Source organism: Streptomyces sp. NPDC096193 (assembly GCF_040302905.1).
GTDB lineage: Bacteria > Actinomycetota > Actinomycetes > Streptomycetales > Streptomycetaceae > Streptomyces.
Window position 1 is genome coordinate 362,135 of the sequence record NZ_JBEOSJ010000003.1, and the last position, 111,512, is coordinate 473,646.

Here is a 111,512-nt window from a genome sequence, read left to right on the forward strand (position 1 = left end):
CGCCAGCGTCCAGCCGGGCATGGGGAAGGACAGCCACCCGGCGTCCCCCTCGCCGAACCGTTTGAGCACCGCGAGGAACGAGGGGCAGCCGCGCCGGGCGATCCGCCGCACGATCCGGCGCAGCGTCTCCTCCTGCCCGTGCCCCACCACGAACTGGTACTGCACGAATCCGCCGCGGCCGTAGATCCGGTTCCAGTGCGGTACGCCGTCCAGCGGGTGGAAGAACGCGGAGAGCTTCTGCAGCTCCCCGAGGCGGAGCCGGGGGGCCCTGCGGTACCAGAGCTCGTTGAAGAGGCCGACCGTCGTGCGGGTGAGCAGGCCGGGCGGTACGAAGCGGGGCGGTCCGGGCAGCCGTCCGGGGCGGAACGCGAGCGGTGCGCGGCGGGCGCGCGCGGGCAGCGCGTCCAGCGGGGCGTGCTCGCCGCGGGTGAGCACGGAGCGTCCCAGGGCCCGGCCGCGGGCGAGCAGGTCGATCCAGGCGACCGAGTAGCGGTAGTGGTGGTCGGTGGCGGTGAGCCGGGCCATCAACTCGTCCAGATCGGCGGCCCGTTCGGTGTCGACGGACATCAGCGACGTCTCGACGCGGTGCAGCCGCAGGGTCGCCGAGAGGATCACTCCCGTGAGGCCCATACCGCCCGCCGTCGCGTCGAAGAGCTCGGTGCCGGGCCGCACCGTGTGGACCGCGCCGTCCGCGGTGAGCAGGTCCAGGGCATCGACATGGCGGGCGAAGGAGCCGCTGACGTGGTGGTTCTTGCCGTGGATGTCGGCGCCGATCGCTCCGCCGACGGTGACCTGCCGGGTCCCCGGCGTCACCGGTACGAACCAGCCGAGCGGCAGCAGCGCCTCCATCAGCCGGTGCAGGCTCACCCCCGCGTCGCACACCACGACACCCGCCTCGGCGTCGACGGAGCGGATGCGGTCCAGGCCGGTCATGTCGAGGACCGAGCCGCCCGCGTTCTGCGCCGCGTCGCCGTACGCCCTGCCGAGCCCCCGGGCGATCCCGCCGCGGGTGCCCCAGTCCCGTACGGCGGCGGTGGCCTCGTCGGCGGTGCGTGGCCGGAGCACGAACGCGGTCGTCGGGGCCGTACGCCCCCAGCCGGTGACGGACGCGAAGGTGCCACCGGGTCCGGCGGCGGAAGGACGGGTGTCGGCAGCCATACCCGGACCGTATCGCCGCAATTGCCCTGTTTTCCGCAGACCTAACGGACGCGCCGAAATGGGTGATTAAACGAGTGTCATCAAAGATGAGCGTGAAACTCGGCCGGTCGCCGAGAAGAGTCCCCCCTGGCTCAGGAGAAGGGGTGGCGAATGAGATACGCCGATTGCGCGGCCGCCGACCGGAGGCTGTTGGCGGCCATGCGCGCGTACGGGGGACGACCGGGCGTCGCCGTCGCCGCACGCGCGCTCTCCCTCGCCGGGGAGCATGCCGCGCTCTGGCTCGCCGCCGGTCTCACCGGCGCGGCGACCGACCCGGAACGGCGCGGGCACTGGCTGCGCGCCACCGCCGTGGTCGGCGGGGCCCACCTGGCGAGCACGGGCGTCAAACACGTCGTCCGCAGGCCCCGCCCCGAACTGCCCTCGTACCGGCCCCTCGTCGGCACCCTGGGCCGGCACTCCTTCCCCAGCTCGCACGCCGCGTCGGCCGCGGCCGCCGCCGTGGCCTTCGGCGCACTGCTCCCCGCGGCCCGCCGACTGGTGCCACCGCTGGCTGCGGCAATCTGCGTCTCGCGCCTGGTCGCCGGGGTCCACTACCCGACCGACATCGCGGCGGGCGCGGTCCTCGGCGGGCTGGCCGCACGCGCCGGAGCCCGGTGGACGGGTGGCGGGGCGTCGCCCGTCACAGGGACCCGCGCCGCCGGAGGCGAGAAGGGCCGGCGCCATGTCTGAGCCCGGTACCGCGCTGCTGGAGCGGCCCCGGAAACCGTCACCGTCGCGGGCCGTGAGTCTGCCGGTCGGCCTGATCAGGACCACCCGCCCCCGGCAGTGGATCAAGAACGTCCTCGTGGTGGCCGCGCCCGCCGCCGCCGGTGAACTGGACTCCCCGCACGGGGCCGGACAACTGGCCGTCGTCTTCGCCCTGTTCACCGCCGCCGCGGCCGCCGTCTATCTGATCAACGACGCCCGGGACGCGGACGCCGACCGGGCCCATCCGGTGAAGTGCCGTCGCCCCGTCGCTGCGGGCGAGGTCCCGGTGCCCGTCGCCTATGCCGTGGGTGTCATGCTCGCCGGCACCGCCGTCGGCGGAGCCGTCGCCCTGTGCACGCCCATGACCGGCGCCCTGCTCACCGCGTATCTGTCGATGCAACTCGCCTACTGCGTCTGGCTCAAGCACGTGCTCGTCGTCGACCTGGCCGTCGTCACCACCGGGTTCCTGATGCGCGCGATGATCGGCGGGGTCGCGCTCGGCATCCCGCTCTCGCGCTGGTTCCTGATCACCACCGGCTTCGGCGCGCTGTTCATGGTCGCGGCGAAGCGCTACTCCGAAGCCGTGCAGCTGGCCGACAGCAAGGGCGCGACCCGGCCGCTCCTCACCGAGTACACGACCGGCTATCTGCGCTTCGTCTGGCAGCTCGCCGCCGGTGTCGCCGTCCTCGCCTACTGCCTGTGGGCCCTGGAGAGCGGCGGTGTGGCCCCGTCGGCGCTGCTCCCCTGGCGGCAGCTCTCGATGATCGCCTTCATCCTGGCGGTGCTGCGGTACGCGGTCTTCGCCGACCGCGGCACGGCCGGCGCACCCGAGGACGTGGTGCTGCGGGACCGGCCTCTGGCCGTCATCGGCCTGGTGTGGGCCGCGATGTACGGACTGGCGGTCGCCGACCTGTGAAACGCGTCCCCTGGCCGGAGGCGGCCTCGTTCATCCTCGTCGGAGGGTGCGCGTACGCGGCCGACGTGGCGCTCTTCACCCTGCTGCGCGGGCCCGGCGGCTGGGGACCGCTGACCGCGAAAGCCGTCTCGTTCCTCGCCGGATGCACGGTCGCCTACCTCGGCAACGCCCTCGGGACCTACCGGCGCCGGACCCTGCGCCTGCGGGAGTACGCCGCCTTCTTCGGCGTCAACGGCGCCGGCGCGATCGTCCAACTGCTCTGCCTCGCCGTCTCGCACCACGGCCTCGGCCTGACCTCGGCGCGCGCGGACCTCGTCTCCGGGCTCGGCGTCGGCATGGTCCTGGCCACCTGCCTGCGATTCTGGGGGACCCGAACGCTGGTGTTCCGCGTGGAGGGTAGGCGTACGCCATGGACTGGCTGACCAAGCTCCCCGTCATCGGGCCCCTGATGGCCCGGCTGATGCAGACCCACGCCTGGCGCTCGTACGAGACGCTCGACCGGGTGCACTGGGCCCGGCTGGCCGCCGCGATCACCTTCATCAGCTTTCTGGCCCTCTTCCCGCTGATCACCGTGGCCGCGGTCATCGGCGCCGCCCTGCTCAGCAAGGAGCAGCTGAGCAAGCTGGAGGACAAGATCGGTGACCAGGTCCCCGGCATCTCCGACCAGCTCGACATCAACTCGCTGGTCGACAACGCGGGCACGGTCGGACTGGTCGCGGGCGCGCTGCTGCTGTTCACCGGTATCGGCTGGGTCGGCTCGCTGCGGGACTGTCTGCGGGCCGTGTGGGAGGTGGACGACGAGGACGACGACAATCCCGTCGTCCGCAAGTTCAAGGACGGCGTCGTGCTCCTCGGCCTCGGCGCGACCGCCCTCGCCTCCTTCGCCGCGTCCGCGCTCGGGTCCACGACCGTCGGCTGGACGGCGAAGCGGATCGGCATCGAGGAGGGCGGCGCCGAGGGCCTCCTGCTGCAGGCCGCCGCCATCGCCATCGCCGGTGTGGCCAACTTCCTGCTGCTGCTCTACCTGCTGACGCTGCTTCCGGGAGTGCACCCGCCGCGCCGACGCCTGGTGGTCGCCGGGCTCATCGGCGCGATCGGCTTCGAACTGCTGAAGCTGCTGCTCAGCGGCTACATCCAGGGCGTCGCGTCGCGCAGCATGTACGGCGCCTTCGGTGTCCCCATCGCCCTGCTGCTGTGGATCAACTTCTCGGCGAAGCTGCTCCTGTTCTGCGCCGCGTGGACCGCGACGCCGAGCAAGGAGCAGTCACGCGCCGCCGAGTCCTCCGCGGAGAGCCCCGGCGGCGCGGTCACCGACGGCGCAGCGGCCACTGGCGGTTGACCAGGAAGACCCCGGCCGCCAGCAACACCAGCAGACCACCGACCACGGCGAGCGCCGTACCGACGCCGCCGGACCCCTCGTCCGCCGCGGCGGAAGCCTTCGCGGGCGCGCCGTTGCTCGCGGGCTCGACCTGGGGGGAGTCCTGCGGGGCGGTGGACCTCGGCGGGACCAGCTCACCGACGGGCCGGACCTTCCCGGACGCCGCGAAGCCCCAGTCGAGCAGCCGTCCGGCCTCCTTGTAGACGGCCTGGCTCTCCTCGGAGTCCGGGTTCATGACGGTGACGAGCAACACCTTGCCGTCGCGCTCGGCGACCCCGGTGAACGTGGCGCCGGCGTGTGTGGTGCTGCCGTTCTTGACCCCCGCCATGCCCTGGTACGGGGAGACGCCGGACTCGCCCGTGAGCAGCCGGTTGGTGTTCTGGATCTCGAAGTAGTCGCGCTTGCCCGCCGTGACCCCGCCGGGGAACCGGGCGCGTGCCGTGGAGCAGTACTCGCGGAAGTCCTTCTTCTGCAAACCGCTGCGGGCGATGAGCGTGAGGTCGTACGCGGACGAGACCTGGCCCTCGGCGTCGTAGCCGTCGGGCGAGACGACCTGGGTGTCGAACGCCTGGAGCTCGTCGGCGTGGGCCTGCATGTCCTCGACGGTCTTGGGGACACCGCCGTTCATCGCCGACAGGACGTGCACCGCGTCGTTGCCGGAGCGCAGGAAGACGCCGAGCCACAGGTCGTGCACCGTGTAGGCGTGCTCCTCCTTGACCCCGACGAGGCTGCTGCCCTCGCCGACGTCCGCGAGCTCGGCATGGGTGACCTTGTGCGTCTCGGTCTTGGGCAGCTTCGGCAGCACGGTGTCGGCGAAGAGCATCTTGAGCGTGGACGCCGGGGGCAGCCGCCAGTGCGCGTTGTGCGAGGCGAGGACGTCGCCGCTCTCCGCGTCCGCGACGATCCAGGACCGTCCGCTCACCTCGTTGGGCAGTATGGGTGCGCCCGGTCCGAGGCTGACCTGGGTGCCCGCCCTGCCGAGCTGCGGGCCGCCGACGGTCGACATGGAGGCCGGCGGATTCGGCTGGTTCCTGATGACCGTGCCGTCGGTGGTGCCGGCCGAGGCGGGCACGGCGAGGAGCACGGGCAGCAACGAGGCAGCTGTGACCGTCAGCGCGGTCTTCTTCAGAGCGGACACAGACGAGAACGTACAGGGGGCTACAGAAAATATGCTTATCGTCCCGGAGGCGCGCCGGGAAGATCGCCGGGACAGCCCACCCCGGAGAACACGGCCGGCCCACGCCCGCGATACTGGGTGCATGAAGCTCAGCCGCCCCGTCTCCTGGTTCCTGCTCGCCTTCGGGGTGTGGAGCTGGTTCATCTGGGTCACCTTCGTCAAAAACCTGTGGGCGGACGGCAGCGGTCTCGCCTTCGACGACGCGGGTGACCCGACGGGTTACTTCTGGGTGCATCTGCTGCTCGCCTTGACGTCCTTGCTTCTGGGGACGGTCGTCGGAGTGATCGGGTTGCGTGGTGTTCGCGCTTTGCGGCGCGAGGCACACAAGGAATAGAGGAGCAGTCCGTGGTCGTGGTCTTCGTGCTGGTGGCGATAGCGGTGATCGCCCTGCTCGCGGGCGTGCACCGCTATGTGTGGAGCAGGCTCGTGCGCGACACGACCGCGGAACGGGGCCGTGCACGCCGTATCGGCACCGTCGTGATGTGGGTGCTCCCGCTGCTGACCCTGGGTGCGCTGATGTCCGGGCGCGCCGGGGCGCCGATGTGGCTGGAGCGCGTGCTCGCGTGGCCGGGCTATCTGTGGCTGGCGGTGCTGCTGTACCTGGTGATGGCGCTGCTGGTGGGCGAGGTCGTACGGGCCGTGTGGCTGCGGCGGGGCACCTCGTCGCCGGCGGAGCCCGCCGCGGCCGCCCCCGAGCCGCTGCACACCGTCCCCGCGGGCGCCGCCGGGACACCGGCAGCAAAGCCCGGCGCCCCCGCGCCGTACGGCGCTCCGGCCCAGACGCCCACGCCGGCGTCCGGGACCTCCGCCGACGAGCCCGGTCAGCCCGGCGCGGACGCGCGACGGCAGGTGTCCCGGCGAGTGTTCGTCTCGCGTGTCGTCGGCGGTGGAGCCGCCGCGGTCGCACTCGGGACCGTCGGTCACGGGGCGTACGGAGTACTGCGCGGACCGCGGGTCACCCGGGTGACCGTGCCGCTGGCCAAGCTGCCCCGCAGCGCCCACGGCCTCAGGATCGCCGTGGTCAGCGACATCCACCTCGGCCCCATCCTGGGACGGGCCCACACACAGCGCATCGTCGACACCATCAACCGCACGTCGCCCGATCTCGTCGCCGTCGTCGGCGACCTGGTCGACGGCAGCGTGGCCGACCTCGGACCCGCCGCCGAACCGCTCGCGCAGCTGAAGGCACGGCACGGCTCCTTCTTCGTGACCGGCAACCACGAGTACTTCTCCGGCGCCGGCGAATGGGTCGACCACGTCCGCGAACTCGGTCTGCGGCCTCTGGAGAACCAGCGCGTCGAGATCGCGGGCTTCGACCTCGCGGGGGTCAACGACGTCGCGGGCGAGAGCGAGGGCGACGGCCCGGACTTCGGGAAGGCGCTCGGCGACCGGGACCGCACCCGCGCGTCCGTCCTCCTCGCGCACCAGCCCGTGGTCATCCACGACGCCGTCGAGCACGGCGTCGACCTCCAGCTCTCCGGCCACACCCACGGGGGTCAGCTGTGGCCCGGCAACCACCTGGCCGAACTCGCCAACCCGACCGTCGCGGGACTGGAGCGCTACGGCGACACGCAGCTGTACGTGACCCGGGGCGCGGGCGCCTGGGGCCCGCCGGTGCGGGTCGGGGCGCCCTCGGACATCACGGTCGTCCAGCTCGCGTCCCGGCAGGCGTAGCCACCGGACTCAGCCGGCCCCGGCCCCGGCCCCGGTGCCGTGTCCGGTCCCGGTCGCCGTCCGGTTCTTCGCCCCCGCTTCCTTCGTCTCCGCGTCATTCGTCCCCGCTTCCTTCGGCTCCACGGCCGTGCGGGGCTCGGGCGCCGCCGGTGCCGCCGCCGGGAGTTCCACGCTCACCGTCAGTCCCTCGCCCGGCGCGGTCCGCACCGTCACCGCCCCGCCGTGCGCCGTGACCACCGCCTGCACGATCGCCATGCCGAGACCGCTGCCCGGCGGCCCCGACGGGCCGGCCTCGCCCGCGGCCCGGAAGAAGCGGTCGAAGACACGGTCCGCGTCCTCGGCCGCCATGCCGGGGCCCTCGTCCGAGACCCGCAGCCGTACGGCGCCCGGCCCGCGACCGTCGCCGTCCCCGCGCGTCAGCTCCACCGTGACGGGCGCGTCGGCCGGCGTATGGGCGCGCGCGTTGGCCAGCAGATTGCCGACGACCTGACGCAGCCCCGCCTCGTCGCCCCGCACGGTCACCGACCCCTCGTCCCGCACGGTGAGCGGACGTTCCGGCTGCTGGGCCCGCAGGTCGTCCGCCGCGTCGCGCACCAGTCGGCTCACGTCGACCGTGCACATCCGCGGTCGCGGCTGCTGATCCAGCCGGGCCAGGATGAGCAACTCCTCGACCAGCCGGCCCATCCGGTCCGCCTCGGCTGTCATCCGGGCGAGCGCCCGGGTCCGGTCGGCGGGTTTGCGCAGCATCCCCTTGGCGTAGAGCTGGAGGTAGCCGCGGATCGCGGCGAGCGGTGTCCGCAGCTCGTGCGAGGCGTCGGCGACGAACCGGCGCAGCTGGGCGGCGCTGTGCTCCCGTGTCTCGAAGGCCGACTCCACCTGGTGGAGCATGGAGTTGAGGGCGACCCGCAGTTGTTCCGTCTCGGTGACGGGATCGCGTCCGGCGGGCACCCGCCGGGTCAGATCGCCCTCCGCGATGGCCGAGGCCGTCTCCACCATGTCCTCCAGTGGCCGCAGCCGGTGCTGCGCGCCGAGCATGGTCAGCAGCGCGAGCAGCAGCAACAGGAAGGTGCCGAAGGCGAGATCGAGTTTCAGCGCCTTCTTGACGCCGGAGTGCACGGCGCCCGTGTCGGTGGCCAGCAGGACGATCGTGCCGTCGGCGAGGCTGGTCCCGACCGCGCGGTGCGGATCGCCGCCCACCCGTACGTCGTGCACCTCGGCGGAGTCGGCGTAGGCGACCGGATCGCGGACGGCCTCGGCGAGTTCGAACTGGCGACGCGTGGGCGGGATGTTCGCCAGGGCGATGGGCCGGTGCTGTGCGTCGAGAGCGACGAAGACCGTCTCCGAGCCCGGCAGCGGGCTCCGCTGCCCGTCGCCGGGAGCGAACTCCTCCATGAGGGCGCTGATCGCGCTGAGCGAGTCGACCTCCTTCTGGGTGAATCCGGTGCGCTGGAGGGCGTTGCGGCTGCCGAGCAGTTCGGTGTCCACGCGGTCGAGCAGATAGTGCCGCATTCCGATGAGACTGACGGCGGTGGCGGCCGCTATGCCGAGGGCGAGCAGAGCGACGTTGACGATGGTGAGCTTGGCGCGCAGGGAGTGGATCCCGTGGCGCGGGTGGTGCCGGCCTCCCGACCGCAGCAGGCGCCTCATGCGAGTCCGTACCCGATGCCCCGGCGGGTGGTGATCAGCGGCGGACCGAGCGGGTCGAGCTTACGGCGCAGATAGCTGATGTACGTCTCCACCACCGTCGACTCCGACTGGTGCTCGTACTGCCAGACGTGGCGCAGCAGTTGGTCCTTGGGGACGATGCGGCCGCCGTTGCGGACGAGGAAGCGCAGCAGCGCGTACTCGGTTGGGGTGAGTTGCACCGAGCGGCCCGCGCGGCGTACGGAGCAGGTCGCGTCGTCCAGTTCCAGGTCCCGGTAGCGCAGCGGCGGTCGCACCGGCAGTACGTCGGCGGGCCGGGTGCGGCGCAGGACGGCGCTGATCCGGGCCACCACCTCGTCGACGTTGAAGGGCTTGGTGATGTAGTCGTCGCCGTAGCCGAGTGCGCCCACGATCTCCGCCGGGGCGTCCCGCGCGGTGACGAAGACGACGGCCGTCTCCGGGTACCGCTCGCGCAACTCGCGTGCCAGCACGCGGCCGTCGCCGTCGGGAAGCATCACATCGAGCAGCGCCACATCGGGGCGCGTCTGCCCGGCCGACTGCCGTGCCTGCCGTACGCTTCCCGCCGTAATCACCTCAAAACGGTGGTAACGCAGTGCGATGGCGAGGACGTCGGCGATGCTCGGCTCGTCCTCGACGACCAGCACGGTCGCTCCCTCGTGGTCCATGACCTCAGTATCGGCGCGAACCCCGTGCGGGGGGCGGGCCGCTGTCTTGGAGTTCCTTGAGAGTCATGGCCGCGCCGCACCACGGACCGGGTCCGCGGTCGATTCTGAAGTCCGGCCCGGGGGAGACGGATCGACGAAGGGGCAGAGATCGTGGCGGCATTGGCGCGGTGGTGCTACCGGCATCGGCTGGTGGTCGTGGTGCTGTGGGTGGGTGTGCTGTTCGGCCTGGGGGCGGCCGGCAGTACGGCGGGCACCGACTACTCCGACAACTTCAGCCTCCCGGACACCGACTCCAAGCAGGCCCTCGACCTGATGGTCGAGGCTTTCCCCCAGCGCTCGGGGGACCCCAACACCGTCGTGTGGCGGGTCTCCGAGGGTTCGGTGCGCGATGCCGCAGTACGGGAGCGGCTCGACCCCGCGCTCAGGGAGATCGCGGGCATGAAGGGAGTCGGGGAGGTCGCGAGCCCGTACACCGAGGCGGGCGCGGCCCAGATCAGCGAGGACGGGCGGACGGCCTACGCGCAGATCACCTTCGCCGAACAGGCCAACGCGGTACCGAAGGAGCTGGTGCAGGACGTCGTCGACACCGCGGGCGAGGCCCGGCGGGACGGCCTTCAGGTCGAACTCGGCGGACAGGCGGTCACCCGGATCCAGGAACCGCCGACCGGCACGGCGGAACTCGTCGGCCTCGGCGCCGCGGCGATCGTGCTGTTCCTCGCCTTCGGCTCCCTGTTCGCCATGTCGCTGCCGCTGGTCGTGGCCGTGTTCGGCGTCGGCACCGGAATGCTGTCGACGATGCTGCTCAGCCATGTCACGGACGTACCCGAAGTGGCACCGCTGCTCGGCTCGTTGATCGGCCTCGGGGTCGGCATCGACTACGCCCTGTTCATCGTCACGCGCCACCGCAGGGGTGTGCTGCGGGGCATGGAACCCGAGGAAGCGGCGGTCACCGCGCTCAACACCTCGGGCCGTGCGGTGCTGTTCGCCGGCGGCACGGTCTGCATCGCGCTCGCCGGCATGCTCGTGATGAACATGCGCTTCCTCGACGGTGTCGTGATCGCCACGTCGCTCACGGTGGTCCTCAGTGTGCTGGCGGCCGTGACGCTGCTGCCGGCCCTGCTCGGCGTGCTCGGCAAGCGGGTGCTGAGCCGGCGGCAGCTCCGGCGGCTCGCGGCCGAGGGGCCCGAGCCGGTCGAGACCCGCGGCGCTGCCGCCCGCTGGTCCATGACCGTGCAGAAGCGGCCGAAGTCCATCGCGCTGGTCGCGGTCGTCGTGATGGCCGCGCTCGCCGTCCCGGCGCTGTCGCTGCGCCTCGGCGCGACCGACCAGGGCAACCACCAGGAGGACACCACCACCCGGCAGGCGTACGACCTGCTCGCCGAGGGCTTCGGCCCCGGCTTCAACGGGCCGCTCCAGTTGGTGACCGAGGACGCCGGACCGGCCGCGGTCCAGGCGCTCGTGGAGCGGGTGCGCGCCACGGACGGGGTCGCCCACGTGGCCGCGATGCCCTCGCCGCCCGGCTCCGAGGTGACGGTGATCAATGTCGTCCCGACGACCTCACCGCAGTCCGAGGCGACGGACCGGCTGATCGACACCCTGCGCGACGAGGTCGTCCCGCAGTCGGGCGAGACGGTCCATGTGGGGGGAGTCACCGCGGTCTTCAAGGACTTCGCCGCCGTGACCGGCGACCGGCTGCCCTACTTCATCGGGGCGATCATCGCGCTCGGCTTCCTGCTGCTGCTCATCGCCTTCCGCTCGCTGGTCGTGCCGCTGACCGCCGCCGTGATGAACCTGATCGCCGCCGCCGCGTCCTTCGGCGTCCTGGTCGCCGTCTTCCAGTGGGGCTGGGGAGCGGAGACGCTCGGTGTCGGCAAGGAGCGCCCGATCACCGCGTTCCTGCCGGTCATCATGCTGTCCCTGCTCTTCGGCCTCTCGATGGACTACCAGGTCTTCCTGGTGAGCCGGATGCACGAGGAATGGGTGCACACGAAGGACAACGCACGGGCCGTACGCGTGGGTCTCGCCGAGACCAGCCGGGTCATCAACTGCGCCGCTCTGATCATGATCTGCGTCTTCGGCGCCTTCGTCCTCAGTGGTGACATGGAAGGCGCCATGGCCGGCATCGGGCTGGCGGCGGCCGTGGCGCTGGACGCGTTCATCCTGCGCACCGCGCTGGTCCCGGCGGCGATGCATCTGCTCGGGCGCTCCAACTGGTGGCTTCCGACGGGCCTGGAGAAGCGGCTGCCCCATCTCGCGGTGGAACCGAAGGAGGAGGCCGAGAAGTCCGAGGAGCCCGGCCCGGTGCACGCGGACGGCTCGAAGACGGAATCCGCCGTGCCGGGCCCCCGAGCCGGGGCCGAGGAGGCCGGGTCGGCGGTGTACGGATTCGTCCGCGCACCGGACGGCGAGCCCGTCGCGGACGTGGTGCTCACCCTCGTCTCGGCGCGAGGACGGCAGGTCGACCGGGTCAGGTCCCTGGGCGACGGCTCGTACATCCTGTCCGCACCGTCGGGCGGTGCCTATCTGCTGGCCGTGACGGCGGGTGCGCACGAACCCTGGGCGCGCCACATCATGATCGGCGGCGATGCGCTGGTCCACGACGTGGTGCTGATGGAGGTGGGAGCGAGCCGCTGAGGCGGGCCCCGGCGCCACTCCCGGTGGTCCGGGGAACACCCCGGCTCCGGCCGGGGTGTTCGCCGCCTCGCGCTACCGCTTGCGGGCGGCGACCGTCTCCGCCATCCCCGGCAGGAAGTCCGTGAACAGCTCGTGCACCTCCCGTACGAGGGGCCGCAGCACCCGGAAGCGGGCGAGCGCGACACCGCGGGTGGTGAGCCGGGCCCCGCGTTCGGCGAGCCTTCTGCTGCGCTCGCGGCCCTCGGAACGGTCGAAGACCCAGTACAGGACCAGGCCCATCTGCGACAGCCACATCAACTCCGGGAGGATGTCGGCCAGTTCGTCGGCCACCTTCGCCTTCGACCCGGCGAGCACCTCGCGGTGGACCGCGATGGCCGACTCCCGCGCATGCTCCGACTCGGGGGAGAAGGGGCTCAGCGGGCTCTCCGGGTCGGCGGCGTTCTTGAAGAACTGCGCGGCGAACTCGTGGTACGGCGCCGCGATGTCCAGCCAGGCGGTGAGCACCCCCGCGAGCCGGGCCTCCAGATCCGTCTCGCTCTCCAGCACGGGCCGGACCGCCGCCTGGTGCTCGGCCGCGATCCGGTCGTAGAACCCCTGGACGAGGTGCTCCTTGGAGGAGAAGTAGTAGTACGCGTTCCCCACGGAGACCCCGGCCTCCTTGGCGATGGCCCGCATGGTCGTCTTGTCGTAACCGCGCTCCTGGAAGAGCCGGAGCGCGGTTTCGAGGATGAGCGTGCGGGTCTGCTCGCTCTTGGGGGCTTTCACTTCAGTCACGGTGTCCGAGCCTAACCGGGGACGGAGCACCGGTCGTCGCAGGCCTGCGTACCGGTGGGTGTGCCCGAGGCGGTGGCCTCGCGGTACTTGGCCGCGGCGAGCATCGTGACGCGGACGAAGGGGGCGCCGGCCGGAGTGGCCAGCCAGTGGGCCTTCGGCCGGTACTCGGCCAGTGCCCACAGGCACACGATCCAGGCCCCGGCCCCCGTGAAGACCTGCCCCCGGTCGCCGAGGACGGTGATCTCCCGGCGGGTGCGCTCGTGGTCGAGCCCCGGGTACCGGCGCCGGGCTTCCTGCGATCCGGCGGGCACGAGGTCCAGCGGTACGAGCCGGCGCTGACGCTGTAGCCAGTGCCGCAGATGGACGCAGAGGGAGCACTGGGCGTCGTACAGGACGGTCAGTCTCCGGACCGGGACCCCCATGACGCTCACGCCCCGGCGGGACCGGCGGCGGGTGCCGCCCACGGTCCGTTGCCGGCGGGACCGGTCCAGCCCTGCGGGGGCACCGGCGGCACCTGCTCCCGCTCCATGATTCCGCGCCGGCGGATCTTGTTGAGGACGTAGACGTTGCCGAGGTGCATCACGCCGAGGACGAGGAGGACGACGCCCACCTTCACCGAGAGGGCCTCGAAGAGTCCGCGGGCGTCGGCCACCGCGTCGGCGGCCTTGAGGTAGAGGGCGACGAAGCCCAGGTTCACCAGGTAGAAGCCGACCACCAGCAGGTGGTTCACGGCATCGGCGAGCTTCTCGTTCCCGTGCAGTACGTCGGCCAGGAAGATCCGTCCGTTCCGGCTCAGTGTGCGGGCCACCCAGACGGTGAGCGCGACGCTGATCAGCAGGTAGACGATGTAGGCGACAACAGTGAGGTCCATCCCCACCCCTCCTTGAACGTGTTCAAAAGGCTGGACAGGAAGGACTGTAGACCCGTTTTTGAACATGTTCAAGCGCGTTCGTGGTCTCGTCGGGGACGTACATCCGCCGCAGATGTCGCCGAGGCGCGCTCCGACCCGCCACACTGTCCGGATGGCATCCGTACCTCTCAGCAAGGGCGCCAACATCCCGGTCGCCGCCGCCGCTGTCCGCGCCGTGCTCAGCTGGACCCCGGAGGAGGGGACACCCGACGCCGACGCCTCCGCGCTGCTCCTCACCGAGGGCGGACGGGTGCGGGACGACGGGGACTTCGTCTTCTACAACCAGCCGCGGCACTCCTCGGGCGCCGTGTGGCACCAGGGCAAGCGGGACGGGACCGACACCGTTGAGGTCGACCTCTCGTCGCTCGAATCCTGGGTCGACCGCGTCGTGCTCAGCGCGTCGGCCGACGGCGGTACCTTCGGCCGGCTGCGCGGACTGCGGCTGCTGCTGCTCGACGCGGCGAGCGGCTCGGAGCTCGCGCGGTTCGACATCACGGCGGGGGCGGAGACAGCTCTGGTCGCCGGTGAGCTGTACCGGCGGGCCGGAGCGTGGAAGTTCCGGGCGGTGGGCCAGGGTTACACCGACGGGCTGGCGGGGCTGGCCGTCGACTACGGCATCACCGTGGACGACACGCCCGCGCCCGCCTCTCAGGCTCCCGTTCCGCCCGCGCCCGCCTCTCAGGCTCCCGTTCCGCCCGCGCCCGCCCCTCAGGCTCCCGCTCCCGCACCGCCGCCCGCCGTCCCGCAGGCCGCCCGGCCGGACAGGGGCGAGGAGCACCTCCCCGTCGACATGCGCAAGCGGCTGTCCCTGCGCAAGCAGCAGGTCGCCGTCAGCCTGAGCAAGCACGGCGCGGCCGGTGCCAGCGCGCGGGTGATCCTGGTGCTGGACGCCTCCGGTTCCATGGCGATGCTGTACTCCCGGGGCGTCGTCGCCGACGTGGTGGAGCGGATGGCCGCCGTCGCGGCTCAGCTCGACGACGACGGGGAGATGCAGGCGTGGACGTTCGCCACCCACCCGGCCAGGCTCCCCGATCTGACCGTCGCCGGTCTGCCCCAGTGGCTCCAACTGCACGTGCGGGGCGGCGAGATGAGTCTGTTCGGCCGCCCGAAGAAGCCGAAGAAGGGCATGTTGCCGGGACAGGTCGACATGCGGCTGGTCGGCATCCAGAACGAGGAGCAGAAGGTCATCGCCGAGGTCAGGGACTACGTCCGGGCGAATCCGGCCCAGGCTCCGACCCTCGTGCTGTTCTTCTCGGACGGTGGTGTCTACCGCAACGCCGAGATCGAGCGCGAGCTGCGTGCGGCCGTCGAGGAGCCCGTCTTCTGGCAGTTCGTCGGCCTCGGGAAGTCCGACTACGGCGTCCTGGAACGGTTCGACACCCTCCCCGGCCGCCGCGTCGACAACGTCGGTTTCTTCGCCGTCGACGACATCGCGGTCGTCTCGGATCCCGAGCTGTACGACAGGTTGCTGACGGAGTTCCCCTCCTGGCTCACGGCGGCCCGCCGGGCGGGCATCGTCGGCTGATGGACCACACGATCACCGTCCGGCCCGCGGCCACCGCCGACTGGCCCGACGTGGAGGAACTCCTCAGCGCGCGCGGCTCGGTCAAGGGCTGCTGGTGCATGTTCTTCCGGCAGACCCCGCAGGAGCGCCGCGAGACCGAATGGGGCGAGGGCAACCGCCGTGCGCTGCGCGCCCTCGTCGACGACGGCCGCCGTCCGGGCCTGGTGGCCCGCCGGGGTGGCGTCCCGGTCGGCTGGGTCTCCGTCGCACCCAGGGCGGAGTACTCCCGCCTCGACCGCTCCCCGGTCGGCAAACCGGTCGACGACGTCCCGGTGTGGGCGCTGGTCTGCCTGTACGTCGGCAAGGAACACCGCGGTACGGGCGTGGCACGGGAACTGGTGCGCGGGGCCGTCTCGTTCGCCCGGGACAGCGGTGCGCGGACGGTGGAGGCCTACCCCGTGGACGACACGATGGGCCCGGTGGGAGCCGACGAGGCCTTCCACGGTCTGGTCTCGCTGCTGAGCGCCGAGGGCTTCACCGAGGTCGCCCGGCGCACCCCGAAGCGCCCGGTCATGCGGCGCAACCTGACGTGACCCGCTCAGCCACGGACCCGCCGGTGGTCACCGGCCCCGGCCGATGACCACCCCGGTGCGGAGCACTACATGCTGCTCAGCGACCGCGCGTAGTTGATCTGGCCCATCACCTGCTGGAACGTGCCAGGGTGCTGCGCCGGGATCATCGTCGAGTGGTGCTTGCCGGCGCTCGTCACGGTGACCTGGATGAAGCCCGTCGTCGTCTTCTCCTTCATCAGGAGGAAGAGCAGGCCCAGCAGGCAGAAGATGAAGAACACGACCGCCAGCACGATCGCGTGCGTCGGCATCTTCTCCTCGGTGCGGGACATGTCCGTCGCGTTCCACACCGCACCGCGCAGCGGCAGCGTGCCCGCCGGGGTGACGATCGAGTCGCCCATCACCGTGATGTCACCGATCGAGACCAGCGGCGTGCCGCCCGTCGGAACCGGGTTGACCGGCACCGGGACACCCGCGGGCTGGGTCTGCGAGTAGGCCGGGGTGTCGTTCGGGCCCGGATAGCCGTACCCGGGTGCGGCGTTGGGGTAGCCGTAGGCCGGCGTCCCCGGCGGCTGCGTCGGGCCCCACTTGTACTCGGGCTCTCCGTCCGCTGCGTACGGATTGGGCTCGCTCATATGTCTCGTCCCCGCTTTCGAGCTTCATGTCAGACGTCCCACGATCCTGCCAGGTATCGCCGTGCTCGGTGAAGCCGTACGCCGAAGGGCCCCGCATCCCGGACGGAATGCGGGGCCCTTGGTGCCGATTCGGTGCAACCGGCGCGGCCGGTGCGGCCCGTGGGTCAGAAGCGGCGCGTGATGAGCGCCCGCTTCACTTCCTGGATCGCCTTGGTGACCTCGATACCGCGGGGGCAGGCGTCCGTGCAGTTGAACGTGGTGCGGCAACGCCACACGCCGTCCTTGTCGTTGAGGATCTCCAGGCGCTGCTCCCCGGCCTCGTCACGCGAGTCGAAGATGAAGCGGTGCGCGTTGACGATCGCCGCCGGGCCGAAGTACTGGCCGTCGTTCCAGAACACCGGGCACGAGGACGTGCACGCGGCGCACAGGATGCACTTGGTGGTGTCGTCGAAGCGCTCGCGGTCCTCGGCGGACTGCAGACGCTCACGCGTCGGCTCGTTGCCGCTGGTGATCAGGAACGGCATCACGTCGCGGTACGCCTGGAAGAACGGCTCCATGTCCACGACCAGGTCCTTGAGGACCGTCAGGCCCTTTATGGCCTCGACCGTGATGGGCTTCTCCGGGTTGATGTCCTTGATCAGCGTCTTGCAGGCGAGCCTGTTCTTGCCGTTGATCCGCATCGCGTCGGAGCCGCAGATGCCGTGCGCGCAGGAGCGACGGAAGGTCAGCGAACCGTCGACGTCCCACTTGATCTTGTGCAGCGCGTCGAGGACACGCTCCTTGGGATCGATGTCGATCCGGAAGTCCTGCCACTCCGCGTCCGCCGCCACCTCGGGGTTGAAACGGCGGATCCGGAACGTGACGGAGATGAGGTGCGAGGAGGCGGAGTCCGCCTCGAACGCGTCCAGCTTGTCCAATGTGGGGGTAGCCATCAGTACTTACGCTCCATCGGCTGGTAGCGGGTCTGCACGACCGGCTTGTAGTCGAGACGTACGGTCTCGGAGCCGTCGTCGCCGACCTCGCGGTACGCCATGGTGTGGCGCATGAAGTTGACGTCGTCGCGGTTCGGGTAGTCCTCGCGGTAGTGACCGCCGCGGGACTCCTTGCGGGCCAGCGCAGAGACGGCCATGACCTCGGCCAGGTCGAGCAGGTTGCCCAGCTCGACGGCCTCCAGCAGGTCGGTGTTGAAGCGCCGGCCCTTGTCCTGGATGGACACGTTCCGGTAGCGGGCCTGCAGCTCGCCGATCTTCTCGACCGCGGTCTTGATCGTCTGCTCGGTGCGGAACACCATGACGTTGGCGTCCATCGTCTCCTGCAGCTCGCGGCGGATGTCCGCCACCCGCTCGTTGCCGGTGGAGTTGCGCAGCCGCTCGACCTGGGCCTCGACGAGCGAGGCGGGGTTCTCCGGAAGCTCGACGAAGTCGTGCTTGGCCGAGTACTCCGCGGCGGCGATACCCGAGCGCTTGCCGAAGACATTGATGTCGAGCAGCGAGTTGGTGCCGAGGCGGTTGGCGCCGTGCACGGAGACGCAGGCGACCTCGCCGGCGGCGTACAGACCCGGGACGACCGTGGTGTTGTCCGCGAGGACCTCACCCTGGACGTTGGTCGGGATGCCGCCCATGGCGTAGTGCGCGGTCGGCTGGATCGGGATCGGGTCCGTGTAGGGCTCGATGCCGAGGTAGGTCCGCGCGAACTCGGTGATGTCCGGGAGCTTGGCGTCCAGCTGCTCCGGCGGCAGGTGGGTCAGGTCCAGGTAGACGTGGTCGCCCTCGGGACCGCAGCCGCGGCCCTCGCGGATCTCGGTGTAGATCGAGCGCGAGACGACGTCACGCGAGGCCAGGTCCTTCATGACGGGGGCGTACTTCTCCATGAAGCGCTCGCCGTCCTTGTTGCGGAGGATGCCGCCCTCACCACGGGCGCCCTCCGTCAGCAGGATGCCCATGCGCCAGATGCCCGTCGGGTGGAACTGGAAGAACTCCATGTCCTCCAGCGGCAGACCGCGCCGGTAGCAGGCCGCCTGGCCGTCACCGGTGAGGGTGTGCGCGTTGGAGGTCACCTTGAAGAACTTGCCGGTGCCGCCGGAGGCGTAGATCACGGCCTTCGCCTGGAAGATGTGGATCTCGCCGGTGGCCAGCTCGTAGGCGACCACACCGGCCGACTTCTTGACTCCGTCGACCTCGGTGATCAGCTGGTCCAGGACGTAGAACTCGTTGAAGAACTCCACGCCCTCCTTGACGCAGTTCTGGTACAGCGTCTGGAGGATCATGTGACCGGTGCGGTCCGCGGCGTAGCAGGACCGGCGGACCGGGGCCTCGCCGTGGTTGCGCGAGTGGCCGCCGAAGCGCCGCTGGTCGATGGTGCCGTTCGGGGTCCGGTTGAACGGCAGGCCCATCTTCTCCAGGTCGAGGACCGCGTCGATGGCCTCCTTCGCCAGGATCTCGGCGGCGTCCTGGTCGACCAGGTAGTCACCGCCCTTGACCGTGTCGAAGGTGTGCCACTCCCAGTTGTCCTCCTCCACATTGGCGAGCGCGGCGGCCATGCCGCCCTGCGCGGCGCCCGTGTGGGAGCGGGTCGGGTAGAGCTTGGTCAGCACGGCGGTGCGGCTGCGCTTGGTCGACTCGATGGCCGCGCGCATTCCGGCGCCGCCGGCGCCGACGATGACGGTGTCGTACTTGTGGATCTTCATTGGTCTCGTCAGCCCCGGCTTTAGCGGATGTTCGGGTCGAAGGTGAAGATCACCAGCGTGCCCAGAAGGATGGTGAACACCGTGGCGGTGTACAGCAGGCCCTTGAGCCACAGACGCGTGTTCGCGCGTTCGGCGTAGTCATTGATGACAGTACGCAGACCGTTGGCGCCGTGCAGCATGGCGAGCCACAGCATCAGCAGGTCCCAGATCTGCCAGAACGGGGACGCCCAGCGGCCGGCCACGAAGGCGAAGCCGATCTTGGAGACGCCGCCGTCCAGCACGAGCTGGATCAGCAGGTGGCCGATGACCAGGACGACCAGCACGACGCCGGACAGACGCATGAAGAGCCAGGCGGCCATCTCGAAGTTGCCGCGGGTGGAGCTCGTGGTGCGGCCCGTGCGCCGGCGCGGCGCCTCGATGTACGGCGCCGGGTTGTCGGCGCTGTAGAGGCTCTCGCCCTCGACGGGGCCGATCGTGGAAGAGGTGTCAGCGGACATGTCTGGCGTCAGCTCCCGAAGACTTCACGAACGGCGTGGCCGAGCACCGGGTACAGGGCACCCACCATCAGCACGAACCAGATGGCCATCACGCTCCAGAGCATCTGCTTCTGGTAGCGGGTGCCCTTGGACCAGAAGTCCACAGCGATGACACGCAGCCCGTTCAGCGCATGGAAGAGAATCGCGGCCACGAGGCCGTATTCGAGCAGCGCGACGACAGGTGTCTTGTACGTGGCAACCACGTTGTCGTACGCCTCGGGCGAGACGCGGACAAGAGCGGTGTCCAGCACGTGTACGAACAGGAAGAAGAAGATGAGGACGCCGGTGACTCGATGAGCCACCCATGACCACATTCCTTCCCGGCCGCGGTACAGCGTTCCAGCCGGCACGGAAGAACCCTCCGGGAGCGGGGATTGGGGCCTGCCGGCTTGGGATGTCGGTCTGGCCCGGCCGGGTACGGTCCACCGGCCCCGGCCATCGTAGCGACGACTTGTCGGTTCGTTCGCCCGGGGTCGGCTGGTGTGATCAAACAGGCAATCAAACAGCCTCGTACGGGCTACCGGGAAGCCCCTGCGACGTCTGATTCAGGATGGTTGGCCACTACATGCGTCAGTCGGGAGCGGGCGAGGCCGCGCAGCTCCTCGGCGGCGACGGCCCGCTCCTCGTCCGGTTCGTGGGTCAGACGGGTGCGGATACCGGCCAGCAGGTGGTCCAGGTACTCGTCGGGACCGTAGGCGTCGAGGCAGATCACGAAGGTGTGGCCGAAACGGCTCTCGTACGCGGCGTGGGCGGCGGCGAGCGCGGTGTGCGCGGCCTGGGGCGCGCCCGGGTGCAGCCCGGCGGAGCACTCGTCGGCGAGGGCCTCGGTGACGTCGGCGGGCCGCAGGTCGTAGCCGGCCTCGTCGGCCGCGGCGAGCAGGGCCGCCAGGTCGGGGTAGGGGCGGTGGGCGGCCATCCGCTCGGCCCAGCGGCGGCTGGCGCAGCAGGCGAGCAGGATGGCGACGACGGCGCTCTCGGGCGCGGTGTTGAAGTGGTCCAGTCCGGGTGTGCCGCTCCGTTGGCCGGGCAGCGGGGACCGTATGGCAGAAGGGGCGGGCGCGCCAAGAGTGTGGTGGAGTGTCGGCGGTCGCTTCGGGAGGCCGGCGTGGGATTCGCTGGACACGTGGGCTCCTCGAACAGGACAGCGGGACCGCTGGGAAGGGAGGGGTGGATGAGTCGTAACGGTATCGACGCGCGCTTGGAGCTGTCCGACGGATGCGCGAATTTCACCCGGACGGGAGAGTTCCGGCTCATGTGATGGACGAGGCAGGGGGTGCTTCGCCGTAGTTACGCTGCATATGGGAGGTATCCGAGTGAGAGTGCACCCTGGGCGCGCCCGGGCCGCCGGCGTCATGGCCGCCGTGGCCGCGGCCCTCTCGATGACCGTGGCCGGCTGTTCCAGCGGCTCCGACGGCGATGCAGCCGATACGGGCGGTGACGGTGGTGCCCGGGCGAAACCCCAGCCACCGAATGCCGCGACTCCCTCGCCGTCCCGGTCGTACCCGCTGTCCACGGCGCCCGCGACCATCCCCTCCGTACGGCAGCACGAAGCCGCCCGCGGCCCGGGCTGGAAGCCCGGGCCCGCCGCCGGGATCGTCGTCGCGAAGGGCAGTGAGGCGCTGGCCGACGAGGCGAGGCTGCTGGCCGGCGAGCTGAAGATCGCCTACCGGGGAGCCGTGGCCGCGGGTCCCGCCGATGTCGAACTGGTACTGGCACCCTCGCAGGCGGGCGGCGCGGAGTCGTACACCGTCCGGACGGGCGGCGGGAAGGTCCGCATATCCGGGCCGGACCAGTCCGGCGTCTTCTACGGCACCCGCACCCTCAAGCAGGCGGTCCGCTCCGGCGGCGTGATGCCGGAAGGGCTCGTCCAGGATCGTCCCGACCGGCCGCAGCGCGGACTGATGGTGGACATCGCGCGCAAGAGCTTCACCGCCGGCTGGATCGAGGACCGGCTGCGGGAGATGGCCGACCTCAAGCTCAACCAGCTGGGACTGCACTTCTCCGACGACCAGGGGTTCCGTATCGAGTCGGACACCCACCCCGAGATCGTCTCGTCGGAGCACCTCACGAAGGACCAGGTCAGAAAGATCCTCGCGCTGGCGTCCTCGCTGCACATACAGGTGGTGCCCGAGATCGACTCACCGGGACATCTGGGCGCGGTGCTGGAGGCGCACCCCCAGCTCCAGCTGAGGGACGTGGGCGGCCGGACGGTGCGCGGGGCGATCGACATCGGGAACCCGGAGTCGGCGCGGCTCGTGGACGAGCTGCTGCGCGAGTACGCCGACCTCTTCGGCGGCAGGTTCTGGCATCTGGGCGGTGACGAGTACCAGGCCCTGGTGCGGGAGAACCCGGAGGCGTCCTTCCCGCAGCTCGCGGCGCTGGCCCGGGAGAAGTACGGCCCGGGGGGCCGGGTCCAGGACCTGGCGACGGACTGGGTGAACGACCGCGCGGCGGTCGTGCGGCCGCTGGGACTGCGGCCCAAGGCCTGGAACGACGGCTTCTTCCGGGGCGGGTCCGTCTCCGTGGACAAGGACGTCGAGGTCGCGTACTGGACCGGCAAGGAGATCGGCGCGCGGCCGCCCGAGGAGTATCTGGCCGAGGGCCGCAAGGTCCTGAACCTCAACGACGAGTACATGTACTACGTGCTCGGCGAGCCCAACGAGTTCACCTATCCGACGGGCCGGCGGATCTACGAGCAGTGGACGCCGTTCGTGCTCCGCGGCACCCAGCCGGTGCCGGAGAGGTACTCGAAGCAGATCGTCGGCGGCCAGTTCGCCGTCTGGTGCGATCTCGCCCAGGCGCAGACGCAGGCCCAGGTCGCGAGCGGTATCCGGATGCCCCTGCGGGCGACGGCTCAGAAGCTGTGGGTGCCGGGCGCTCCGACGGCGAGCTGGGCCGACTTCCAGAACCTGGCGAACCGGCTCGGCTGAGCCGGGCGACCGCGGCGCCGGTCGCTGGTCGCGTTGGTCGCTGCGTCGCGTTGTCCGGCGCGCAGGCCGTCGTGGGGTCCGTCGCGCCGTCCGGGTCCGTCGCGGTGTGAGCCCGCCCGGGGGTGTGCGGGCTCACACCACGGTCCCCGGCGTCCCTCCGGGCCCGACCGTGCGCCCAGCGAGCCGAGTTCCGGGTGCGCAGAACGTCACAGAGGTGTGGCGCAAATGTGTGCGAGTGGCGCGGAATTGATGGTGGGTGCGTCAGAGCCGCACATGACCGCACAACCGTGGCGGCGGGACCACCGGACGGAGTACTTTGCGCCAAGCGGCCCGAACACGGCTTCGGGAGACTTCTCCTCCGATCCCTGGAAGGACGGGGTTTCCCGCTTCGTCGCAGTGACGCAATTGAGCCACGGGGCGCAGTAAGGGGAAGTACTGCGTCCGCGATGGGAGGCGTCCGGTGGCGTCGAAGTGCCTGAGAGAGCTGATCGCACAGGCCGATGAGAGAGGTCTGGCCGCGAGCGGGCTCGCATGCCTGGACCGCTGTCTGCCGCTGCTCGCGTCCGAGAGCGATGTGCTGCGTCCGCTGTGGGCGGGTCTGGTGGACGGCGAGGAGGACTGGTCCATGCGGCTGGGCGCCGCCAGGCAGGCGATGGAGAGCGAGACCATCAGCGACGAAGCCGCCGTTCTGGTGCGGCAGATGCTCGGTGCCGCGCCGTCCGAGTGGGAGCGGGAGCCGTTGCGCGAATGGGCGGACGACTGCTCCGTCGCCGCGCTGGAGCTCCACCACCGCTTCGACGCGTCGCCGGGTGAGGGGGAGCCGGAGGCGGCCGACGTCGTCGAGGTGCTCAAGAGCTGCCGCGAGGGGGAGCCGACGAGCGCCGGGCCCCTGGTGGCCGGGGAAGTGCGGCGGCAGATCCAGGTCCTGGAGATCCTCGCCGAGGGCGAGGGCGGCGTCGGACTGCGGCAGGCGCTCGATGTGTCGACCGAGGGGCAGCGGATTCTGCGTGCGGTCGTCTCCCGGCGTGCCCGTGTGCGGCGGTGAGAGTTGGATGCTGCTCTGAGCGGGAGCGGGACGGGTGCGGTGGAAGGACGACCGGGGCCGCCACCCCCCACAGGAGAGGCCCCGGTCGTCGTCCGCCGGGGTCGCAGAGCCACCCCGTACTTCTCTCAGCGCCGGACGGGCGTTTTCTGTCACACGGCGCCGGTCGGCAATTGTTGCAAGTTGTACAAGGCATGGACGTGGGCCCCCGGGACGACGTAGCGTGCTGATTCGCGCACGGGGGCGCGGCAGTGATGACCAGCTGCGATTCGGAACAAGGTTGAGGTAGTGCTGGGGGACGACGCGGAGCTCACCGCCGCGGTGCTCGCGGCACAGGACGGGGACGAAGACGCCTTCCGGACTGTGTACCGCGCCGTGCACCCGCGGTTGCTCGGTTATGTACGGACGCTCGTCGGCGAGCCCGAGGCCGAGGACGTCGCATCCGAGGCCTGGCTCCAGATCGCCCGCGACCTGGACCGGTTCAGCGGCGACGCGGACCGCTTCCGCGGATGGGCCGCCCGAATAGCCCGCAACCGCGCGCTCGACCACATCCGGATGCGGGGCAGGCGCCCGGCCGTCGGCGGCGACGAGAGCGAACTCACCGGCAGGCCGGCGGAGTCGGACACCGCCGACGAAGCCATCGAAGCCCTCGCCACCGGATCCACCATGGCCCTCATCGCGCAACTGCCCCAGGACCAGGCCGAGGCCGTCGTTCTGCGGGTGGTCGTCGGGCTGGACGCCAAGAGCGCCGCCAAGGCGCTGGGCAAACGACCCGGGGCCGTACGCACCGCCGCGCACCGCGGGCTCAAGCGGCTGGCCGAGCTGCTCGGCGCGGAGAGCCTGGACGGCCTCGAGGCACCGGAGTACGAGGACCCCGAGAGCGTGGCTTCCGTTGCGAACGCGTACGGTGCTGTCGCCGATGCGGACGCGGTGAACACGGTCGCGGGCCCCGCCGAACGCGCCGCGGATCTGAACGGCGTACCTCCGCAGCGCGGTCTCCGGCCGGGTGCCACGGCACCCGCCGGTGTGACGCATTCGCGGCCGCGGACGCAGAAGGACATGTGATGGCCGACGAGCGGTACGAGTGGCTTGACAGGAAAGCGGCGGAACAGCTGTTGCGCGGCGAGCCGGTCAGGACGTCGGACGAGCACGCCCGTGCCCAGGCCGCGGAGCTGACCCGGGCCCTCTTCGCAGCGGGGAGGCCGGAGGTCCCCGTCCATCCCGAGGACGGTGAGATGCCGGGTGAGGCCGCCGCGCTGGCGGCCTTTCGCAAGAGCAGGGCGGACGCCGAGGCGGGCAGTGCGATCGGGACCGTACGCCTCGCCCCCTCGCCGTGCGCCGCGTTGGGCGTGCGGCTGCGCCGGCCCGTGCGGTTCGGTGTCGCGGCGCTCGTCGCGGGCTGTGCGCTCGGCGGTGTCGCGGTCGCGGCGGGAACCGGCCTGCTGCCGACTCCTTTCGGCGGTGACACCCCGTTGCCCGCGTCCTCCGTCTCCGCGGCGGAGACACCCGGACCGGTGCCCAGCGAATCGCCCGACGGCGCGGTGGGCTCGCCCATGCGGTCGCCCGATCCCATCGCCTCGCCCTCGGCCCCTCCGGCGGAGAGCGGCGGGGCGGTGAAGGACCCGGACCCGTCGGGCACCTCCACCGGACCCGACGGCGAGAAGTCCGGCCCGCCGCAGGCCGACAAGGACGACGCCAAGAGCAAGCGGCGGGCCGAGCTGTACCGCAAGACGGTCGCGGCCTGCCTCGACTACCGCAAGGGCACGCTTCCGCCCGAGCACCGCAAGAAGCTGGAGATCGCTGCCAAGGGCCAGGGCGGCGTCGAGCGGTTCTGCGCCGAGCTGCTGAACCGTGACGCGAAGAGCGGCGGCCAGGACCAAAGCGGCAGCGACGGCGGCGGCAACGACGGCGGCGGCAACGACGACGACAAGGACGACAAGGGCGACGGCGGTAACGGCTCGGACTCCGACGGCCGGCCGCAGGGACCCAAGCCGCCCGTCTCCTGGACACCGCTGCAGCAGGACACCCCGGGCGCCGCGTCCGAAAATGGCCCCCAGCCGTCCGTGGGCAAGCTCGTCCCGCTCTTGTGACCAGGCATTTTCCGGCCGTGCCCACGCGGTGTGACATTTTTTGAGCCGTTGGCGCAGTAGAGAGTGAGCCGACTGGTCATCGGCCGCGCCCGAGCCGGGGTTCCCCCCGTACCTACGGCTGGGCGCACATGGCGCGGGCGGGACACGTTCCCCCGGTCCCGCCCGCGCCACTCACCTCTCTTGCGGCCCCCGGCCGTCTCACCAGTGGATGACGACCTTGTCGCCGATGCGGACCTGCGCGAACAGCGAGGCGATCGCCCCCCTGTCCCGGACGTTGGCGCAGCCGTGGGACGCGCCGTTGTAGCCGCGGGCCGCGAAGTCCGCCGAGTAGTGCACCGCCTGGCCGCCGCTGAAGAACATCGCGTACGGCATGGGTGTGTGGTAGATCGTCGAGACGTGGTCCTTCGACTTGGCGAAGACACTGAAGGTGCCCTCACGGGTCGGTGTGTACTGCGAGCCGAAGCGCACGTCCATCGTGGACCGCACTGTGCCGTCGACCACCCAGGACAGCGTGCGGCTCGTCTTGCTGACGCACATCACCCGGCCGGTCAGACAGCGCGGGTCGAGCTTGGCCGAGGGCTTGTTGACCGTCCTGCCCTGCAACTCGTCGCTTGTCGGCTTCTTCGTCATCCCGCGCAGCTTCTGCCAGGTCACGGTGTCCGTGTCGCCGGTGACCGGCAGTCCGCGCTTGGTCTGGAAGCCCTTCACCGCACCGGCGGTGACCGCGCCATACGTACCGGTCGGGGTGTCGTCGAACCAGCCGATCTGGGCGAGCCTGGCCTGGAGTTCGCGCACCTTTTCACCCTTGGAGCCGCGGGCCATCAGCACCAGGGCGGGCTCGGCGCTCGCGCTCGGCGCGGCGGGCGTCCGCTTCGGCTTCCCGGACGGCGTGGCCGGCGCCGGACGGGTCGGTGTGGGTGTCGCCTCCGGCGCGGGCGCCGAGGTGCCCGGCTTGCCGTCCGCCCCTGCGGGCCGGTCGGGTACGGCCGCCTGGGCCGTGCAGCCGACGGTCACCGCGAGTACGGCGGCCGCGGCGATGGTTCTGCCGATGGTGTTCCGAAGCATGTCGCCCCCCGTGTGTTCTGTGTGCATGCTGAGATGGATTCCCGCTCTGCTCGGTTGCGCAATCCCGCGCATCATGGGGAGAAGGCTGTGAGCAAGGTCCCACCGGACGGCTCTCGAACCGTCGCGGACCCGCCGCTACAGTCCGTCGCGAGAACGGTTACCGGCGAGTAGCTCCAGCGGAGGCAGAGACATGGCGCGCGAGTCCGAGTCGGGACTGCCCATCGAACCGGTCTACGGACCGGACGACCTGGAGGGGTTCGACCCGGCCGATCAGCTGGGGGAGCCCGGGGCGTTCCCCTACACCCGCGGTGTCTATCCCTCGATGTACACCGGACGGCCCTGGACGATGCGTCAGTACGCGGGCTTCGGCACCGCGGTGGAGTCCAACGCCCGCTACCAGCAGCTCATCGCCAACGGCACGACGGGCCTCTCGGTCGCCTTCGACCTGCCCACCCAGATGGGCCACGACTCCGACGCCCCCATCGCGCACGGCGAGGTCGGCAAGGTCGGCGTCGCCATCGACTCCATCGACGACATGAGGGTGCTGCTCCGCGGAATCCCGCTCGACCGGGTCTCCACCTCGATGACCATCAACGCGCCGGCCGCACTGCTGCTCCTGCTCTACCAACTCGTCGGCGAGGAGCAGGGCGTCCCGGCCGACCGGCTCACCGGCACCATCCAGAACGACGTGCTCAAGGAGTACATCGCCCGCGGCACCTACATCTTCCCGCCCAAGCCGTCGCTGCGGCTGATCGCCGACATCTTCCGGTACTGCCGGGCCGAGATCCCGAAGTGGAACACCATCTCGATCTCCGGCTACCACATGGCCGAGGCGGGGGCCTCGCCCGTACAGGAGATCGCGTTCACGCTCGCGGACGGCATCGAGTACGTCCGTACCGCCGTCGCCGCCGGCATGGACGTCGACGACTTCGCGCCGCGCCTGTCGTTCTTCTTCGTCGCGCGGACGACGATCCTGGAGGAGGTCGCCAAGTTCCGTGCCGCGCGGCGGATCTGGGCGCGGCTGATGCGCGACGAGTTCGGGGCGAAGAACCCGAAGTCCCTCATGCTCCGGTTCCACACGCAGACGGCAGGCGTGCAGCTGACGGCGCAGCAGCCCGAGGTGAACCTGGTGCGGGTCGCCGTGCAGGGGCTCGCGGCCGTCCTCGGTGGCACCCAGTCGCTGCACACCAACTCCTTCGACGAGGCGATCGCGCTGCCGACGGACAAGTCCGCCCGGCTCGCGCTGCGGACCCAGCAGGTCCTGGTCTACGAGACGGACGTCACCGCCACCGTCGACCCGTTCGCCGGCTCCTACGCCGTGGAGAAGATGACGGACGACGTGGAGGCGGCGGCCCTGGCGCTGATGCAGCGGGTGGAGGACATGGGCGGCGCCGTCGCCGCGATCGAGCGCGGGTTCCAGAAGAACGAGATCGAACGCAGCGCGTACCGCATCGCCCAGGAGACGGACAGCGGTGAACGCGTCGTCGTCGGCCTCAACCGGTACACGCTCGACGCGGAGGAGCCGTACGAACCCCTGCGGGTGGATCCGGCGATCGAGGCGCAGCAGGCGGAGCGGCTGGCGAAGCTGCGGGCCGAACGCGACCAGCCGGCCGTGGACGCCGCGCTCGCCGCGCTGCGGAAGGCCGCGGAGGGCACGGAGAACGTGCTCTACCCGATGAAGGACGCGCTCAAGGCACGGGCCACGGTGGGTGAGGTGTGCGACGCGCTGCGCGCGGTCTGGGGCACCTATGTGCCCGCCGACGCCTTCTGATTCCGTGATGCGAAACGTCGAGGCGGAGTGTCGTACCCGTGTGCGAGACTCCGCCTCATGCTGGGTGTCACCGATCTGCCGACCTATCTCGCGGGCCTCGTCCTGATCATTCTCCTGCCGGGGCCGAACTCGCTCTACGTGCTCTCCGTCGCCGCGCGACGCGGTGTGCGGACGGGATACCGTGCCGCCGCCGGTGTGTGGTGCGGCGACACCGTGCTGATGGTGCTCTCGGCGGCGGGCGTCGCCTCGCTGCTCCAGGCCAACGCCGTGCTGTTCGGCATCGTGAAGTTCGCCGGCGCCGGCTATCTGACCTGGCTCGCGATCGGGATGCTGCGCGCGGCCTGGTCGATGTGGCGTACGCGCCGTGAGCGGGCGGTGGAGCGGGATGCAGCTTCCCCGGACACCGCGACCGACTCCGAGCGGCCCTTCCGCAGGGCGCTGGTGATCAGCCTGTTCAACCCGAAGGCGATCCTCTTCTTCATCGCCTTCTTCGTGCAGTTCGTCGACCCCGCGTACGCCTACCCGGCGCTGTCCTTCGTGGTCCTCGGCGCGCTCGCGCAGCTGGCGAGCTTCCTCTATCTGACCGTGCTGATCTTCACCGGCACTCATCTCGCGGAGGCCTTCCGCCGCCGCAAGCGGCTCTCGGCGGGAGCCACCTCGGCGGCGGGAGCCCTGTTCCTGGGCTTCGCGGTGAAGCTCTCGCTCAGCAGCAGCTGACCGGAGCGGCCCCGGGCCGGGTGCCGGTCACGGGTGGCAGGTCCTGCCGTCCTGGTTGTGGACATCCGCTGGAGCACCTTGAGGGCGCGGACGTACTCCTCGTCCGTGATGCCGTCGTGGAACGTCGCCCGTGCCGGCGCGGTGCCGGGCCCGGTGAACGGCGCTCGCCGGTTTGGCGGGGCCTGTCACGGCGGTGTCCGCCGACAACGGGGGCCGGGGGTGTCCGGCTCCGCCGGGCGGCGGGTCCTCACGCAGGCGCAGGCCCGCGGCGGCGGGGACACGGCGGGCCCCCGCATGACGCTGATGTCCTTCGGCAAGGGGCGGGCGCGGAGGCGGGCTTCGCCGCCGGGCGCGGCATCGCGCGACGGCGTTGACGCTCGCGGGAGGCAGGTCCGGGCGACGGCGGGCTGATCACGCAGGAGGCAGGTCCGGGCGACGGCCGGCTGACCAAGCGGGAGGCAGGTCCGGTTGACGGCCGGCTGATCACGCAGGAGGCAGGTCCGGTTGACGGCCGGCTGACCCCGCGGGACGCAGGTCCGTGGCTCGGGGGCACCGCGGGCTCCGCCGGTTCATGACGGCGGTGATCACCCGCAGCGCACAGATCCGTCCCGGCCCACCGGCCGACAGCGCCTCCGCCCCCGACCCGTTACCCCAGCGCCAGCTTCTTCAGGCGGCGTGCCTTGCGGGCCACCCTTCGTACGGCCGCGTGCCGGGGCACCGGGATGCCTCCCGGAAGGCCCAGCACCGTCAGGCGGCGGCGCTTGAAGTAGCGCCACGTCCGGCCGTTCAGGCTGCCGCCGAGGTACCGTTCCGCCTCCGGGCGCAGATCGGACCTGATCTGCGGCTGCATCGCGAAACCGACCGCGCTCAGCAGCCCGGTCAGTTCCTCGTCCGCCGCCTTCGGTGTACCGGCCTCGCCCTCCGCCAGGTCCGGCACCAGCGCGTCGACCACGGTCAGCGGGATCCGGTTGCTGTTCTGGTACGGCGTGAGCCGGTCCAGCAGCGGCTCCGTGCCGATCCGGGCCACCGGAATGCCGTAGAACGTGCTCGCCGTGAACAGCGCGGTCGAGAAACAGCCCGCCACCAGCGCGGGACGCAGCTGCCGGTAGAGCACCTCCGCCAGCACCGGGCGGTCCAGCACGGTGAGTTCCGCGCCCAGTGCCACCGCCTCCCGCTCCAGCGTCCGGGTCCAGGACGCCGGCGCCGTGGGGTGCGGCTTGAAGACGATCCGGCGATGGCCGAGCGCGACCGCGCCCTGGACCATCCGCACGTGCAGGGCCTCTTCCTCCGCCGGTGTGATGATGCCGAGCGCGGCGAGGTACTGGCCGAGCAGCAGTGCGGCGCCCTCGCCGACCGCGGCCTGCGCCGGTGTCTCCTCGACGCCGTCGGACAGTTCGGCGACGACCTTGACGAACGCCTCGGTCGCGACGACCTGCGGCTTCGCCCCGAACTCCGAGAGCAGAAACGGCTTCAGGCCCGGCACCAGATCGAGATGGAACAGGGTGCGCACCCGCTCGCCGACCAGCGGGTCGATCTTGCTGCGGGTGGGGCCGTAGCTCATCAGCCCGTCCGCGTAGACGTCCAGCGCCGCGTCCGGGAAGAGCTGGGCGATCGCGAGGGCCGGCGTGACCTGGATCGACTCGACCGCGAGCTCGATCCGGTCGTCGCCGAGGTCCCACAGCATGCGCAGATACCGCTCCCACAGGGGCCCGTCGTCGGGGCGCGGCGACCAGCCGCCGGGATGGAAGGGCGAGATCGCCTCGTTCCAGGAGATCACCCCGTCGAAGCGCCCGCGCAGCCGTTCGAAGCCCGGCATGGTGTCGAGCGAGGGCGAGGTCTCCGGCGTCGTGGCGTTGTTGGCGACCAGCAGCAGCCGCCGGTCCGCGGTCGGGAAGCAGCCGCTGTCGATCGCCGCGGACAGCGTGGCCGCACCGTAGAGCGAGGAGGCGTAGAAGATCTGGGTCGTGGGCATCAGGCCGCGGCCTCCGAGGAGAGGGGGGAGGGACGGCGACGGAGCCTGCGCAGACGCGAGGCGCGTTCGGTGTCCATCGAGTCGAGCGCTTCCTTCAAAATGTCCTGCGGCATCCGTTTCAGCGCGGCCGCGCTCATCGCACGCAATTTTCGTGCCACCGCGGGTTCGAACCTCTCCACCGATCCCAGGTGATGAGAAATGACCGCACAGTATGTGCGCACCGCTTTGGGAAGAAGTCGCGCGGAATCCGGATCCTGCGCCGTTTCTTCGAGTACCTGGTCGAATGCCCGGATGAAATCCAGCTGCCGAATGTCACCGATTTGTGTCAGGGACGATGCGACACCGCGTCGGTAGAAGATCCCCAGGTGGCTGATCACGGCGAACGTCTCGGCCTCGCGGTGCAGCCGCCAGATCCACGGCCGGTCCTCGGCGGTGCGCAGACCGTGCGTGAAGTGCAGCAGCCCGCGGTCGGCGAGCCGCCGGTGGTACATCCCGGCCCACGCGAAGGGGTAGTCCACACCGGTCGAGCGGTCGGCGGGCAGGATCGCGTCACGCGGCCGCAGCACCTCGCCCCGCCGGCCGACCGGGACGCGGTGGACCGTGCGGGCCCTGGCCGTGCACTGCACATGGTCGGTGCGCACGAAGTCGCAGCCCAGGTCCTCCATGGCGGTGAGCAGATGCTCGAAGTGGCCCGGCGCGAGCCAGTCGTCGCCGTCCAGGAAGGCCAGATACTCCCCGCTCGCCGCGTCGAGACCGGTGTTGCGGGCGGTGGCGAGACCGCCGTTCTGTTCGTGTCTGATCACCCGCGCCCCCGGCACCTCCCGCTCCGCGCGCTCGAGGATCTCCGGAGTCCCGTCCTTCGAACAGTCGTCGACAAGGAGGAATTCGAAGTCCTCGCGGGCGTTCGCCTGCAGGCTTCTGAGGGTGTCGGGCGCGTATGTCTGCACGTTGTAGAACGGCACGATGACGGAGAGCTTGACCACCCCCGTGAGGCTAGGGCGGGACCCGGCATTCGTTCTGTCCCTGGCAAAGATGAAGGGTGAACAGAAGGCGACGGGGCGGTTGATCCACCAGGTTCCGGGCCGCTTTCGCTAACCGTAGACGCGCTGTTAACCATCTGTTGTGGTCGAGTTGGGCCGTCAAACGGAATGCCTTTCTAACGTCCTCGGCGTGCCATCAAGTACCAGCGAGGCCGTACGGGTCGCCGTACTCGCCGACTCCGACACCCGGTGGAAATGGGGCGCGCTCACAGCGCGTCGCATAACCCCGGACGACACCCCTGACTCCTTCGAGCTGAGCGGCTTTCTGCTGCGCGGCCGGGCCACTCCCACGGCCCGCCAGCTCGCCGAGGTCGGTGTGCAGGCGGACGAGTTGCGCGAGGTCACGGCGAACGAGTTCCTGCACGCCGTCAAGGACGACACGTACGACGTGATCGTGCTCGCCCTCGTCGGCGGTGCGGTCCAGGCCCTGCTGCACGGGCTGGCCGCGCTGAAGATGCCGCTGCGCCCGGTCGTCGTCACCGGGTACGTGGGAGTCGTCTACGAGAAGCTCGCCGACGGATTGCTGCTGCGGCACGGTGCCGACGTCGTCCTCGCCAACTCCCGTCACGACGTGGACCGTTTCCGCGCGGTGTACGAAGGCGTGGGTGCCGACGCCTCGTCCGTCACCGAGGCCGCACTGCCCTTCCTCGGCGGGGCTCCCTACCGGCCCGAGGCCGGCCGCGACACCGTCGTCTTCGCCGCCCAGCCCTCCGTCCCGGAATCCCGCGCCCACCGCACCCACCTGCTGCGACGGCTCGTCGAGCACGCACGTCTGCACCCCGGCCGAGAGGTGCTGCTGAAGCTGCGCTCCCGTCCGGGCGAGCACACCACGCACCTCGAAGAGCTCCCGTACCAGAAGCTCGCCGAGAAGCTGCCCGGCGGCCTCCCGCCCAACTTCCGTCTGGTGTACGGCAACATGGGCGAGGTTCTCGACCGCACCGATCTGCTGGTGACCGTCTCCTCGACGGCGGCGCTGGAGTCGCTGCACCGCGGTATACCGACGGCGATCCTCACCGACCTCGGTGTGCGCGAGGCACTCGGCAACCACCATTTCCTCGGTTCCGGGCTGCTCACCTCGTGGGACCGACTCGACGGCGGCCACCGGCCCGTCCCCGATCCGGACTGGCTGTCCCGGCAGGGCGTCGCGGCCGACGGGACCTATGACTCCGCCTTCGACGCCGCCCGTGAGCGCGTCGCGCTGCTGCTGGAGAAGCCCGAACTGCCGCCGATCACGCCGTACTACACCCCTGCCACCGCGCCCGGCTATCTGCCCGGCATCCTCGCCCGCCACCACCTCGCTGCCGATGGCACCCCCCTCCAGGGCGGTGCGCAGACCGCCGAGATCAGCGGCGTCCGGCGCGTGATGCGCGACGCCGTACGGGAGGTGGCGCGCGGCGCGTACCGCCACGGCGTGCAGCGCGTCGCCCCCGTCATCCGCCGGATGGGCCAGCTGTGACCCACGAGAGCACCGGCGCAGACCCGCAACTGACGTACCCAGGAGCCCAGATGACCGTCCTCGCCGTGATTCCCGCCCGAGGCGGCTCGAAGGGCGTACCGGCCAAGAACCTGGCGCCCGTGGGCGGAGTGCCGCTGGTGGCGCGGGCCGTGCGCGAGAGCCTCGCCGCCCGGCTGGTGACCGACGTCGTGGTTTCCACGGACGACCCGGACATCGCGGCGGCGGCCCGGAACGCGGGCGCCGAGGTGGTGCTGCGACCGGCCGCGATCGCCGGCGACACCGCCACCAGCGAGGCCGCCGTCCTGCACGCCATGGACGCCTTCGAGGCGCTGAACGGCGTCCAGGTCGACGTGGTCCTGCTCGTCCAGTGCACGAGCCCGTTCCTGAGCCGCGAGGACGTCGAGGGCGTGGCCGCCGCGGTCGCCGAGCGCGGCGCGGACAGCGCGGTGACCGTGGCCCCGTTCCACGGCTTCGTCTGGCGCGAGGACGCCGAGGAGCCGCTGCCCGGTTCGGGTGACACCGCGGGTGAACAGGCCGGGAGCGCGGGCGAGTACGGGGGCGAGGGGCCCGCAGTCGGCGCACAGCGCACCGGCGCCACCACCGCGCTGCTCGCCGGCACCGCCTCCGGCGGCCGCGGCGTCAACCACGACGCGTCCTTCCGCCCGCGCCGCCAGGACCGTCCGCAGGACTTCCTGGAGACGGGTGCCGCGTACGCCATGGCCGCCACCGGGTTCCGCGAGGCCGGCCACCGCTTCTTCGGCCGCACCGCCCTCGTCCGCACCGACCCTGCCCGGGTCCTCGAAGTGGACGACCCCCACGATCTCGCGCGCGCCCGAGCGCTCGCCCCGCTCCTCGACACCCCCGCGCTGCCCACGCGCGAGGACGTCGACGCCGTCGTCCTCGACTTCGACGGCACCCAGACCGACGACCGGGTGTACATCGACGCGGAGGGAAGGGAAACCGTCTCGGTGCACCGCGGCGACGGCCTCGGCATCGCGCATCTGCGCAACGCCGGTCTGCCCCTGCTCATCCTGTCCACCGAGCAGAACCCGGTGGTCGCCGCCCGCGCCCGCAAGCTCAGGATCCCCGTCCTGCACGGCGTCGACCGCAAGGACCTCGCCCTCAAGCAGTGGTGCGAGGAACAAGGGATCGCGCCCGAGCGCGTGCTCTACGTCGGCAACGACGTCAACGATCTTCCGTGTTTCGACCTCGCCGGCTGGCCCGTGGCCGTCGCGAGCGCTCACGTATCCGTACGCGCCGCCGCGCGTGCCGTCACTACCACCCGCGGCGGTGAGGGGGCGATCCGCGAGATCGCCGCCTGGCTTCTCGGCCCGACCCTTCTCCACACCCCAGCAGGCAGTCCCCCAGCCCCTGCCACGTCCCACAACACTCCCGAGCAGTAAGGAACTACCCCCCATGAGCACGTCCCGTCTGCGTACCCTCGGCACCAGGACCGCCGGGCCGGGCCACCCCGTCTACGTCACGGGTGAGATCGGCATCAACCACAACGGCGACCTCGACAACGCCATCGCGCTCATCGACGCCGCGGCCGACGCCGGCTGCGACGCGGTCAAGTTCCAGAAGCGCACGCCGGAGATCTGCACGCCGCGCGACCAGTGGGACATCGAGCGCGACACCCCCTGGGGCCGGATGACGTACATCGACTACCGCCACCGCGTGGAGTTCGGTGAGGACGAGTACCGCCAGATCGACGAGCACTGCAAGAAGCGCGGCATCGACTGGTTCGCCTCCCCGTGGGACACCGAGGCCGTCGCCTTCCTGGAGAAGTTCGACGTCCCGGCGCACAAGGTCGCGTCCGCCTCGCTGACCGACGACGAGCTGCTGCGCGCCCTGCGCGGCACCGGCAAGACGGTCATCCTCTCCACCGGTATGTCGACGCCGCGGCAGATCCGCCACGCGGTCGAGGTGCTCGGCAGCGACAACATCCTGCTCTGCCACGCCACGTCGACGTACCCGGCGAAGGCCGAGGAGCTCAACCTGCGCGTCATCAACACCCTCCAGGCGGAGTACCCGAACGTCCCGATCGGCTACTCCGGCCACGAGACGGGCCTTCAGACCACGCTGGCCGCGGTGGCGCTGGGCGCCGCGTTCGTCGAGCGCCACATCACGCTCGACCGCGCCATGTGGGGCTCCGACCAGGCGGCCTCCGTCGAGCCGGGCGGCCTGCAGCGTCTGGTCCGCGACATCCGCACGATCGAGACCGCGCTGGGCGACGGCGTCAAGAAGGTCTACGACTCCGAGCTCGCCCCGATGAAGAAGCTGCGCCGGGTCGCGGGCGTCGTCGCCGAGTCGGGCGACCGCGAGGCCGCGGCGGTCTGACGGCCCGACCGCCGTCACCCCGGGGGGCGCACGCACCACTCCCGTCACCCGCACGAGGGGTTGACCCGAGGTGCTGCCAACCCCGGGGGCGCCGGCCCTTCGGCCGTGGGGTCACCGGTCGCGCCCGGGCTGAGGCCCGTGACCACCGCACGGCCCGCCCGGGCCGCGGTGGTGACCCGTCCGACAACCACCCGGGCCCCGGCTCGTGGCCGGCGGACACCGGCCCGCACGCCCGTCCAGCCCGCACGCCCGCCCACCCGCGACTCTCGTCCGCCAGGAACGACCCACAGCGCCGCGACCCCCGGAGCCACCCCCGGTCGTAGCCGATGGGCACCGGCCCGCCGCCCGACCCCCCGGAACTCCCGACCACCCGGATCACGAGGTGACCCACAGTGAATCTCGCCTTCGTCGAGAGTCCGGTCCAGCTCCTGAACGTCCTGGAGTGGGCCCACGCCCGGTCCGGTGCGCCGCCGGACGTGGTGCCGGACGGCCTCGGGCGGCGGGGTGACCGCGCGGCCGAGCTGACCGTGGTCGTGCTCTCGCCCACCGATCCCATGTCGCGCGGCCAGCTGCGCCGGATGGCGGAACTGGCACGCGACGAGGGGTTCACGGTCCGCTGGCAGGAGGCCCGCGGCGGGACCGGGGCGCCGCTGAAGACGGTGCGCCAGCTCGCCCCGCTGCTGCACCGCGCGGAACGGATCGTCATAGGCGACCCCTTCTCGCGCTACGTGCAGCTGCTCCTCACCCTGGTCGGTGGCAAGGATCTGACCGTCGTCGACGACGGCACCGCCACGATGGAGTTCGTGGCCCAGCTCTCCCGCGGCGAGAAGCTCGTGCGCTGGCACCGGCGCGGCAGGCGCGGTCCGCGCGAGATGGTCCTCGCGCCCGTGACGTTCCTGGCCCGCCGCCGGCTCACCCCGTCCCGGTCCCGCCGCGTCGAGGTGTTCACCTCGATGCCGGTCGAGCCGCCGCCGGGGATCATCGTCACCCCCAACCTCTTCGGCTGGACCCGCGCCCGCTTCGGCCCGCCGAAGATCACCCGCGGCGCCGATCTGGTCGGAACGTCGCTGGTGGAGACGGGAGTGCTCGACCCCGATCAGTACGTGGAGGCCGTCGCCGCGCTGGCCCGAACCCACGGCGCCACGCGCTACTTCGCGCACCGGCGCGAGAGCTCCGACAAGCTGCACCGGCTCGCGGTCGAGACCGGTCTGGAGATCGTCCGGCCCGATCTGCCGCTTGAGCTGATCGCCCGCCGTGGCCCGATCGGCGCCACGGTCCTCAGTTTTCCGTCGACCGTGGTGCACACCCTCCCGCTGGCCCTCGCGGGGACCGGCATCCGGGTGGCGGTCTGCGACATCTCCCCGGAATGGCTCAGGGACAGCGCCTCGCCCCGCGCACAGGGCTTCCTCGCCGGGGTCACCGGCACCGCACGGGATGTCCAGCGGCTGCCCGCACCGGCCTGACACCATGATCCTCCGCCGGAGGATCGCTTCGGAGCCGCTTGAGGTACGGTCGAGAAGGGTGCGTGAGCTTACCCACACGGGTGGGCAACCATGCACCTCGGGGCCACCTTTCCTTCCCCTATCGGGTTGAACTTTTGTTGATCAGTGGTCAGTTGGCCCCCGCCTGGGCATACCCTTCAACAGGTGAACCAACTGATGTCCCGTGAGTCCGAAGCAGACCTGCCCGGGGGAGACGCACTGCCCGGCACGCTGTCCGAAGCGCTGCGTGCCGAGCTGATCGCCTTCCGCCGGGACATGCACATGCACCCGGAGCTCGGCAACCAGGAGTTCCGTACGACCGCCGCGATCAAGGCACGCCTGGAGAAGGCGGGCCTGAAGCCGCGCGTACTGGCCGTGGGCACCGGACTCATCTGTGACATCGGCACCTGGGACGAGACGCGGCCGCTGCTGGGGATCCGCGCGGACATCGACGCTCTCCCCATCCCCGACACCAAGATCGGGGTGCCCTACCGCTCGACCGTCCCCGACCGCGCGCACGCCTGCGGTCACGACGTGCACACCACCGCCGTTCTCGGCGCCGGTCTGGTCCTGGCCGACCTTGACCGCCAGGGGCTGCTGCCGCAGCCGGTGCGGCTGATCTTCCAGCCCGCCGAGGAAGTGCTGCCGGGCGGTGCGCCGGACGCCATCGAGTCGGGTGTCCTGGACGGCGTCGGCAAGATCATCGGCGTGCACTGCGACCCCAAGGTCGACGCGGGGGTCATCGGGCTGCGGCCCGGTCCCATCACCTCCGCCTGCGACCGGCTGGAGGTCACGCTCGACGGCCCCGGCGGCCATACCGCCCGTCCGCATCTGACCACCGATCTCGTCACCGCGGCGGCGAACGTCGTCACCGAGGTCCCCGCCCTGCTCGCCCGCAGGGTCGACGCGCGCTCGGGCCTCGCGGTCACCTGGGGCCGTATCGAGGCGGGGCACGCCTGCAACGTCATCCCGCAGCACGCCGAACTGTCCGGCACCGTCCGCTGTCTGGACCTGCCGGGCTGGCGCGCGGCCCCCGACCTGGTGCACGCGGCCATCGACGAGATCGCCACGCTCCACCGGGCCAAGTCCGAGATCAACTACATCCGCGGTGTGCCGCCGGTGGTCAACGACCCGGCGGTGACCGAACTGCTGCGGGACGCGCAGACCGCGCGCCGCGGATCGTATGCGATCGAGGACACCGAACAGAGCCTGGGCGGCGAGGACTTCTCCTGGTACCTGGAGCACGTCCCCGGCGCGATGGCCCGGCTCGGCGTACGGACGCCCGGTGACACCACCCGGCGCGATCTGCACCGCGGCGACTTCGACGCCGACGAGCTGGCGATCGATGTCGGCGTCGAGCTGTTCACGGCGGCGGCCCTGCTCGACGGCCGCCGGGAGTAGCGCCGGCCGGAAGCTCTCGCCCGGCCGTGCGCGACGGCCGGGCGTACGCTGCACTGGAGTACGTCGTGTGTTCGATCAATGCGGCGCTCGCCGAGCCGATGGCCGGTTCGCGACGATCCGATAACGACTGATGAACAGGTCTTTAACTGACATCTACGCGCGTTACGATCGCCGCGAAACCAGCGCCGGAAGTGGCGCTTTCGGTCAGGTTTTAAGGAGCCCCCCAGTGCGCCGGATCACCAGGATCGCCACCGTGGGCCTTGCGTCCACGGCTCTCGCACTGTCCGTCACCGCATGTGGCGGCAAATCATCCTCGGACGCTGCCGAGGACAGCAGCAGCGCCGCCATCGCGTACGACATCGGTGGCCGCGGCGACCAGTCGTTCAACGACGCCGCGTTCGCCGGCCTCGCGAAGGCCGAGAAGGACCTCGACATCAAGGGGACCGAGGCCGAGCCGAGCGAGGGAGAGGGCGACCCGGACAAGGTCCAGCGCCTCACCGAGCTGGCCCGCGCCGGCAACAACCCCGTGATCGGTGTCGGCTTCGCGTACGCCCCGGCCATCGCCGAGGTCGCGCCGAAGTTCCCGAAGACCACCTTCGGCCTCATCGACGACACCTCGAAGACCGGCAAGAACATCGCCAACCTGGTCTTCAACGAGGAGCAGGGCTCCTACCTGGCCGGCGTCGCCGCCGCCAAGGTGACGAAGAGCAAGACCGTCGGCTTCATCGGCGGTGTCGAGACCCCGCTGATCAAGAAGTTCGAGGCGGGCTTCGTCCAGGGCGTCAAGGACACCGACAAGGGCGTCAACGTCAAGGTCCAGTACCTGACGCAGCCGCCGGACTTCGGTGGCTTCTCCAAGCCCGACCTCGGCAAGGCCGCCGCGCAGGGCCAGCTCGACGCGGGCGCCGACGTGGTCTACGCCGCCGCCGGTCTGGCCGGCTCGGGCTCGATCGAGGCCACCGCCAAGGCGAAGAAGTGGTCCATCGGCGTCGACTCGGACCAGTACAACCAGAAGGGTCTCGCGCCCTACAAGCAGTACATCCTCACCTCGGTGACCAAGGATGTCGCCGGCTCCGTCTACAACCTGATCAAGTCGGTCAAGGACGGCAAGCCGCAGTCCGGTGAGATCCGCTACGGCCTCGACAAGGACGGCGTCGGCCTGGCGAAGTCCAACCCGGCCTACACCAAGCTGACCGACGTGACCGCCGCGGTCGACAAGGCTCGCGCCGACATCATCGCCGGCACGGTCAAGGTCAAGACCGCTCCGTAAGCACCGGTCGGAATCTTCCGTCCGCGGGCCCGGAGGGGCGGTGCACACCGCCCCCCGGGCCCCGGGCCGAGTTCCGGCCACGGGTTTTCATCATTCGGCAGCGCTACGCGCGTAGAGCCCTCTCCGGCGCGATAACTTCGCCCCTGCCCCCGAACCCCCTCCGCCCTGCCTCCCTGCTCCTTTCCCGCCAAGGAGAGTGCGTCATCAACGCGTCCAGCCCTCCTGCCGCCGTAGAACTGCGCGGCATCACCAAGCGCTTCCCGGGTGTCGTCGCCAACCACGACATCGACATCACCGTCCACAAGGGCACCGTGCACGCCCTCGTCGGTGAGAACGGCGCCGGTAAGTCGACCCTGATGAAGATCCTTTACGGCATGCAGAAGCCGGACGAGGGCACCATCACCGTCGACGGCTCCCAGGTCACCTTCTCCAGCCCGGCCGACGCCATCGCGCGCGGAATCGGCATGGTTCACCAGCACTTCATGCTGGCCGACAACCTCACCGTGCTGGAGAACGTCGTTCTCGGGGGCGAGAAGCTCTACGGCATCGGCGCCAAGGCGCGCAAGAAGATCAAGGAGCTCTCGGAGGCGTACGGGCTGAACATCCGCCCCGACGTCCTGGTCGAACAGCTCGGTGTCGCCGACCGGCAGCGCGTGGAGATCCTCAAGGTCCTCTACCGCGGGGCGCACACCCTCATCCTCGACGAGCCGACCGCCGTGCTCGTGCCGCAGGAGGTCGACGCGCTCTTCGCGAACCTGCGCGAGCTCAAGGCCGAGGGCCTGACCGTCATCTTCATCTCCCACAAGCTGGGCGAAGTCCTCTCCGTCGCCGACGAGATCACGGTCATCCGCCGCGGCACCACGGTCGGCACCGCCGACCCGAGGACCACCACGACCAAGCAGCTCGCCGAGCTGATGGTCGGCAGCGAACTGCCGTCGCCCGAGACCCGTGAGTCGACGGTGACCGATGTTCCGATGCTGACCGTGGACGGTCTGCGGCTCACCGCGACCGACCCCGACGGCGTCGTGCGCGAGGTACTCGACGGCATCGACTTCACCATCCACAGGGGCGAGGTGATGGGCATCGCCGGCGTCGAGGGCAACGGTCAGACCGAGCTCATCGAGGCGCTGATGGGCATGCGCGACCCCGACGGCGGTGTGATCACGCTCGGCGAGAACGACATCTCGCACGCGCCCACCCGCAAGCGCCGCGAGGACGGCATCGGTTACATCCCCGAGGACCGCCACCGGCACGGGCTGCTGCTGGAGTCCCCGCTGTGGGAGAACCGCATCCTCGGCCATGTCACCGAGCGCCCCAACAGCAAGCGCGGCCTGCTCGACCTCAAGGCGGCCCGCAAGGACACCGAGCGGATCGTGCGCGAGTACGACGTGCGCACCCCCGGCATCGAGGTCACCGCGGCCTCCCTCTCCGGCGGCAACCAGCAGAAGCTGATCGTCGGCCGCGAGATGAGCCACGCGCCGAAGTTGCTCATCGCCGCCCACCCCACCCGGGGTGTGGACGTCGGTGCCCAGGCGGCCATCTGGGACCAGATCCGGGAGGCCCGCCGCGAGGGTCTCGCGGTGTTGCTGATCTCCGCCGACCTGGACGAGCTCATCGGGCTCTCCGACACCCTGCGGGTGATGTACCGGGGCCGGCTGGTCGCGGACGCCGACCCCGCCACCATCACCCCGGAGGAGCTGGGCTCGGCCATGACCGGCGCCGCCACCGGCCACCTGGAAGCACCCGAGCAGCCCGAGAACGGTGAGGCCCGATGAAGAAGTTCGACAAGGACCGGCTGATCCTGGGCCTCGCCGGCCCGGCGCTCGCCCTGGTCGTGGCCTTCCTGCTCACCTCGGTGGTGCTGCTCGTCTCGGACCGTGATCCGATCGAGCCGTACACCCTGATGATCCAGAACGCCGAGTACACCGACGTCCAGGTGCTGATCGTCAACCAGGCCGGTACGTACTACCTCGCCGCCCTGGCCGTCGCCATCGGCTTCCGGATGAACCTGTTCAACATCGGTGTCGACGGCCAGTACCGCCTCGCGGCGATGCTGGCGGCGGTGGTCGGCGCCTCGGTGGAACTGCCCGGCCCGCTCCACGTCCTGCTGATCGTGCTCGTCGCCATGTTCGTCGGCGCCTTCTGGGCCGGTATCGCGGGCATCCTGAAGACCACCCGTGGTGTCAGCGAGGTCGTCTCGACGATCATGCTGAACGCGATCGCGACCAGCCTGATCGCCTGGATGATCCTGCCCGCGAACCTCGGTGTGCAGCCGGAGGGTTCCAACGACCTGACGACCGGCGAGATCGCCGAGTCCGGCTGGTTCCCCGGCCTGGACACCGGTGAGGGCGGGGTCGTCTACGGCTTCACCTTCATCGCGTTCGGACTCGGCATCGTCTACTGGTTCATCCTCAACCGCACCCGCTTCGGCTTCGACCTGCGCGCCACCGGCGCCAGCCAGTCCGCGGCCCAGGCGAGCGGCGTGGACGCCAAAAAGATGGTCCTCACCGCCATGCTGATCTCCGGCGCGGTCGCGGGCCTGTCCGGTCTGCCGCTGCTGCTGGGACAGACCCACACCTACAGCCTGAGCTTCCCGGTCGGCGTCGGCTTCACCGGCATCACGATCGCGCTGCTCGGCCGCAACAACCCGGTCGGCATCTTCTTCGCCGCACTGCTGATCTCCTTCCTGGAGAAGACCTCGGCCTCGCTGGACCAGCACGGCTACGAGAAGGAGATCGCCACGATCATGCAGGGCCTGATCGTGATCTCGGTCGTCGTGTCCTACGAACTCGTCCGCCAGTACGGGCTGCGCCGCCAGCAGCAGAAGGTCGGCGAGGAACTCGCCGCCCAGGCCCGCAAGTCCCGTGAGGAGGCTGTCCTGTGAGCGACACACGCGAGGCCGCCGGGCTTCGGACGACGACGATGGCCGCGCCCCTGCGCCGAGTGGGCGGAGAAGCGAGTGAAGGCAGGACAGCGTGAGCACCAGCACCGTCTCCATGACGACGACCGCACCCAAGAAGGGCGGCGGCCGCCGCAAGCTGTCCCTGCCGGTGATCATGCTGATCATCGCGGCGGGCCTGCTGCTGTTCTCCCTGGTCCGGGTGATCAGCGGCGCCAATGACCTCACCTCGGTGGGCCAGGTCGCCGGCGCACTCCAGCTGGCCGTGCCGATCGGCCTCGCCGGACTCGGCGGCCTGTGGGCCGAGCGGGCCGGCGTGGTCAACATCGGCCTCGAAGGCATGATGGTCCTCGGCACCTGGTTCGGTGCCTGGGCCGGCTACCAGTGGGGTCCGTGGACCGGCGTCCTGCTGGGCATCGTCGGCGGCGCGCTCGGCGGTCTGCTGCACGCCGTGATCACCGTGACCTTCAACGTCAACCACATCGTCTCCGGTGTGGCCATCAACATCCTGGCCGTCGGTGTCACCCGCTATCTGTCGAACTTCACGTTCGCCGAGGCGGAGGGCGGCTCCTCCAAGCAGTCCCCGCGCATCGACCAGATCACCGACATCACCATTCCGGGACTCTCGGACTGGATGATCGATCTCCAGGCCAAACACTGGTTCTTCGTGTCCGACCTGGCCGGTGTGATCGGCGGTCTGGTGACCAACCTGTCCCTGCTGACCGTCGTCGCCATCCTGCTGATCCCCGGCACCTGGTGGATCCTGTGGCGCACCGCGTTCGGTCTGCGGCTGCGCTCCTGCGGCGAGAACCCCGTCGCCGCCGAGTCCCTGGGCGTCAACGTCTACAAGTACAAGTACATCGCGGTCACCGTCTCCGGCGGTCTGGCCGGTCTCGGCGGCGCGTTCCTCGCGATCGTCGCGACCGGTATCTACCAGGAGGGCCAGACCGGCGGGCGCGGCTACATCGGTCTCGCGGCCATGATCTTCGGCAACTGGATGCCGGGCGGCATGGCGCTGGGCGCCGGGCTCTTCGGCTTCACCGACGGTCTGAAGCTGCGCGGTGGCGCGGAGAACGTCCACGCGATGCTGCTCCTGCTGGCGATCCTCCTCGTGCTGGTCGTGTTCTGGCAGCTGTACAAGAAGAAGTACGTGCAGGCCGCGATCGCCGCGTTCGTCTCGGCGCTGCTGTTCGTCTGGTACTCGATGACGGACGTGCTGCCCAGCCAGTTCGTGGACGCGGCGCCGTACGTCACCACGCTGCTGGTCCTCGCCCTGTCCGCGCAGCGGCTGCGGATGCCCAAGGCGGACGGCATGCCGTACCGCAAGGGCGAGGGCAAATGACGACGCCGTCCGTGACGGACGCCGACTGGGAGCTCCTGCGGGAGCGGGCGCGTGAGGCGATGTCGCACGCGTACGCCCCCTACTCGGGCTACCCGGTCGGCGTGGCGGCGCTCGTCGACGACGGCCGCGTCGTCACGGGCTGCAATGTCGAGAACGCCTCGTACGGCCTGTCGCTGTGCGCCGAGTGCGGTCTCGTCTCCCAGCTCCAGGTCACCGGCGGCGGCCGGCTCACCCACTTCGCGTGCGTGGACGGCCGGGGCGAGGTACTGGTGCCGTGCGGGCGGTGCCGGCAACTGCTGTACGAATTCGGCGGTCCCCGGCTGCTGCTGGACACCCCGGAAGGGATCCTGACCCTGGACGAGATGCTCCCGCAGGCGTTCGGGCCGCAGCATCTCCCGTAGGAGCACGGCCGCGGCCCCACCGCTCCGGCGGAGGGGCCGCGGTCCCACCCTCTTTCTATGCGCGTAGAGCAACTCTGGAGGAATCCCATGGACGTCATCTCCGTCATCCGCACCAAGCGGGACCGGGGTGAGCTGACCCCCGAGCAGATCGACTGGGTCATCGACGCCTACACCCGGGGTGAGGTCGCCGACGAGCAGATGTCGGCGCTGGCGATGGCGATCCTGCTGAACGGCATGAACCGCACCGAGATCGCCCGCTGGACGGCGGCGATGATCGCCTCCGGCGAGCGCATGAACTTCGACGCCCTCTCCCGCCCCACCTCCGACAAGCACTCCACCGGCGGCGTCGGCGACAAAATCACGCTGCCGCTCGCCCCGCTGGTCGCCGCGTGCGGTGCCGCCGTCCCGCAGCTCTCCGGCCGCGGTCTCGGCCACACCGGCGGCACGCTCGACAAGCTGGAGTCCATCCCCGGCTGGCGCGCGCTGCTGTCCAACGAGGAGATGCTGAACGTCCTCGACACCACCGGCGCCGTGATCTGCGCGGCCGGTGACGGGCTCGCCCCCGCCGACAAGAAGCTCTACGCGCTCCGCGATGTCACCGGCACCGTCGAGGCCATCCCGCTCATCGCCTCCTCGATCATGTCCAAGAAGATCGCCGAGGGCACCGGTTCGCTGGTCCTGGACGTCAAGGTCGGCACCGGCGCGTTCATGAAGACCATCGAGGACGCCCGCGAACTTGCCTCCACCATGGTCGCGTTGGGCACCGACAGCGGTGTGCGGACCGTCGCTCTGCTCACCGACATGTCCACCCCGCTCGGCCTCACCGCGGGCAACGCGCTCGAGGTCCGCGAGTCCGTCGAGGTCCTCGCCGGCGGCGGTCCCTCCGACGTGGTCGAGCTGACCCTGGCGCTGGCCCGCGAAATGCTCGACGCGGCCGGCATCAAGGACGCCGACCCGGCGAAGGCGCTGGCCGACGGCTCGGCGATGGACGTCTGGAAGCGCATGATCGCGGCTCAGGGCGGCGACCCGGACGCGACCCTCCCGGTGGCCCGCGAGCAGCACGTCGTCACCGCCTCCGCCTCCGGCGTCCTGACCCGCCTCGACGCGTACGACGTCGGCATCGCCGCCTGGCGCCTCGGAGCGGGCCGGGCCCGCAAGGAGGACCCGGTGCAGGCGGGTGCGGGCGTCGAACTGCACGCCAAGCCGGGCGAGACGGTGACGGCGGGACAGCCGCTGATGACCCTGCACACGGACACCCCGGAGAAGTTCGACTACGCGCTCCAGTCCCTGGGCTCGGCGTACGACATCGCCCCCGCGGGCACGGAGTTCACCCCGGACCCGATCGTGCTGGACCGCATCGCCTGACCGGCGCACATCCGACGAACGGCGGGACCGGTGGACCTCCACCGGTCCCGCCGTTCGTCGTGTCACCGATGAGATCGGGCGCCCGCACCGGTCCCCAGAACAGGACGTATCCGTACGACGACGGGACGGGATCGTGAGCCATGCACCGAAGTCTTCTGACAGCGATGAGTTATGGCCGCAAGGGCAGTCTGATACGTGTGGACGCCACACAGCCCGTCGTCATGCGCATTTCCGGGAGGCTGACCCCGGACGATGTGCCGCGCCTGTGCGAGGAGTTGCACGCGCGGCTCTCCGGCTCCGGCGCCACCGAGGCGATCTGTGACGTCGCAGGGCTGACGCACGCCAGTCTGACCGCCGTCAACGCCCTTGCGCGGATGCAGCTCACGGCCCGGCGGCTGGGGTGCCGGGTCCGGATGAGGGGTGCCGGGCCGGAGCTGCGCGCCCTGCTGGAACTGGTGGGCCTGGGCGAAGTCGCCTGACGGGGACCGCCCGACGGCCGCCATCCCCAAAGGTGAGCCGCCGGTCGGGGACACCTCAGCCCGCGGTCTTCGGTGCCTGTGCTCCCGCGTCCGCTTCCTCACCCGTGGCAGCCTCCGGTGCCTGTGCGGCGGGGGCCCCGTCCTTGTCGAGGGCCGGCGGCAGGTCGAACAGCGGGAACCACCTCTTGGTGTCCAGGAAGAAGTCCATCCCGCCGATCTTGCCGTCGGAGAGCTCCAGGACGATGAGCGCCCACGGCTCGTACCCCTCGCCGGACGGGCTCGGGTGGTAGTGCGCGAACGCCGGCGAGCCGTTCGCCACGGTCGGGACCAGCTTCGATCCCCGGCACACCTCGCCCACGCCGAGCATCCAGCCCACGATGTTGTCGTGGCCGCGCAGCCACAGGTCGTACGGCGGCATGGACATCGTCGCGTCCTCGTGGAGGAGGGCGGTCAGCGCCTGCATGTCATAGCCCTCGAAGGCCGCCACATAGCGGGCGAGGAGCTTCTGCTGTTCTTCGTCGAGGGGGTCGGCGCCGTCCGAGGAGGCCGGCTCCGACTCGGCGAGGGTCGCCCGCGCCCGCTGGAGCGCGCTGTTCACCGAGGCGACCGTGGTGCCCAGCAGCTCGGCGACCTCGCTCGCCTTCCAGGCCAGCACCTCGCGCAGGATCAGGACGGCACGCTGCTTGGGCGGCAGATGCTGGAGAGCGGCGACGAACGCCAGCCTGATCGTCTCGCGCTCCACGGCGGTCTCCGCGGGGTCGGCCACCGAGGGCAGCACCCGCCCGTCGGGCACCGGCTCGAGCCAGGTGACCTCCGGGCGGCTGGTCAGCTGGGCCTGGGCGACGGGGGTCGCGGCCGTGAGGTCCATGGGGCGGGCGCGGCGGTTGCCTGCGTTCAGCATGTCGAGACAGACGTTCGTCGCGATGCGGTACAGCCACGACCGCAGCGACGAACGCCCTTCGAACTTCTCGAAATTCCGCCAGGCCCGGACCATGGTGTCCTGCACCGCGTCCTCCGCCTCGAAAGCGGAGCCGAGCATGCGGTAGCAGTAACCGGTCAGCTCTCGCCGGTACTGCTCCAGTCGCGAATCCAGGTCCTGCGTCGTTGCCAGATCACTCATCGGGTCCACCCCTGTCGCCCATTCGGCACCAGCCCTTCGGAACCTACAGGAGGGGACTGACAGTGGGGGTCAGGTTCCCGGCTTGCGCCCGTACACGTGCACGTCGTCGCCGTTCTTCAGCAAATTCCAGTATGCCTTTGCCTCCGCGGGCCGCATATTGACGCAACCCGCCGAGCCAGGCGGGTTGTACATCGACTTCGTGACCGAGTGGAAGGCCTGGCCGCCGTCGAAGAACTGCGAATACGGCATCCGTACCTTGTAGAGGGTGGAGAAGTGGTTGATGCTCCGCCAGTAGATCTTCCTGGCGCCGGTACGGGTCTCGGTGCCGTTCTTGCCCGTACGCACCGCGACCGGCCCGTAGACCAGCTTCTTTCCGTCCTGGATCCAGCTCAGCTGACGGGTCAGGTCGACACAGGCGATGCGGCCCTTGTTCGTCGGACACTTGCCCGCCGCGTTCGGGTTCTTCCCCGCCGCGCGCTGCGCCAGGATCGTGCTCATCGTCTGCCAGGTCAGCGGGCCGGCGTAGCCGATGGTCGGCGTGATCCCGTGCCACCCCTGGAAGGTCCGGATCGCCTTGCAGTCGGCAGCCGACTGCTTGCCGTCCACCGGACGCCCCATGAACTTCTCGACCTGCTTCTGGTACGGCCCCGTCGCCGTCGTGCACGAGGCCGCGGCGGCCGGCGCGCTGCCTATCGCCATCGTGAGCGGGACCACCAGACCGGTCAGGCCCAGCACCACTCCCGCCCGTCTCCGTATGCCCTGCGTCCCCCGTGTCCCCCCGGTGCGACCCATCGCCACCAACTCCCCTCCGTGGACCGCGCCGACGCGCGGGTCTGCCAGCTTTGACGCTCACGGAGGAGCAGCGGTTGTACGGGAGAGGGGCCCAATTCCCGCGGGTTCGTCAGCGCTGTGCGCCGGCGAGCAGCATCCGGTGCTCGGCGCGGGCAACCCGCGTCCCGTACAGCGTGATCGACACGACGCCGAGCACGGCCAGCAGGCCCAGCAGGACCGTGCCCGCCCAGCCGCCGGAGTGGTAGGCGAGGGCGCCGAGCGCACCGCCGGCGCTGCTGCCGAGGTAGTACGCGGACTGGTACAGCGCGGACGCCTGGGCGCGGCCGGTCTTCGCCGTACGGCTCACCGAGGACGAGGCGACCGCGTGCCCGGCGAAGAACCCCGCGGTGATCAGCACCAGGCCGAGCAGCACCGCGGGCAGTGTGTCCGCCAGCGAGAGCAGCAGACCCGCGGCGGTCGTGGTGACCGCGAGGTACAGCGCCCCGCGGCGGCCGAGACGGCCGACCAGCTTCCCGGCGGCGGCGGAGGAGACCGTGCCGACGAGGTACACCAGGAAGATCGAGCCGACGATGCCCTGCGGCAGGCTGAAGGGCGCCTCGACCAGCCGGTAGCCGATCACCGTGTAGACCGCGCCGAAGACGGTCATGAACAGCGCGCCGATCGCGTACAGCCGCGCCAGCAGCGGGTCGGCGAGATGACCACGGACCGTCGCGACGAGGGCGCGCGGGTTCACCGAACCGGGCGTGAAATGGCGAGCCTTGGGGAGCATCGCGCGGAACACCAGCGCGCACACGAGGGCCATCAGACCGACAGCTGCGAGCCCCGCGCGCCAGCCCCAGAGCTGTGCCACCCAGCCGGTGACGATCCGCCCGCTCATCCCGCCGATGCTGTTGCCCGCCACGAACAGGCCGATCGCGGCCACCAGCGCCTTCGGCCGCACCTCCTCCGCGAGATACGCCATCGCCGAGGCCGGCAGTCCGGCCAGCGCCGCGCCCTGTACGGCGCGCAGCGCCACCAGCCACTCCAGGCTGGGCGCGAACGGCACCAGCAGTCCCACCGCCACGGCGACGGCCAGCGACGCCGTCATCACGGGGCGCCGTCCGAAGCGCTCGGAGAGCGAGCTCATCGGCAGGACGCACACGGCCAGCGCGGCGGTCGCCGCGGAGACGGTCCAGCTGGCGGCGGACGCGCTCACGCCGAAGTCGGCGGAGACGGCGGGCAGCAGCGCCTGCGTGGAGTAGAGGAGGGCGAACGTGGCCATACCGGCGGCGAAGAGCGCGAAACTCATGCGGCGGTAGCCGGGCTGCCCGGGGGAGAGGAGTTCGGGGGACGACGGGCCGGCGCCCACGGGAGTGGACGCCTTGGTACTGGCGGGAGACATGCTTCGAACGTAGGCGCCGGAACTTCATGCGTCCAATGCATGGATTGGCCATAATCGTTCCCATGGTGCATGACCACAGCTCACAGCCTCGGCTGTCACCGAGTAGTTACGAAGAAGACATCACGCTGCTGCTCGCGCCGCGCCTCGCGTACTTCGCCGGAGTCGCCCGCCACGAGCATGTGACGCGTGCCGCACAGGAGATGGGGGTGCCGCAGTCGACCCTGTCACGGGCGATGGTGCGCCTGGAGCACGACCTCGGTCTGGCCCTGTTCGCCCGCAAGGGCCGTACGGTCTCGCTCACTCCGGCCGGCCGGACCTTCCTCGCCTCCGTGGAGCGAGCACTGGGCGAGGTCGAGCGGGCGGCGGACTCGGTACGGGCGGACGCCGATCCCAGCGCCGGAAAGGTGGCGTTCGGCTTTCTGCACACCATGGGGTCGGAGACCGTGCCGGGGCTGCTGCGGGCGTTCCGCGCCGACCATCCGCGGGTCCGCTTCACCCTCGTGCAGAACTACGGCGAGGCGATGCTGGAACGGCTGCGCGCCGGAGAGCTCGATCTGTGCCTCACCTCGCCGGTACCGGACGCGCCCGACCTCGTCGCCCGGCGCCTGGACGAGCAGCGGCTGCGTCTGGTCGTGCCGGACGACCACCGGCTGGCCGGCCGCCGGCGCATCCGGCTGGCGGAGGCGGCGGACGAGGTCTTCGTGACCCTCGAACCCGGCTACGGTCTGCGGCGGATCACCGACGACCTGTGCGCGGAGGCCGGCTTCACCCCGCGGATCGCCTTCGAGGGCGAGGAGGCGGAGACCCTGCGGGGGCTGGTGGCCGCGGGCCTGGGCGTGGCCCTGCTGCCACCGCCGGCCGTCGCGCGGCCGGGCGTGGTGGAGCTGACGGTGACCGCCCCGCGCGCCGCCCGTGAGATCGGCCTCGCCTGGCTCGACGGGCACCCGGACACCGCCCCCGTGGCGGCGTTCAAGAAGTTCCTGCTCTCCCGCCGGGGCAGTCTGCTCCCGGACTGAGGAGCCCGTCCGAAAGGGGTCCGGCCACCCGTCCGCGCGGCGCGCCCTACCGTCGCAGCGACCTGCCGAAACCGGCCGCCAGCGGCATCCGCAGACCGAGCGGCGGAGGGGCCGCGAACGCGTCGGCCACCGGGCGGGCATAGGTCCGGGTGAAGAGTGCGCCGAGGACGAAGTCGGCCGCCAGCGCCTGGACTTCGCCGTGGTGCTGACGCAGCGCGTTGCCGTCCGTGTGGACCTCGAAGCGGCAGGTGTCGCGGTTCGTCTTCTTCGCCCGCTCGGCCAGCCGGTAGGACAACTCCGGGTCCGTACGAGCGTCGTTCGTGCCGTGCACGATCAGCACCTGCCGGCCGACGAGCTGTTTCACCGGTTCGGGTGTGGCCGCCATGTCGTCCTCCGGCAGCCACGGGGCAAGCGCCAGCACGGAGTTGACCGCCGTGTGACCCGCGGCGTGCAGGGCCGCGCGCCCGCCGATGCCGTGGCCGACGAGACAGACGGGCACATCCCCGTACCGCTGGAGCACCTCGTCCGCCGCCCAGGCCGCGTCGGCGGCGGGCTGTGCGTCCGTCCCGTTCCAGCCCCGGAAGCGGTAGTGCACCGCGTGCACCACCAGCCCGTGCTCGCGCCCCGCGCGGGCCAGCGACCGGCCCATCGGCAGTGCCGTCGCGTACGACAGCGGTGAGGGTCTGCGGACCGACTCGGGCTCTCCGTCGGGCAGGAGCAGCACCACCCCACCGACCGCCGTACCGGTTCCCGCCGCGCGGCCGCCCACCGCCCGGCCGAGCCGGGCCTGCCGCTCGCGCCGGGCGTCCCGCTCTCCCCTCGTCACGGTCGCCTCACGGCGGGTTCCCGTACCTCCGGCCCGGTCGCCCGGACGCCCCCACGACAGGGGCGATGCGTGGTGTGCCATGACAGAACAGTCTCAGAAGGGCGGGTGTACTCCACCCGTACGCACGGTCACTGTTACGTATCGACCCGGCCTTCTCTACGCGCGTAGGGGCTAGAGTGCGCAGATGACGAGCCAGACCCTCAATACGCCCACCGCGGACCAGATCCGCCGTGCTCCGAAGGTGCTCCTGCATGATCACCTCGACGGCGGGCTGCGTCCGGGCACGATCATCGAACTCGCCCAGGAACACGGCTACGAAAGGCTCCCCGAGTCCGAGCCGGACAAGCTGGGCATCTGGTTCCGCGAGGCCGCCGACTCCGGCTCGCTGGAGCGTTATCTGGAGACCTTCGCGCACACCTGCGCCGTCATGCAGACCCGCGACGCCCTCTTCCGGGTCGCCGCCGAGTGTGCCGAGGACCTCGCCGCGGACGGTGTGGTCTACGCGGAGGTGCGGTACGCCCCCGAGCAGCACCTGGAGGCCGGTCTCACGCTCGAAGAGGTCGTCGAGGCCGTCAACGAAGGCTTCCGCGAGGGCGAACGGCGTGCCCGCGAGAGCGGTCACCGCATCCGCGTCGGCGCGCTGCTCACCGCCATGCGGCACGCGGCCCGCGCCCTGGAGATCGCCGAACTGGCCAACCGCTACCGCGATCTGGGTGTCGTCGGCTTCGACATCGCGGGCGCCGAGGCGGGCTTCCCGCCCACCCGTCACCTGGACGCCTTCGAGTACCTGAAGCGCGAGAACAACCACTTCACCATCCACGCCGGTGAGGCCTTCGGCCTGCCGTCGATCTGGCAGGCGCTCCAGTGGTGCGGCGCCGACCGCCTCGGGCACGGCGTGCGCATCATCGACGACATCGAGGTGGCGGACGACGGCACGGTGCGGCTCGGCCGCCTGGCCGCGTACGTACGGGACAAGCGCATCCCGCTGGAGCTGTGCCCGACGTCGAACCTGCAGACCGGGGCCGCCGACTCGTACGCCGACCACCCCATCGGGCTGCTGCGGAAACTGCACTTCAGGGCCACCGTCAACACCGACAACCGGCTCATGAGCGGCACCAGCATGACCCGTGAATTCGAGCTGCTGACCGACACCTTCGGATACACGCTCGACGACATGCAGTGGTTCACCGTCAATGCGATGAAGTCGGCATTCATTCCTTTCGATGAACGCCTGGCGATGATCAATGACGTGATCAAGCCCGGATATGCCGAGCTGAAATCCGAATGGCTGTTCCGTCAGACCGCCACGACCAGCGATTCTCCCTCCGCCGGAGATTGATCGTACTTATCGGGAAGCGGCCGGGAACGTCAACACTCGGCCGCTTCGCGGTGTTTGCCACTCCTGTGGGGCGGGGCTAGCTTGCAGAGCCGCTCATATTCCCGTCCCGAGGAAAACCCCTGATGAAGCAGTCTGCTGTCAAGACTCTCGGTGCCGCCGCTCTCGGTGCCGCCTTCGCCGCCGCCGCCGCGGGCTCCGCCGCCGCCGCGCCGACGACGCTCCCCGACACCGCCACCCCGCTCGACAGCGTCACGAGCGTGGCGCCCGTGCAGAAGGCCGTCACCAAGCTCCCGGCGGGTGCCCCCGAGTCGCTGGTCGGCGGCCAGCAGGCGCTGACCGACGCCGTCGGCCCGCTGGCGTCCACCCTGGAGGGTGTGAAGAACACGGTGCTGCCCGCCAACGGTTCGGCCGACCCGGTCGCGGGCCTGCTCGGCGGCCTCCCCGTCAGCCCCGGCAACCTTCCGCTGACCGGTCTGCCGCTCGGCGGCCTCCCCCTCGGCTGAGACACCGGCACGGCACGGACGGACGGCGCTCGCGGCCTGACGCACGCGACATCCGCAGAACGCCACTGAAGTGGGGCGCACATCCCGAATCGGATGTGGGCCCCACTTCTGTGTGCCAGGATCGCCGCCATGCGCCCGAAGACCGCCGGGACAAGAGCCCGACCGACTTTGCTGACAGCACTCTCCGCTCTCCTGCTGGTCACCGCCTGCACGAGTGACGACGGCAAGGAACCCGCCGCGGGCTCGGGCACGTCCGCCGGTTCGGGCGCGACCACCGGCGCCGGACCGGCCGACGGAGGAAAGAGCGACGGCGGCGGTGACAGCGACAAGGGGGCCGGCGGCGACACCTCGAAGCCGCTCAGCGGCCCTCAGTTGGAGCGCGCGGCGCTGGCCACCGGAGATCTGCCCGGCTTCCAGGTGTCCACCGGCAAGAGCGCCCTCGCCCCCGCTGGGCAGCCCACCGCCGACACCCCCGCGTGCCAGCCGCTCGCCGACGCCATGGGTGACGCACCGAGCCCCCGGGCGAAGAGCACGGTCAACCGCGGGCTGGGCTCGGTCAAAAGCGTCGGGCTCGCGGTGTCCGCCTCGGTCAGCGCCTACAGCGAGGCCGACGCGGTACGGCTCATGGACGGACTGAGGAAGGCTGTCGGCGCGTGCGGCAAGGGATTCACCGCGACCCTCCAGGGCCGCAGCGGTTCCTACCGCGAGGTGAAGGAGAGCCCCTTCACCGCCAAGGGCGCCGACGAGACCGTCAGCTGGACGGCGGTCGGGACCAATGAGGGCGTGGCCGCCCCGGTCCATCTGGTCGTGGTGCGCCAAGGCGCCACGGTGGCGCGCTTCATGGCGCTCGACCTCGCGCGGCGTGTACCGCCGCGTGTCCCCGGGGAAGTCGCCGACAAGCAGCTGGCCAAGGTCGGCCAGGTGCGGGCCGGCTGAGCCGGGTCCCGTACGTCCGACAGGTGTACTACCAGGCCGTCGTGGCGGTCTTCTCGGCCGGCAGGAACAGCCACAGCGCCAGGTAGACCACGAACTGCGGGCCGGGCAGCAGGCACGAGACGGCGAAGATGACCCGCATGGTGCCGGCGGATGTGCCGAAGCGCTGTGCCAGCGCGGCGCACACTCCACCGATCATGCGTCCCTCACGCGGGCGGACAAGTGCGGCCATGATGAGCTCCTTTGCGAGAACCGTGCGGTGGATGTCCAGGAGCGGTTCCCGTTGGCTCCTGATGTATCCATGGTGGCTCTCAGCAGGGGGGCAAAGCGTCGCTCTACGGGGCGATCCCGACCCTGGGAATCGTCGGGGTCGCCCCCTGAGACGGCTCCTCCCGCAGCACGGCACCGTGCGACCGCGCGGAGGACCGGGCGTCCGCGCCGCGCTGCCTGCGGCGCAGCCGGGCCCGGCCGGCCGGCACGACCAGCAGATGGGCGATCGTGACCCCGGCGGTGTTCAGCAGCAGCGAGTCGACGTCGAGCACCCGCCCCGGGACGCCGGTCTGCAGAAGCTCTATGGCGAGGGAGAGAAACGCGCCGGCCGCGACGGTGCGGGCCAGCGAGACGAGCGGCGAGACCATGAGCTTGCCGCCGGCCATCGGCAGCAGGACGCCCAGCGGCGCGAGCAGCAGCAGTCCCTCACCTATCCGGCGAGCGGCCTCCACGGGGCCCAGCGCGAGGTCGGCCTCGATACCGGCGAAGGGCTCGAGATTCGCGGCCGTCACCCACAGCACGTCCAGCGGGCGCAGGGTCAGCCATGCCACGAGCAGCAGATGAGCGAGGAGGAGGGTGACCCCCGCCGCGCGGAAGCGGATGACGGCACTGCCGCCCGGACCTTGACGCTGCACGCCCCCCAAGACGCACGCTGCGCGCGGATCGGTTCCGGAAGCTTTCAAGTGGAAGCCGTACGGGTCGCACCGCGCCGCCCCTTCCGTGCCGTCACCGCACCCCACAGCGCTGTCGGCGGGACGGACGTGACGTACGTCCCAGGCCGTGCCGTTATTGCGACGCGGACGGGGACGGCAGCGCGCCGAGCGTCGGCACCGTCTCGTCGGGCCGCTCCTTGGCCGCCTGCGAGCAGGAGTAGCTCCGGGGCGCGTACGCGCCGGGGCCGCCGAGCACCACGGAGCCTCCCGGGGCCGCCGCCCGGCTCTCCGCCAACGTGCAGACGATCTGGGCGAGGGCCGTCGCCGGCAGGTCCTCGGGCTGACGGTTCAGCCGCAGCGTGCCCGCCGGATCCCCCTTGCGCGGTCCGCCGGCCACGATCGGCCCGCGGACGTACGTGGCGAAGCCCGCCTCGCGCTCCGAGGACGACGGCTCCTTCTGCAACTCGTCGATCAGCGCCTGGGCCACCTGCACCCGGTCGCTCAGCGCCTTCTTCTCGGGCACCCCGGCCGTACGGTCCACGGACTCCAGCTGGGAGGCGCAGACGAGATAGACGCGCACCGGGACACCGCTCTCCGGCTGCGCCTGGGTGATGTTGCCGCCCGACACCTCGCACGGCACCCGCGACGGCGCCGGTCCGGCGTCCACGGGGACCTGGGTGGACCTGATGCCGCACCCGCCGACGGCGAGGGCGCCCAGGAGGGCGGCGAGCGCCACCGCGGCCCGCCTGCCCGCTGCGTTCGGCGTCACCGTGTGCCTTCCTCTCCCCGGTCACGGCCCGATGCGTCCGGGCCGTCGTCCGGCCCGGTGTCCACGTCGGTGTCGCCGTGCCCGTCGCAGTCCTTGGCGTCGGAGCTCTCGCGCGGCAGCCGCAGCACGAACACCGCACCGTCGCCGTCCGGCGAGTTCGCCGCGGTGATGGTGCCGCCGTGGATGTGCGCGTTCTCCATGGCGATCGACAGGCCCAGACCGCTGCCCTCCGACCGCGGCCGTGACGCGCTCGCCTTGTAGAACCGGTCGAAGACATGCGGCAGGACGTCCTCGGGGATGCCGGGCCCGTGGTCCCGTACCTCGATCAACAGCTCGCCGTCGACCGGGCGCACCGACACGCGTACCGGTGAGCCGCCGTGCTTGAGGGCGTTGCCGATCAGGTTCGCGAGGATCACGTCCAGCCGGCGAGGGTCGAGCCGGGCCATGATGCCGCGCTCGGCGTCCAGGTCCACGGCGTCCAGCCAGGCGCGGGCGTCGATGCACGCGGTGACCTGGTCGGCGACGTCGACGTTGTCCACGACGAGCCTCGCGGTGCCGGCGTCGAAGCGGGTGACCTCCATAAGGTTCTCCACCAGATCACCGAGTCGCCGCGTCTCGCTCACCACCAGGTTCACCGCGGGCGCGATCATCGGGTCGAGGGTCTCGACCTCGTCCTCCAGCACTTCGGTGACGGCGGTCAGCGCGGTGAGCGGGGTGCGCAGTTCGTGCGACATGTCGGCGACGAATCGGCGGCTGGACTCCTCCCGCGCGCTCATGTCGTCGACCTTCTTCTCCAGCGACTCGGCCGTCTTGTTGAACGTGCGCGCCAGTTCGGCCAGTTCGTCCGTCCCCGACACCCGCAGCCGGGTGTCGAGCTTGCCCTCGCCGAGCCGCCGGGCAGCCTCGCCCAGCCGGTGTACCGGTTTCAGCACGGTCGTGGCCGCGGCCTGGGCGAGCAGCGCCGAGCCGACGAGCGCCAGCGCGGTCGCGATCCCCAGCGACCAGGCCAGCGAATTGAGGTCCTGCCGTTCCTGGTCGAGCGACTTGAAGACGTAGCCCGTCGGTCCGCCGCCGACGATCCGGGTGCCGCCGACGAGGAAGGGCTCGCCGTTGCGCTCGGTGCGCAGCCAGTACAGGTGGTACGGGACCTGGTTGCCCGCGCCTATGTCCTGCCGCTTGTCCACCGCCTCGCGCAGCCGCCCCGGCACGTCGTCCAGCGTGAAGGTGTCCGGGTCGGAGGTGACGACCACCGGTTTGCCCGCGTCGCGCTGACCGACGAGGAGCACGCTGTAGTCGGCGTTGCCGTCGGCCATCTGCTCGGCGGCGTCCTGGAGTTCGGCCTGCGTCGGTTCCAGCGGGAGCGCCGCCGCCCGGTTCTGCATGTCCTGCCGGAAGTCCGCGAGGGCGGAGTCCTGCGTACGGGTCAGTACGGCTTCCCGGTTCAGCCAGTACGCGATGCCCGAGGCGGACACCGCCGCGGTCAGCGCGACCGCCGCGAAGACCACGACCAGCCGCAGCCTGAGGCTCGTCCAGCGCAGCGGAGCGAGTATCGCGCGCTTTGCGGCACCGGTCACCGAGGGGTTCCGTTCATGGGAATGACGGCGCACGCATGTGTCACTGCGGAACGTCCAGCCGGTAGCCCACGCCGCGCACCGTGCGGATCAGGGTCGGCGAGGAGGGCACGTCCTCGACCTTCGCCCGCAGCCGCTGGACGCACGCGTCCACCAGTCGTGAGTCGCCGAGATAGTCGTGCTCCCACACCAGACGCAGCAGTTGCTGCCGCGAGAGCGCCTGTCCGGGCCTGCGGCTCAGTTCGAGCAGCAGCCGCAGCTCGGTGGGCGTGAGCTGGAGGTCCTCGCCGTTCTTGGTGACCGTCATCGCCGAGCGGTCGATCACCAGGGAACCGAAGGTCGCCGAGTCGGTGGACTCCCGCTCGCCGCGGCGCAGTACGGCCCGGATACGGGCGTCCAGCACACGGCCCTGTACGGGTTTGACGACATAGTCGTCCGCGCCCGACTCCAGACCGACCACCACGTCGATGTCGTCGCTGCGCGCGGTCAGCAGAATGATCGGCAGCTGATCGGTGCGCCTGATGCGGCGGCACACCTCGAAACCGTCGATCCCGGGCAGCATCACATCCAGCACGATCAGGTCCGGTCGCTGCTCGCGCAGCAGTTTCAGACCGTCCTCTCCCGTCGCCGCGGTGGCCACTCGGTGGCCCTGGCGTGACAGCGAGAGTTCGAGGGCCGTGCGGATGGCGTCGTCGTCCTCGATCAGCAACAGGAAAGGCACGGTGGTCATTCTGGCCCATGTGCGCGCCGTAGTTCGACTGCTGGAGCGCTCCCACACGCTTCCTCCCCTTGTGAGAGGCGTAAAGAGAGCTTTGCGAACCGGTGGCGCGACGGCGCCGCGAGGGGCCCTGCGGCCCCTGTGACAGGCCTGTGACAGTCGGCGGACACCGCCATGAAATCGCCTGGGCAAGCTTTTGGCACACGGACGGAAACAGACTCCACCGACGGGGGGCGCGAGATGAACGCACTGCACAGCACCAACTCAAGCGCAGTTGTCACGCGTCTCCATGACGTCGTGAGGGGACCGGAGAAGTCCGGCGCCGTGAACGGGCGGGGGTGCGTTCGCGGCGCCGGGCGTCAGCACAAGCCGTCGTACATGACGGTCGTTGACGTGCCCACGGGCGACGGCGGAGCGGTGTACGGGGAGGGCTCGGGGGAGCAGGCAGGACTGTCGGAGGCGGAGTTCACCGCCTACGTGCAGGAGCGCCGCTCCTCCCTGTACGCCACCGCCTACCACCTCACCGGTGACCGGTTCGAGGCCGAGGACCTGCTGCAGAGCGCGCTGTTCTCGACCTACCGGGCCTGGGACCGGATCAGTGACAAGGCGGCGGTCGGGGGCTACCTCCGCCGCACCATGACCAATCTGCACATCAGCGCCTGGCGCCGGCGCAAGCTCAACGAGTACCCCACGGAGGAGCTGCCGGAGACGGCGGGTGACACCGACGCGATGCGGGGCACGGAGCTGCGTGCGGTGCTGTGGCAGGCGCTGGCCAGGCTGCCCGAACTCCAGCGGACGATGCTGGTCCTCCGCTACTACGAGGGCCGCACCGACCCGGAGATCGCGGAGATCCTGGACATCAGTGTCGGCACGGTGAAGTCGAGCATCTGGCGGTCGCTCCGCCGGCTCCGCGAGGACGAGGTCCTCAGCTTCGGCCGTGACGAGGAGGAGTCCTTCGGCGAGCTCGTGGCCTGAAGGCAACGGGGGGAAAGAGAAGGAGGCCGCCGTTTCGGGGGAGACGGCGGGAGTGGGGATCACGGGGGTCACGGGGGACCCACGGGGGAAAGGGAGCGGGACCGGACAGGCCGGGGGGTCTTGTCCGGCCCCGCTCTGTCGTGTGCGGGGTGGTGCGAACCGCTGCCGTCCCGGGGCGTGTTGCGGGGGCGTGTCGGTACGGCGTGTTACACGGTCGTCCGGGACGCGAGCGTGCGAGTCGCGGGCGCGCGGCGGCAGCGGCCCGCCGCGGCTGCTGCGAACCGGCCGAGCGCCTCGTCCTTGCCGCACGGATACGCGCCCAGCTCCCGCTGCCGCGCCACGATGCCCCGCTCGGCCCGCATGAGCCGCCAGCCGCGGCGCACGAGGAAGCCCACCGACTTGCGGCCCTCGCGCAGATCCCGCACCAGCCGGCGCCGGAAGGTCGTGGCCGGCCGCCCGCGCAGACAGAGCGCGTCCGCCAGTACGCCGAGGTCCTGGCACCGCGCCACGATGTCCGCCGCGAAGATGCCCTCCGCCACGAACAGCGGTGTGCGCCCGATGTCGAGCGAATCCCGGTCCACACGCGCGCTGGTGGCGAGGTCGTACACGGGAACGGTCGTCCGTCCCGTACGGCACAGCTCCTCCACCGCGGCCACCGCCGCGTCCGCGTCCCACGACCCGGGGGAGTCCCAGTCGATGTCGGAGGTGCCCTCCACCAACGGAAGCGTCGGGTCGTCACCCTCCTTGTAGAAGTCGTCGAGGCGCAGCACGGGCAGGCCCGTACGGGCGGCGAGGGACGACTTCCCGGATCCTGAGGGGCCCGAGAGCAGCACGACACGAGTCGGTATGGGGGATGAGGTCACGGGACACCAGTGTGACGCATTGACCCGTGAAGGGGACCCCCCGGGGCAGACGTTGGTATTCGACGCCACACCTCAACTACGCTGCGTGCCCAACCGATTACTCGTCTCGTCCAGTCAGGAAATCCCATGGCACGTCACACAGCCCCCCAGTCCCGGCGGCTCGCCCTCCGCGCAGGTCTGACCGTCGCGGCCGTGGCCGCGGCCCTCGGCACGAGCGACGCCGCCCACGCGGCACCGGCGGCGCCCGTGGGCCTCGATGCGCTCGGCGCCGCCCTGCCGGCCGGGCAGGACGCGGGCCCGGCCACGGGCCTCACCGGTGTCGTCACCAACTCGGTCACCGGGCTCACTCAGCTCCGCAGCCTCCAGCTGAACCCCCTGGCCAACACCGGAGTCGACCCGCTGGCCAACGGAGTCGCCACCCAGGTCGCCGACTTCAAGCCGCTGTCCACCACCGCCGCGACCGGGCCGCTCGCGTCGGGCGCGGCGCTGGAGGACCTGCCGGTGGTCGGCGGCGTCGTGGGGGCCCTCCCGCTCTGAGTACCGCCCGTCCGCCCTCCATGTGCGGGGCCGGACAGGAGAGAAGCCCCCTGCCGCCGGACGGGACGGCAGGGGGCTCCTGATCGGGGAGGCGGGTCGGGTCAGTAGGCCGAACCGGACGCGCCGAGCGAACCCGTCGGGTGCCAGACCGTCTTGGTCTCCAGGAACGCGGTCATACGCTGTGTGCCCGGGTCGGCCGCGTAATCCACAGCCTGGGGACGGAGAACCCGCTTCAGGTTGTCCGCGGCCGCGATCTCCAGCTCCCTCGCCAGCATCTCGTCGGCGCCCGTCAGGTCGATGGCGTTGACGTCCTGGTGCGAGGCGAGCGGCGTCGCGATCTCGGCCGTACGGCCGGAGAGCACGTTGACCACACCGCCGGGCAGGTCGGAGGTGGCCAGCACCTCGCCGAGCGAGAGCGCCGGCAGCGGTGCCTTCTCGCTCGCCACCACGATCACGGTGTTGCCGGTCGCGATGACCGGGGCGATCACCGAGACCAGGCCGAGGAACGACGACTCCTGCGGCGCGAGCACGGCGACGACACCGGTCGGCTCGGGCGTCGACAGATTGAAGAACGGACCCGCGACCGGGTTCGCGCCGCCCACGACCTGGGCGATCTTGTCCGTCCAGCCCGCGTACCAGACCCAGCGGTCGATCGCCGCGTCCACGATCGCCGACGCCGCGGACTTGGACAGCCCCTCGGCGGCCGCGACCTCGTTGCTGAACTGCTTGTGCCGGCCCTCCAGCATCTCCGCGATGCGGTAGAGGATCTGGCCGCGGTTGTACGCGGTCGCGGCCGACCAGCCGCCGAACGCCTTGCGCGCCGCGACGACCGCGTCACGGGCGTCCTTGCGGGAGGAGAGGGGCGCGTTGGCCAGCCACGTGCCCTTGCCCGCCGCGTCAGCGGCTGATGTTTTCGCCGTCACCTCGTACACCCGGCCGCTCTCGGAGCGGGGGAACTTGCCCCCGACGTACAGCTTGTAGGTCTTGAAGACGCTCAGACGGGTCACGTCAGACATCGAGGTAGGCCTCCAGACCGTGGCGGCCGCCCTCGCGGCCGAAGCCCGACTCCTTGTAACCGCCGAAGGGCGAGGTCGGGTCGAACTTGTTGAAGGTGTTGGCCCACACCACGCCCGCGCGGAGCTTGCCCGCGACCGCGAGGATGCGCGAGCCCTTCTCCGTCCAGATGCCGGCGGAGAGGCCGTACTGGCTGTTGTTCGCCTTCGCGACCGCCTCGTCCGGCGTACGGAAGGTGAGCACCGACAGCACCGGGCCGAAGATCTCGTCGCGGGCGACGGTGTGCGCCTGGGTGACGTTGGTGAACAGCGTCGGCGCGAACCAGTAGCCCGAAGACGGCAGCTCGCAGGGGGCCGACCAGCGCTCGGCACCCTCGGCCTCACCGGTCTCGGCGAGCGCGGTGATCCGCGCCAGCTGCTCCGCGGAGTTGATCGCGCCGATGTCGGTGTTCTTGTCCAGCGGGTCGCCCAGACGCAGCGTGGACAGCCGGCGCTTCAGCGAGTCCAGCAACTCGTCCTGGATCGACTCCTGGACGAGCAGGCGGGAGCCGGCGCAGCAGACCTGGCCCTGGTTGAAGAAGATGCCGCTGACGATGCCCTCGACGGCCTGGTCGATGGGGGCGTCGTCGAAGACGATGTTGGCGCCCTTGCCGCCGAGCTCCAGGGTGGCCTTCTTGCCGGTGCCCGCGATCTGCCGGGCGATCGCCTTGCCGACGCCGGTCGAGCCGGTGAAGGCGACCTTGTCGACGCCCGGGTGCTCGACGAGCGCGGCGCCGGTCTCGCCGTAGCCGGGGAGGATGTTGACGACACCCTTCGGCAGGCCCGCCTGACGGCAGATGTCGGCGAAGAACAACGCGGAGAGCGGGGTCGTCTCGGCGGGCTTCAGCACCACCGTGTTGCCCGTGGCGAGCGCGGGCGCGATCTTCCACGCCAGCATCAGCAGCGGGAAGTTCCAGGGGATGACCTGGCCGGCGACGCCGAGCGGGCGGGGGCTGGGGCCGTAGCCCGCGTGGTCGAGCTTGTCGGCCCAGCCCGCGTAGTAGAAGAAGTGCGCGGCGACCAGGGGGAGGTCCGCGTCCCGCGTCTCCCTGATCGGCTTGCCGTTGTCCAGCGTCTCCAGGACGGCGAGCTCTCGGCTGCGCTCCTGGATGATCCGCGCGATGCGGAACAGGTACTTGGCGCGCTCGGCGCCGGGCAGCGCGGACCACTTCTCGAACGCCCTGCGGGCGGCCTTCACGGCACGGTCCACGTCCTCGGCGCCGGCCTGGGCGACCTCGGCGAGGACCTCCTCGGTCGACGGCGAGACGGTCTTGAAGACCTTGCCGTCGGCGGCGTCGGTGAACTCGCCGTCGATGAACAGGCCGTACGACGGCGCGATGTCGACGACCGAACGCGACTCGGGGGCCGGCGCGTATGTGAATGTCTGCTTGTCCATGGGGTCTCAGTCCACCGTGACGTAGTCGGGGCCGGAGTAGCGGCCGGTGGCCAGCTTCTGGCGCTGCATCAGCAGGTCGTTGAGCAGGCTCGACGCACCGAAGCGGAACCAGTGGTTGTCCAGCCAGTCCTCGCCGACGGTCTCGTTGACGAGGACGAGGAACTTGATCGCGTCCTTGCTGGTACGGATGCCGCCCGCGGGCTTCACGCCCACCTGTACCCCAGTCTGCTCCCGGAAGTCGCGAACGGCCTCGAGCATGAGCAGGGTGTTCGACGGGGTGGCGTTGACCGCGACCTTGCCCGTCGACGTCTTGATGAAGTCGGCGCCCGCGAGCATGCCGAGCCAGGAGGCGCGGCGGATGTTGTCGTACGTGGAGAGCTCGCCGGTCTCGAAGATGACCTTCAGGCGAGCGGCGCCGGAGGCCTCCTTCACGGCGCGGATCTCGTCGTACACCTTGAGATACCGGCCGGCGAGGAACGCACCGCGGTCGATGACCATGTCGATCTCGTCCGCACCCGCGGCGACGGCGTCGCGGACGTCCGCGAGCTTCACGTCGAGGGCGGCGCGGCCGGCGGGGAAGGCGGTGGCGACGGAGGCGACCTTGACGTCCGAACCCTGGAGGGCGGCCTTGGCGGTCGCGACCATGTCGGGGTAGACACAGACGGCGGCGGTCGTCGGGGTGCCGCGATCGGTCGGATCAGGACGTACGGCCTTGGCGGCGAGCGCCCGGACCTTGCCCGGGGTGTCCGCGCCTTCGAGCGTCGTCAGGTCGATCATGGAGATGGCCAGGTCGATGGCGTAGGCCTTGGCCGTGGTCTTGATCGAACGGGTACCGAGGGAGGCGGCGCGCGCTTCGAGGCCGACGGGGTCGACGCCGGGGAGCCCGTGCAGGAAGCGGCGCAGCGCAGTGTCGGACGCCGTCGCGTCGGCGAATGCAGGTGCAGTGGTGGGCATGGTCACCAGATGAGCATATCTACGCGCGTAGCGACCTGTACAGGGGGTGGGGGTGGTTGTGTGCGGCGCGGGAGCTTGGGGGGCCCGGGGGTGCTTGGGGCGCAGGTCCCCGTGCGGCGCGGGTGCGGGGGGTGGGGCGGCCTGGGCCTGGGCCTGGGCCTCGGAGCTTGTTGGGCGTCGGGTCCGTGGGCGGGTGCTTGTTGGGCGTCGGGTCCGGGAGCTGGCGCTTGGGCCTCGGGGTCTTGTTCGGCGTCGGGTCCGGGGGCCCTCCGGGCTCGACTCCTCGGGGTCGGCGGCGTACAGGTCTCTTGCATTGGTCACCCGGGTGTTGCCGCCGATCCCCTGCGGGGCCGACCCTGCACGCCCCCTCCCGCGCGGTCGAGGACGAGACCCCGATGGCGTGCGACCGGAAGCGAACCCGAGCCTGTTCGGTAGCAGGGGAACGGATGCGGCGCCAAGCTGCCGCCACAGGGGGTGTGGGGCCGTAGCCCGGCAAGCCTTTCGCGCTTCCGCGCTGGACAGGGGCCGTCAGTCGTGCGGTGCTGCCGGGGTCTGGGGCGCAGTGCCAGGGCCGGGTGCGGCAGAATCGGGGGATGAGCAGTTCGCCGACACCCGCCGAGAACACCTACGCCGACCGTGTCTTCCGGTCGTCCGCCGGAATGGGCGGTGGGGTGTTGCTGCTCGCCCTCGTCGCCTGGATCGCCGGGGACGCTCTCGTCCGGGGCGAGGGGCGCACCCCCTGGATCGCGCTCGCCGGGGCCCTGCTCGTCGTGCCCGTCGTCGTCGCGTTCACCATGCGGCCCGCCGTCTTCGCCAACGACGACCGGCTGCGGATCAGGAACCCGTTCCGGACGATCACCCTGCCCTGGGCGGACGTCGCCGATGTGCGGGCGTCGTTCTCGAGCGAGGTGTTCACGCAGGACGGGAAGAAGGTCCAGCTGTGGGCCGTGCCCGTGTCGCTGCGGCAGCGCAAGCGGGTCTCGCGGCGGCAGATGCAGCGGGCGCACGACGATCCGCACGGGCGGACGTCCGTCAACGCCGATGTGAGCGACAAGGCGCGTCTGGCGCCGGCCGATCGGACCGTCGCCGATTTGCGGGAGATGGCCGAGCGGAACGCCTCCCGGCCCGAGGCACAGGGGCAGATGCAGGTCCGCTGGGCGTACGAGCTGCTCGCGCCCACCCTCGCCGGGCTCGTCCTGCTGGTCGTGCTGTTGGCCGTCTGACCCCTCCACCGGGCGATGGCCTGGGGGCGGCCGAGGGGCAACGCCCGGATGAAGGACGGCTCCACCTCCCCTGTTCGGCCCCACCTCTCCCGTACGCGTCCATAGATTGCCCCTGCCGACACAGTGGGGGTGAGGCATGGTCGGGCGAGCCGACGAAGGCAGCTGGACAGCTGCGTTGTCCGGGACGAGGTGTCGGATCGACGTCGACGGCGCAGGTCGTTACGGCTGGCGGCTGATCGCCCCGAACGGGCGCGTGGTGGCCGTGTCGGCGACCACGTTCGGCGATCACGGCTCGTGCGCCGCCGCGTTCGCGTCGTTGTGCGCCGGGCACGCCGACATGACCGGCGGGGTGCAGCACACCCCCGACGGCAACGGCTGGGTGTGGCTGCTCCGCGACGCCGACGGTCGGGCCGCGGCCGTCTCCGGACGGGCGTACGAACGCCATTCGACCTGCCGCGCCGCACAGCAGCGTTTCCGCTCGCTCCTCGCGGAGCCGGTCGTGGGGGGACACGGCTGACGGATCACGGCGGCCCTTTCCAGACCAGCAGCATGTACGCGCCCAGCCAAGCGGACATGAGCGTCGTCGTGCCCAGTACGACGGCGACCGTCGCCCTGCGGCGGGCCCGGGCCAGCGCCTGGGCCACCGGCAGCAGCAACGGGAATCCGGGCAGCAGGAAGCGGGCCCGGGGGAAGTAGACGCCGCCGCTGCCGAGCACCACCAGCAGCAGTACGCCGGTGAACACCAGCAGGGGCAGCGGCTGCCGGTCCACCGCGCACAGCAGATAGAGCACGACGGACAGGATCAGCACCGCCGAGACGGCCAGGACGAAGAGCTGGGGCCGGGTCATGTAGACCAGCTGCTGCCGCAGCTCCAGCAGGGTCGCCCGGCCGCCGTCCCAGTCGTTCTTCCACAGCCGTTGCACGGCGAAGTAGCCGTCCGCCCGGCCCACCCGCGCCCCGACCCAGGCGACGAACCCCAGCCAGCCCAGTGGTGCGAGGCACGCGCCCGCCAGTGCCGTCGCGCGGACGCCGGGGTCGCGCCGGGCGGCGAGCAGCGCGGCGAGGGAGACGGCCGCAGCCACCGCGACGCCTGTGGGCCGGGTCAGTCCCGCCAGGGACGCTAGCGAACCCGCCCACACCCAGCGGCCGGTGAGCACCGCGTACAGCGCCCAGGCCGCGAGGGCGGTGAACAGCGACTCCGTGTAGCCCATCCACTGCACCATCGCGACCGGCAGCGTTCCCCACAGGACCGTCAGCAGGATGCCGACCCGCCGGCCGCGGAGCCGGTCGCCGACCGCGAAGATGCCCCACGCGGCGAGGAACGAGCAGGCGATCGCGAGCATCAGGCCGACCGAGGCGCGTGAGCCGGGTGTGACCGCGGCGACCGCCTTCACCAGCGCCGGATAGAGCGGGAAGAACGCGAGGTTGTTCTCGTTGACCGCGGTGCCGAGCCGGTCCGTGTACCCGTGCTCGGCGATGCCGAGGTACCAGTCGGAGTCCCAGGACGTGGCCAGCGTGGGCCAGATGCCGTGGCCCTTGGCATGGGCGAGGCGGGCGACGACCAGCAGCCCGCACAACCGGACGGCGAGATAGGCGATCAGCGCCGGGGCCGCGCGCCGCAGCGAGCGCAGCAGCCGGCTCCCCACGCCGGGTGCGTCCCCGCGCCCCGGGGCCGGTGGCCGGCGGGAGGCGGGGACGAATGCGTGGACGGTCGCGGCGGGAGACACGGCGGCTGCTCCTGGGACTCGGCGTGCGCTACCGGGTCACACCCTTGCCCGGACGGCCCCGGAGAGCGGGGCGGGCTGCCGCCACGCCGTACGAGATTCACCCGTACGGGCGGCCCCGCGCCTGCCGTCAGATGCCGGCGGCCGCCGAGAGGTCCCGCTTGATCGCCGTCAGCACCTCGGTGGCCCGCTCGCGCGCGCCGGGCAGCGCGGCCGCGTCCGCGACCGGGACGACGACCTCCAGGTAGCACTTGAGCTTGGGCTCCGTGCCGCTCGGGCGGACGATGACACGGGCGGTGTACTCGCCGTCGAGGTGGTACCGCAGACCGTCCGTCGGCGGCAGGGTCTCCGTGCCGCGGGTCAGGTCCTGGGCGGAGGTGATCGCCAGCCCGGCCAGTTCGGCCGGCGGCTGCTCGCGGAGCCGGCGCATCGCGTCCGCGATGACGCTCAGGTCCTCGACCCGCACCGAGAGCTGGTCCGTGGCGTGCAGACCGTGTTCGACGGCCAGGTCGTCGAGCAGATCGGTCAGCCCGCGGCCCTGCTCCTTGAGCTCCGACGCCAGCTCGGCGACGAGCAGCGCGGCGGTGATGCCGTCCTTGTCGCGGACGCCCTCGGGATCGACGCAGTAGCCGAGCGCCTCCTCGTAGCCGTATCGCAGGCCCTCGGCGCGGGCGATCCACTTGAATCCGGTGAGCGTCTCCACGAAGGGCAGCCCGGCCGCTTCCGCGATCCGGCCCAGCAGGGACGAGGAGACGATCGACTCCGCGAAGGTTCCCGTCGCGCCCTTGCGGACGAGGTGTGCGCCGAGCAGCGCGCCGACCTCGTCGCCGCGCAGCATGCGCCACCGGCCCACTGCGCTGTCGTCGGGCACGGCGACGGCGCAGCGGTCGGCGTCGGGGTCGTTGGCGATGACGATGTCCGGCCGGACCCGGCGCGCCGTCTCGAAGGCGAGATCCATCGCCCCCGGCTCCTCGGGGTTCGGGAACGCGACGGTCGGGAACGCGGGGTCGGGCTCGGCCTGCTCCGCGACGAGGACAGGGTCCGGGAAACCGGCCCGGGCGAAGGCGGCGGTGAACACCTGCGTGCCGACGCCGTGCAGGGCCGTGTGGACGACGCGGACCCCTCGCGGGGACCCGGCGGCCAGCACGGCGTCCGTACGCGCCAGATAGGCCTCCAGGACCTCCTCGCCAAGGACGTCCCAGCCGGATTGGGCGCGCGGTACGTCGTGCAGGCTGCGGATCGCGTCGATCTCGGCCGCGATCTCCGCGTCGGCGGGCGGCACGATCTGCGAGCCGTCGCCGAGGTAGACCTTGTAGCCGTTGTCGCGCGGCGGGTTGTGGCTGGCGGTGACCTCGACGCCGGCGACGGCACCCAACCGCCTTATGGCGAAGGCGAGTACGGGAGTCGGCAGCGGACGCGGCAGCACGGCCGCCCGAAGCCCGGCGGCGACCATGACCGCGGCGGTGTCGCGCGCGAAGTCGGCGGACTTGTAGCGGGCGTCGTATCCGATGACGATGAGGCCACCGTCCTCGCCCTTGGCCCGCAGGTACGCGGCGAGTCCCGCGGCCGCGCGGATCACGACGGCGCGGTTCATCCGCATGGGCCCGGCGCCGAGCTCGCCGCGCAGACCGGCGGTGCCGAACTGGAGCGTGCCCGCGAACCGGGCCGCGAGCTCGTCGGTCTCCCGGGACTCGATGAGCTTGCGCAGCTCGTCACGGGTCTCGCTGTCCGGGTCCTCGGCCAGCCAGGCCTCGGCCCGGGCGATGAGGTCCTGCGTCACGGTGTGTGCCTCTCGTGATGGGTCGGGAGAACTCCGGCCCGGCCGGCGATGAAGGACACGGCCGGAGGCCGTTCTCCGGGGACCCGGGTCCCCGGAGGTGACAGGGTGTCAGATCCGGTCCAGGACCCTCGTCAGCAGCGAACCCATGCGCGCCGCCGAGTCGCGGCCCGCCTGGAGCACCTCTTCGTGGTTGAGCGGCTCACCCGACAGTCCGGCCGCCAGGTTGGTGACGAGGGAGATGCCCAGCACCTCCGCGCCGGCCTCGCGGGCCGCGATCGCCTCTAGCACCGTCGACATGCCGACCAGGTCGCCGCCCATGACGCGGACCATGTTGATCTCCGCCGGCGTCTCGTAGTGCGGGCCGGGGAACTGGACGTAGACGCCCTCCTCCAGCGAGGAGTCGATCTCCTTGCACAGCGCGCGCAGCCGCGGCGAGTACAGGTCGGTCAGGTCGACGAAGTTCGCCCCGACGATCGGGGAGGTCGCCGTCAGGTTGATGTGGTCGCTGATCAGCACCGGCTGACCGGGGCGCATGCCCTCGCGCAGACCGCCGCAGCCATTGGTCAGGACGACGGTCTTGCAGCCAGCCGCCACCGCGGTGCGCACACCGTGTGCGACGGCGGCCACGCCGCGGCCCTCGTAGTAGTGCGTACGGCCCAGGAAGACCAGCGCGCGCTTGCCGCCGATGCGGTACGAGCGGATCTTGCCGCCGTGGCCCTCGACCGCCGGAGGCGGGAAACCGGGCAGTTCGGTGACCGGGAACTCGGCCTCGGGAGCACCGAGCGCGTCGACGGCCGGAGCCCAGCCGGAACCCATCACCAGGGCTACGTCGTGTGTCTCGGCGCCGGTCAGCTCGCGCAGGCGGGCGGCGGCGGCGTCGGCCGCGGCGTGGGGGTCGGCGGAGGCGCCGTTGAGGTCCGGGTTCACTGATGCGTTCACGCGAATGAGGGTAGCCGGTCATTTCCTACGCGCGTAGATGACGCAGCGTACGGTCTTCGGATCGTTGTCTTGTCGTTTCCGACGAACACGCTCCGTGGCCGCCCCGGTGCCCGGCGCGGCCGTCAGCAGGGCCGCTTCCGCAGCTCCATCACATAGTCGTGAGGCGCCCCGGCCGAGTCGGCCGCGTCCGCGAGCTCACCGAGGTAGCGCGCCGACGGCAGCCCGCCCTCGTAGCCGTTCAGCACGTACACCCAGGCCGGCTCCTCGCCGTCCAGGGTGTCCACGCGGACCCGCATCCGCCGGTAGATGTCCATGCCGACGCCCTCCCAGCGGTCCATCGAGTCCTCGTCCATCGGGGCGATGTCGTACAGCGCGACGAAGACCTGGGAACGCGGCGCCTCCACGATCGTGGCCAGCGCTCCCTCCCAGCCCATCTGCTCGCCGCCGAACGTCAGCCGGTGGCCGTTGAGCCAGCCGGTGCCGCGCAGCGGTGAGTGCGGGGCGCGGCGGGACATCAGCCGCGCGTCGAGGTTGCCGGCGTACGCGGCGTAGAGCGACATGGGATTGAGGGTACGGGAGGGGCACGGGTGCGGGCTCGTGCGGGCGAGGTGGGCCGGGGGGCGTGGTGGGTTTCTGTCGGTGGGTGGGCGGTGGTGGTGCGGGTGGGTGCGGGCTCGTGCGGGCGAGGTGGGCCGGGGGGTTCTGTCGGGTGGGTGGGACGGCTGGGGTGCCGGGCGAGGTGCGGTGACGTCGCGGCTCTCGTCCTCGGCGAGGCGCGCGGGTGGGCGGTGAGGGGATCTTCCGGGACACTCGGGGTGGACGCCTTCCCCCATGGGAGGCCCCGGGAGCGAGCGGGTTGAAGCGTGCGGGACAATGGAGTACGTACTCCAGCCCAGCGGGACACCCCACCCGGCAGTAACGAGAGCGCGAGGCGTAACCCCTGTGACCCGGATCGTGATCATCGGCGGCGGACCCGGCGGATACGAGGCGGCCCTGGTGGGCGCCCAACTCGGCGCGGAGGTGACCGTCGTGGACTGCGACGGCCTCGGCGGCGCATCCGTACTGACGGACTGTGTGCCCTCCAAGACCCTCATCGCCACGGCCGAGGTGATGACCACCTTCGACTCCTCGTACGAGGAGCTGGGCATCATCGTCGCCGACGACACCCCGCACATCGAGCAGGCCGCCCGTGTGGTCGGCGTGGACCTCGGCAAGGTCAACCGCCGTGTGAAACGTCTCGCACTCGCCCAGTCCCACGACATCACCGCCTCCGTCACCCGGGCGGGCGCACGCGTCATGCGGGGCCGCGGTCGGCTGGAGGGCCAGCAGGCGATGGACGGTTCCCGCAAGGTGATCGTGCGCGCCGCCGACGGAAGCGAGGAGACGCTCACCGCCGACGCCGTGCTCATCGCGACCGGTGGCCATCCGCGGGAGATCCCGGACGCCCTCCCCGACGGAGAGCGCATTCTGAACTGGACGCAGGTGTACGACCTGGACGAGCTCCCCGAGGAGCTCATCGTGGTCGGCTCCGGTGTCACCGGTGCCGAGTTCGCCGGCGCCTATCAGGCGCTCGGCTCGCGGGTCACCCTCGTCTCTTCCCGCGACCGCGTGCTGCCCGGTGAGGACCCGGACGCGGCCGCCGTCCTCGAGGACGTCTTCCGCCGCCGCGGCATGAACGTCATGGCCCGCTCCCGCGCCGAGTCCGCGAAGCGCGTCGGCGACCGGGTCGAGGTCACGCTCTCCGACGGCCGGGTCATCTCCGGCTCGCACTGTCTGATGGCGGTCGGCGCGATCCCCAACTCCGCGGGCATGGGCCTGGAGGACGCGGGCGTACGGCTCCGGGACTCGGGACACATCTGGACCGACAAGGTCTCGCGCACCAGCGCCCCGGGCGTGTACGCGGCCGGTGACGTCACCGGCGTCTTCGCGCTGGCCTCGGTCGCCGCCATGCAGGGCCGGATCGCGATGTACCACTTCCTCGGCGACGCGGTGCAGCCCCTCAACCTCAAGACGGTCTCGTCGAACGTCTTCACCGACCCGGAGATCGCGACCGTCGGCTACACCCAGGCCGACGTGGACGCGGGCAAGATCGACGCCCGTTCGGTGAAGCTGCCGCTGCTGCGCAATCCGCGCGCGAAGATGCAGGGCATCCGCGACGGTTTCGTCAAGATCTTCTGCCGGCCGGGCACGGGCATCGTGGTCGGCGGTTGTGTGGTGGCGCCGCGTGCGAGCGAGCTCATCCATCCCATCTCGATCGCGGTTGACAACAATCTGACGGTCGAGCAGATCGCAAACGCTTTCACCGTGTACCCCTCTCTGTCGGGGTCGATCGCGGAGGTGGCACGCCAGTTGCACACCCGGAAGACGGCCGGCGAGGCGTAAATCCGAAGAACCCCGGGCACTTGGCGCACCGGCGATCAACTTCGGCTCCGCCTATACCACTTGCCGAACTCCGATAAGGGCAACTTCTGCTATTCGGCGCATAGTGCTGAAAACTATCGGCCGGTGGGGTTACTGTCAGTTTCGTGTTCGCTGCAGAACGTCGCCAATTGATCCTCGAAATGGTGCGCGCCAACGGAGCCGTGTCGCTCCGTGAGCTCGCCCGCGTCGTCCAGACCTCCGAAGTGACCGTACGTCGGGACGTGCGGGCACTGGAGGCAGAAGGACTCCTCGACCGCCGCCACGGCGGTGCGGTACTGCCGGGCGGATTCACGAGAGAGTCCGGCTTTCCGCAGAAATCCCTGTCCGCCACCGCGGAGAAGACGGCCATCGCCGACCTCGCCGCGGGCCTCGTCGAAGAAGGCGAGGCCATCGTCGTCGGCGCCGGTACGACCACGCAGGAGCTGGCCCGCCGGCTCGCGCGTGTTCCGGGGCTGACCGTCGTCACCAACTCCCTGCTGGTCGCCCAGGCGCTGGCCCATGCCAACCGCGTCGAGGTCGTCATGACCGGCGGGACCCTGCGTGGCTCGAACTACGCACTGGTCGGCAGTGGGGCGGAGCAGTCGCTCCAGGGACTGCGGGTCTCCCGTGCCTTCCTGTCCGGGAGCGGACTCACCGCCGAGCGCGGTCTGTCCACCTCCAACATGCTCTCCGCGAGCGTCGACCGGGCGCTGGTGCAGGCCGCCGCCGAGGTGGTGGTCCTCGCGGACCACACCAAGCTGGGCACCGACACCATGTTCCAGACCGTCCCCACGGACGTGATCACCAGACTGGTCACGGACGAGCCGCCGGCCCACGACGACCGTGCGGCCACCGAGCTCCAGGCGCTCGCCGACCAGGGGGTGCAGATCGCCGTGGCCGGTGCGGCAGGGGCCGCGGAGACGGCCCCCGGCCGCCCGCCCCGCCGTGATGTGCCGCTTCCGGGACAGCGCCGCACCCGCGGCGGGCCGGGGCATCAGCTGCGCAGCGCGGCCGGAGCGCTCGCGCCCGACCCGGGTGTGGAGCGGGCGGCGAGGGTGGCGGACCTCCGCCGCAGGTAGGTTCGCCTCGCGCGGGTGGTGTTCGGCGTACGTGTCCGGCGCCCGTGTTCGGCGTACTAGGGGCGGTCCGGCCGCAGGCCCTTCAGGGTCAGCAGCAGGAGCCGGTCCGCCAGTTACGGGTCGTCGGGTGTCTGCTCCGCGGCCAGCGCGATCGCGTTGGTCAGCTGCATCAGGTCCGCGATCGAGACATCCGGGCGCACGGCGCCGCTCTCCTGTGCCCGTACCAACAGCTCATTGCCCGCCTCGCGCAGCGGCACACAGGACTGCGAGAGTGCCGAACTCCGGTCGTGGGACGCCGACATGAGCGCCCTGGAGAGGCCCCGGTACTCACCCGCATGAGTGATGATGGCGCGCAGCCATTCCACCAGCGCCGTGCACGGCCGGTCCGCGCCGGCCAGTTCGCGGGAGCGCTCAAGCAGTGACGCGAGCGCGTCCTGGAAGACGGCGTTCATCATCGCGTGACGGGTGGGGAAGTGCCGGTACAGCGTGCCGATACCGACCCCCGACCGTCGTGCGATCTCTTCGAGCGACGCGTCGGTGCCGTGCTCGGCGAAGGCGGTACGGGCCTCGCCGAGCAGCCGTTCGTAGTTCCGGCGCGCATCCGCCCGCATCGGCCGTGCCGAGGCCGCTGTCGTACTCGTGGTCATCGTGCCGTCCTCCCTGGGCCGCGCCGGTCTCCAGGATGCCACCCAGCCTCTGGCGTCCTGATCCTGTCGGGCTCGCGTGCCCTGGCACGCACTCCCTCGTAACCCTTCGAGCGCGCCAGGTACCCCCACCGCGGCTTCCCGGGTGCGGGGACGGGACCGCCCCGCCGGTCCGAGGACTCGGCGGGGCGGGATCCGCACCTGTGGCACTACGCGCCGGACGTCAGTCCTTGATCTCACAGATGGCCGCGCCGGACGAGACGGAGGCTCCGACCTCGGCGGCGAGGCCCTTGATGGTGCCCGCGCGGTGGGCGTTCAGGGGCTGCTCCATCTTCATGGCCTCCAGGACGACGATCAGATCGCCCTCCTTGACCTCCTGGCCCTCCTCCACCGCGATCTTGACGATCGTGCCCTGCATCGGGGACGCGAGGGTGTCGCCGGAGGCCGCGGACGCGGACTTCTTCGCGGCACGGCGCTTGGGCTTCGCACCCGCCGCCAGACCGGTGCGGGCCAGCGACATGCCGAGAGAGACCGGCAGCGACACTTCGAGGCGCTTCCCGCCGACCTCGACGACGACCGTCTCGCGGCCCGGCTCGTCCTCGACCTCCGCCTCCGCCGGGGCGGCGAACGCGGGGATCTCGTTGACGAACTCGGTCTCGATCCAGCGGGTGTGGACGCGGAACGGGTCGCTCGTGAACGCCGGGTCGCGGACGACCGCGCGGTGGAACGGGATGGCCGTGGCCATGCCCTCCACGGTGAACTCGTCCAGCGCACGCGCGGCACGCTGGAGCGCCTGCTCACGGCTGGCGCCGGAGACGATCAGCTTGGCCAGCAGGGAGTCCCACGCCGGGCCGATCACGCTGCCGGACTCCACACCCGCGTCCAGGCGGACACCGGGCCCGGAGGGCGGGGCGAAGGTGGTCACCGTGCCGGGCGCGGGCAGGAAGCCGCGGCCCGGGTCCTCGCCGTTGATGCGGAACTCGAAGGAGTGGCCGCGCACCTCCGGGTCGCCGTAGCCGAGCTCCTCGCCGTCGGCGACGCGGAACATCTCGCGCACCAGGTCGATGCCGGTGACCTCTTCGGTGACCGGGTGCTCGACCTGGAGACGGGTGTTGACCTCCAGGAAGGAGATCGTGCCGTCGACGCCGACCAGGAACTCCACCGTGCCGGCGCCGACGTAGCCGGCCTCCTTGAGGATGGCCTTGGACGCGGCGTACAGCTCGGCGTTCTGCTCGGCCGTCAGGAACGGCGCGGGGGCCTCCTCCACCAGCTTCTGGTGGCGGCGCTGGAGCGAGCAGTCACGGGTGGAGACGACCACGACGTTGCCGTGCTGGTCGGCCAGGCACTGCGTCTCCACGTGCCGCGGCTTGTCCAGGTAGCGCTCGACGAAGCACTCGCCGCGACCGAAGGCGGCGACCGCCTCGCGGACCGCGGAGTCGTACAGCTCCGGCACCTCTTCCAGGGTGCGGGCGACCTTCAGACCGCGGCCACCACCGCCGAAGGCGGCCTTGATCGCGATCGGCAGGCCGTGCTCCTTGGCGAACGTGACGACCTCGTCGGCGCCGGAGACCGGGTCGGGCGTGCCGGCCACCAGCGGCGCGCCGGCGCGCTGCGCGATGTGACGGGCGGCGACCTTGTCACCGAGGTCGCGGATCGCCTGCGGCGGCGGGCCGATCCAGGTCAGCCCGGCGTCCAGTACGGCCTGGGCGAACTCGGCGTTCTCGGAGAGGAAGCCGTATCCAGGATGGATGGCGTCCGCACCGGAGTCCTTCGCGGCCTGCAGGACCTTGGCCATGTCCAGATAGCTGGCTGCCGGAGTGTCACCGCCCAGGGCGAACGCTTCGTCTGCCGCGCGGACGTGCAGAGCGTCCCGGTCCGGATCGGCGTAGACGGCTACGCTCGCGATCCCGGCGTCCCGGCAGGCCCGGGCAACACGTACAGCGATTTCGCCTCGGTTGGCGATGAGCACCTTGCGCACGATGGCTCCCTCCTTGAAACAAGCTGAGTTTAGGGACAGCCGACACGGCCTTTCGACCCGTCCCCAATGGTGAGCTTGCCCACACGGAGCGTGATTCGAGGCTCGCCCCAGTCGCGAAATCCCTTGTCGCACCACGGTACGACGGGTTTCCTCCTCGCACAGTAGCCCTCTTGTGTGGCGCAGGTCTCTGTTCATGGAGCCAGCGGCCGAACGGGTTTCTTTGTGGAGTCCCTACGAATGGGCGAATGATTCTTTGCCTGGCGACCCAGCGTGCCGGGACCCTTGTCCTGCCATTTACCCGTTAGTAGCGTTCGCGCTGTCGTACGTACTTCCGGTAACTGAGGGTTGGGGGCGCCGTGATGCGCAGAACGGTGGCCGTGGTGGCCGCGGCTGTACTGCTGATGGAGGCCGTGGGCTTCGTCGTCGTCAACGGCATCCTCGCCACGTTCGTGGACGGTCAGGACATGTCCCTCGCGGGGATGGACCCGGACGCGATGGTCACCGGCACCTGGGTGATGGGGATCGTGTTCGGCCTCTACCTGGCGGCCTGCGCCGTGGTCGCCCTGCTGGCCGGGGTGCGTGACCGTGCGCCGGGGCGCGTTGGCCGCATCCTGCTGATCACCGCGGCGGTGACGCACGGCGTGCTCGGTGCGCTGACCGTGGGTCTGGTCGGCTGGTCCGCCTTCGCGTTCATGATGGTCGTGCTCGCGCTGATCGTGCTGGTGCTGGTGTCCTTCGGCAGGGAGCGCACACCGCGTGACGCGAAGCCGGCGCCGCAGGCCGGGCCGGCGCCGACGAACGGTGCCGCACCGGCCTGACACCGGCCGGCGGATCTGTCAGGCCCGGCGGGATCCGTCAGGTCCGGCGCGACGCTGTCAGGGGGTGTCAGCCTCGCGGTCCGGCGGTCGCCGCGGGCGCGTTCGAAGCGCCGGGCGGTGCGGCTCCGAAGGGCCGGGGGTGCGGGGGCCGGCCGGTGAGGGCGCGGGGTGGCACCGGGAGGGCGCGGACTCCGGCCGGGAAGGTGCAGGGTCCGTTCAGGCCCACAGATCCGTGATCGAGTAACCCAGTTCGGCCAGCAGCCCGCGCAGCAGCGGCAGGGACAGGCCGATGACGTTGCTGTGGTCGCCCTCGATCCCCTCGATGAACGGCGCCGAGCGGCCGTCGAGGGTGAACGCGCCCGCCACATGCAGCGGTTCACCGCTCGCCACGTACGCGGCGACCTCGGCGTCCGACGGTTCACCGAAGCGGACCGTGGTCGACGCGGTGGCCGACGCGATCCGGCCGGTCGTGGTGTCGGTGACGCAGTGACCGGTCTGCAGCACGCCCGAGCGTCCGCGCATCGCCTTCCACCGGGCCGTGGCCTCTTCCTCGTCGACGGGTTTGCCGAGGGCCTCGCCGCCGAGTTCCAGAACCGAGTCACAGCCGATGACCAGGGCTCCGGCGGCTTCGGGGCGTGCGGCGACGACGGCCGCCTTGGCCTCGGCGAGCACGAGGGCGAGTTCGGCGGGGGTCGGGGCGCTCAGGGCGTCCTCGTCGACGCCGCTGACGATCACCTCGGGCGCGAGCCCGGCCTGGCGCAGCAGATTCAGCCGGGCGGGAGAGGCGGAGGCCAGAACAAGGCGGGGGGCTTGGACGGTCATGCCGCCATCGTAGGCGGCGCTCAGTGCAGGCCGACCACAAACATCGCAAGCACCATGGCCAAGGCCAGCACCAGACCGACGCGGCGCATCATCGCCTGGGTCTGGCGCAGCTCCTCGGGGGGTTCGTTCTTCGGGTCGGACCACAGCATGCTTTCGATCCTGCGCCCGTACGGCCCTCCGGCGCCTGAGTACAGGTACTCAACGGTCTGGGTACGGGCGGACCCTTTCGTGATGACCCGCTCGGCGACTCCACCCCAAATGGGCTTGCCGTTCCATTAAGGCTCTCCGTAGTGCTACCGTTCTCCTATCGCTTAATGGAACTTCCGGCCCGTTAGGGTTCGGGATCGAGAAGGAGCACCGCCATGCACCGGTATCTGCACCGTGCCGTCGCCCCGCTCGCCGCCGTCGCCGTGGGGCTCGGCCTCGTCGCCGGCACGGACGCCCGGGCCGCGGCGCCCATCCGCGACGACACCCGTCACCCTCACTGGACCGCGGCCTGGGCCGCCTCGCCGCAGACCCCCAGCACCGGCTTCACCCCGAACTGGTCCCAGGAGGGCTTCTCCCGGCAGACCGTCCGCCAGGTCGTCCGGGTCACCGAGGGCGGCGACCGGATCAGAATCCGGCTGTCCAACGCGTACGGCACCTCCCCCCTGCACCTCACCGGTGCCACCGTCGCCCGCGCCGGCGGTGGCGCCGCGCTGCGGCCCGGCTCCGTACGCGCCCTCACCTTCGGCGGCAGCCGCTCGGTCTCGATTCCCGCACACGGCGAACTGCGCAGCGACGCGGCCCGGTTGCCGCTGACGCCGCGGGGGCAGGTCACCGTGACGCTGTACTTCGCCGGCACCACCGGGCCCGCGACCTTCCACGCCCAGGGCTGGACCGACTCCTACCGCGCCGCCGGGGACCGCCGTGCGGACACCTCGGGCGCACGCTTCACCGAGGTCACGCAGTCCTGGTACTACCTCTCGGGCGTCGAGGTGGCAGGCCACGCCCGGCCCGCCCACGGCGGCGGCATCGTGCTCTTCGGCGACTCCATCACGGACGGCTTCGGTTCCACGCCGGGCGCCGACCGGCGCTGGTCCGACGCCCTCGCCGAACGCGTCGACCGGCCCGTCCTCAACGCGGGCATCGGCGGCAATCTCGTCCTCAACGACTCGGCCTGGTACGGCGAGCGGGCCACCGCGCGCTTCCGCCGTGACGCCCTCGACCAGCCCGGCGTCTCCACCGTCGTCCTGCTCCACGGCCTCAACGACATCGGCTTCAGCGAGGCGGAGGGGCAGCCCACGTACAAGCCCGCCCCGGTGGTGCCCGCGGCCGAGCTGATCGCCGGGTACCGCGAGCTGATACGGCAGGCCCACGCCCGCGGGGTGGAGATCGTGGGCGCGACGCTGCTGCCGCTGAAGGGCTCCGACCACTGGGGGCCGCACTCGGCCCGGGTCAGCGACGAGGTCAACCACTGGATCCGTACGTCGGGGGAGTTCGACGCCGTCATCGACCTCGACCGGGCACTCGCCGATCCGTCGGACCCGGACCGGCTCGCCCCGGCTTACGACCACGGGGACGCGCTGCACCCGGGCGACGCCGGCTACCTCCGCATGGCGGCGGAGGCAGCCGGGGTGCTGTCACGGTCCCGGTGAGCCGGAAGCCCCGGTCAGACCGGCCAGAAGGTGCGGGCCCACGCCCGCGGGCCGGGCAGCGGACGGCGGCTGCGGGCGATCCTCGCCGGGTCCGACCACTGCTCGGCCGGCGCCACGGCACCCTCCGGCGCGGAGGCCGTCGCCGCGGCGCGGGCCTGGACCACCGCCAGGGCGGCGGCCAGCTCCTCGGGGGTCGGGTTTCCTCGTACGACCTTGATCATCGTCAGGTCCCTTCCTAGAGGGGGATGTTGCCGTGCTTCTTCGGCGGGAGGTTTTCCCGCTTGGTGCGCAGTTGACGCAGTCCCTTCACGATCTGCGACCGGGTGTCCGACGGCATGACCACGGCATCGATGTAGCCGCGCTCGGCCGCCGTGTAGGGGTTGAGGAGCGCGTCCTCGTACTCCTCGATCAGCCGGGCGCGCGTCGCCTCCTGGGCCGCCTCGTCGCCGGCGGCCGCGATCGTGCGGCGGTGCAGGATGTTCACCGCGCCCTGCGCGCCCATCACCGCGATCTGCGCGGTCGGCCAGGCGAGGTTCAGGTCGGCTCCCAGGTGCTTGGAGCCCATCACGTCGTACGCGCCACCGAACGCCTTCCGCGTGATCACCGTGATCAGCGGGACGGTGGCCTCCGCGTACGCGTAGATCAGCTTGGCGCCGCGGCGGATGATGCCGCCGTACTCCTGGTCCACACCGGGCAGGAAGCCGGGAACGTCGACGAAGGTCAGCACCGGCACGTTGAACGCGTCGCAGGTGCGCACGAAACGCGCGGCCTTCTCGGAGGCGTTGATGTCGAGACAGCCGGCGAACTGCATCGGCTGGTTCGCCACGATGCCCACCGGGAAACCCTCGACCCGGCCGAACCCGGTGAGGATATTCGGCGCGAACATCGCCTGGGTCTCCAGGAACTCGCCCTCGTCCAGCACGTGTTCGATGACGGTGTGCATGTCGTACGGCTGGTTCGCCGAGTCCGGGATCAGGGTGTCGAGCTCGCGGTCCTCGTCGTTCGTCGCGAGGTCGGCCTCCTCGGGGAAGGCCGGCGGCTCGGAGAGGTTGTTCGACGGCAGGTACGACAGCAGGGACTTGACGTACTCGATGGCGTCCTTCTCGTCACCCGCCATGTGGTGCGCGACGCCGGAGGTGCTGTTGTGGGTACGGGCGCCGCCGAGCGCCTCGAAGCCGACGTCCTCCCCGGTCACGGTCTTGATGACGTCCGGGCCCGTGATGAACATGTGCGAGGTCTGGTCGACCATCACCGTGAAGTCGGTGATCGCGGGGGAGTACACCGCGCCGCCCGCGCACGGCCCGACGACCAGCGAGATCTGCGGGATCACGCCCGAGGCGTGGGTGTTGCGGCGGAAGATCTCGCCGTACATGCCGAGCGCGCTGACGCCCTCCTGGATACGGGCGCCGCCGGAGTCGTTGATCCCGATGACCGGGCAGCCGGTCTTCAGGGCGAAGTCCATGACCTTGATGATCTTCTGGCCGAAGACCTCGCCGAGCGCACCGCCGAAGACGGTGAAGTCCTGGGAGAAAACGGCGACCGGGCGGCCGTCGACCGTGCCGTAACCGGTGACCACTCCGTCACCGTACGGACGGGTCTCCTCCAGGCCGAAACTGGTGGAGCGGTGCCGCGCGAACTCGTCGAACTCCACGAACGAATCCTCGTCCAGCAGCAGATCGACCCGCTCACGGGCCGTCAACTTGCCCTTGGCATGCTGCTTTTCCACCGCGCGGGCGGAGCCGGCGTGCGTCGCCTCCTCGATGCGGCGCTGCAGATCCGCGATCTTTCCCGCGGTGGTGTGGCTGCTGGGACTGCTGGAGCTGGCGATCTGTTCCGGCTCGGACATCGGGATGCGGCTCCCTGGCTGATCACGGGGTCGTTGGCTACTGACTCGTAGCGTATCGGCGTGGATACCGTTCGGCAGTGCGTCGTTTACCACACCTAACCTGGCTTGCATGACGTCTGAGAATGCGCCCGGGAGCCGCTGGTCCGACCTGGACCGGCCGCCGCTGAACGCCTCCGCGCTGCGCCGCGCCCTGCTGCAGCCGGGCGGGCTGTGGACCTCGTTCGACATCGTGCCCGCCACCGGGTCGACCAACTCCGATCTGGCGGCGAAAGCGGGCTCCCTGCAGGAAGGGGCCGTACTCGTCGCCGAGGAGCAGACCGCCGGGAGGGGCCGCCTGGACCGCAGCTGGACCGCGCCCGCCCGCTCGGGGCTCTTCCTGTCCGTGCTGCTGCGTCCCGGCCCTCAGGTGCCCGTGGAGCGCTACGGATGGCTCCCGCTGCTCACCGGAGTGGCCGTCGCGACGGGGCTCAGCCGGGCCGCCGGGTTGGACATGTCCCTCAAGTGGCCCAACGACCTCCTGGTGACTGTGGGTGGCGAGGAACGCAAGACCGGCGGGATCCTCGCGGAGCGTGCGGGCGACAGCGGCGTGGTGATCGGCATGGGGATCAATGTCACGCTCCGTGAGGACGAACTTCCCGTGCCGTCGGCGGGCTCCCTGGCGCTGGCGAACGCCGTCTCCACCGACCGCGACACCTTGCTGCGGGCCGTCCTGCGCTCCCTGGAGCAGTGGTACGGCAAGTGGCGCGAAGCGGGCGGCGACGCGGGACTCTCGGGGGTGCAGAAGGCGTACGCCGCGGGCTGCGCAACCCTGGGCCGCAGGGTCCGTGCCGAGCTGCCCGGGGACCGGTCGGTGACCGGCGAGGCCATCGCCCTGGACGGCGCCGGACGGCTTGTTCTGGCCACCGGCGACGGCACCCGGGAGACGGTCGGCGCGGGCGACATCGTGCACCTGCGGCCGGCCGGCTGAGCCGGTGCGTCGCGCCGCTGAACCGGCCAAGCCTCTCGGACGTGAGCCAGGGCACACCTGCCGTATCGTTGAGGCGATCGAGCGACAGATCGGCAGGACAGTGCGCAGGGAACGGGCAGGAGGCGGCTGGTGACCGTCGACGACACCACTTCCGGCGCGGACGATTCCGGCTCCGGTTCCGAGTCCGGGGCTTCCGGGCCGGGCGATTTCGAGTCAGGTTCTCCCGAGTCCGCCGCCGAATCCGGCAACGCGGCATCCGGCAGTTCCGGGGCTGTGCATCCCACGCCCCACCACGCCGTCGACCACACGGTCGAACCGACCGACGACCCCCTCGCCATCCGGCTGGAACAGCTGATCCTCGGCGCCGAACGGCGCTACACCCCTTTCCAGGCGGCGCGTACCGCGGGCGTCTCCATGGAGCTCGCCTCCCGCTTCTGGCGGGCCATGGGCTTCGCGGACATCGGCCAGGCCAAGGCGCTCACCGAGGCGGACGTCCTCGCGCTGCGCCGGCTGGCCGGTCTCGTCGAGGCCGGCCTGCTGAGCGAGCCGATGGCGGTCCAGGTGGCGCGCTCCACCGGCCAGACCACCGCCCGGCTGGCCGAATGGCAGATCGATTCCTTTCTGGAGGGCCTCACCGAGCCTCCCGAGCCCGGGATGACGCGGACGGAAGTCACGTATCCCCTGGTGGAGCTGCTCCTGCCGGAGCTGGAGGAGTTCCTGATCTACGTCTGGCGACGACAGCTGGCCGCGGCCACCGGACGTGTCGTCCAGGCCGCGGACGACGAGGAGATGGTCGACCGCAGGCTCGCGGTCGGCTTCGCGGACCTCGTCGGCTTCACCCGGCTGACGCGACGCCTGGAGGAAGAGGAACTGGGCGAACTGGTCGAGTCGTTCGAGACCACGTCCGCCGACCTGGTGGCCGCCCACGGCGGCCGGCTGATCAAGACGCTGGGTGACGAGGTGCTCTACGCGGCCGACGAGGCCGGCACGGCCGCGGAGATCGCCCTGCGGCTCATCGAGACGATGACGCACGACGAGTCGATGCCGGCGCTGCGCGTCGGCATCGCTTTCGGCACGGTCACCACGCGGATGGGCGATGTCTTCGGCACGACGGTCAATCTGGCGAGCCGGCTCACCTCGATAGCGCCGAAGGACGCCGTACTGGTGGACGGGGCGTTCGCGGAGGAGCTGGTGCGGACCGGCGACGCGCCGGCGTCGGAGGCCGAGGCCGCCGAGGAGGCGGCGAAGGCCGAGAAGGAGGGCAGGGAGCCGCCCACGTACCGTTTCGCGCTCCAGCCGATGTGGCAGCGCCCGGTCCGAGGGCTGGGTGTCGTCGAGCCCTGGCTGCTCTCCCGTCGCCCGCAGTGAGCCTTCCGGGCCGGGGAACCGGGCCCCGCACGGCCGGGAACGCCGCGGGCCTATGATCCGGTGAACCGTCGTTAACCGGGAGGGTCCCTATGTCCGAGTCCGAGCAGCGGTTCGGAGAATTCGTCCTCGTCCGCACGCACCAGCACGTCGCCGAGCTCGTCCTCGACCGCCCCAAGGCCATGAACGCCGTCTCCACCGAGATGGCGCGCTCGCTCGCCGCCGCCTGTGATGCCCTCGCCGCCGACCGGGACGTCCGCGTCACCGTGGTCACCTCCTCGAACGAACGCGCCTTCTGCGTCGGGGCCGACCTCAAGGAGCGCAACTCCTTCTCGGACGCCGAGCTGGTCCGGCAGCGCCCGACCGCCCGTGCCGCCTACACCGGAGTACTGGAGCTGCCGATGCCCACGGTCGCCGCGGTGCACGGATACGCGCTCGGCGGAGGGTTCGAGCTGGCTCTGGCCTGCGATGTGATCGTCGCCGACGCGACCGCGGTGGTGGGCCTGCCCGAGGTGTCCGTGGGCGTCATCCCCGGCGGCGGCGGTACGCAGCTGCTGCCGCGCCGGGTGGGGGCCGCCCGCGCCGCCGAGCTGGTGTTCTCCGCGCGGCGTGTAGAGGCGGCGGAGGCCCGGGAGTTGGGCCTCGTCGACCAGCTCGCGGAGGACGCCCGCACCGAGGCGCTCGCCCTCGCCGCCCGGATCGCCGCGAACTCACCGGTGGGTCTGCGTGCCGCCAAGCGGGCCCTGCGTCTCGGGCAGGGGCTCGATCTGCGTGCCGGACTGGAGGTCGAGGACGCGGCCTGGCGCTCGGTCGCCTTCTCCGGGGACCGGGCCGAGGGCGTCGCCGCCTTCAACGAGAAGCGCAAGCCGCAGTGGCCCGGCGAGTGACCCGGAGAATCTCGGCCCCCTTCAACTGATCAAATCCTCCCAAACCTCCCTAAGCTGGGTTGATGGCTGAGGATCGGCGGTTGCGAGCCGTGGTGGCGCTGGCGCAGGCGATGGCTGCCGCGCACACCCCGCGCGAGTCGTGGCGCGCGGCGGCGCTGGGCGCGTGTTCCGCGCTGGCGGGCTCCTTCGCGGCGCTGTCCGTGTGGGAGCGGGAACTCGGGCGGCTCAAGGTGCTCGTGAACGCGGGCGAACGGGCCGCCGGCGAAGAGGAGTTCCCCGAGTCGGAGACCTACCCCGTCAACCGCTTCCCCGAGATCACGGAGTTCCTGCACGAGCAGTGGGCGGGCGGCGGCGAGCCGGACGCCTGGGTGGAGACCGTGGACGGTCCGGCGACGCCGGACCACGGCTACTGCCACCAGAGGGTGGCGGCCCTGCGCCGCCGCCGCCGCGGCTGCTGTGTCGTGGCGCCGATAGTGCTGCACGGCCGAGCCTGGGGCGAGCTCTATGTGGCCCGTCCGCTCGGCGTCGCCGTCTTCGACCGCCACGACGCCGACTTCGCGACCGTCCTCGCCTCCGTGATCGCCGCCGGGATCGCCCAGACCGAGCGGCTCGAAGAGGTCCGCCGCCTCGCCTTCACCGACCCGCTGACCGGTCTCGCCAACCGCCGCGCCGTCGACACCCGCCTCGACGAGGCCCTGGAGCGCCACCGCGAGGACGGTTCCGTCGTCAGCCTGGTCGTCTGTGACCTGAACGGCCTCAAGCGGGTCAACGACACGCACGGCCACGCGGTCGGCGACCGGCTGCTGGAACGATTCGGTTCGGTCCTGTCGCTGTGCGGCGCCATGCTGCCCGGGGCGCTCGCGGCCCGGCTCGGCGGCGACGAGTTCTGCCTCGTCACGGTCGGCCCCTCGTCCGACGAGGTGGTCCGGGTGGCCGACGAACTCTGCGTCCGCGCGGCCGAGTTGGAACTCGGTGAAGGAGTGGCGTGCGGGGTCGCGTCGACCGGCGACCCGATCGGGCACGTCCGCTCGGGCCGCCGGCTGTTCCGGCTGGCGGACGCGGCCCAGTACCGGGCGAAGGCGGCCCGTTCGCCGAAGCCGGTGGTGGCGGGACGCGACGGCACGGTGCTGCGCCTGGCGGACGCCCCGCCGCGCTCGCACCAGGACCGCCGCCGTTTCCGGGGGGTGCGGCCGGAGGAGGTCGAGGAGCCCTGGAGCGAGCCGTAGGGCCCGGCGTCCCGCCGTGAGGGAAGCGTGCGTCTCGTGGGCGTCGATGGGGGCGAGGGGGAGTAAGGGGCCCACCCGCCCACCACTAGTGACAGGTTGCGATTCAATCCGTACGCTGCTGAATATGGATATGCATACCGTCGTGGTGGGGACGTCCGGTACCACCGCCGATGACGTCGTCGCCGTGGCCCGCCTGGGCGCCCGTATCGAGATCTCCGCCGAGGCACAGGCCGCCATCGCCGCCGCCCGCGCCGTCGTGGACGCCCTGGCCGCCAAGCCCGAGCCCGTCTACGGGGTCTCCACCGGCTTCGGCGCACTCGCCAGCCGGCACATCAGCCATGAACTCCGCGCCCAGCTCCAGCGCAACATCGTGCGCTCGCACGCCGCCGGCATGGGCCCGCGCGTCGAGCGCGAGGTCGTCCGCGCGCTGATGTTCCTGCGGCTGAAGACCGTCTGCTCCGGGCACACCGGCGTACGCCCCGCGGTCGCCCAGACCATGGCGGACGTGCTGAACGCCGGGATCACGCCCGTCGTGCACGAGTACGGCTCCCTCGGCTGCTCCGGCGACCTCGCGCCGCTGTCCCACTGCGCCCTGACCCTCATGGGCGAGGGCGACGCGGAGGGCCCCGACGGTGTGGTGCGCCCCGCGGGCGACCTGCTCGCCGAGCACGGCATCGCACCCGTCGAACTCCGCGAGAAGGAGGGCCTCGCCCTCCTGAACGGTACCGACGGCATGCTCGGCATGCTGGTCATGGCACTCGCCGACCTCCAGCGCCTCTACACCTCGGCCGACATCACCGCCGCGCTCTCGCTGGAGGCGCTCCTCGGCACCGACAAGGTGCTCGCCCCCGAGCTGCACGCCATCCGCCCCCACCCGGGCCAAGGCGTCTCCGCCGCCAACATGAGCGCCGTGCTCAAGGGCTCCGGACTCGTCGGCCACTTCCAGCACGACGAGGCGCCCCGGGTCCAGGACGCCTACTCGGTGCGCTGCGCCCCGCAGGTCGCGGGCGCCGGCCGGGACACCCTCGCGCACGCCCGCCTGGTCGCCGAACGCGAACTCGCCTCCGCCGTCGACAACCCGGTCGTCCTGCTCGGGGGTACCCAGGCCGAAGGCGCCGGGGGAGACCGGGTGGAGTCCAACGGCAACTTCCACGGCGCGCCCGTGGCGTACGTCCTCGACTTCCTCGCCATCGTCGCCGCCGACCTCGGCTCCATCGCCGAGCGCCGCACCGACCGGCTGCTCGACAAGAACCGCAGCCACGGGCTGCCGCCCTTCCTCGCCGAGGACGCCGGCGTGGACTCGGGCCTGATGATCGCCCAGTACACCCAGGCCGCCCTGGTCAGCGAGATGAAGCGGCTCGCGGTCCCCGCGTCCGCCGACTCGATCCCGTCCTCCGCGATGCAGGAGGACCACGTGTCCATGGGCTGGTCGGCGGCGCGCAAGCTGCGCACCGCGGTCGGCAACCTGAACCGCATCATCGCCGTCGAGCTCTACGCGGCCGCCCGCGGTATCGAGCTGCGGCACGGTCTGACCCCTGCGCCCGCCTCGCAGGCCGCCATCGAGGCGCTGCGCGCGGCGGGTGTGCAGGGGCCCGGGCCGGATCGTTTCCTCGCCCCCGACCTGGAGGCGGCGGACGTCTTCGTCCGCGACGGGGGGCTCATCGCCGCCGTGGAACCGGTGACAGGGCCGCTGGCCTGACCAACGAGCCACGAGCGCGGCAGGAAGCTCACGATGACCCGGGGCGCCGCCCCGGGTCATCCGGCTTTCACAGCGCGGTTGTTGCGCCTGTCGCCCCGGTGGCGCTCCGGCGTACGGAGTAGGCCAGGAAGCCCACGCCGAGTCCCAGGAACGTCGTGCCGCCGATGATGTACGGCGTGGTGTCGAAGGTGCCCGTGTCGGCGAGTTCCAGGTGCTGGGACGTCGCCGCCGCACCGGTCTGCTGTCTGTCCACGCCCTCCTGCTCGGCAGTGGCGTTCGCTGACGGCACGAACCACAGCGCGCAGAGCAGGGTCCCAGCGGCAGTGGCGGTCAGAAGCGGTCGACGTGCGACGGACACGGACTCGATCCCCCTTGAGGCATCCTCGAATTGGCCGGTGCGCTGATGCTAGTGAACGCAGCGGGTCGTGGGAAAGCCGGGCGGCCTGGAGCTCTACTCTCCGTCGTATGACCACTTCTGAGACATCACGGTATGTGCGCCTGCGGGTGGAATTGGTGCTGGAGATCGGGGCACCCGAATCGCTGACCGGCGCCGCGCTGGAGCGGATCGCCTCGGACGAGTACATGCCCGAGGAGGAGCGCGCCCACGCGGAGTCGGCGGTGCGCGAGGACGAGGCCGAGGCCGTCGCGTATCTCGTGGACCCGTTCGACCTGGTCGGCGACGTCCCCGGCGTCGAACTGGCGCAGGCGTCCTGGACCAGCGAGCAGATCGACTACGACCCCGATGCCGAGGAGTGGGACCTCGACGAGGAAGATGGAGCATACGACGACGACGACGACGACGACGACGCCGCCGACGACTCCGACGACGACGCCGACGAACCGGACGACGTGGACGCCGACGGCGCACGCCCGTAGCCTGCTGGACCGGCGGTTCTCCGGACCGGCCGGTCAGGGCCCCGGTTCCACGGGCCGGGGCCCGGCCGGATGCGTGCCGCGGGACTGCAACCGGCACCGTGGCGGCTGCGTCGATGAGTGGTGTTCCCCACATCGGTTGGGGATGTGGAACCGGGTAACCCGGAATGGGTGTTTTCCCCAATAGTGCGATCAGGCGATTCGGCAACGATGGAGAAGCGTGTGATGACGGACAGCAAGCGGCGCAAGGCCCTCACGGTCGCGTCCGCGGTGCTCGGCGGCGTTCTGGTGCTGTCGGCCTGCAGCGGCGACGGCGACAAGGGCGGTAGCGCCGAGGGCTCGAAGAAGTCGCAGGCCCAGGTCGACGAGGCGGCCGCGAAGGACGCCTCCAAGGCCCGAATAGCCATCTCCCCGAAGAACGGTGCGACGAACGCCGGCATCAACGACGACGCCAAGGTCACCGTCAGCGACGGCACCCTGACGCAGGTCACGATGACCACCGCCGACGGCGCCGCGGTGAAGGGCACGCTCGCCCCCGACGGCAAGAGCTGGAAGCCGGACGATCAGCTCGAGCGCTCCACCACGTACAAGATCTCCGCCTCCGCCAAGGACTCCGAGGGCCTGGAGGCCCACGAGAACTCCTCCTTCACCACGGTCTCGCCCGCCAACAGCTTCATCGGCAACTTCACGCCGGAGGACGGTTCCACCGTCGGCGTCGGCATGCCGGTGTCGATCAACTTCAACAAGGCGATCAGCGACAAGAAGGCCGTGCAGGCCGGTATCACCGTGGAGTCGAGCAGCGGCCAGGAGGTCGTCGGTCACTGGTTCAACGCCCAGCGTCTGGACTTCCGGCCGGACCAGTACTGGCAGGAGGGCTCGACCGTCACGCTGAAGCTGAACCTCGACGGTGTCGAGGGCGCCGACGGAGTCTTCGGCGTCCAGCAGAAGACGGTCACCTTCAAGATCGGCCGCAATCAGGTCTCGACCGTCGACGCCGCGACGAAGACGATGACGATCACCCAGGACGGCAAGACCGTCAAGACGATCCCGATCTCCGCCGGTTCCTCCGAGAACCCCACGTACAACGGCCAGATGGTGATCTCCGAGAAGTTCAAGGAGACCCGGATGAACGGTGCGACCGTCGGCTTCACGGACGACGACGGCAAGGGCGAGTACGACATCAAGAACGTCCCGCACGCCATGCGGCTGTCCACGTCGGGCACCTTCATCCACGGCAACTACTGGGGCGCCGACTCGATCTTCGGCAGCGCCAACACCAGCCACGGCTGCATCGGCCTGAACGACGTGGAGGGCGCGGGCGACCCGAACCAGCCCGCCGCGTGGCTGTACGACAACTCGATCGTCGGTGACGTCGTGATCGTCAAGAACTCCAAGGACAAGACGATCAAGCCCGACAACGGCCTCAACGGCTGGAACATGAGCTGGGCACAGTGGCAGGCCGGCTCCGCGGCCTGATCCGACCGGCCACCGGGCCGCACAGCAGAAGGCGGGTCGCCCTTCGGGGGCGACCCGCCTTCCGTGTGTTCGGGGGCCGCAGCGACCGCGACCGGCCGGGGCAGGCGCACACTGATCCGGCCGCTCCGCACGCCCCTCAGGCGCCCGCCGCGGGGCCCGGCCGCAGTCGTGCGTCGTCCTCCTCGCCGTCGACGCCCCAGCCCGCCAGCAGCCGCAGCGACTCCGCCGACCGTGTCTCCGGCTCGGCGTGGTAGGTGACCAGCGACAGATCGTGATCGTCCGGCAGTCGCAGCGTCTCGTACGACAGCGTCATCTCGCCGACCAGCGGATGGTGGATCCGCTTCACGCCGTGGCCCTTGTCCTGGACCGTGTGCGCGGCCCAGAGCCGCCGGAACTCCTCGCTCCTGACCGAGAGATCACCGATCAGCTCGGGCAGCTGCGGATCGTCCGCCGAGCATCCCGCGTACATCCGCAGCACGCTGACCACCTCGGTCGCCTTGCACTCCCAGTCCATGTACAGATCGGTGGCGTTGGGGTCCAGGAAGACCATCCGGGCCATGTTGCGGTCCTTCGCGGACAGGGCCGCGAAGTCGCCGAACAGCGCACGGGCCGTGCGGTTCCATCCCAGGATGTCCAGCCGCCGCCCCACCACGTAGGCGGGCACGCCCTCCATCGCGTCCATCAACTGCTGGACGGCCGGGCGCAGCTGCTGCGGTCTGCCCGTCCGCCGGTGCTTCTTCTGCTTGGGCTTGGCGAGATGGCTGAGATGGTCGCGCTCGGCGTCCGACAGCCGCAGCGCCCGCCCGATCGCCTCCAGCACCTCGGTGGACACATTGCGCCCGTTGCCCTGTTCCAGGCGGGTGTAGTACGCCACCGACACCCCTGCGAGCTGCGCCAGCTCCTCGCGGCGGAGCCCCGGCACCCGCCGGCGCCGGCCCAACTGCGGCAGGCCGACGTCCTCGGGACGCAGCCTGGCGCGGCGTGAGCGGAGGAATTCGCTGAGTTCGGCGCGCTGGTCCATGCCCTCCAGTATCGCGCCGCCCTTCCCGGTAAGCCTGACCCTGTCAGTGGTACGCACGCCGGACGTAGGTACAACAGAGGGCTGGGTAGGCTCCGCGCACTTCGGCAGAGTCGAGCCCATGACCACGACTGTTTCCGCATACGCCGCTCCCGCCGCCAAGGCGCCGCTGGAGCGGACCACCACCCCGCGCCGTCCGGTGGGCGAGCACGACGTGCTCATCGAGATCAAGTACGCGGGCATCTGCCACTCCGACATCCACCAGGCCCGTGACGGCTGGGGCGAGGGCATCTTCCCGATGGTCCCGGGGCACGAGATCGCGGGGATCGTCACCGAAACCGGTCCGGGCGTCACCCGGTTCGCCGCCGGCGACCGGGTGGGCGTCGGCTGCATGGTCGACTCCTGCCGCGAGTGCGACAACTGCAAGGCCGGGCTCGAGCAGTACTGCTCCGGCGGCAACGTCGGCACGTACAACGCCCTCGACAAGAACGGCGAGCCCACCTACGGCGGCTACTCCACCCACATCGTGGTGGACGAGGCCTTCACCCTGCGCATCCCGGACGGCCTGTCGCTCGACGTCGCCGCCCCGCTGCTGTGCGCCGGCATCACCCTCTACTCGCCGCTGGCGCACTGGAAGGCCGGCCCCGGCAAGAAGGTCGCCATCGTCGGCCTCGGCGGTCTCGGCCACATGGGCGTCAAGATCGCGCACGCGCTGGGCGCCGAGGTGACCGTTCTCAGCCAGTCGCTGCGCAAGAAGGACGACGGTCTGCGACTCGGCGCCGACCACTACTACGCGACCAGCGACGAGGCGACCTTCGAGCAGCTGGCGGGCACCTTCGACCTCGTCGTCTCGACGGTGTCGGCGCCGCTGCCGCTGGACACCTATCTCGGGCTGCTGCGGACGGACGGAGCGCTGGTGAACGTGGGCGCTCCCGAGGAGCCGGTGTCGCTCAACCTCTTCTCCGTCATCGGCGGCCGCAAGACCCTCGCGGGCTCCGGTATCGGCGGTATCCGCGAGACCCAGGAGATGCTCGACTTCTGCGCCGAGCACGGCCTCGGCGCGGAGATCGAGGTGATCGGCGCCGACCGGATCAATGAGGCCTACGAGCGGGTGCTGTCGAGTGACGTGCGCTACCGCTTCGTGATCGACGCGGCCACCATCTGAGCGTCCCCCGGCCCTCTTTCGGGGCACCTTCCGGCACCCGGCCGCGGTGGATCAGGCCCCCTCCTGACCTCGCGGCCGGGGTCAGGGCCTGTTTGTTCGGATCAGGCCGGAGCCAGGGCCCGATCCGAACAACAGGCCCTGGCCATACGGCACATCCGGCCAGTCCGACCCAACTGGACAGTTGGAGAGTCCTACTCTCGGACCATGGCCTGGGACACCGCACGCACCCGCAGAGTCCTGCTCGCGGCGGCCGTCGACGAATTTGCCGAGTACGGCTTCGAAGGGGCGCGGATCGACCGCATCGGCGCCCGGGCGGGCGTCAACAAGGAGCGGATCTACCAGTACTTCGGCAACAAGCAACAGCTCTTCGACCATGTTCTGGACAGCGAACGGGAGCGGATCGCGCGGACGCTCCCGGTCACCGGCGACCAGCTCGACGACCTCGGGGAATACGCCGGCCGGCTGTACGACTACCACTGCTCGCGCCCGCAGTTCATCCGTCTCCTCCAGTGGGAGGGCCTTCAGGACACCGGCGGCCCGGCGCTGCGCGAAGCCGACCGTACGGCGGCTCACGGCCTGGCGGTACGGGCGCTCGGCGACGCGCAGAAGAAGGGCATGCTCGACGCGCGGCTCGCTCCCGAGGCCCTGTTCTACGCCGTACTCGCCCTGGGGGCCTGGTGGTTCAGCGCCCCGCAGGCCGTCCGCATGATCTACGCGGAAGCGCCGGGGGAGGAGACGGAACGCGCCACTCTGGTGGGGCTGGTACGCCGGCTCGCGGGCCAGGAGCGCTGAGGACCGCCCGTCATCCGGGCCGGTGGCAGAGCGCCTTCTGGTTGTCGCCGTCTGCCGGTGGCAGACCGCCTCCTGGTTGTGGCCGTTCGGGTCCCGCACGAACTGCCCGCAGTACGACGGGTGGTGCTCCGGCCACGCCCCACGGCTCGTGGGGCACCCCGGCGTCCGCGCGGACCGCCGCGTCGAAGAACGCGTACACCGCCGCACGGTCGGCTCTTCGAAGACGATGTGCGCCTCGCACGCCGCACCCTCCGCCGTCGCCCGGCCGATCACCCGGCCGAAGCCGAGCGGGCGGGCGCCGCCCAGCGGCGCGAGCACCCGGACGCGGAAGCCGGCGGAGGAAGCCGGGTCCGCCACCTGGAGCGAGGCGTGGTCGGTCCGCGCCCGGCACACCGCACCGGCGGCGCCCCCTGACGACGAGCCGTGGCCACCGGCGGGGGCCCAGGCCCCGCCTCAGCAGTCGGATCCGGCCGAACGCGGCACCCGGTAGGGCGAGTCCAGCCGGTACTCCCCGGCCCGTGGCACGGTCAGCCGCGTCCACTCGCCCTCCTCGCGCAGACAGGCACCGCTCGCCCGCAGCCATGGCGAATACGCCACCCGTACCGTCACCGAACCGGCGGCCGGCATCCGTATCGTCAGCGACGCGTCGTCCCCGTCCACCACCGTCGCCGGGGACGACACCAGCGGCACCGCGTCGCGCACCCGGTAGACCGTCCAGCCCTCGTCCTGCCACACCCGCTCCAGCCACGACGGCGCGCCGCGCAGGATCGCGGCCTCGTCCTCCGCCGGCCCGTCCGGGCGCCCGTGCGGCAGCACCACGTAGCCGACCGCCCAGCGGTCCAGCCACTGCCGGTACGTCGCCGGGTTCAGCGAGCCGTCGTAGAAGAGCCGCCCCCGTTCGACGTCGAGCTGGCGGTTCCAGCCGCGTGCCAGGTTGATGTGCGGGGCGAGCGCGGTGGCCTCGCGGTGATTGCGGGCCGGGACGACCTCGACCCGCGTACGGTCGGCGCCCAGCCGCTCCAGTTCGCGGACCACACCGTCGGTGTGCGCCGCCCAGGACGGGACGTCGGTGGAGACGACCAGATCGTCCTCGGTCTTGTCGAACAGCCAGTACGTGCTGAAGAAGAGCGCGGCCGCGAGCACAGCCCGTGCGGGGCGGAGCAGACCGCGGGCGAACTCCCCGGCCCACGCCGCCGGCCCGGAGCCGGTGCGCGGTCCCTCGCCGAACCGCGTGAGCAGCGCCGCGAGCAGCACCGGAGCGGCGGCGAGGCCGAGCAGCCGCTCGACGTTGGTGCCGATCGGCGAGGCGATGAGATACGTCAGCACGACGCCGAGGCCGTACACCCCGGCGCCGAAGCGCACCACCCGCCACTCGCGGGGCGAGGCGAGTGCCACCGCGGCCGAGACGGCCAGCGGCATCCACAGTTTCTCCGTGGCCATGGGCTGCTCGCCGCGGAAGGGGAACAGCAGCGTCACCACGCCCACTACCACGAACGGCGGCAGTATCAGCGAGACGCCCTTGCGCCACTGCCGGTCCAGCAGCCAGGCCGCACCGGCCACCACGAGGAACAGCCCGGCGACGGGACTCGCCGTCGCGGCGAGCGCCGCGCACACCACGGCGACGCCCGTTCTGCGGACGTACAGCAGAGCGGGCAGACCGATCGCGACGCCCAGCGCGAACGTGGTCCGCCCCGAGGCGATGTTGCACCACAGCGTCAGCGCCCCGGCCACGGCCGGAGCGAGCGGCCACCGCACCCCGGTCCGGACGAACAGACAGGCCAGCACCCACGTCCCGACGAGACCGGCCAGCACCGACACCGTCCGCACCCCGAGCACCGCCATCAACGGGGGTGCCAGCAGGCTGTAGTTGGCGGTGTGCGCGCCGCCGTACCAGGAGAAGTTGTACGCGGTGGCCGGGTGCCGCTCCATGAACCCGGCCCACGCCAGCTGCGCGGCCAGATCCCCGCCGCCGGTGGCGAGCCACACCGCCCACAGCGCGTACAACGGCACGGAGAGGACGGTGGCGACGAGCGGGACGCGCCACCACGGCGCTGCGTCCCGCTCCTCTGCCCGTGCCGGCAACGTCTGAGCCCGCTCACTGATCCCCACGCGCAAACCCTAATGGCGGGTCCTCGCCGGGCAGCGGGCCCGGACGGCGATCCTGTCCGCGGCACAGGTCGGCCGGACCCGGCCGGGCGACTGCGCTCCCGCAACCACGCACAGGCAGTCCCGGTCCGGCGACCGGGTTCGGGCGTCCGCGCTCACGCGTCCGCCCTCACGCGACCGCGCGACCCGACCGCAACTCCAGTCGCTGGCCCGTGAATCCGCTCCGGAACCGCCGGTCGTGCGAGACGACGACCACCGCGCCCTCGTAGGCCGCCAGCGCCTCCTCCAGCTCCTCCACCAGACTCAGCGCCACATGGTTCGTGGGCTCGTCCAGGACGAGCAGATCCGCGGGGGCGGCCAGCAGCCGGGCCAGTTCGAGACGCCGCTGCTGACCCACGGACAGGGCCGCGACCGGGACGGTCAGATCCTCCTCGCGGAACAGCCCGAGGCCGAGCAGCTCGGCGGCGTACTCCTCGGCAAGACCCGAACGCCCCGCCGCGTACGCCGCCAGCAGTGTTCCGCGGGAGGGCACGGCCGGCAGCTCCTGCGGCAGATAGCCGACCCGGACCCGCTCCTGACGGTGGACCGTGCCCTCGTCGGGGCGCACGTCCCCGGCCAGCACCCGCAGCAGCGTGGTCTTGCCGGCCCCGTTCGGACCGGTCACCAACAGCCGCTGCCCCGCTTCCACCCGTAGCGCGTCCAGCCGCAGCCGGTCACCGACGGCGATGCCGGTCAGCTCGGTCAGCAGGCCCTGCCGGCCACCGCCGACCGGCCTGGCCGCGAAGCGCAGCGGTTCCGGCGGCGCGGGAACCGGCTCCCTGCGCAGCCGCTCCAACCGCACCCGTGCGGCTCTGACCTGCCCGGACAGCTTCGCCTCATGGGAACGCCGGTGCTTGCCGAACCCCTGGCGCGGATCCTTCCCGGTCGTCGCGAGCCGCTGCCCGGCAGCCGCCACCAGTTCCTCCGTACGGGCCACGTCCGCCAGCCACTCCTGGTGGTCGAGCTCCCGGCGGCGGCGGGCGGCGGCCTTCGCGGCCCGGTAGCCGTGCCAGCCGTCGCCGTACCGGGTCACCGCACGGGTGTCGCGGTCGACCTCAAGGATCGTGGTCGCGATCCGTTCGAGGAAGGCACGGTCGTGCGTGACGGCGACGACCGTGCCCCGGTGTGCCCGCAGCCGGTCCTCCAGCCACTCGGTGGCCTGCCGGTCGAGGTGGTTCGTCGGCTCGTCGAGCAGCAGCAGTTCGGGCGCGGCGGACAGCACACAGGCGAGGGCCAGCCGCGACTGCTCCCCACCGGAGAGCGTGCCGATCGGGCGCTCCCGGGTGACGTGGGTCAGCCCGAGCCCGTGCAGGGCGGCGTCCACGCGGGCGTCCGCCTCGTAACCGCCGCGCTCGTCGAAGGCGGTGAGGAGGTCCCCGTACGCGGCGAGCTCGTCCTCGTCGGCCTCGGCGAGGCGCTCCTCGGCCTGCCGCAGCCGCCGCTCGATCTCCCGCAGCCCGGCGAGCGCGGCGTCGACGGCCTGCCGCACGGTGTGCCCGGGACCCAGGCGGAAGGTCTGCGCCAGGGTCTGCGCGAGATGTCCGGTGCCGCCGGGCGCGCCGACGGTGATCTCCCCGGCGTCGGGCGCCTCGGCCCCGGCGATCAGCCGCAGCAGGGTGGACTTGCCGGAGCCGTTCTCCCCGATGACACCGGCGCGTTCGCCGGGCCGGACGGTGAAGGACACCTGGTCGAGTACGGACCGGTCCCCATAGGCCTTGGAGACGTCCTTCATGGTCAGTTGGGCGCGTTCGCGCATGGTCTTTCCCTGAAAAATGACATGCCCGCGAAGGGGTGCGCGACGGCGCACCGCAGGGCAGGGGTGGGTTCTGCCGGACCGGGGGACGTCAGCGCGGTGCTACGACGAGCACGCGGCGTCCGCGGCCGGAATCAGAGAAAGAAGTAGTGCATGTGCGAACCCATGCGGTCAGTCTAGCCACGGCCCTTCGGCGGGGAAAAATCATTTCCGCCGCCGACGCCCCTCCGGCGACGGAGCCGTCCTGCTGCGGTACGAGCGGTACGCGTACGAGGGTGCCGGCGGTACGAGCGGTGTACGAGGGTGCGAGCGGTACCAGCGGGCGAGCGGGCCGAACCGGTCGCGGCGAAGTCGCGGCGGCGAAACGACCCGCCGGGAACGGGATTTCGCGCCGGGCGGAACGCTGCCGCACCCTCCGCGGCGCCCGTCGCTCCTACTCTGATGTGGTGAGCAGCCACGCGCCGAACCGAGCCCGAGTCCTTCCCCTGCGCCCGCTTACGGCGCCACCCGCAGCCCGGGAGCCGCTGTGGCGGAACATCGTCGGGGACGTCCTGCGCCGTGAGCGGCGTGCCCAGCAGCGCACGCTCAAGGACGTGGCCGACGCGGCGCGTATCTCGATGCCGTATCTCTCCGAGCTCGAACGCGGGCGCAAGGAGGCCTCGTCGGAGGTCCTCGCCGCTGCCGCGCACGCCCTCGGCCTGGGGCTGGCCGATCTTCTCGCCCTGGCCCACCGCGAACTGGCGCGGCCGGCGCGGACGCGGCACGGCAGGCCCGGGCCCGTCGCCCCGGTCGCCCCCACTGCTCCCGCCACTCCCGCCACCCTCGCTCCTGCCGTTCCCGAGCGGGCCGCCGTCGACGGCGCCGAGGACGCGCGCGTGGAGGGTGACGGCACGGCGACGGCCGCGGTGGAGCTGAGCGCGCGAGCCGTACGGAGTACGGCGCTCAGGCGCCCGGCCGGCGCACGGACGGCACCGCGCCAGGCTGACGTCTGCCTCGCCGCCTGACGGACCGACACCTGAAGCCGGGATCAACGGCCGCCGCCCGCACGGAAGTCACCGGCGGCGGCCGTCGGAGCCGCAGGGCTCAGACCGTCACGAGCCGACGGCTGAGCACCTCGTCGGCGAGCCCGTACGTCACCGCCTCCTGCGCGGTGAAGAACTTGTCGCGGTCCATGTCCGCCCGCAGCGTCGCCGCGTCGTGCGGAACATGGCGGGAAAGCACGTCCTCGACCTGCGAGCGGATCCGGAGCACTTCCCTGGCCTGCAGGGCGAGGTCGGAGACAGTTCCCTGCCGGCCGCCGCTGGTCGGCTGCCCCAGCAGCACCCGCGCGTGTTCGAGCACGAACCGCCGGCCCGGGTCCCCGCCCGCCAGCAGCACCGCCGCGGTCGAGGCCGCCTGCCCGACACAGAACGTCGAGATCGGCGCGCGGACGAAGGTCATCGTGTCGTAGATCGCCATCAGCGAAGTGAACGAGCCGCCCGGCGAGTTGATGTAGATCGCGATCTCGGTGTCCGGACTCGACGACTCGAGGTGGAGCAGCTGGGCGATGACGACATTGGCCATGCCGTCGTCGATCTCCGTGCCGAGGAAGATGATCCGCTCGGACAGCAGCCTGCTGAACACGTCGTAGGACCGCTCGCCCTGCGCGGTGCGCTCCACGACGTTCGGAATCGTGTACTGGCCCATGTCAGAGTCCCGCCCGTCGCCGTGAACCGGCCGGCCGCACGTCGTCGAGCGACTCGACGACCCGGTCGACCATGCCGTACTCCCGCGCCTGCTCGGCCGTGAACCAGCGGTCACGGTCGCCGTCGCGAGAGATCGTCTCCTCGCTCTGGCCGGTGTGCTCGGCCGTGATCCGTTCGACGGCCTTCTTGGTGTACTCCAGGTTCTCGGCCTGGATCGCGATGTCGGCGGCGGTGCCGCCGATGCCGGCGGAGGGCTGGTGCATCATGATCCGCGCGTTCGGCAGCGCGAAACGCTTCCCCGCCGTGCCCACGGTGACGAGGAACTGCCCCATGCTCGCGGCGAATCCCATCGCCAGCGTCGACACGTCGTTGGGGATCAGCCGCATCGTGTCGTAGATCGCCAGCCCGGCCGTCACCGAGCCGCCCGGGCTGTTGATGTAGAGGCAGATGTCGGTCCGCGAGTCCTCCGCCGACAGGAGCAGCATCTGCGCGCAGACCCGGTTGGCCGAGACCTCGTCGACCTGGGTGCCGAGGAGGACGATGCGCTGGTTCAGGAGTTGTGCGGCCAGGTGGTCGTCGAAGCGGGTGGGCGCGGTGTCACCCTCGGAGGCGCGTGGGCCGAAGGCCGGGTCACGGCCGGTGATGAGTGCTGACATCGGACCTCCTTGTGGTGGCGCGGCGACCGTCGCCGCGTTCTCCACCATCGGTCCGCCCGGGCGGCCGGGTCAGGTTTCTCGGCCCGCAGCAGATTCGCCCTCGGCAGAGCGGGAGCCGGTCGGTGGCCACGTCGCAGATGTCTCAAGACACCGAAGATGCGTCAGACCCCTCAGACCCCTCAGACCCCTCAGACGCCTCAGGGGAGGATCTCCAGCCGCTCGTACTCGTGCGGTCGGTCGCCGACCCAGTCCACCCACGTGGGGTCGTCGAGCATGAGCTCCGCGTCGGGCAGACCGGCCCGCCTCAGGAACTCCAGAAGATCGCGGTCCGAGTGGGCGAGCCCCATGATCTGCTCGCGCACCGTGACGCGCCGTCCCCCGGACGGGCTGATGCGGTGCACGACGATCGGTGCGCGGCTCATGCCTTCAGGCTGCGTCGTATCACGGCTCACAGCACACCGAGCTCTCGGTCGGGACGGCAGATGGGGCAGGGGTCCACCTGCTCGGCGAGCGCGCGGAGCGCTTCTTCCCGGCCGACCGGCTTCGACCGGGCGCCGCGCATCGCGCAGCTTCCGACGTGCACATACGCGGGCGGCCGCCCCGCGCCGATGCCGTACTCGACGACCCAGTCGGGCGGAGGGGGCGCCACATGGGCGTCCCGCTGGGCCCGGTCCTCCTCCTGGAGGAGCCACCGCCGCGTCTGGTCGAGCTGCTGAAGCTGCACACGCTGGAGGAACCGGAGCAGCTCCAGACGCGACGGCGGGCGATCGTTCACGTGTTCGATTCTAGGCGGGATCGGCACCGATGTTCCACCGCGGGGCACGGCAGCCGGGATGCCGTGCTCGGCGGCGTGGCCGAGCAGGCCGGCGAAGCGCAGCCACGGGAGCACGTGGCCGTTCAGGGGCGAGTACCCCGCGCACCTGCCCGTGCAGGGCCGTCACCGTCCGCAGCAGAGCCGCGTCCCGCCGGACCGTGGGCGACGGACGGGCTGTCGCCGTCACGTACGCCCACGTCGCGTGAAAGCCGGGCGGACAGTAGTGCGCGACGGCGCATCGCAGCGCCGCATGCCGCCTGCGCGCGGGCAGTTGCTCATCGCGCACCCTGCGGGCGTAGGTCCCGAAGCTCACCGGCGATGGTCATCCCTCGGGCCGGGCGACCCCGATCGGGCATGACACCCGTGTCCCGGCCGGAGCGCCTGCCCCGGGTGCCCGCTCAGGACAGTTCCTCGGTGACCTGATGGGCGAAGACGGTGAACTCCGCGTACCCGTCTTCGCCGACAGATCGGTGGACGATGCCCACGCGGACTCGGTCGCCGGGCAGGCCCGACTCGACGACTGTCGCCTGCAGAAGGACCGCGATGGGGAACTCCGATTCCAGCTCGGGATCGAAGTCCCAGAACAGGGGCGTCTTGTCGATGATCGAGTGCCGCACGCCCTCGGCATCGACGAAGACGACCTCGGCGACGTAGGGGTATTCGCTTGCGTCCGCCCACCGGACCGCCTCGGCGTGCACCAGGGCGGTGGGTGACTCGGCGGGTTCAGTCATCAGCCGGCGCAAGGCCCGTCGGGCAGGAGGCGCCCCAGTTCGTCTCGAACGGGTCACCCAGCTCGACCCCCGTCCCGCCGATTCCGCAGTACCCCGCCGGATTCTTGTCGAGATACTGCTGGTGATACGCCTCGGCCGGATAGAACGGGCGGCCCTCCGACGGAAGCAGCTCCGTCGTGATCGTGCCGAAGCCCGAGCCCGTCAGGACCTGCTGGTACGCCTCGCGGGAGGCCGCCGCGATCGCCGACTGGGACGGGGAGTGGGTGTATATCGCCGAGCGGTACTGGGTGCCGCGGTCGTTGCCCTGGCGGAAGCCCTGGGTGGGGTTGTGGGACTCCCAGAAGACCTTCAGCAGCTGCTGGTACGAGACGACCGACGGGTCGAAGACCACGCGCACGGCCTCGGTGTGTCCGGTCAGTCCGGAGCAGGCCTCTTCGTACGTCGGGTTCGGGGTGTGACCGCCCTGGTAGCCGACCAGGGTCGTCCACACACCGGGAATCCGCCAGAACGTGCGCTCGGCGCCCCAGAAACAGCCCATGCCGAAGTCCGCCACTTCGAGGCCCTCGGGGTACGGGCCGAGCAGCGGGTTGCCCAGGACCGTATGACGGTCGGGCACGGAGAACGTCGGGTCCGGACGGCCCTTCAGGGCCTGCTCGGGGGTGGGGAGCTCGGGGACACGGCGGGACAGGAACATGTGATGGCTCCTCGGGGTCGGTACCTGAGGAACGTCGTGCGCCCGGCAGAGATTCCCCCGGAAACAGAGGACGGGACCGGCCCGGCCGGGGACACGGTTCACGACGCGCGGCTCTACGGAGGACAGGGTTCACCGTGCGCCGGAGCCGTCATCGCAGCAGCGTCGCCGGGCTCCCCCCGTTCGACTCGTACCCCGCCACCGCCAGGTTCCGGTACACCGTGTACTCCGCCGCCGGGTCGCCGCTGAGCGTCCAGGGGACCGCGCCCACGTGGCCGTCCACCCGCACCAGTTGGTTCATCGCCTCGGCCCACCGCTCGGACCGTACGAGGAAGAGCACCAGCAGATGGCGTACGTGCGCCAGCATCGGGTCGTCCGGGCGGGCCGAGTGGACCGCGAAGAGGGCGCCCTCGACCGCCTTGCTGACCACCGCGGTCCGGTGGAAGTCCTGCACCAGGACCACGTCCGGGATGTGCTCGAAGACCGCGAACAGTGGCAGCGCGGCCAGCAGCGAACCCTGGGGTGCGCGGGCCGCGGCCGTCGTCGCGAAGTGGTCGGCCTCCTCGCGGCTGCCGTGCCACTTCTCGCACCAGTAGTGGAGCGCCGCCAGATGCGCGCCCATGTGCTGCGGCGCCCTGTCGATGACCTTCAGCCACACCTGGTCGAACTGCTCGTGCGTGTAGTTCAGACCGCGCGCGACGGCCAGTTCCGTGATGTACGGGACGGGATCGCCCGGCGCGAGCAGGGCGGCGTCGCCGCAGACCGAACGGGCCTCCTCCAGGATGATCCGGAACTCGTCCGTCCCCGCGCTCGACGACCGCCACGCCTGCTGCACCAGGAACTCCGCGTGCACCTGGGCCGCGCCCGCGTCCTTCGGCGACTCCGAACGCCACGCGCGCAGCCACGACCCGCCGGCGCCCGGCTTCTGCTGGAGCTCCAGCGAGGCGGCACCGGCGAACGCCTGCACGCGCTGCCAGCGCACCTCGCTCTCTTTCGGAGTGCCGGCGAGGAGCTGAGCGGCCGCCCGCCAGTCCTGGGTCGCCTGGACGACGTCGAGCACGTCGAGAAGGTCCTGGTCGGGTCCGGGGAGGCGGACGTCCAGCTCCTCCTGGCGCACGAATCCGTACGTGTCGGGGTCGGCGGCGTCGGGCGAACCGGGCGCCACCTGGTGGATACCGACACGGCGGCGCCTGACGAACGGACCGATCACCGCGACCAGCAGGCCCACCGCGATCAGGAACCAGAGAATCTCCATGGGTCCATTGTCCCGGACGACGTTCGGGGCGGACCACGCGCTGCCCCTTCACAGGACTACGCTCGGGCCTCATGAGCGACCAGCACAGCTTCCACAGCCTCGAGACCCTCGCCATTCACGCGGGAAACACCGCAGATCCGCTGACCGGCGCGGTCGTCCCGCCGATCTATCAGGTGTCCACCTACAAGCAGGACGGTGTCGGCGGACTGCGCGGCGGTTACGAGTACAGCCGCAGCGCCAACCCGACGCGTACGGCGCTGGAGGAGAACCTCGCGGCGCTGGAGGGCGGCCGCCGCGGTCTCGCCTTCGCGTCCGGGCTCGCGGCCGAGGACTGCCTGCTGCGCGCGCTGCTGGAGCCGGGCGACCACGTGGTCATCCCGAACGACGCCTACGGCGGCACCTTCCGGCTGTTCGCGAAGGTCGTCTCGCGGTGGGGCGTCTCCTGGTCGGTCGCCGACACCTCCGACGCGGCCGCCGTCCGTGCGGCGGTCACCGAGAAGACGAAGCTGATCTGGGTCGAGACGCCGTCGAACCCGCTGCTCGGCATCACCGACATCGCCGCCGTGGCGGAGGTCGCGCGCAGCTCGAACGTCAAGCTGGTCGTGGACAACACCTTCGCCAGCCCGTATCTGCAGCAGCCGATCTCGCTCGGCGCCGACATCGTCGTGCACTCGCTGACCAAGTACATGGGCGGTCACTCGGACGTCGTGGGCGGTGCGCTGATCGCGGCGGACGCGGCGGTCGGCGAGGAGCTGGCGTATCACCAGAACGCGATGGGCGCCGTCGCGGGCCCGTTCGACGCGTGGCTGGTGCTGCGCGGCATCAAGACCCTGCCGGTCCGGATGGACCGGCACAGCGAGAACGCGGGCCGCGTGGTCGAGATGCTGACCCGCCACCCGAAGGTCACCGAAGTCCTCTACCCGGGGCTGTCGGAGCACCCGGGCCACGAGATCGCGGCCAAGCAGATGAAGGCGTTCGGCGGCATGGTCTCGTTCCGTGTCCAGGGCGGCGAAGAGGCGGCCGTCGAGGTCTGCAACCGCACGAAGCTGTTCACGCTCGGGGAGTCCCTCGGCGGTGTCGAGTCCCTGATCGAGCACCCGGGCCGGATGACGCACGCGTCGGTGGCGGGCTCCGCGCTGGAGGTTCCGGCGGACCTGGTGCGGGCGTCCGTCGGCATCGAGTCGGCGGACGACCTGATCGCGGACCTGCAGCAGGCGCTCGGATAGGCACGCCGGGCGGGCGCGTGCGGCGCCACGCAACGGCCGGCGTCCGGCAGGGGCCCTTTCCGGGCCCGGCCGGGCGCCGGATCGCGTTTCTCGCGTTCTCTCCGGAACCGGTAGGGGACCGGCTCATCCTCCCTGTCCGGTCCGGCGTGCCCCGGCCCTGCTCAGCCCTGTCCGGCCCTGCCCTGTCCGGCCCGGCCCGGCCCTGCTCGGCCCGCCCGGCCCCGCTCAGCCCTGTCCGGCCCGGCCCGCGGCGGCGACCGTGCCGCATGCCCTGCCCTGCTCGGCCCTGCCCTGCTCGGCCCGCCCGGCCCCGCTCAGCCCGGCCCGCCCGGCCCGCGGCGGCGACCGTGCCGCATGCCCGGCCCGCGGAGGCGACGTGGGCCATGCCGTCCCGCCGCGTTCTGCAGGCCTGCGGCCCGCGACGACCCTGCCGCGCGCTCCGCGCGAAGACCGTGTTTCTACGCGGAGACCTTCTCGTCCTCCAGCGACCCGCGGACCTCGTCCCGCAGCTCCGGGTTGTCGGCGTGCCCGTGCACGGAGATGGCGTGTTCGCTCGCGGCCCGCACGACTTCCTCTTCCTCACCGGAGATGGTGAGACTGCAGCCCGACTCGCTCGGCATCTTGCGGCAGTCGGCGACTTTCCTGGTCATGGCGACCTCCTCGCGGCGTCGATGAGCCGCTCATTCCAGGATAGTTCGGCACACACCGGGCGAACCCGGCGATGTGCCGACGGTCCCGGTGCGCCGGCGCTACCAGCCTTCGAGCGGAGGCGTCATGTCCGACGGGGGAGCCACCCACGGCTCGGTGACCGACGCCCACACCGCGAACGCGACCGCCGCCGCCGTCAGAAGCAGCCAGGCCAGCCGGCGAACCGCACGGTGGCGCCGCAGCAGCCGGCCGCCGTGCACGGCGGCGCGCGCAGCCAGGTCTGCGGGCACCGTCGGGTGCTGGGCCTCCAGCATCCGGCGGACCTCGTCCTCCTTGCGGTCGGCGCCGCTCATGACACCGCCTCGGCCGGGGCGCGCGGTGGTGCGGGCGGTGTGCGGCGCATGGTCGCCACGGCACGGGCGCAGATGGAGCGGACGCGTTCGACCGGCAGTCCGATCAGCGCCGCGGTTTGTTCCTCGGCCACCCCTTCGTACAGCCGCAGCACCAGGATCAGCCGTTCCTGCGGTGTGAGCCGGTCCAGTACGCCGCCCCGCACCCGGTGGTGGCGCCAGGCGGTGCGGGCGAAGCGGATGGCGAGTTCCTGCCGGGTGCGGTCGTAGGGGTCCTCGCCGCGCAGCCGGTCCCACTCCGCGTAGGTGTGGGCCAGCGCGGAGGTCAGCAGCCGCTGGGCATGCGGATTGCGCGGGGCGGGCTCGGCGGTGAGCAGGGTGGCGGCATGCAGCAACCGGCCGGCCGCGCCCGCGACGAACGCCTGGAACTCCCGGGCGCGGCGGCGTTCGAGTGCCGTCCGCCGCTCGCTCACGTCCTCATATAGGGGCAGATGCGCGCCCCGGGTCAAGAGGTCGGCGGCGTCTCCGTGTCCACAGAAGGAAGTCCGGCCTGGCGTGCGGAGAGAGCGGTGTTGAACCGGGTGAGCAGTGTGCAGAAGGATTCGCGCTCGGTCTCGGTCCAGCCGTCCGTCACCTGTGCCATGAGCTCGCGCCGCGAGGAGCGGACCTCTTCCAGCCGGGCCTGGCCGCGCGGGGAGAGCTGGAGCACGACGGCACGGCCGTCCTCGGGGTGGGAGGTGCGCTTGACGAGACCGGTGTCGACGAGCGGGGCGACCTGGCGCGTGACGGTCGACGAGTCGATGCCCATCCCCGCGGCGAGGGCCTTGACGCCCATCGGGCCTTCCCGGTCGAGCCGGTTGAGCAGCAGGTAGGCGGCGCGGTCCATGGAGTTGCGGACCTGGCCGACCCCGCCGAGCCGGGTCTGTTCCGCGCGGCGTGCGAAGACGGCGACCTGGTGCTGGAGAGCATCGAGGAGGCCGGGGTCGAGATGAGTCGTCATGTCCTGAGAGGTGGGCATGGCTAGGGGGCTCTCTCGTGCGGTGGTCGGTTGGTGGGGGACAGAGTACGCGGCCCACACGCGGTGCGTACCAGGCCTGCACAATCCCATGAGGAACGCTTGATCGGGTCTGCCGGGGGCCGGTTGAGCTGCGAGACTTGGTGTCATGAGCTTCGGTCCGTCTGACTCCTTGCGCCCCGTCATCCTCGACGACGTCCGCGGGGCGCAGAAGATGCTGTCCGGCGTCGCGAGGGTCACCGCCCTGGAGGGCAGCAGGTACCTGTCGCACCTGGTGGGGGCGCCGGTCCACCTCAAGTGCGAGAACCTCCAGCGGACCGGTTCGTTCAAACTGCGCGGCGCTTACGTACGGATCGCGGGGCTGCGTCCCGAGGAGCGGGCCGCCGGTGTCGTCGCCGCGTCCGCGGGCAACCACGCGCAGGGAGTGGCGCTCGCCTCGACGCTGCTCGGAGTGCACTCGACCGTGTTCATGCCGGTCGGCGCACCGCTGCCGAAGGTCGCGGCGACGCGGGAGTACGGCGCGGAGGTGCGGATGCACGGCCAGGTCGTCGACGAGACCATGGCGGCCGCGCAGGAGTACGCCGAGGAGACGGGTGCCGTCTTCATCCATCCCTTCGACCACCCCGACATCATCGCGGGGCAGGGTACGGTCGGCCTGGAGATCCTGGAGCAGTGCCCCGAGGTGCGCACGATCGTCGTCGGCATGGGCGGCGGCGGTCTGGCCGCCGGCATCGCGGTCGCGCTGAAGGCGGTGCGCCCCGACGTCCGGCTGGTGGGAGTGCAGGCGGAGGGGGCGGCCGCGTATCCGCCCTCGCTCGCCCAGGGGCGTCCCGTCGCCATCGACGCCCCGTCCACCATGGCGGACGGGATCAAGGTGGGCTGCCCCGGCGACGTCCCCTTCAAAATCATTGGCGATCTTCTCGACGAGGTCCGTACGGTTTCCGAGGACGCGCTCTCCAGCGCGCTGCTGCTCTGCCTGGAGCGGGCGAAGCTCGTCGTCGAGCCCGCCGGGGCGAGCCCGGTCGCGGCGCTGATGAGCGAGCCGCGGGCGTTCAAGGGACCGGTCGTCGCCGTGCTGTCGGGCGGCAATGTGGATCCGCTGCTGCTGCAGCGCATCCTGCGGCACGGTATGGCGGCGGCAGGCCGGTATCTGTCGCTGCGGGTGCGGCTGACGGACCGTCCGGGAGCTCTTGCGGCACTTCTCGGGTCGTTGTCAGTGCTCGACGCTAACGTCCTCGACGTGAGTCACGTCAGGACCGATCCGCGGCTCGGGCTCACAGAGGTGGAGGTGGAGCTGCAGCTGGAGACGAAGGGCCCGGAGCACTGCGACGAGGTCACCGCGGCGCTGCGCGGGGCGGGATACACCGTCCTGAGCTGAGCGCACGGGACCCCCACGCGGGTTCCTGTCACGACGGCTACGACGGCCACGACCGGCAACGACGGCAACGACTGGGCACGACCGCCGCGGTTGTCGCGACGGCCGTCCCTGCGATCGCGGCCGTGACGGTCACGACTATCGCGATACATCTTGAGTGACGCGATGTATCGCGTTAACGTGAGGCCCCTGACGTGCTCCCGCCACGCACAGATCTCGCACCCGCATGCCTTTTTCCATGTAGCGACCCACCCACCTGCCACCTTGGGAGATCCCACATGCCAGGCGCCATTTACGCCGAAGGTCTGGTGAAGACCTTCGGCGACGTAAGGGCTCTGGACGGCGTCGATCTCGACGTCCCCGAAGGCACGGTCCTCGGACTTCTCGGCCCCAACGGAGCCGGCAAGACCACCGCCGTGCGCGTACTGACCACCCTGCTCCAGCCCGACAGCGGCAAGGCCGTCGTCGCCGGTATCGACGTCCTGAAGAACCCGAACGAAGTCCGCCGGTGTATCGGCCTCTCCGGTCAGTTCGCCGCGGTCGACGAGTATCTGACCGGTCGTGAGAACCTCCAGATGGTCGGCCAGCTCTACCAGATGAGCTCGCGCGACGCGAAGAGCCGGGCGGTCGAGCTGCTCGACCGCTTCAACCTCGCGGACGCCGCCGACCGCCCCGCCAAGACCTACTCCGGCGGTATGCGCCGCCGTCTCGACCTGGCCGCCGCCCTGGTCGTCTCACCGCCCGTGATGTTCATGGACGAGCCCACCACCGGACTCGACCCGCGCAACCGCATGCAGCTGTGGGAGGTCATCCAGGAACTGGTCAAGGGGGGTACGACCCTGCTGCTCACCACCCAGTACCTGGAAGAGGCCGACCACCTGGCCGACGACATCTGCGTCATCGACCACGGCAAGGTCATCGCCCGCGGCACCGCGGACCAGCTCAAGGCCCAGACGGGCGGCGAGCGCGTCGAGGTCGTCGTCCACGAGCCCGAACAGATCGCCCCCACCCAGGAGGTCCTGCGGGGCTTCGGCAAGGGTGACGTCGCCGTCGTCGAGCACACCCGCAAGCTGACCGTCCCCGTCACCGGCGGCGCGAAGCTGCTGGCCGAGGTCATCCGCGAACTGGACACCCGGGGCGTGGAGATCGACGACATCGGTCTGCGCCGGCCCACCCTGGACGACGTGTTCATCTCGCTCACCGGCCATCACGCGGAGGTCGAGGACGAGGAGAACGGCGAGGCCGCACAACTCAAGGACACCAAGGGCAAGAAGTCCCGGAAGGAGAGCGTGAAGTGACCACCAGAGCGGACGCCGTCGACATCGCGGCGCCCCGTCCCCGCGGCGGGATCGTGCAGTCGGTCAACGACTCGCTCGTCGTCGCCAAGCGCAACCTGATCCGGATGCTGCGCATCCCGGAGATGATCATCTTCGGGCTGATCCAGCCCATCATGTTCGTGGTGCTGTTCAGCTATGTCTTCGGCGGATCGATCTCGGTGGACGGCAACACCTCCCCCGCCGCCTACCGCGAGTTCCTGATGGCGGGCATCTTCGCGCAGACCGTCACCTTCGCCACCGCCGGCGCCGGAGCGGGCATCGCCGACGACATGCACAAGGGCCTCATCGACCGGTTCCGATCGCTGCCGATGGCACGCGGCGCGGTCCTCACCGGCCGTACGCTCGCCGACCTCGTCCAGACCGCGCTCACCCTGGTCGTACTCGCGCTCGTCGCCCTCCTGGTCGGCTGGCGGACCCACGAGAACCTGGGCAAGGTGCTGGCCGGCTTCGGTCTGCTGCTGCTCCTCGGCTACGCCTTCTCCTGGATCGGCGCGCTGATCGGCCTCTCCGTGCGCACACCCGAGGCGGCCACCTCCGGCGGGCTGATCTGGCTGTTCCCGCTGACGTTCATCTCGAACGCCTTCGTGCCGTCGGACAACATGCCGACCTTCCTGCGGTACATCGCCGAGTGGAACCCGTTCAGCGCCACCGTGCAGGCGGCACGGGAACTGTTCGGGAACCTGCCGCCCGGCTATGTCGCACCCGACGCCTGGCCGATGCAGCACCCGGTCTGGGCCTCGCTGATCTGGTCCGTCCTGATCATCGTGTTCTTCCGGACGCTGGCGGTGCGCAAGTACCGCTCGGCCACGGCCTGACCCGGCGCCCGCCGGGCACGGGCACACGCACGCGCACAGACGCACGACGAAGGGGCCGGACCGCACACGCGGTCCGGCCCCTTCGGTGCTCGCGGGCCGGCTCTGCCGGTACCGGGCTCAGCCCGTGTAGGGCTTGGCCTCGAGGATCTTCACCGAAGCCGTGTTGCCGTTGGGCAGCTCGTACTCGGCGTCGTCACCGACCTTCTTGCCGTTCACTCCGGCGCCGAGCGGGGACTGCGGGGAGTACGTCTCGATGTCCGTGCTCGCGTACTCGCGGGACGCCATCAGGAACGTCAGGGTGTCGTCCTCGTCGCCGTCGAAGGCGATCTTCACGACCATGCCGGGCTCGACCACGCCGTTGTCCGCGGGGGCCTCGCCGACCTTCGCATTGTCCAGGAGCTGGGTCAGCTGGCGCACACGGAGCTCCTGCTTGCCCTGCTCCTCCTTGGCCGCGTGGTACCCGCCGTTCTCCCGCAGGTCGCCCTCCTCACGCGCTGCCTCGATCTTCTTGGCGATCTCGGTGCGCGCGGGACCAGACAGGTACTCCAGCTCGGCCTTGAGCTGGTTGTACGCCTCCTGGGTGAGCCAGGTGACGTTCTCGCTGGTCTGGGTCACAGGTGCTCCTCGTAGGTACTGGGAATACAAAGCATCGCCCTACCCAGAAGGATGTGCCTCCATGGATGGGCGAAACCACGAGCCTAACAATTTCGTGGCCGCAGGGGGAGGACGAATGCCATCAGAATTACGTCAACGCAGGTCAGCGCAGTGACCCGCCGTGATCGTCCAGGTGATTCATCGCGTCAGCGGGCGGTGCACTGCACCAGTTCCGCGCTGGTGGCCCGGGCCGTCGTCCGGATCTCGGCCACCTGGTCGATCCGCTTTCCGCCGCTCTCCACCGGCACATCCAGCCTACCCACCTCGGCTCCGTCCTCGGAGCGCGAGCGCAGGGTGCAGCTGCCCGCGGCGTCCGCGTCCTTGCGCACCTCCAGATGCACCTGGACCGCGGAGTCGGAGACCACCGAGAATTTGATCACCTCGGCGCTGATCCTCTGGCCGGCGACATAGTCGTAGCCGAACCAGCCGACCATCCCGAGCAGGGCCACCCCCAGCACCGTGCCCACCAGCTTGAGCCTGCGGTCCGCGCGCTCGTCCGCGGAGCGGCCGTAGCGGCCCTCGGGGAGCTGTTCGCGCACGGTGGCCATGGTCTTTCCTCTCGGGCAGGGGGCACCGGAATTTTCCGTCCCCCGATTCGGTCACTATAAGAGTTGCCCGACGCGACACATCATTGAGGATCGAGTCTTGACTGAGCAGCTGCGACTGATGGCCGTTCACGCCCACCCCGACGACGAGTCGAGCAAGGGCGCGGCCACCATGGCCAAGTATGTGTCCGAGGGGGTGGACGTGCTGGTCGTGACCTGCACAGGAGGCGAACGCGGCTCCATCCTCAACCCCAAGCTCCAGGGGGACGCGTACATCGAGGAGAACATTCACGAGGTACGCAGAAAGGAGATGGACGAGGCCCGCGAGATCCTCGGCGTCGGCCAGGAATGGCTCGGCTTCGTCGACTCGGGCCTGCCCGAGGGCGACCCGCTGCCCCCGCTGCCGCAGGGCTGCTTCGCCCTGGAGGACGTGGACAAGGCCGCCGGCCGGCTGGTGAGGTCGATCCGCACCTTCCGTCCGCAGGTCATCACCACGTACGACGAGAACGGCGGCTACCCGCACCCCGACCACATCATGACCCACAAGATCACGATGGTGGCCTTCGAGGGTGCGGCGGACGCCGAGCGCTACCCGGAGTCGGAGTTCGGACCCGTCTACCAGCCGCAGAAGCTCTACTACAACCAGGGCTTCAACCGTCCCCGTACGGTCGCCCTGCACGAGGCGCTGCTGGCCCGGGGGATCGAGTCGCCCTACGGCGAGTGGCTGGAGCGCTGGAAGGAGTTCGAGCGCGTCGAGCGCACGCTCACCACCCACGTGCCGTGCGCCGAGTTCTTCGAGATCCGTGACAAGGCGCTGCTCGCGCACCGCACACAGATCGACCCCGACGGCGGCTGGTTCCGCGTTCCGCTGGAGCTCCAGAAGGAGGTCTGGCCGACGGAGGAGTACGAGCTCGCCACCTCTCTCGTCGACACCTCCCTCCCCGAGGACGACCTCTTCGCGGGCATCCGGGACAATGCCTGATATGAGCGCAAGCGCAAACCTCGCCCTGACGCATCTCGTCCCCCTCGCGAAGGAGGTCGACGACAACAAGGTCACGCCCGGAGTCCTCGGCTTCCTCGTCTTCGCGGCCCTCGCCGTGGG

General features: G+C 71.1%; 110 protein-coding genes and 1 pseudogene (2 of these 111 running past the window's edge). 55 read left to right on the forward strand and 56 right to left on the reverse strand.

Going from position 1 to position 111,512, the window contains the following annotated elements; all coding sequences use genetic code 11:
* A protein-coding gene (gene dprE1, locus ABTX78_RS07095) for a decaprenylphosphoryl-beta-D-ribose oxidase (protein ID WP_352205771.1) crosses the window boundary here: on the reverse strand, positions 1-1,158 show its 5' portion. It extends 225 nt beyond the left edge of the window; 1,158 of the gene's 1,383 nt are visible here — the first part of the coding sequence; its start codon is at positions 1,156-1,158; its stop codon lies off the left edge, out of view.
* A 150-nt stretch (positions 1,159-1,308) separates the two neighbouring features.
* On the opposite strand from dprE1, the gene ABTX78_RS07100 reads away from it, so the two are divergent.
* From ABTX78_RS07100 to ABTX78_RS07115, 4 genes are read left to right on the forward strand one after another with little or no spacing between them, the layout of a single operon-like run.
* Positions 1,309-1,887 carry a phosphatase PAP2 family protein gene (locus ABTX78_RS07100; RefSeq protein ID WP_352205772.1) on the forward strand — a complete coding sequence of 193 codons (579 nt, stop codon included), beginning with the start codon at positions 1,309-1,311 and terminating at the stop codon, positions 1,885-1,887.
* A complete protein-coding gene (locus ABTX78_RS07105; RefSeq protein WP_352205773.1) occupies positions 1,880-2,821 on the forward strand; it encodes a decaprenyl-phosphate phosphoribosyltransferase in 942 nt (313 codons plus the stop codon). The genes ABTX78_RS07100 and ABTX78_RS07105 overlap by 8 nt, the downstream gene beginning before the upstream one ends.
* Entirely contained in the window at positions 2,818-3,243 is a 426-nt protein-coding gene (locus tag ABTX78_RS07110) for a GtrA family protein (RefSeq protein ID WP_352205774.1), read from the forward strand. Before ABTX78_RS07105 ends, ABTX78_RS07110 begins: the two co-directional genes overlap by 4 nt.
* Entirely contained in the window at positions 3,231-4,160 is a 930-nt protein-coding gene (locus ABTX78_RS07115; protein WP_352205775.1) for a YihY/virulence factor BrkB family protein, read from the forward strand. The genes ABTX78_RS07110 and ABTX78_RS07115 overlap by 13 nt, the downstream gene beginning before the upstream one ends.
* Here ABTX78_RS07115 and ABTX78_RS07120 read toward each other — a convergent pair.
* Positions 4,129-5,337 (reverse strand): D-alanyl-D-alanine carboxypeptidase family protein, encoded by a 1,209-nt coding sequence (locus ABTX78_RS07120; RefSeq protein ID WP_352205776.1) that lies wholly within the window; start codon positions 5,335-5,337, stop codon positions 4,129-4,131. The genes ABTX78_RS07115 and ABTX78_RS07120 overlap by 32 nt on opposite strands.
* Before the next feature lie 121 nt (positions 5,338-5,458).
* On the opposite strand from ABTX78_RS07120, the gene ABTX78_RS07125 reads away from it, so the two are divergent.
* Both ABTX78_RS07125 and ABTX78_RS07130 read left to right on the forward strand, forming a co-directional pair.
* Positions 5,459-5,710 (forward strand): SCO4848 family membrane protein, encoded by a 252-nt coding sequence (locus ABTX78_RS07125; protein ID WP_352205777.1) that lies wholly within the window; start codon positions 5,459-5,461, stop codon positions 5,708-5,710.
* 17 nt (positions 5,711-5,727) lie between these two features.
* Positions 5,728-7,050 carry a metallophosphoesterase gene (locus tag ABTX78_RS07130; protein ID WP_502993794.1) on the forward strand — a complete coding sequence of 441 codons (1,323 nt, stop codon included), beginning with the start codon at positions 5,728-5,730 and terminating at the stop codon, positions 7,048-7,050.
* A 9-nt stretch (positions 7,051-7,059) separates the two neighbouring features.
* Here the strand turns inward: ABTX78_RS07130 and ABTX78_RS07135 are convergent, their stop codons facing one another.
* A complete protein-coding gene (locus ABTX78_RS07135) occupies positions 7,060-8,697 on the reverse strand; it encodes a sensor histidine kinase (RefSeq protein ID WP_352205779.1) in 1,638 nt (545 codons plus the stop codon).
* Entirely contained in the window at positions 8,694-9,380 is a 687-nt protein-coding gene (locus ABTX78_RS07140) for a response regulator transcription factor (RefSeq protein WP_352205780.1), read from the reverse strand. The genes ABTX78_RS07135 and ABTX78_RS07140 overlap by 4 nt, the downstream gene beginning before the upstream one ends.
* Positions 9,381-9,539: 159 nt before the next feature.
* Here ABTX78_RS07140 and ABTX78_RS07145 point away from each other — a divergent pair, with 159 nt between their 5' ends.
* Entirely contained in the window at positions 9,540-12,014 is a 2,475-nt protein-coding gene (locus ABTX78_RS07145) for an MMPL family transporter (protein WP_352205890.1), read from the forward strand.
* 72 nt (positions 12,015-12,086) lie between these two features.
* Here ABTX78_RS07145 and ABTX78_RS07150 read toward each other — a convergent pair whose 3' ends face one another.
* The 3 genes from ABTX78_RS07150 to ABTX78_RS07160 are packed head-to-tail and all read right to left on the reverse strand — an operon-like array spanning position 12,087 to position 13,659.
* On the reverse strand, positions 12,087-12,788 hold the full coding sequence (locus tag ABTX78_RS07150; protein WP_352205781.1) for a TetR/AcrR family transcriptional regulator: 702 nt from the start codon (positions 12,786-12,788) through the stop codon (positions 12,087-12,089).
* Between the two features lie 11 nt (positions 12,789-12,799).
* Entirely contained in the window at positions 12,800-13,210 is a 411-nt protein-coding gene (locus ABTX78_RS07155) for a thiol-disulfide oxidoreductase DCC family protein (RefSeq protein WP_352205782.1), read from the reverse strand.
* A gap of 5 nt (positions 13,211-13,215) precedes the next feature.
* Positions 13,216-13,659 carry a hypothetical protein gene (locus ABTX78_RS07160; protein WP_352205783.1) on the reverse strand — a complete coding sequence of 148 codons (444 nt, stop codon included), beginning with the start codon at positions 13,657-13,659 and terminating at the stop codon, positions 13,216-13,218.
* 151 nt (positions 13,660-13,810) lie between these two features.
* Here ABTX78_RS07160 and ABTX78_RS07165 point away from each other — a divergent pair, with 151 nt between their 5' ends.
* Both ABTX78_RS07165 and ABTX78_RS07170 read left to right on the forward strand, forming a co-directional pair.
* Entirely contained in the window at positions 13,811-15,223 is a 1,413-nt protein-coding gene (locus tag ABTX78_RS07165) for a VWA domain-containing protein (protein WP_352205784.1), read from the forward strand.
* The gene (locus tag ABTX78_RS07170) at positions 15,223-15,795 is read left to right on the forward strand and encodes a GNAT family N-acetyltransferase (RefSeq protein ID WP_352205785.1); all 573 of its coding nucleotides are present in this window, start codon (positions 15,223-15,225) and stop codon (positions 15,793-15,795) included. Before ABTX78_RS07165 ends, ABTX78_RS07170 begins: the two co-directional genes overlap by 1 nt.
* A gap of 65 nt (positions 15,796-15,860) precedes the next feature.
* Here the strand turns inward: ABTX78_RS07170 and ABTX78_RS07175 are convergent, their stop codons facing one another.
* From ABTX78_RS07175 to ABTX78_RS07200, 6 genes are all read right to left on the reverse strand, one after another.
* Positions 15,861-16,406 carry a hypothetical protein gene (locus ABTX78_RS07175; protein ID WP_352205786.1) on the reverse strand — a complete coding sequence of 182 codons (546 nt, stop codon included), beginning with the start codon at positions 16,404-16,406 and terminating at the stop codon, positions 15,861-15,863.
* Between the two features lie 164 nt (positions 16,407-16,570).
* Positions 16,571-17,338, reverse strand: coding sequence for a succinate dehydrogenase iron-sulfur subunit (locus tag ABTX78_RS07180; RefSeq protein WP_352205787.1), 768 nt, complete (start codon positions 17,336-17,338; stop codon positions 16,571-16,573).
* Positions 17,338-19,092 (reverse strand): succinate dehydrogenase flavoprotein subunit, encoded by a 1,755-nt coding sequence (gene sdhA / locus ABTX78_RS07185; protein WP_327681049.1) that lies wholly within the window; start codon positions 19,090-19,092, stop codon positions 17,338-17,340. Before sdhA ends, ABTX78_RS07180 begins: the two co-directional genes overlap by 1 nt.
* A 20-nt stretch (positions 19,093-19,112) precedes the next feature.
* On the reverse strand, positions 19,113-19,589 hold the full coding sequence (locus ABTX78_RS07190; protein WP_352205788.1) for a succinate dehydrogenase hydrophobic membrane anchor subunit: 477 nt from the start codon (positions 19,587-19,589) through the stop codon (positions 19,113-19,115).
* An 8-nt stretch (positions 19,590-19,597) separates the two neighbouring features.
* Positions 19,598-19,978 carry a succinate dehydrogenase, cytochrome b556 subunit gene (gene sdhC / locus ABTX78_RS07195; protein WP_352205789.1) on the reverse strand — a complete coding sequence of 127 codons (381 nt, stop codon included), beginning with the start codon at positions 19,976-19,978 and terminating at the stop codon, positions 19,598-19,600.
* 167 nt (positions 19,979-20,145) lie between these two features.
* Complete coding sequence (locus tag ABTX78_RS07200) at positions 20,146-20,751, reverse strand: 2-oxo-4-hydroxy-4-carboxy-5-ureidoimidazoline decarboxylase (RefSeq protein ID WP_352205790.1); 606 nt, start codon at positions 20,749-20,751, stop codon at positions 20,146-20,148.
* Positions 20,752-20,926: 175 nt separating this feature from the next.
* On the opposite strand from ABTX78_RS07200, the gene ABTX78_RS07205 reads away from it, so the two are divergent.
* The 4 genes from ABTX78_RS07205 to ABTX78_RS07220 all read left to right on the forward strand — a co-directional run bounded on the left by ABTX78_RS07205 (position 20,927) and on the right by ABTX78_RS07220 (position 25,690).
* Positions 20,927-22,558, forward strand: a complete 1,632-nt coding sequence (locus tag ABTX78_RS07205) for a beta-N-acetylhexosaminidase (RefSeq protein ID WP_502993787.1) — start codon at positions 20,927-20,929, stop codon at positions 22,556-22,558.
* A gap of 460 nt (positions 22,559-23,018) precedes the next feature.
* Positions 23,019-23,603 carry a hypothetical protein gene (locus ABTX78_RS07210; protein ID WP_352205791.1) on the forward strand — a complete coding sequence of 195 codons (585 nt, stop codon included), beginning with the start codon at positions 23,019-23,021 and terminating at the stop codon, positions 23,601-23,603.
* A gap of 285 nt (positions 23,604-23,888) precedes the next feature.
* Complete coding sequence (locus tag ABTX78_RS07215; protein ID WP_352205792.1) at positions 23,889-24,665, forward strand: RNA polymerase sigma factor; 777 nt, start codon at positions 23,889-23,891, stop codon at positions 24,663-24,665.
* Positions 24,665-25,690, forward strand: a complete 1,026-nt coding sequence (locus ABTX78_RS07220) for a hypothetical protein (protein ID WP_352205793.1) — start codon at positions 24,665-24,667, stop codon at positions 25,688-25,690. Before ABTX78_RS07215 ends, ABTX78_RS07220 begins: the two co-directional genes overlap by 1 nt.
* A 198-nt stretch (positions 25,691-25,888) precedes the next feature.
* Here ABTX78_RS07220 and ABTX78_RS07225 read toward each other — a convergent pair whose 3' ends face one another.
* The gene (locus ABTX78_RS07225) at positions 25,889-26,755 is read right to left on the reverse strand and encodes a L,D-transpeptidase family protein (RefSeq protein ID WP_352205794.1); all 867 of its coding nucleotides are present in this window, start codon (positions 26,753-26,755) and stop codon (positions 25,889-25,891) included.
* Positions 26,756-26,945: 190 nt separating this feature from the next.
* Here ABTX78_RS07225 and ABTX78_RS07230 point away from each other — a divergent pair, with 190 nt between their 5' ends.
* Together ABTX78_RS07230 and leuE are read left to right on the forward strand one after the other, a co-directional pair.
* Positions 26,946-28,526, forward strand: coding sequence for an acyl-CoA mutase large subunit family protein (locus tag ABTX78_RS07230; protein WP_352205795.1), 1,581 nt, complete (start codon positions 26,946-26,948; stop codon positions 28,524-28,526).
* Positions 28,527-28,583: 57 nt separating this feature from the next.
* Positions 28,584-29,243: a leucine efflux protein LeuE gene (gene leuE, locus ABTX78_RS07235; RefSeq protein ID WP_352205796.1), complete on the forward strand. Its 660-nt coding sequence runs from the start codon at positions 28,584-28,586 to the stop codon at positions 29,241-29,243.
* Positions 29,244-29,889: 646 nt separating this feature from the next.
* Here the strand turns inward: leuE and ABTX78_RS07240 are convergent.
* Positions 29,890-31,215, reverse strand: coding sequence for an alpha-2,8-polysialyltransferase family protein (locus tag ABTX78_RS07240; RefSeq protein WP_352205797.1), 1,326 nt, complete (start codon positions 31,213-31,215; stop codon positions 29,890-29,892).
* Positions 31,215-32,198 carry a glycosyltransferase family 2 protein gene (locus tag ABTX78_RS07245; protein ID WP_352205798.1) on the reverse strand — a complete coding sequence of 328 codons (984 nt, stop codon included), beginning with the start codon at positions 32,196-32,198 and terminating at the stop codon, positions 31,215-31,217. Before ABTX78_RS07245 ends, ABTX78_RS07240 begins: the two co-directional genes overlap by 1 nt.
* Before the next feature lie 187 nt (positions 32,199-32,385).
* On the opposite strand from ABTX78_RS07245, the gene ABTX78_RS07250 reads away from it, so the two are divergent.
* The 12 genes from ABTX78_RS07250 to ABTX78_RS07305 all read left to right on the forward strand — a co-directional run bounded on the left by ABTX78_RS07250 (position 32,386) and on the right by ABTX78_RS07305 (position 46,689).
* A complete protein-coding gene (locus ABTX78_RS07250) occupies positions 32,386-33,711 on the forward strand; it encodes a DUF6716 putative glycosyltransferase (protein ID WP_352205799.1) in 1,326 nt (441 codons plus the stop codon).
* 50 nt (positions 33,712-33,761) lie between these two features.
* Positions 33,762-35,114: a cytidylyltransferase domain-containing protein gene (locus tag ABTX78_RS07255; protein WP_352205800.1), complete on the forward strand. Its 1,353-nt coding sequence runs from the start codon at positions 33,762-33,764 to the stop codon at positions 35,112-35,114.
* 13 nt (positions 35,115-35,127) lie between these two features.
* The gene (locus tag ABTX78_RS07260; RefSeq protein WP_352205801.1) at positions 35,128-36,051 is read left to right on the forward strand and encodes an N-acetylneuraminate synthase family protein; all 924 of its coding nucleotides are present in this window, start codon (positions 35,128-35,130) and stop codon (positions 36,049-36,051) included.
* Positions 36,052-36,443: 392 nt separating this feature from the next.
* Positions 36,444-37,514 carry a hypothetical protein gene (locus ABTX78_RS07265; RefSeq protein ID WP_352205802.1) on the forward strand — a complete coding sequence of 357 codons (1,071 nt, stop codon included), beginning with the start codon at positions 36,444-36,446 and terminating at the stop codon, positions 37,512-37,514.
* Between the two features lie 195 nt (positions 37,515-37,709).
* Positions 37,710-38,933, forward strand: a complete 1,224-nt coding sequence (locus tag ABTX78_RS07270; RefSeq protein ID WP_352205892.1) for an amidohydrolase — start codon at positions 37,710-37,712, stop codon at positions 38,931-38,933.
* 226 nt (positions 38,934-39,159) lie between these two features.
* Complete coding sequence (locus tag ABTX78_RS07275) at positions 39,160-40,203, forward strand: BMP family lipoprotein (protein WP_352205803.1); 1,044 nt, start codon at positions 39,160-39,162, stop codon at positions 40,201-40,203.
* 236 nt (positions 40,204-40,439) lie between these two features.
* On the forward strand, positions 40,440-41,978 hold the full coding sequence (locus tag ABTX78_RS07280; protein WP_352205893.1) for an ABC transporter ATP-binding protein: 1,539 nt from the start codon (positions 40,440-40,442) through the stop codon (positions 41,976-41,978).
* Positions 41,975-43,087: an ABC transporter permease gene (locus ABTX78_RS07285; protein WP_352205804.1), complete on the forward strand. Its 1,113-nt coding sequence runs from the start codon at positions 41,975-41,977 to the stop codon at positions 43,085-43,087. The genes ABTX78_RS07280 and ABTX78_RS07285 overlap by 4 nt, the downstream gene beginning before the upstream one ends.
* 112 nt (positions 43,088-43,199) lie before the next feature.
* The gene (locus ABTX78_RS07290) at positions 43,200-44,444 is read left to right on the forward strand and encodes an ABC transporter permease (RefSeq protein WP_352205894.1); all 1,245 of its coding nucleotides are present in this window, start codon (positions 43,200-43,202) and stop codon (positions 44,442-44,444) included.
* Entirely contained in the window at positions 44,441-44,845 is a 405-nt protein-coding gene (locus tag ABTX78_RS07295) for a cytidine deaminase (RefSeq protein WP_352205805.1), read from the forward strand. The genes ABTX78_RS07290 and ABTX78_RS07295 overlap by 4 nt, the downstream gene beginning before the upstream one ends.
* 87 nt (positions 44,846-44,932) lie before the next feature.
* On the forward strand, positions 44,933-46,210 hold the full coding sequence (locus ABTX78_RS07300) for a thymidine phosphorylase (RefSeq protein WP_352205806.1): 1,278 nt from the start codon (positions 44,933-44,935) through the stop codon (positions 46,208-46,210).
* A 197-nt stretch (positions 46,211-46,407) separates the two neighbouring features.
* Positions 46,408-46,689, forward strand: coding sequence for an STAS domain-containing protein (locus tag ABTX78_RS07305; RefSeq protein ID WP_352205807.1), 282 nt, complete (start codon positions 46,408-46,410; stop codon positions 46,687-46,689).
* Between the two features lie 55 nt (positions 46,690-46,744).
* Here ABTX78_RS07305 and ABTX78_RS07310 read toward each other — a convergent pair whose 3' ends face one another.
* The 3 genes from ABTX78_RS07310 to ABTX78_RS07320 form a co-directional block, all read right to left on the reverse strand.
* A complete protein-coding gene (locus tag ABTX78_RS07310) occupies positions 46,745-47,809 on the reverse strand; it encodes a sigma-70 family RNA polymerase sigma factor (RefSeq protein ID WP_352205808.1) in 1,065 nt (354 codons plus the stop codon).
* A gap of 69 nt (positions 47,810-47,878) precedes the next feature.
* On the reverse strand, positions 47,879-48,601 hold the full coding sequence (locus tag ABTX78_RS07315; RefSeq protein WP_352205809.1) for a L,D-transpeptidase family protein: 723 nt from the start codon (positions 48,599-48,601) through the stop codon (positions 47,879-47,881).
* A gap of 109 nt (positions 48,602-48,710) precedes the next feature.
* Complete coding sequence (locus tag ABTX78_RS07320) at positions 48,711-49,982, reverse strand: MFS transporter (RefSeq protein WP_352205810.1); 1,272 nt, start codon at positions 49,980-49,982, stop codon at positions 48,711-48,713.
* A gap of 62 nt (positions 49,983-50,044) precedes the next feature.
* Here ABTX78_RS07320 and ABTX78_RS07325 point away from each other — a divergent pair, with 62 nt between their 5' ends.
* Positions 50,045-50,998 carry a LysR family transcriptional regulator gene (locus ABTX78_RS07325; RefSeq protein ID WP_352205811.1) on the forward strand — a complete coding sequence of 318 codons (954 nt, stop codon included), beginning with the start codon at positions 50,045-50,047 and terminating at the stop codon, positions 50,996-50,998.
* A 46-nt stretch (positions 50,999-51,044) separates the two neighbouring features.
* Here ABTX78_RS07325 and ABTX78_RS07330 read toward each other — a convergent pair whose 3' ends face one another.
* A complete protein-coding gene (locus ABTX78_RS07330; RefSeq protein ID WP_352205895.1) occupies positions 51,045-51,725 on the reverse strand; it encodes an alpha/beta fold hydrolase in 681 nt (226 codons plus the stop codon).
* 283 nt (positions 51,726-52,008) lie between these two features.
* Between ABTX78_RS07330 and ABTX78_RS07335 the strand changes: the two genes are divergently transcribed.
* The 3 genes from ABTX78_RS07335 to ABTX78_RS07345 all read left to right on the forward strand — a co-directional run bounded on the left by ABTX78_RS07335 (position 52,009) and on the right by ABTX78_RS07345 (position 54,602).
* Positions 52,009-53,163, forward strand: a complete 1,155-nt coding sequence (locus tag ABTX78_RS07335) for an adenosine deaminase (RefSeq protein ID WP_352205812.1) — start codon at positions 52,009-52,011, stop codon at positions 53,161-53,163.
* A 122-nt stretch (positions 53,164-53,285) separates the two neighbouring features.
* Complete coding sequence (locus ABTX78_RS07340) at positions 53,286-53,666, forward strand: ATP-binding protein (RefSeq protein ID WP_352205813.1); 381 nt, start codon at positions 53,286-53,288, stop codon at positions 53,664-53,666.
* A gap of 129 nt (positions 53,667-53,795) precedes the next feature.
* The gene (locus tag ABTX78_RS07345) at positions 53,796-54,602 is read left to right on the forward strand and encodes a hypothetical protein (protein ID WP_352205814.1); all 807 of its coding nucleotides are present in this window, start codon (positions 53,796-53,798) and stop codon (positions 54,600-54,602) included.
* Between the two features lie 28 nt (positions 54,603-54,630).
* Here the strand turns inward: ABTX78_RS07345 and ABTX78_RS07350 are convergent, their stop codons facing one another.
* The 5 genes from ABTX78_RS07350 to afsQ1 form a co-directional block, all read right to left on the reverse strand.
* On the reverse strand, positions 54,631-54,831 hold the full coding sequence (locus tag ABTX78_RS07350; RefSeq protein ID WP_352205815.1) for a PspC domain-containing protein: 201 nt from the start codon (positions 54,829-54,831) through the stop codon (positions 54,631-54,633).
* 103 nt (positions 54,832-54,934) lie between these two features.
* Positions 54,935-55,504 (reverse strand): VanZ family protein, encoded by a 570-nt coding sequence (locus ABTX78_RS07355; protein WP_352205816.1) that lies wholly within the window; start codon positions 55,502-55,504, stop codon positions 54,935-54,937.
* Positions 55,505-55,655: 151 nt separating this feature from the next.
* Positions 55,656-56,291 carry a hypothetical protein gene (locus tag ABTX78_RS07360; RefSeq protein ID WP_352205817.1) on the reverse strand — a complete coding sequence of 212 codons (636 nt, stop codon included), beginning with the start codon at positions 56,289-56,291 and terminating at the stop codon, positions 55,656-55,658.
* Positions 56,288-57,865, reverse strand: a complete 1,578-nt coding sequence (locus ABTX78_RS07365; protein WP_352205818.1) for an ATP-binding protein — start codon at positions 57,863-57,865, stop codon at positions 56,288-56,290. Before ABTX78_RS07365 ends, ABTX78_RS07360 begins: the two co-directional genes overlap by 4 nt.
* A gap of 40 nt (positions 57,866-57,905) precedes the next feature.
* On the reverse strand, positions 57,906-58,583 hold the full coding sequence (gene afsQ1 / locus ABTX78_RS07370; RefSeq protein ID WP_175257369.1) for a two-component system response regulator AfsQ1: 678 nt from the start codon (positions 58,581-58,583) through the stop codon (positions 57,906-57,908).
* A 237-nt stretch (positions 58,584-58,820) separates the two neighbouring features.
* Here afsQ1 and ABTX78_RS07375 point away from each other — a divergent pair, with 237 nt between their 5' ends.
* The gene (locus ABTX78_RS07375; protein WP_352205819.1) at positions 58,821-59,555 is read left to right on the forward strand and encodes a SigE family RNA polymerase sigma factor; all 735 of its coding nucleotides are present in this window, start codon (positions 58,821-58,823) and stop codon (positions 59,553-59,555) included.
* Positions 59,556-59,761: 206 nt separating this feature from the next.
* Here ABTX78_RS07375 and ABTX78_RS07380 read toward each other — a convergent pair whose 3' ends face one another.
* On the reverse strand, positions 59,762-60,418 hold the full coding sequence (locus ABTX78_RS07380) for a uridine kinase (RefSeq protein ID WP_352205820.1): 657 nt from the start codon (positions 60,416-60,418) through the stop codon (positions 59,762-59,764).
* 126 nt (positions 60,419-60,544) lie between these two features.
* On the opposite strand from ABTX78_RS07380, the gene ABTX78_RS07385 reads away from it, so the two are divergent.
* Positions 60,545-60,955 (forward strand): hypothetical protein, encoded by a 411-nt coding sequence (locus ABTX78_RS07385; RefSeq protein ID WP_352205821.1) that lies wholly within the window; start codon positions 60,545-60,547, stop codon positions 60,953-60,955.
* A 101-nt stretch (positions 60,956-61,056) separates the two neighbouring features.
* Here ABTX78_RS07385 and ABTX78_RS07390 read toward each other — a convergent pair whose 3' ends face one another.
* From ABTX78_RS07390 to deoC, 3 genes are read right to left on the reverse strand one after another with little or no spacing between them, the layout of a single operon-like run.
* On the reverse strand, positions 61,057-61,971 hold the full coding sequence (locus ABTX78_RS07390; RefSeq protein WP_352205822.1) for an aldehyde dehydrogenase family protein: 915 nt from the start codon (positions 61,969-61,971) through the stop codon (positions 61,057-61,059).
* On the reverse strand, positions 61,964-63,403 hold the full coding sequence (locus tag ABTX78_RS07395; protein ID WP_352205823.1) for an aldehyde dehydrogenase family protein: 1,440 nt from the start codon (positions 63,401-63,403) through the stop codon (positions 61,964-61,966). Before ABTX78_RS07395 ends, ABTX78_RS07390 begins: the two co-directional genes overlap by 8 nt.
* Before the next feature lie 6 nt (positions 63,404-63,409).
* The gene (gene deoC, locus ABTX78_RS07400; protein ID WP_352205896.1) at positions 63,410-64,357 is read right to left on the reverse strand and encodes a deoxyribose-phosphate aldolase; all 948 of its coding nucleotides are present in this window, start codon (positions 64,355-64,357) and stop codon (positions 63,410-63,412) included.
* A gap of 593 nt (positions 64,358-64,950) precedes the next feature.
* Between deoC and ABTX78_RS07405 the strand changes: the two genes are divergently transcribed.
* Entirely contained in the window at positions 64,951-65,580 is a 630-nt protein-coding gene (locus ABTX78_RS07405) for a PH domain-containing protein (RefSeq protein ID WP_352205824.1), read from the forward strand.
* 175 nt (positions 65,581-65,755) lie between these two features.
* Positions 65,756-66,097 carry a YegP family protein gene (locus tag ABTX78_RS07410; RefSeq protein WP_352205825.1) on the forward strand — a complete coding sequence of 114 codons (342 nt, stop codon included), beginning with the start codon at positions 65,756-65,758 and terminating at the stop codon, positions 66,095-66,097.
* A 4-nt stretch (positions 66,098-66,101) separates the two neighbouring features.
* On the opposite strand, the gene ABTX78_RS07415 is transcribed toward ABTX78_RS07410, so the two are convergent.
* The 4 genes from ABTX78_RS07415 to ABTX78_RS07430 all read right to left on the reverse strand — a co-directional run bounded on the left by ABTX78_RS07415 (position 66,102) and on the right by ABTX78_RS07430 (position 70,583).
* On the reverse strand, positions 66,102-67,307 hold the full coding sequence (locus ABTX78_RS07415; protein ID WP_352205826.1) for a putative hexosyltransferase: 1,206 nt from the start codon (positions 67,305-67,307) through the stop codon (positions 66,102-66,104).
* Between the two features lie 127 nt (positions 67,308-67,434).
* Positions 67,435-69,084 carry a phospho-sugar mutase gene (locus tag ABTX78_RS07420; RefSeq protein ID WP_352205827.1) on the reverse strand — a complete coding sequence of 550 codons (1,650 nt, stop codon included), beginning with the start codon at positions 69,082-69,084 and terminating at the stop codon, positions 67,435-67,437.
* Between the two features lie 108 nt (positions 69,085-69,192).
* Complete coding sequence (locus ABTX78_RS07425) at positions 69,193-70,023, reverse strand: purine-nucleoside phosphorylase (RefSeq protein WP_502993788.1); 831 nt, start codon at positions 70,021-70,023, stop codon at positions 69,193-69,195.
* 122 nt (positions 70,024-70,145) lie between these two features.
* The gene (locus tag ABTX78_RS07430; RefSeq protein ID WP_313944502.1) at positions 70,146-70,583 is read right to left on the reverse strand and encodes a gamma-glutamylcyclotransferase family protein; all 438 of its coding nucleotides are present in this window, start codon (positions 70,581-70,583) and stop codon (positions 70,146-70,148) included.
* Positions 70,584-70,965: 382 nt separating this feature from the next.
* Here ABTX78_RS07430 and ABTX78_RS07435 point away from each other — a divergent pair, with 382 nt between their 5' ends.
* Both ABTX78_RS07435 and ABTX78_RS07440 read left to right on the forward strand, forming a co-directional pair.
* Positions 70,966-72,405 (forward strand): NAD(P)H-quinone dehydrogenase, encoded by a 1,440-nt coding sequence (locus tag ABTX78_RS07435; RefSeq protein ID WP_313944501.1) that lies wholly within the window; start codon positions 70,966-70,968, stop codon positions 72,403-72,405.
* A 143-nt stretch (positions 72,406-72,548) separates the two neighbouring features.
* A complete protein-coding gene (locus tag ABTX78_RS07440) occupies positions 72,549-73,502 on the forward strand; it encodes a DeoR/GlpR family DNA-binding transcription regulator (RefSeq protein ID WP_313944500.1) in 954 nt (317 codons plus the stop codon).
* Between the two features lie 113 nt (positions 73,503-73,615).
* On the opposite strand, the gene ABTX78_RS07445 is transcribed toward ABTX78_RS07440, so the two are convergent.
* Positions 73,616-74,149 carry a TetR/AcrR family transcriptional regulator gene (locus tag ABTX78_RS07445; RefSeq protein ID WP_352205828.1) on the reverse strand — a complete coding sequence of 178 codons (534 nt, stop codon included), beginning with the start codon at positions 74,147-74,149 and terminating at the stop codon, positions 73,616-73,618.
* 220 nt (positions 74,150-74,369) lie between these two features.
* Complete coding sequence (locus ABTX78_RS07450; RefSeq protein ID WP_352205829.1) at positions 74,370-76,124, reverse strand: ATP-binding protein; 1,755 nt, start codon at positions 76,122-76,124, stop codon at positions 74,370-74,372.
* A gap of 359 nt (positions 76,125-76,483) precedes the next feature.
* On the opposite strand from ABTX78_RS07450, the gene ABTX78_RS07455 reads away from it, so the two are divergent.
* Positions 76,484-76,942 carry a hypothetical protein gene (locus tag ABTX78_RS07455; RefSeq protein ID WP_352205830.1) on the forward strand — a complete coding sequence of 153 codons (459 nt, stop codon included), beginning with the start codon at positions 76,484-76,486 and terminating at the stop codon, positions 76,940-76,942.
* A 216-nt stretch (positions 76,943-77,158) separates the two neighbouring features.
* On the opposite strand, the gene ABTX78_RS07460 is transcribed toward ABTX78_RS07455, so the two are convergent.
* Both ABTX78_RS07460 and mmpB read right to left on the reverse strand, forming a co-directional pair.
* Positions 77,159-77,764: a Maf family protein gene (locus tag ABTX78_RS07460; protein WP_352205831.1), complete on the reverse strand. Its 606-nt coding sequence runs from the start codon at positions 77,762-77,764 to the stop codon at positions 77,159-77,161.
* 20 nt (positions 77,765-77,784) lie between these two features.
* Positions 77,785-77,913 carry a morphogenic membrane protein MmpB gene (gene mmpB / locus ABTX78_RS07465; RefSeq protein WP_313944495.1) on the reverse strand — a complete coding sequence of 43 codons (129 nt, stop codon included), beginning with the start codon at positions 77,911-77,913 and terminating at the stop codon, positions 77,785-77,787.
* Between the two features lie 213 nt (positions 77,914-78,126).
* Here mmpB and ABTX78_RS07470 point away from each other — a divergent pair, with 213 nt between their 5' ends.
* Positions 78,127-79,401 (forward strand): SGNH/GDSL hydrolase family protein, encoded by a 1,275-nt coding sequence (locus ABTX78_RS07470; RefSeq protein ID WP_352205832.1) that lies wholly within the window; start codon positions 78,127-78,129, stop codon positions 79,399-79,401.
* Positions 79,402-79,415: 14 nt separating this feature from the next.
* On the opposite strand, the gene ABTX78_RS07475 is transcribed toward ABTX78_RS07470, so the two are convergent.
* Together ABTX78_RS07475 and ABTX78_RS07480 are read right to left on the reverse strand one after the other, a co-directional pair.
* Positions 79,416-79,622 carry an acyl-CoA carboxylase epsilon subunit gene (locus tag ABTX78_RS07475; protein WP_327680968.1) on the reverse strand — a complete coding sequence of 69 codons (207 nt, stop codon included), beginning with the start codon at positions 79,620-79,622 and terminating at the stop codon, positions 79,416-79,418.
* 14 nt (positions 79,623-79,636) lie between these two features.
* Positions 79,637-81,247 (reverse strand): acyl-CoA carboxylase subunit beta, encoded by a 1,611-nt coding sequence (locus tag ABTX78_RS07480; protein ID WP_352205833.1) that lies wholly within the window; start codon positions 81,245-81,247, stop codon positions 79,637-79,639.
* A gap of 109 nt (positions 81,248-81,356) precedes the next feature.
* Between ABTX78_RS07480 and ABTX78_RS07485 the strand changes: the two genes are divergently transcribed.
* The 5 genes from ABTX78_RS07485 to hutH all read left to right on the forward strand — a co-directional run bounded on the left by ABTX78_RS07485 (position 81,357) and on the right by hutH (position 87,391).
* The gene (locus tag ABTX78_RS07485; protein ID WP_352205834.1) at positions 81,357-82,214 is read left to right on the forward strand and encodes a biotin--[acetyl-CoA-carboxylase] ligase; all 858 of its coding nucleotides are present in this window, start codon (positions 81,357-81,359) and stop codon (positions 82,212-82,214) included.
* 129 nt (positions 82,215-82,343) lie between these two features.
* Positions 82,344-83,582 carry an adenylate/guanylate cyclase domain-containing protein gene (locus ABTX78_RS07490; RefSeq protein ID WP_502993789.1) on the forward strand — a complete coding sequence of 413 codons (1,239 nt, stop codon included), beginning with the start codon at positions 82,344-82,346 and terminating at the stop codon, positions 83,580-83,582.
* An 89-nt stretch (positions 83,583-83,671) separates the two neighbouring features.
* A complete protein-coding gene (locus ABTX78_RS07495; RefSeq protein WP_352205835.1) occupies positions 83,672-84,466 on the forward strand; it encodes an enoyl-CoA hydratase/isomerase family protein in 795 nt (264 codons plus the stop codon).
* Between the two features lie 62 nt (positions 84,467-84,528).
* Positions 84,529-85,692, forward strand: a complete 1,164-nt coding sequence (locus ABTX78_RS07500) for a GGDEF domain-containing protein (RefSeq protein WP_352205836.1) — start codon at positions 84,529-84,531, stop codon at positions 85,690-85,692.
* 130 nt (positions 85,693-85,822) lie between these two features.
* Entirely contained in the window at positions 85,823-87,391 is a 1,569-nt protein-coding gene (gene hutH, locus ABTX78_RS07505) for a histidine ammonia-lyase (RefSeq protein WP_352205899.1), read from the forward strand.
* A 67-nt stretch (positions 87,392-87,458) separates the two neighbouring features.
* Here hutH and ABTX78_RS07510 read toward each other — a convergent pair whose 3' ends face one another.
* Positions 87,459-87,749, reverse strand: coding sequence for a hypothetical protein (locus tag ABTX78_RS07510; RefSeq protein ID WP_352205837.1), 291 nt, complete (start codon positions 87,747-87,749; stop codon positions 87,459-87,461).
* A gap of 107 nt (positions 87,750-87,856) precedes the next feature.
* Between ABTX78_RS07510 and ABTX78_RS07515 the strand changes: the two genes are divergently transcribed.
* Positions 87,857-88,267 (forward strand): hypothetical protein, encoded by a 411-nt coding sequence (locus tag ABTX78_RS07515; RefSeq protein WP_352205838.1) that lies wholly within the window; start codon positions 87,857-87,859, stop codon positions 88,265-88,267.
* 207 nt (positions 88,268-88,474) lie between these two features.
* Positions 88,475-89,740: a L,D-transpeptidase gene (locus tag ABTX78_RS07520; RefSeq protein ID WP_352205839.1), complete on the forward strand. Its 1,266-nt coding sequence runs from the start codon at positions 88,475-88,477 to the stop codon at positions 89,738-89,740.
* 136 nt (positions 89,741-89,876) lie between these two features.
* On the opposite strand, the gene ABTX78_RS07525 is transcribed toward ABTX78_RS07520, so the two are convergent.
* Positions 89,877-90,761, reverse strand: a complete 885-nt coding sequence (locus ABTX78_RS07525) for a helix-turn-helix transcriptional regulator (protein WP_352205840.1) — start codon at positions 90,759-90,761, stop codon at positions 89,877-89,879.
* Between the two features lie 118 nt (positions 90,762-90,879).
* Between ABTX78_RS07525 and ABTX78_RS07530 the strand changes: the two genes are divergently transcribed.
* On the forward strand, positions 90,880-91,923 hold the full coding sequence (locus ABTX78_RS07530; RefSeq protein WP_352205841.1) for an NAD(P)-dependent alcohol dehydrogenase: 1,044 nt from the start codon (positions 90,880-90,882) through the stop codon (positions 91,921-91,923).
* A 204-nt stretch (positions 91,924-92,127) separates the two neighbouring features.
* Positions 92,128-92,715 (forward strand): TetR/AcrR family transcriptional regulator, encoded by a 588-nt coding sequence (locus tag ABTX78_RS07535; RefSeq protein ID WP_352205842.1) that lies wholly within the window; start codon positions 92,128-92,130, stop codon positions 92,713-92,715.
* 453 nt (positions 92,716-93,168) lie between these two features.
* Here the strand turns inward: ABTX78_RS07535 and ABTX78_RS07540 are convergent, their stop codons facing one another.
* Positions 93,169-94,797: a DUF8823 domain-containing protein gene (locus tag ABTX78_RS07540; RefSeq protein WP_502993797.1), complete on the reverse strand. Its 1,629-nt coding sequence runs from the start codon at positions 94,795-94,797 to the stop codon at positions 93,169-93,171.
* A gap of 193 nt (positions 94,798-94,990) precedes the next feature.
* On the reverse strand, positions 94,991-96,616 hold the full coding sequence (gene abc-f / locus ABTX78_RS07545; RefSeq protein ID WP_352205843.1) for a ribosomal protection-like ABC-F family protein: 1,626 nt from the start codon (positions 96,614-96,616) through the stop codon (positions 94,991-94,993).
* Between the two features lie 443 nt (positions 96,617-97,059).
* On the opposite strand from abc-f, the pseudogene ABTX78_RS07550 reads away from it, so the two are divergent.
* A pseudogene (locus tag ABTX78_RS07550) lies at positions 97,060-97,389 on the forward strand (helix-turn-helix domain-containing protein); the annotation flags it as partial.
* A gap of 307 nt (positions 97,390-97,696) precedes the next feature.
* On the opposite strand, the gene ABTX78_RS07555 reads toward ABTX78_RS07550, so the two are convergent.
* From ABTX78_RS07555 to ABTX78_RS07585, 7 genes are all read right to left on the reverse strand, one after another.
* On the reverse strand, positions 97,697-98,299 hold the full coding sequence (locus ABTX78_RS07555; protein ID WP_352205844.1) for a ClpP family protease: 603 nt from the start codon (positions 98,297-98,299) through the stop codon (positions 97,697-97,699).
* A 1-nt stretch (position 98,300) separates the two neighbouring features.
* Positions 98,301-98,954, reverse strand: a complete 654-nt coding sequence (locus tag ABTX78_RS07560; protein WP_313944478.1) for an ATP-dependent Clp protease proteolytic subunit — start codon at positions 98,952-98,954, stop codon at positions 98,301-98,303.
* A 197-nt stretch (positions 98,955-99,151) separates the two neighbouring features.
* Positions 99,152-99,376, reverse strand: coding sequence for a hypothetical protein (locus ABTX78_RS07565; RefSeq protein ID WP_327680938.1), 225 nt, complete (start codon positions 99,374-99,376; stop codon positions 99,152-99,154).
* Positions 99,377-99,402: 26 nt separating this feature from the next.
* Positions 99,403-99,729 (reverse strand): DUF6233 domain-containing protein, encoded by a 327-nt coding sequence (locus ABTX78_RS07570; RefSeq protein WP_313944476.1) that lies wholly within the window; start codon positions 99,727-99,729, stop codon positions 99,403-99,405.
* Positions 99,730-100,166: 437 nt separating this feature from the next.
* Positions 100,167-100,499 carry a hypothetical protein gene (locus tag ABTX78_RS07575; RefSeq protein WP_352205845.1) on the reverse strand — a complete coding sequence of 111 codons (333 nt, stop codon included), beginning with the start codon at positions 100,497-100,499 and terminating at the stop codon, positions 100,167-100,169.
* Entirely contained in the window at positions 100,492-101,193 is a 702-nt protein-coding gene (msrA, locus tag ABTX78_RS07580; protein WP_352205846.1) for a peptide-methionine (S)-S-oxide reductase MsrA, read from the reverse strand. The genes ABTX78_RS07575 and msrA overlap by 8 nt, the downstream gene beginning before the upstream one ends.
* Positions 101,194-101,341: 148 nt before the next feature.
* The gene (locus tag ABTX78_RS07585; protein ID WP_352205847.1) at positions 101,342-102,445 is read right to left on the reverse strand and encodes a hypothetical protein; all 1,104 of its coding nucleotides are present in this window, start codon (positions 102,443-102,445) and stop codon (positions 101,342-101,344) included.
* A 71-nt stretch (positions 102,446-102,516) separates the two neighbouring features.
* Here ABTX78_RS07585 and ABTX78_RS07590 point away from each other — a divergent pair, with 71 nt between their 5' ends.
* Entirely contained in the window at positions 102,517-103,671 is a 1,155-nt protein-coding gene (locus tag ABTX78_RS07590) for a cystathionine gamma-synthase (RefSeq protein ID WP_352205848.1), read from the forward strand.
* A 458-nt stretch (positions 103,672-104,129) separates the two neighbouring features.
* Here the strand turns inward: ABTX78_RS07590 and ABTX78_RS07595 are convergent, their stop codons facing one another.
* The 4 genes from ABTX78_RS07595 to ABTX78_RS07610 form a co-directional block, all read right to left on the reverse strand.
* A complete protein-coding gene (locus tag ABTX78_RS07595; RefSeq protein WP_352205849.1) occupies positions 104,130-104,321 on the reverse strand; it encodes a DUF1059 domain-containing protein in 192 nt (63 codons plus the stop codon).
* A 99-nt stretch (positions 104,322-104,420) separates the two neighbouring features.
* Entirely contained in the window at positions 104,421-104,672 is a 252-nt protein-coding gene (locus tag ABTX78_RS07600; RefSeq protein ID WP_352205850.1) for a hypothetical protein, read from the reverse strand.
* Positions 104,669-105,142, reverse strand: a complete 474-nt coding sequence (locus ABTX78_RS07605) for a sigma factor-like helix-turn-helix DNA-binding protein (protein ID WP_352205851.1) — start codon at positions 105,140-105,142, stop codon at positions 104,669-104,671. Before ABTX78_RS07605 ends, ABTX78_RS07600 begins: the two co-directional genes overlap by 4 nt.
* 32 nt (positions 105,143-105,174) lie before the next feature.
* A complete protein-coding gene (locus ABTX78_RS07610; protein WP_352205852.1) occupies positions 105,175-105,687 on the reverse strand; it encodes a MarR family winged helix-turn-helix transcriptional regulator in 513 nt (170 codons plus the stop codon).
* Positions 105,688-105,832: 145 nt separating this feature from the next.
* Between ABTX78_RS07610 and ilvA the strand changes: the two genes are divergently transcribed.
* The 3 genes from ilvA to ABTX78_RS07625 all read left to right on the forward strand — a co-directional run bounded on the left by ilvA (position 105,833) and on the right by ABTX78_RS07625 (position 109,211).
* Positions 105,833-107,062, forward strand: coding sequence for a threonine ammonia-lyase (gene ilvA / locus ABTX78_RS07615; RefSeq protein ID WP_352205853.1), 1,230 nt, complete (start codon positions 105,833-105,835; stop codon positions 107,060-107,062).
* A 275-nt stretch (positions 107,063-107,337) separates the two neighbouring features.
* Positions 107,338-108,357, forward strand: a complete 1,020-nt coding sequence (locus ABTX78_RS07620) for an ATP-binding cassette domain-containing protein (protein WP_352205854.1) — start codon at positions 107,338-107,340, stop codon at positions 108,355-108,357.
* Complete coding sequence (locus ABTX78_RS07625; protein ID WP_352205855.1) at positions 108,354-109,211, forward strand: ABC transporter permease; 858 nt, start codon at positions 108,354-108,356, stop codon at positions 109,209-109,211. The genes ABTX78_RS07620 and ABTX78_RS07625 overlap by 4 nt, the downstream gene beginning before the upstream one ends.
* A gap of 117 nt (positions 109,212-109,328) precedes the next feature.
* On the opposite strand, the gene greA is transcribed toward ABTX78_RS07625, so the two are convergent.
* Together greA and ABTX78_RS07635 are read right to left on the reverse strand one after the other, a co-directional pair.
* On the reverse strand, positions 109,329-109,826 hold the full coding sequence (greA, locus tag ABTX78_RS07630; protein ID WP_352205856.1) for a transcription elongation factor GreA: 498 nt from the start codon (positions 109,824-109,826) through the stop codon (positions 109,329-109,331).
* Positions 109,827-110,011: 185 nt separating this feature from the next.
* Positions 110,012-110,413 carry a DUF4307 domain-containing protein gene (locus tag ABTX78_RS07635; RefSeq protein WP_352205857.1) on the reverse strand — a complete coding sequence of 134 codons (402 nt, stop codon included), beginning with the start codon at positions 110,411-110,413 and terminating at the stop codon, positions 110,012-110,014.
* A gap of 97 nt (positions 110,414-110,510) precedes the next feature.
* Between ABTX78_RS07635 and mca the strand changes: the two genes are divergently transcribed.
* Complete coding sequence (gene mca / locus ABTX78_RS07640; protein WP_352205858.1) at positions 110,511-111,392, forward strand: mycothiol conjugate amidase Mca; 882 nt, start codon at positions 110,511-110,513, stop codon at positions 111,390-111,392.
* Positions 111,385-111,512, forward strand: partial view of a hypothetical protein gene (locus ABTX78_RS07645; protein WP_352205859.1) — the 5' portion only. It continues 121 nt past the right edge of the window; 128 of the gene's 249 nt are visible here — the first part of the coding sequence; the start codon lies at positions 111,385-111,387; the stop codon falls past the right edge of the window. Before mca ends, ABTX78_RS07645 begins: the two co-directional genes overlap by 8 nt.

Excerpts from the sequence above, each read along its gene's own strand:
- ABTX78_RS07100 (WP_352205772.1), top strand. The coding sequence starts at position 1,309 with ATGAGATACGCCGATTGCGCGGCCGCCGACCGGAGGCTGTTGGCGGCC.
- ABTX78_RS07105 (WP_352205773.1), top strand. The coding sequence starts at position 1,880 with ATGTCTGAGCCCGGTACCGCGCTGCTGGAGCGGCCCCGGAAACCGTCA.
- ABTX78_RS07115 (WP_352205775.1), top strand. The coding sequence starts at position 3,231 with ATGGACTGGCTGACCAAGCTCCCCGTCATCGGGCCCCTGATGGCCCGG.
- ABTX78_RS07125 (WP_352205777.1), top strand. The coding sequence starts at position 5,459 with ATGAAGCTCAGCCGCCCCGTCTCCTGGTTCCTGCTCGCCTTCGGGGTG.
- ABTX78_RS07135 (WP_352205779.1), bottom strand. The coding sequence starts at position 8,697 with ATGAGGCGCCTGCTGCGGTCGGGAGGCCGGCACCACCCGCGCCACGGG.
- ABTX78_RS07140 (WP_352205780.1), bottom strand. The coding sequence starts at position 9,380 with ATGGACCACGAGGGAGCGACCGTGCTGGTCGTCGAGGACGAGCCGAGC.
- ABTX78_RS07155 (WP_352205782.1), bottom strand. The coding sequence starts at position 13,210 with ATGGGGGTCCCGGTCCGGAGACTGACCGTCCTGTACGACGCCCAGTGC.
- ABTX78_RS07160 (WP_352205783.1), bottom strand. The coding sequence starts at position 13,659 with ATGGACCTCACTGTTGTCGCCTACATCGTCTACCTGCTGATCAGCGTC.
- ABTX78_RS07165 (WP_352205784.1), top strand. The coding sequence starts at position 13,811 with ATGGCATCCGTACCTCTCAGCAAGGGCGCCAACATCCCGGTCGCCGCC.
- ABTX78_RS07170 (WP_352205785.1), top strand. The coding sequence starts at position 15,223 with ATGGACCACACGATCACCGTCCGGCCCGCGGCCACCGCCGACTGGCCC.
- ABTX78_RS07175 (WP_352205786.1), bottom strand. The coding sequence starts at position 16,406 with ATGAGCGAGCCCAATCCGTACGCAGCGGACGGAGAGCCCGAGTACAAG.
- ABTX78_RS07180 (WP_352205787.1), bottom strand. The coding sequence starts at position 17,338 with ATGGCTACCCCCACATTGGACAAGCTGGACGCGTTCGAGGCGGACTCC.
- sdhA (WP_327681049.1), bottom strand. The coding sequence starts at position 19,092 with ATGAAGATCCACAAGTACGACACCGTCATCGTCGGCGCCGGCGGCGCC.
- ABTX78_RS07190 (WP_352205788.1), bottom strand. The coding sequence starts at position 19,589 with ATGTCCGCTGACACCTCTTCCACGATCGGCCCCGTCGAGGGCGAGAGC.
- ABTX78_RS07205 (WP_502993787.1), top strand. The coding sequence starts at position 20,927 with ATGGGAGGTATCCGAGTGAGAGTGCACCCTGGGCGCGCCCGGGCCGCC.
- ABTX78_RS07220 (WP_352205793.1), top strand. The coding sequence starts at position 24,665 with ATGGCCGACGAGCGGTACGAGTGGCTTGACAGGAAAGCGGCGGAACAG.
- ABTX78_RS07225 (WP_352205794.1), bottom strand. The coding sequence starts at position 26,755 with ATGCTTCGGAACACCATCGGCAGAACCATCGCCGCGGCCGCCGTACTC.
- ABTX78_RS07230 (WP_352205795.1), top strand. The coding sequence starts at position 26,946 with ATGGCGCGCGAGTCCGAGTCGGGACTGCCCATCGAACCGGTCTACGGA.
- leuE (WP_352205796.1), top strand. The coding sequence starts at position 28,584 with ATGCTGGGTGTCACCGATCTGCCGACCTATCTCGCGGGCCTCGTCCTG.
- ABTX78_RS07240 (WP_352205797.1), bottom strand. The coding sequence starts at position 31,215 with ATGCCCACGACCCAGATCTTCTACGCCTCCTCGCTCTACGGTGCGGCC.
- ABTX78_RS07255 (WP_352205800.1), top strand. The coding sequence starts at position 33,762 with ATGACCGTCCTCGCCGTGATTCCCGCCCGAGGCGGCTCGAAGGGCGTA.
- ABTX78_RS07260 (WP_352205801.1), top strand. The coding sequence starts at position 35,128 with ATGAGCACGTCCCGTCTGCGTACCCTCGGCACCAGGACCGCCGGGCCG.
- ABTX78_RS07270 (WP_352205892.1), top strand. The coding sequence starts at position 37,710 with ATGTCCCGTGAGTCCGAAGCAGACCTGCCCGGGGGAGACGCACTGCCC.
- ABTX78_RS07285 (WP_352205804.1), top strand. The coding sequence starts at position 41,975 with ATGAAGAAGTTCGACAAGGACCGGCTGATCCTGGGCCTCGCCGGCCCG.
- ABTX78_RS07290 (WP_352205894.1), top strand. The coding sequence starts at position 43,200 with ATGACGACGACCGCACCCAAGAAGGGCGGCGGCCGCCGCAAGCTGTCC.
- ABTX78_RS07295 (WP_352205805.1), top strand. The coding sequence starts at position 44,441 with ATGACGACGCCGTCCGTGACGGACGCCGACTGGGAGCTCCTGCGGGAG.
- ABTX78_RS07300 (WP_352205806.1), top strand. The coding sequence starts at position 44,933 with ATGGACGTCATCTCCGTCATCCGCACCAAGCGGGACCGGGGTGAGCTG.
- ABTX78_RS07310 (WP_352205808.1), bottom strand. The coding sequence starts at position 47,809 with ATGAGTGATCTGGCAACGACGCAGGACCTGGATTCGCGACTGGAGCAG.
- ABTX78_RS07315 (WP_352205809.1), bottom strand. The coding sequence starts at position 48,601 with ATGGGTCGCACCGGGGGGACACGGGGGACGCAGGGCATACGGAGACGG.
- ABTX78_RS07320 (WP_352205810.1), bottom strand. The coding sequence starts at position 49,982 with ATGTCTCCCGCCAGTACCAAGGCGTCCACTCCCGTGGGCGCCGGCCCG.
- ABTX78_RS07325 (WP_352205811.1), top strand. The coding sequence starts at position 50,045 with ATGGTGCATGACCACAGCTCACAGCCTCGGCTGTCACCGAGTAGTTAC.
- ABTX78_RS07335 (WP_352205812.1), top strand. The coding sequence starts at position 52,009 with ATGACGAGCCAGACCCTCAATACGCCCACCGCGGACCAGATCCGCCGT.
- ABTX78_RS07340 (WP_352205813.1), top strand. The coding sequence starts at position 53,286 with ATGAAGCAGTCTGCTGTCAAGACTCTCGGTGCCGCCGCTCTCGGTGCC.
- ABTX78_RS07345 (WP_352205814.1), top strand. The coding sequence starts at position 53,796 with ATGCGCCCGAAGACCGCCGGGACAAGAGCCCGACCGACTTTGCTGACA.
- ABTX78_RS07350 (WP_352205815.1), bottom strand. The coding sequence starts at position 54,831 with ATGGCCGCACTTGTCCGCCCGCGTGAGGGACGCATGATCGGTGGAGTG.
- ABTX78_RS07375 (WP_352205819.1), top strand. The coding sequence starts at position 58,821 with ATGAACGCACTGCACAGCACCAACTCAAGCGCAGTTGTCACGCGTCTC.
- ABTX78_RS07385 (WP_352205821.1), top strand. The coding sequence starts at position 60,545 with ATGGCACGTCACACAGCCCCCCAGTCCCGGCGGCTCGCCCTCCGCGCA.
- ABTX78_RS07390 (WP_352205822.1), bottom strand. The coding sequence starts at position 61,971 with ATGTCTGACGTGACCCGTCTGAGCGTCTTCAAGACCTACAAGCTGTAC.
- ABTX78_RS07395 (WP_352205823.1), bottom strand. The coding sequence starts at position 63,403 with ATGGACAAGCAGACATTCACATACGCGCCGGCCCCCGAGTCGCGTTCG.
- deoC (WP_352205896.1), bottom strand. The coding sequence starts at position 64,357 with ATGCCCACCACTGCACCTGCATTCGCCGACGCGACGGCGTCCGACACT.
- ABTX78_RS07405 (WP_352205824.1), top strand. The coding sequence starts at position 64,951 with ATGAGCAGTTCGCCGACACCCGCCGAGAACACCTACGCCGACCGTGTC.
- ABTX78_RS07430 (WP_313944502.1), bottom strand. The coding sequence starts at position 70,583 with ATGTCGCTCTACGCCGCGTACGCCGGCAACCTCGACGCGCGGCTGATG.
- ABTX78_RS07445 (WP_352205828.1), bottom strand. The coding sequence starts at position 74,149 with ATGACCACGAGTACGACAGCGGCCTCGGCACGGCCGATGCGGGCGGAT.
- ABTX78_RS07455 (WP_352205830.1), top strand. The coding sequence starts at position 76,484 with ATGCGCAGAACGGTGGCCGTGGTGGCCGCGGCTGTACTGCTGATGGAG.
- ABTX78_RS07460 (WP_352205831.1), bottom strand. The coding sequence starts at position 77,764 with ATGACCGTCCAAGCCCCCCGCCTTGTTCTGGCCTCCGCCTCTCCCGCC.
- mmpB (WP_313944495.1), bottom strand. The coding sequence starts at position 77,913 with ATGCTGTGGTCCGACCCGAAGAACGAACCCCCCGAGGAGCTGCGCCAG.
- ABTX78_RS07470 (WP_352205832.1), top strand. The coding sequence starts at position 78,127 with ATGCACCGGTATCTGCACCGTGCCGTCGCCCCGCTCGCCGCCGTCGCC.
- ABTX78_RS07475 (WP_327680968.1), bottom strand. The coding sequence starts at position 79,622 with ATGATCAAGGTCGTACGAGGAAACCCGACCCCCGAGGAGCTGGCCGCC.
- ABTX78_RS07480 (WP_352205833.1), bottom strand. The coding sequence starts at position 81,247 with ATGTCCGAGCCGGAACAGATCGCCAGCTCCAGCAGTCCCAGCAGCCAC.
- ABTX78_RS07485 (WP_352205834.1), top strand. The coding sequence starts at position 81,357 with ATGACGTCTGAGAATGCGCCCGGGAGCCGCTGGTCCGACCTGGACCGG.
- ABTX78_RS07495 (WP_352205835.1), top strand. The coding sequence starts at position 83,672 with ATGTCCGAGTCCGAGCAGCGGTTCGGAGAATTCGTCCTCGTCCGCACG.
- ABTX78_RS07500 (WP_352205836.1), top strand. The coding sequence starts at position 84,529 with ATGGCTGAGGATCGGCGGTTGCGAGCCGTGGTGGCGCTGGCGCAGGCG.
- hutH (WP_352205899.1), top strand. The coding sequence starts at position 85,823 with ATGCATACCGTCGTGGTGGGGACGTCCGGTACCACCGCCGATGACGTC.
- ABTX78_RS07515 (WP_352205838.1), top strand. The coding sequence starts at position 87,857 with ATGACCACTTCTGAGACATCACGGTATGTGCGCCTGCGGGTGGAATTG.
- ABTX78_RS07520 (WP_352205839.1), top strand. The coding sequence starts at position 88,475 with ATGGAGAAGCGTGTGATGACGGACAGCAAGCGGCGCAAGGCCCTCACG.
- ABTX78_RS07525 (WP_352205840.1), bottom strand. The coding sequence starts at position 90,761 with ATGGACCAGCGCGCCGAACTCAGCGAATTCCTCCGCTCACGCCGCGCC.
- ABTX78_RS07530 (WP_352205841.1), top strand. The coding sequence starts at position 90,880 with ATGACCACGACTGTTTCCGCATACGCCGCTCCCGCCGCCAAGGCGCCG.
- ABTX78_RS07535 (WP_352205842.1), top strand. The coding sequence starts at position 92,128 with ATGGCCTGGGACACCGCACGCACCCGCAGAGTCCTGCTCGCGGCGGCC.
- abc-f (WP_352205843.1), bottom strand. The coding sequence starts at position 96,616 with ATGCGCGAACGCGCCCAACTGACCATGAAGGACGTCTCCAAGGCCTAT.
- ABTX78_RS07555 (WP_352205844.1), bottom strand. The coding sequence starts at position 98,299 with ATGGGCCAGTACACGATTCCGAACGTCGTGGAGCGCACCGCGCAGGGC.
- ABTX78_RS07560 (WP_313944478.1), bottom strand. The coding sequence starts at position 98,954 with ATGTCAGCACTCATCACCGGCCGTGACCCGGCCTTCGGCCCACGCGCC.
- ABTX78_RS07565 (WP_327680938.1), bottom strand. The coding sequence starts at position 99,376 with ATGAGCCGCGCACCGATCGTCGTGCACCGCATCAGCCCGTCCGGGGGA.
- ABTX78_RS07575 (WP_352205845.1), bottom strand. The coding sequence starts at position 100,499 with ATGACTGAACCCGCCGAGTCACCCACCGCCCTGGTGCACGCCGAGGCG.
- msrA (WP_352205846.1), bottom strand. The coding sequence starts at position 101,193 with ATGTTCCTGTCCCGCCGTGTCCCCGAGCTCCCCACCCCCGAGCAGGCC.
- ABTX78_RS07585 (WP_352205847.1), bottom strand. The coding sequence starts at position 102,445 with ATGGAGATTCTCTGGTTCCTGATCGCGGTGGGCCTGCTGGTCGCGGTG.
- ABTX78_RS07590 (WP_352205848.1), top strand. The coding sequence starts at position 102,517 with ATGAGCGACCAGCACAGCTTCCACAGCCTCGAGACCCTCGCCATTCAC.
- ABTX78_RS07595 (WP_352205849.1), bottom strand. The coding sequence starts at position 104,321 with ATGACCAGGAAAGTCGCCGACTGCCGCAAGATGCCGAGCGAGTCGGGC.
- ABTX78_RS07600 (WP_352205850.1), bottom strand. The coding sequence starts at position 104,672 with ATGAGCGGCGCCGACCGCAAGGAGGACGAGGTCCGCCGGATGCTGGAG.
- ABTX78_RS07610 (WP_352205852.1), bottom strand. The coding sequence starts at position 105,687 with ATGCCCACCTCTCAGGACATGACGACTCATCTCGACCCCGGCCTCCTC.
- ilvA (WP_352205853.1), top strand. The coding sequence starts at position 105,833 with ATGAGCTTCGGTCCGTCTGACTCCTTGCGCCCCGTCATCCTCGACGAC.
- ABTX78_RS07620 (WP_352205854.1), top strand. The coding sequence starts at position 107,338 with ATGCCAGGCGCCATTTACGCCGAAGGTCTGGTGAAGACCTTCGGCGAC.
- ABTX78_RS07635 (WP_352205857.1), bottom strand. The coding sequence starts at position 110,413 with ATGGCCACCGTGCGCGAACAGCTCCCCGAGGGCCGCTACGGCCGCTCC.